The organism is Streptomyces sp. NPDC006309 (assembly GCF_040613095.1).
Taxonomy (GTDB): domain Bacteria; phylum Actinomycetota; class Actinomycetes; order Streptomycetales; family Streptomycetaceae; genus Streptomyces.
Genome location: NZ_JBEXRO010000001.1, coordinates 113,066 through 227,331, shown reverse-complemented (window position 1 = coordinate 227,331; position 114,266 = coordinate 113,066). Strand labels below are relative to the sequence as shown.

Annotated in this window: 97 protein-coding genes, 3 tRNA genes and 3 pseudogenes (2 of these 103 running past the window's edge); 55 read left to right on the top strand and 48 right to left on the bottom strand. The window is 73.1% G+C overall.

The features are described 5' to 3' along the window. The 13 genes and pseudogenes from ABZ117_RS01045 to ABZ117_RS00985 all read left to right on the top strand — a co-directional run. A protein-coding gene (locus tag ABZ117_RS01045; protein ID WP_356816250.1) for a hypothetical protein crosses the window boundary here: on the top strand, nt 1-227 show its end. It extends 274 nt beyond the left edge of the window; 227 of the gene's 501 nt are visible here — the last part of the coding sequence; its start codon lies beyond the left edge, outside the window; its stop codon occupies nt 225-227. 46 nt (nt 228-273) lie between these two features. Next, on the top strand, nt 274-3,492 hold the full coding sequence (locus ABZ117_RS01040; protein ID WP_356816249.1) for a PDZ domain-containing protein: 3,219 nt from the start codon (nt 274-276) through the stop codon (nt 3,490-3,492). 96 nt (nt 3,493-3,588) lie between these two features. Then, entirely contained in the window at nt 3,589-3,942 is a 354-nt protein-coding gene (locus ABZ117_RS01035) for a histidine triad nucleotide-binding protein (RefSeq protein ID WP_356816248.1), read from the top strand. Nucleotides 3,943-3,957: 15 nt separating this feature from the next. Continuing rightward, a complete protein-coding gene (locus ABZ117_RS01030) occupies nt 3,958-4,863 on the top strand; it encodes a ribonuclease Z (RefSeq protein WP_356816247.1) in 906 nt (301 codons plus the stop codon). A 20-nt stretch (nt 4,864-4,883) separates the two neighbouring features. After that, nucleotides 4,884-5,888, top strand: a complete 1,005-nt coding sequence (locus tag ABZ117_RS01025; protein ID WP_356816246.1) for an adenosine deaminase — start codon at nt 4,884-4,886, stop codon at nt 5,886-5,888. A 190-nt stretch (nt 5,889-6,078) separates the two neighbouring features. Continuing rightward, entirely contained in the window at nt 6,079-6,999 is a 921-nt protein-coding gene (locus ABZ117_RS01020; RefSeq protein WP_356816623.1) for a 5-dehydro-4-deoxyglucarate dehydratase, read from the top strand. After that, nucleotides 6,996-8,285, top strand: a complete 1,290-nt coding sequence (locus tag ABZ117_RS01015; RefSeq protein ID WP_356816245.1) for a glucarate dehydratase family protein — start codon at nt 6,996-6,998, stop codon at nt 8,283-8,285. The genes ABZ117_RS01020 and ABZ117_RS01015 overlap by 4 nt, the downstream gene beginning before the upstream one ends. 84 nt (nt 8,286-8,369) lie before the next feature. After that, nucleotides 8,370-9,503 carry a PfkB family carbohydrate kinase gene (locus ABZ117_RS01010; protein WP_356816622.1) on the top strand — a complete coding sequence of 378 codons (1,134 nt, stop codon included), beginning with the start codon at nt 8,370-8,372 and terminating at the stop codon, nt 9,501-9,503. Nucleotides 9,504-9,657: 154 nt separating this feature from the next. After that, complete coding sequence (locus ABZ117_RS01005) at nt 9,658-10,737, top strand: PhoH family protein (protein WP_356816244.1); 1,080 nt, start codon at nt 9,658-9,660, stop codon at nt 10,735-10,737. A 12-nt stretch (nt 10,738-10,749) separates the two neighbouring features. Continuing rightward, nucleotides 10,750-11,247 (top strand): rRNA maturation RNase YbeY, encoded by a 498-nt coding sequence (gene ybeY, locus ABZ117_RS01000; RefSeq protein WP_356816243.1) that lies wholly within the window; start codon nt 10,750-10,752, stop codon nt 11,245-11,247. Between the two features lie 6 nt (nt 11,248-11,253). Next, nucleotides 11,254-12,555 (top strand): hemolysin family protein, encoded by a 1,302-nt coding sequence (locus tag ABZ117_RS00995; protein ID WP_356816242.1) that lies wholly within the window; start codon nt 11,254-11,256, stop codon nt 12,553-12,555. After that, entirely contained in the window at nt 12,552-12,911 is a 360-nt protein-coding gene (locus ABZ117_RS00990; protein ID WP_356816241.1) for an MmcQ/YjbR family DNA-binding protein, read from the top strand. Before ABZ117_RS00995 ends, ABZ117_RS00990 begins: the two co-directional genes overlap by 4 nt. A gap of 70 nt (nt 12,912-12,981) precedes the next feature. After that, nucleotides 12,982-13,155 (top strand): annotated as a pseudogene (locus ABZ117_RS00985) (LD-carboxypeptidase); the annotation flags it as partial. A 124-nt stretch (nt 13,156-13,279) separates the two neighbouring features. Here the strand turns inward: ABZ117_RS00985 and ABZ117_RS00980 are convergent. Next, nucleotides 13,280-14,707 carry an MFS transporter gene (locus tag ABZ117_RS00980; RefSeq protein ID WP_356816240.1) on the bottom strand — a complete coding sequence of 476 codons (1,428 nt, stop codon included), beginning with the start codon at nt 14,705-14,707 and terminating at the stop codon, nt 13,280-13,282. A 148-nt stretch (nt 14,708-14,855) separates the two neighbouring features. Between ABZ117_RS00980 and ABZ117_RS00975 the strand changes: the two genes are divergently transcribed. Then, nucleotides 14,856-15,677 carry a helix-turn-helix transcriptional regulator gene (locus ABZ117_RS00975; RefSeq protein WP_356816621.1) on the top strand — a complete coding sequence of 274 codons (822 nt, stop codon included), beginning with the start codon at nt 14,856-14,858 and terminating at the stop codon, nt 15,675-15,677. 29 nt (nt 15,678-15,706) lie between these two features. Further along, the gene (locus tag ABZ117_RS00970; protein ID WP_356816239.1) at nt 15,707-16,060 is read left to right on the top strand and encodes a cytidine deaminase; all 354 of its coding nucleotides are present in this window, start codon (nt 15,707-15,709) and stop codon (nt 16,058-16,060) included. Nucleotides 16,061-16,085: 25 nt separating this feature from the next. Here the strand turns inward: ABZ117_RS00970 and ABZ117_RS00965 are convergent, their stop codons facing one another. Together ABZ117_RS00965 and ABZ117_RS00960 are read right to left on the bottom strand one after the other, a co-directional pair. Next, nucleotides 16,086-16,424: a P-II family nitrogen regulator gene (locus ABZ117_RS00965; RefSeq protein WP_356816238.1), complete on the bottom strand. Its 339-nt coding sequence runs from the start codon at nt 16,422-16,424 to the stop codon at nt 16,086-16,088. After that, nucleotides 16,421-17,746: an ammonium transporter gene (locus ABZ117_RS00960; RefSeq protein ID WP_356816237.1), complete on the bottom strand. Its 1,326-nt coding sequence runs from the start codon at nt 17,744-17,746 to the stop codon at nt 16,421-16,423. The genes ABZ117_RS00965 and ABZ117_RS00960 overlap by 4 nt, the downstream gene beginning before the upstream one ends. 210 nt (nt 17,747-17,956) lie before the next feature. On the opposite strand from ABZ117_RS00960, the gene era reads away from it, so the two are divergent. Beyond that, nucleotides 17,957-18,910, top strand: coding sequence for a GTPase Era (gene era / locus ABZ117_RS00955; protein WP_356816236.1), 954 nt, complete (start codon nt 17,957-17,959; stop codon nt 18,908-18,910). Between the two features lie 30 nt (nt 18,911-18,940). Here the strand turns inward: era and ABZ117_RS00950 are convergent, their stop codons facing one another. Then, nucleotides 18,941-19,171, bottom strand: coding sequence for a hypothetical protein (locus tag ABZ117_RS00950; RefSeq protein ID WP_356816235.1), 231 nt, complete (start codon nt 19,169-19,171; stop codon nt 18,941-18,943). A 122-nt stretch (nt 19,172-19,293) separates the two neighbouring features. On the opposite strand from ABZ117_RS00950, the gene ABZ117_RS00945 reads away from it, so the two are divergent. Beyond that, nucleotides 19,294-19,488 carry a hypothetical protein gene (locus ABZ117_RS00945; protein WP_356816234.1) on the top strand — a complete coding sequence of 65 codons (195 nt, stop codon included), beginning with the start codon at nt 19,294-19,296 and terminating at the stop codon, nt 19,486-19,488. A gap of 22 nt (nt 19,489-19,510) precedes the next feature. On the opposite strand, the gene ABZ117_RS00940 is transcribed toward ABZ117_RS00945, so the two are convergent. Next, nucleotides 19,511-20,854: a GH1 family beta-glucosidase gene (locus tag ABZ117_RS00940; protein ID WP_356816233.1), complete on the bottom strand. Its 1,344-nt coding sequence runs from the start codon at nt 20,852-20,854 to the stop codon at nt 19,511-19,513. Between the two features lie 83 nt (nt 20,855-20,937). Between ABZ117_RS00940 and ABZ117_RS00935 the strand changes: the two genes are divergently transcribed. Then, nucleotides 20,938-21,252: a hypothetical protein gene (locus ABZ117_RS00935; protein ID WP_356816232.1), complete on the top strand. Its 315-nt coding sequence runs from the start codon at nt 20,938-20,940 to the stop codon at nt 21,250-21,252. Here ABZ117_RS00935 and ABZ117_RS00930 read toward each other — a convergent pair. Both ABZ117_RS00930 and ABZ117_RS00925 read right to left on the bottom strand, forming a co-directional pair. Continuing rightward, nucleotides 21,226-21,492 carry a protealysin inhibitor emfourin gene (locus tag ABZ117_RS00930; protein ID WP_356816231.1) on the bottom strand — a complete coding sequence of 89 codons (267 nt, stop codon included), beginning with the start codon at nt 21,490-21,492 and terminating at the stop codon, nt 21,226-21,228. The two genes, ABZ117_RS00935 and ABZ117_RS00930, sit on opposite strands and share 27 nt — an antisense overlap. A 21-nt stretch (nt 21,493-21,513) precedes the next feature. Then, complete coding sequence (locus tag ABZ117_RS00925; protein ID WP_356816230.1) at nt 21,514-22,584, bottom strand: M4 family metallopeptidase; 1,071 nt, start codon at nt 22,582-22,584, stop codon at nt 21,514-21,516. A gap of 342 nt (nt 22,585-22,926) precedes the next feature. Here ABZ117_RS00925 and leuA point away from each other — a divergent pair, with 342 nt between their 5' ends. The 3 genes from leuA (at nt 22,927) to ABZ117_RS00910 (ending at nt 27,765) form a co-directional block, all read left to right on the top strand. Continuing rightward, nucleotides 22,927-24,648, top strand: a complete 1,722-nt coding sequence (leuA, locus tag ABZ117_RS00920) for a 2-isopropylmalate synthase (RefSeq protein WP_356816229.1) — start codon at nt 22,927-22,929, stop codon at nt 24,646-24,648. Between the two features lie 184 nt (nt 24,649-24,832). Next, the gene (locus tag ABZ117_RS00915; protein ID WP_356816228.1) at nt 24,833-25,528 is read left to right on the top strand and encodes a TerB family tellurite resistance protein; all 696 of its coding nucleotides are present in this window, start codon (nt 24,833-24,835) and stop codon (nt 25,526-25,528) included. A gap of 1,064 nt (nt 25,529-26,592) precedes the next feature. Continuing rightward, nucleotides 26,593-27,765, top strand: coding sequence for a sialidase family protein (locus ABZ117_RS00910; RefSeq protein ID WP_356816620.1), 1,173 nt, complete (start codon nt 26,593-26,595; stop codon nt 27,763-27,765). Here the strand turns inward: ABZ117_RS00910 and ABZ117_RS00905 are convergent. The 6 genes and pseudogenes from ABZ117_RS00905 to ABZ117_RS00880 form a co-directional block, all read right to left on the bottom strand. After that, nucleotides 27,717-28,700, bottom strand: coding sequence for a dihydrodipicolinate synthase family protein (locus ABZ117_RS00905; RefSeq protein ID WP_356816227.1), 984 nt, complete (start codon nt 28,698-28,700; stop codon nt 27,717-27,719). The two genes, ABZ117_RS00910 and ABZ117_RS00905, sit on opposite strands and share 49 nt — an antisense overlap. Next, nucleotides 28,697-29,704 (bottom strand): ABC transporter ATP-binding protein, encoded by a 1,008-nt coding sequence (locus tag ABZ117_RS00900; RefSeq protein ID WP_356816226.1) that lies wholly within the window; start codon nt 29,702-29,704, stop codon nt 28,697-28,699. The genes ABZ117_RS00905 and ABZ117_RS00900 overlap by 4 nt, the downstream gene beginning before the upstream one ends. After that, entirely contained in the window at nt 29,701-31,677 is a 1,977-nt protein-coding gene (locus ABZ117_RS00895) for a dipeptide/oligopeptide/nickel ABC transporter permease/ATP-binding protein (protein ID WP_356816225.1), read from the bottom strand. The genes ABZ117_RS00900 and ABZ117_RS00895 overlap by 4 nt, the downstream gene beginning before the upstream one ends. Further along, a complete protein-coding gene (locus ABZ117_RS00890) occupies nt 31,677-32,633 on the bottom strand; it encodes an ABC transporter permease (protein ID WP_356816224.1) in 957 nt (318 codons plus the stop codon). Before ABZ117_RS00890 ends, ABZ117_RS00895 begins: the two co-directional genes overlap by 1 nt. A 4-nt stretch (nt 32,634-32,637) precedes the next feature. Further along, nucleotides 32,638-34,260 carry an ABC transporter substrate-binding protein gene (locus tag ABZ117_RS00885; protein WP_356816223.1) on the bottom strand — a complete coding sequence of 541 codons (1,623 nt, stop codon included), beginning with the start codon at nt 34,258-34,260 and terminating at the stop codon, nt 32,638-32,640. 178 nt (nt 34,261-34,438) lie between these two features. Further along, nucleotides 34,439-34,615: pseudogene (locus ABZ117_RS00880) on the bottom strand (helix-turn-helix transcriptional regulator); the annotation flags it as partial. A 115-nt stretch (nt 34,616-34,730) separates the two neighbouring features. Here ABZ117_RS00880 and ABZ117_RS00875 point away from each other — a divergent pair. The 3 genes from ABZ117_RS00875 (at nt 34,731) to ABZ117_RS00865 (ending at nt 35,776) form a co-directional block, all read left to right on the top strand. Then, the gene (locus ABZ117_RS00875; RefSeq protein ID WP_356816222.1) at nt 34,731-34,940 is read left to right on the top strand and encodes a hypothetical protein; all 210 of its coding nucleotides are present in this window, start codon (nt 34,731-34,733) and stop codon (nt 34,938-34,940) included. After that, nucleotides 34,937-35,152, top strand: coding sequence for a hypothetical protein (locus ABZ117_RS00870; protein ID WP_356816221.1), 216 nt, complete (start codon nt 34,937-34,939; stop codon nt 35,150-35,152). The genes ABZ117_RS00875 and ABZ117_RS00870 overlap by 4 nt, the downstream gene beginning before the upstream one ends. A 165-nt stretch (nt 35,153-35,317) precedes the next feature. Then, nucleotides 35,318-35,776, top strand: coding sequence for a hypothetical protein (locus ABZ117_RS00865; protein ID WP_356816220.1), 459 nt, complete (start codon nt 35,318-35,320; stop codon nt 35,774-35,776). Nucleotides 35,777-36,011: 235 nt separating this feature from the next. Here ABZ117_RS00865 and ABZ117_RS00860 read toward each other — a convergent pair whose 3' ends face one another. Then, entirely contained in the window at nt 36,012-36,206 is a 195-nt protein-coding gene (locus ABZ117_RS00860) for an antitoxin (RefSeq protein WP_356816619.1), read from the bottom strand. Nucleotides 36,207-36,661: 455 nt separating this feature from the next. Here ABZ117_RS00860 and recO point away from each other — a divergent pair, with 455 nt between their 5' ends. The 3 genes from recO to ABZ117_RS00845 are packed head-to-tail and all read left to right on the top strand — an operon-like array spanning nt 36,662 to nt 39,647. Continuing rightward, nucleotides 36,662-37,408: a DNA repair protein RecO gene (gene recO, locus ABZ117_RS00855; protein WP_356816219.1), complete on the top strand. Its 747-nt coding sequence runs from the start codon at nt 36,662-36,664 to the stop codon at nt 37,406-37,408. A gap of 26 nt (nt 37,409-37,434) precedes the next feature. Next, a complete protein-coding gene (locus ABZ117_RS00850) occupies nt 37,435-38,283 on the top strand; it encodes an isoprenyl transferase (RefSeq protein WP_356816218.1) in 849 nt (282 codons plus the stop codon). 38 nt (nt 38,284-38,321) lie between these two features. Beyond that, nucleotides 38,322-39,647: a histidine-type phosphatase gene (locus tag ABZ117_RS00845; protein ID WP_356816217.1), complete on the top strand. Its 1,326-nt coding sequence runs from the start codon at nt 38,322-38,324 to the stop codon at nt 39,645-39,647. Between the two features lie 19 nt (nt 39,648-39,666). Here ABZ117_RS00845 and ABZ117_RS00840 read toward each other — a convergent pair whose 3' ends face one another. From ABZ117_RS00840 to ABZ117_RS00825, 4 genes are read right to left on the bottom strand one after another with little or no spacing between them, the layout of a single operon-like run. Further along, nucleotides 39,667-40,077: a transcriptional repressor gene (locus tag ABZ117_RS00840; RefSeq protein ID WP_121788903.1), complete on the bottom strand. Its 411-nt coding sequence runs from the start codon at nt 40,075-40,077 to the stop codon at nt 39,667-39,669. A 60-nt stretch (nt 40,078-40,137) separates the two neighbouring features. After that, nucleotides 40,138-41,040 carry a metal ABC transporter permease gene (locus ABZ117_RS00835; RefSeq protein ID WP_356816216.1) on the bottom strand — a complete coding sequence of 301 codons (903 nt, stop codon included), beginning with the start codon at nt 41,038-41,040 and terminating at the stop codon, nt 40,138-40,140. Further along, entirely contained in the window at nt 41,040-41,810 is a 771-nt protein-coding gene (locus ABZ117_RS00830; protein ID WP_356816617.1) for a metal ABC transporter ATP-binding protein, read from the bottom strand. Before ABZ117_RS00830 ends, ABZ117_RS00835 begins: the two co-directional genes overlap by 1 nt. Before the next feature lie 17 nt (nt 41,811-41,827). Then, the gene (locus ABZ117_RS00825; protein ID WP_356816215.1) at nt 41,828-42,787 is read right to left on the bottom strand and encodes a metal ABC transporter substrate-binding protein; all 960 of its coding nucleotides are present in this window, start codon (nt 42,785-42,787) and stop codon (nt 41,828-41,830) included. Nucleotides 42,788-42,947: 160 nt separating this feature from the next. Between ABZ117_RS00825 and ABZ117_RS00820 the strand changes: the two genes are divergently transcribed. Then, complete coding sequence (locus tag ABZ117_RS00820; RefSeq protein WP_356816214.1) at nt 42,948-44,330, top strand: glycine--tRNA ligase; 1,383 nt, start codon at nt 42,948-42,950, stop codon at nt 44,328-44,330. A 163-nt stretch (nt 44,331-44,493) separates the two neighbouring features. Further along, on the top strand, nt 44,494-45,063 hold the full coding sequence (locus ABZ117_RS00815) for a TetR family transcriptional regulator (RefSeq protein WP_356816213.1): 570 nt from the start codon (nt 44,494-44,496) through the stop codon (nt 45,061-45,063). Between the two features lie 50 nt (nt 45,064-45,113). Here ABZ117_RS00815 and ABZ117_RS00810 read toward each other — a convergent pair whose 3' ends face one another. Next, nucleotides 45,114-46,184 (bottom strand): chitinase, encoded by a 1,071-nt coding sequence (locus tag ABZ117_RS00810; protein WP_356816212.1) that lies wholly within the window; start codon nt 46,182-46,184, stop codon nt 45,114-45,116. Nucleotides 46,185-46,412: 228 nt separating this feature from the next. Between ABZ117_RS00810 and ABZ117_RS00805 the strand changes: the two genes are divergently transcribed. After that, nucleotides 46,413-47,423 (top strand): aldo/keto reductase, encoded by a 1,011-nt coding sequence (locus ABZ117_RS00805; RefSeq protein WP_356816211.1) that lies wholly within the window; start codon nt 46,413-46,415, stop codon nt 47,421-47,423. Nucleotides 47,424-47,449: 26 nt separating this feature from the next. Next, nucleotides 47,450-48,049, top strand: coding sequence for a TetR family transcriptional regulator (locus tag ABZ117_RS00800; RefSeq protein WP_356816210.1), 600 nt, complete (start codon nt 47,450-47,452; stop codon nt 48,047-48,049). A 256-nt stretch (nt 48,050-48,305) separates the two neighbouring features. Here the strand turns inward: ABZ117_RS00800 and ABZ117_RS00795 are convergent, their stop codons facing one another. Next, a complete protein-coding gene (locus ABZ117_RS00795; RefSeq protein WP_356816209.1) occupies nt 48,306-48,977 on the bottom strand; it encodes a hypothetical protein in 672 nt (223 codons plus the stop codon). A gap of 236 nt (nt 48,978-49,213) precedes the next feature. Next, nucleotides 49,214-49,669, bottom strand: coding sequence for a hypothetical protein (locus ABZ117_RS00790; protein ID WP_356816208.1), 456 nt, complete (start codon nt 49,667-49,669; stop codon nt 49,214-49,216). Nucleotides 49,670-49,854: 185 nt separating this feature from the next. On the opposite strand from ABZ117_RS00790, the gene ABZ117_RS00785 reads away from it, so the two are divergent. Both ABZ117_RS00785 and ABZ117_RS00780 read left to right on the top strand, forming a co-directional pair. Next, complete coding sequence (locus tag ABZ117_RS00785; RefSeq protein WP_356816207.1) at nt 49,855-50,334, top strand: OsmC family protein; 480 nt, start codon at nt 49,855-49,857, stop codon at nt 50,332-50,334. Between the two features lie 54 nt (nt 50,335-50,388). Next, nucleotides 50,389-50,526, top strand: a complete 138-nt coding sequence (locus ABZ117_RS00780) for a hypothetical protein (protein ID WP_356816206.1) — start codon at nt 50,389-50,391, stop codon at nt 50,524-50,526. Between the two features lie 162 nt (nt 50,527-50,688). On the opposite strand, the gene ABZ117_RS00775 is transcribed toward ABZ117_RS00780, so the two are convergent. Further along, the gene (locus ABZ117_RS00775; protein WP_356816205.1) at nt 50,689-52,140 is read right to left on the bottom strand and encodes an MFS transporter; all 1,452 of its coding nucleotides are present in this window, start codon (nt 52,138-52,140) and stop codon (nt 50,689-50,691) included. A gap of 143 nt (nt 52,141-52,283) precedes the next feature. Here ABZ117_RS00775 and dusB point away from each other — a divergent pair, with 143 nt between their 5' ends. After that, complete coding sequence (gene dusB, locus ABZ117_RS00770) at nt 52,284-53,414, top strand: tRNA dihydrouridine synthase DusB (RefSeq protein WP_356816204.1); 1,131 nt, start codon at nt 52,284-52,286, stop codon at nt 53,412-53,414. Here the strand turns inward: dusB and ABZ117_RS00765 are convergent, their stop codons facing one another. The 3 genes from ABZ117_RS00765 to ABZ117_RS00755 form a co-directional block, all read right to left on the bottom strand. Further along, on the bottom strand, nt 53,415-54,983 hold the full coding sequence (locus ABZ117_RS00765; protein ID WP_356816616.1) for a CDP-alcohol phosphatidyltransferase: 1,569 nt from the start codon (nt 54,981-54,983) through the stop codon (nt 53,415-53,417). Between the two features lie 961 nt (nt 54,984-55,944). Next, nucleotides 55,945-57,882 carry a glycogen debranching N-terminal domain-containing protein gene (locus ABZ117_RS00760; protein WP_356816203.1) on the bottom strand — a complete coding sequence of 646 codons (1,938 nt, stop codon included), beginning with the start codon at nt 57,880-57,882 and terminating at the stop codon, nt 55,945-55,947. After that, the gene (locus tag ABZ117_RS00755) at nt 57,879-59,312 is read right to left on the bottom strand and encodes a hypothetical protein (protein ID WP_356816202.1); all 1,434 of its coding nucleotides are present in this window, start codon (nt 59,310-59,312) and stop codon (nt 57,879-57,881) included. The genes ABZ117_RS00760 and ABZ117_RS00755 overlap by 4 nt, the downstream gene beginning before the upstream one ends. A gap of 120 nt (nt 59,313-59,432) precedes the next feature. Here ABZ117_RS00755 and ABZ117_RS00750 point away from each other — a divergent pair, with 120 nt between their 5' ends. The 5 genes from ABZ117_RS00750 (at nt 59,433) to ABZ117_RS00730 (ending at nt 66,999) form a co-directional block, all read left to right on the top strand. After that, the gene (locus ABZ117_RS00750; protein ID WP_356816201.1) at nt 59,433-60,653 is read left to right on the top strand and encodes an ROK family protein; all 1,221 of its coding nucleotides are present in this window, start codon (nt 59,433-59,435) and stop codon (nt 60,651-60,653) included. A gap of 418 nt (nt 60,654-61,071) precedes the next feature. Next, entirely contained in the window at nt 61,072-63,792 is a 2,721-nt protein-coding gene (gene ppdK / locus ABZ117_RS00745) for a pyruvate, phosphate dikinase (RefSeq protein WP_356816200.1), read from the top strand. Nucleotides 63,793-64,026: 234 nt separating this feature from the next. Beyond that, complete coding sequence (locus ABZ117_RS00740; protein ID WP_356816199.1) at nt 64,027-65,274, top strand: sugar ABC transporter substrate-binding protein; 1,248 nt, start codon at nt 64,027-64,029, stop codon at nt 65,272-65,274. After that, the gene (locus tag ABZ117_RS00735; protein WP_356816198.1) at nt 65,271-66,173 is read left to right on the top strand and encodes a sugar ABC transporter permease; all 903 of its coding nucleotides are present in this window, start codon (nt 65,271-65,273) and stop codon (nt 66,171-66,173) included. The genes ABZ117_RS00740 and ABZ117_RS00735 overlap by 4 nt, the downstream gene beginning before the upstream one ends. Further along, entirely contained in the window at nt 66,166-66,999 is an 834-nt protein-coding gene (locus tag ABZ117_RS00730; RefSeq protein WP_356816197.1) for a carbohydrate ABC transporter permease, read from the top strand. The genes ABZ117_RS00735 and ABZ117_RS00730 overlap by 8 nt, the downstream gene beginning before the upstream one ends. 43 nt (nt 67,000-67,042) lie before the next feature. Here ABZ117_RS00730 and nirD read toward each other — a convergent pair whose 3' ends face one another. The 6 genes from nirD to ABZ117_RS00700 form a co-directional block, all read right to left on the bottom strand. After that, nucleotides 67,043-67,408, bottom strand: a complete 366-nt coding sequence (gene nirD, locus ABZ117_RS00725) for a nitrite reductase small subunit NirD (protein WP_356816196.1) — start codon at nt 67,406-67,408, stop codon at nt 67,043-67,045. After that, nucleotides 67,405-70,014 (bottom strand): nitrite reductase large subunit NirB, encoded by a 2,610-nt coding sequence (gene nirB / locus ABZ117_RS00720; RefSeq protein WP_356816195.1) that lies wholly within the window; start codon nt 70,012-70,014, stop codon nt 67,405-67,407. Before nirB ends, nirD begins: the two co-directional genes overlap by 4 nt. Next, nucleotides 70,015-71,229, bottom strand: a complete 1,215-nt coding sequence (locus ABZ117_RS00715; RefSeq protein ID WP_356816194.1) for an FAD-dependent oxidoreductase — start codon at nt 71,227-71,229, stop codon at nt 70,015-70,017. It abuts the gene before it with no gap. A 121-nt stretch (nt 71,230-71,350) separates the two neighbouring features. Beyond that, a complete protein-coding gene (locus ABZ117_RS00710) occupies nt 71,351-72,010 on the bottom strand; it encodes a class F sortase (RefSeq protein ID WP_356816193.1) in 660 nt (219 codons plus the stop codon). A gap of 156 nt (nt 72,011-72,166) precedes the next feature. Further along, nucleotides 72,167-72,682, bottom strand: a complete 516-nt coding sequence (locus ABZ117_RS00705) for a hypothetical protein (RefSeq protein WP_356816192.1) — start codon at nt 72,680-72,682, stop codon at nt 72,167-72,169. Nucleotides 72,683-72,926: 244 nt separating this feature from the next. After that, nucleotides 72,927-74,576, bottom strand: a complete 1,650-nt coding sequence (locus ABZ117_RS00700) for a M4 family metallopeptidase (protein ID WP_356816191.1) — start codon at nt 74,574-74,576, stop codon at nt 72,927-72,929. Between the two features lie 137 nt (nt 74,577-74,713). On the opposite strand from ABZ117_RS00700, the gene ABZ117_RS00695 reads away from it, so the two are divergent. Next, complete coding sequence (locus tag ABZ117_RS00695) at nt 74,714-75,175, top strand: gamma-glutamylcyclotransferase family protein (RefSeq protein ID WP_356816190.1); 462 nt, start codon at nt 74,714-74,716, stop codon at nt 75,173-75,175. A 1-nt stretch (nt 75,176) separates the two neighbouring features. On the opposite strand, the gene ABZ117_RS00690 is transcribed toward ABZ117_RS00695, so the two are convergent. The 3 genes from ABZ117_RS00690 to ABZ117_RS00680 all read right to left on the bottom strand — a co-directional run bounded on the left by ABZ117_RS00690 (nt 75,177) and on the right by ABZ117_RS00680 (nt 79,033). Continuing rightward, entirely contained in the window at nt 75,177-76,007 is an 831-nt protein-coding gene (locus ABZ117_RS00690; RefSeq protein WP_356816189.1) for an arylamine N-acetyltransferase, read from the bottom strand. Nucleotides 76,008-76,016: 9 nt separating this feature from the next. Next, nucleotides 76,017-78,251 (bottom strand): molybdopterin oxidoreductase family protein, encoded by a 2,235-nt coding sequence (locus ABZ117_RS00685; RefSeq protein WP_356816188.1) that lies wholly within the window; start codon nt 78,249-78,251, stop codon nt 76,017-76,019. 101 nt (nt 78,252-78,352) lie between these two features. Then, the gene (locus ABZ117_RS00680; protein WP_356816187.1) at nt 78,353-79,033 is read right to left on the bottom strand and encodes an ElyC/SanA/YdcF family protein; all 681 of its coding nucleotides are present in this window, start codon (nt 79,031-79,033) and stop codon (nt 78,353-78,355) included. 153 nt (nt 79,034-79,186) lie between these two features. On the opposite strand from ABZ117_RS00680, the gene ABZ117_RS00675 reads away from it, so the two are divergent. The 5 genes from ABZ117_RS00675 to ABZ117_RS00655 all read left to right on the top strand — a co-directional run bounded on the left by ABZ117_RS00675 (nt 79,187) and on the right by ABZ117_RS00655 (nt 86,198). Next, nucleotides 79,187-80,053 (top strand): sirohydrochlorin chelatase, encoded by an 867-nt coding sequence (locus ABZ117_RS00675; RefSeq protein ID WP_356816186.1) that lies wholly within the window; start codon nt 79,187-79,189, stop codon nt 80,051-80,053. 54 nt (nt 80,054-80,107) lie between these two features. Continuing rightward, complete coding sequence (locus tag ABZ117_RS00670) at nt 80,108-81,442, top strand: deoxyguanosinetriphosphate triphosphohydrolase (protein WP_356816185.1); 1,335 nt, start codon at nt 80,108-80,110, stop codon at nt 81,440-81,442. A gap of 103 nt (nt 81,443-81,545) precedes the next feature. Beyond that, nucleotides 81,546-82,811: an FAD-dependent oxidoreductase gene (locus tag ABZ117_RS00665; RefSeq protein ID WP_356816184.1), complete on the top strand. Its 1,266-nt coding sequence runs from the start codon at nt 81,546-81,548 to the stop codon at nt 82,809-82,811. 47 nt (nt 82,812-82,858) lie between these two features. Further along, complete coding sequence (gene dnaG, locus ABZ117_RS00660) at nt 82,859-84,766, top strand: DNA primase (RefSeq protein ID WP_356816183.1); 1,908 nt, start codon at nt 82,859-82,861, stop codon at nt 84,764-84,766. 229 nt (nt 84,767-84,995) lie between these two features. Next, complete coding sequence (locus ABZ117_RS00655; RefSeq protein WP_356816615.1) at nt 84,996-86,198, top strand: RNA polymerase sigma factor; 1,203 nt, start codon at nt 84,996-84,998, stop codon at nt 86,196-86,198. A 48-nt stretch (nt 86,199-86,246) separates the two neighbouring features. Here ABZ117_RS00655 and ABZ117_RS00650 read toward each other — a convergent pair whose 3' ends face one another. The 4 genes from ABZ117_RS00650 to ABZ117_RS00635 form a co-directional block, all read right to left on the bottom strand. Then, entirely contained in the window at nt 86,247-88,175 is a 1,929-nt protein-coding gene (locus tag ABZ117_RS00650) for an ABC transporter ATP-binding protein (protein WP_356816182.1), read from the bottom strand. Continuing rightward, on the bottom strand, nt 88,175-89,908 hold the full coding sequence (locus tag ABZ117_RS00645) for an ABC transporter ATP-binding protein (RefSeq protein WP_356816181.1): 1,734 nt from the start codon (nt 89,906-89,908) through the stop codon (nt 88,175-88,177). Before ABZ117_RS00645 ends, ABZ117_RS00650 begins: the two co-directional genes overlap by 1 nt. Before the next feature lie 117 nt (nt 89,909-90,025). Continuing rightward, nucleotides 90,026-91,477 carry an FGGY family carbohydrate kinase gene (locus tag ABZ117_RS00640; protein ID WP_356816180.1) on the bottom strand — a complete coding sequence of 484 codons (1,452 nt, stop codon included), beginning with the start codon at nt 91,475-91,477 and terminating at the stop codon, nt 90,026-90,028. A 73-nt stretch (nt 91,478-91,550) separates the two neighbouring features. Then, on the bottom strand, nt 91,551-91,856 hold the full coding sequence (locus ABZ117_RS00635) for a YtxH domain-containing protein (protein WP_356816179.1): 306 nt from the start codon (nt 91,854-91,856) through the stop codon (nt 91,551-91,553). 159 nt (nt 91,857-92,015) lie between these two features. On the opposite strand from ABZ117_RS00635, the gene ABZ117_RS00630 reads away from it, so the two are divergent. The 3 genes from ABZ117_RS00630 to ABZ117_RS00620 all read left to right on the top strand — a co-directional run bounded on the left by ABZ117_RS00630 (nt 92,016) and on the right by ABZ117_RS00620 (nt 92,420). Then, nucleotides 92,016-92,088: transfer RNA gene (locus ABZ117_RS00630), tRNA-Asn, on the top strand. A gap of 6 nt (nt 92,089-92,094) precedes the next feature. Next, nucleotides 92,095-92,167, top strand: a tRNA-Asn gene (locus ABZ117_RS00625). A 176-nt stretch (nt 92,168-92,343) separates the two neighbouring features. Beyond that, a tRNA-Ile gene (locus ABZ117_RS00620) sits at nt 92,344-92,420 on the top strand. Nucleotides 92,421-92,804: 384 nt separating this feature from the next. On the opposite strand, the gene ABZ117_RS00615 is transcribed toward ABZ117_RS00620, so the two are convergent. Both ABZ117_RS00615 and ABZ117_RS00610 read right to left on the bottom strand, forming a co-directional pair. After that, entirely contained in the window at nt 92,805-93,263 is a 459-nt protein-coding gene (locus ABZ117_RS00615; RefSeq protein ID WP_356816178.1) for a type II toxin-antitoxin system VapC family toxin, read from the bottom strand. Next, nucleotides 93,253-93,522, bottom strand: coding sequence for a type II toxin-antitoxin system prevent-host-death family antitoxin (locus tag ABZ117_RS00610; protein WP_356816177.1), 270 nt, complete (start codon nt 93,520-93,522; stop codon nt 93,253-93,255). The genes ABZ117_RS00615 and ABZ117_RS00610 overlap by 11 nt, the downstream gene beginning before the upstream one ends. Nucleotides 93,523-94,075: 553 nt before the next feature. Here ABZ117_RS00610 and ABZ117_RS00605 point away from each other — a divergent pair. Both ABZ117_RS00605 and ABZ117_RS00600 read left to right on the top strand, forming a co-directional pair. Continuing rightward, nucleotides 94,076-94,696 (top strand): hypothetical protein, encoded by a 621-nt coding sequence (locus ABZ117_RS00605; RefSeq protein ID WP_356816176.1) that lies wholly within the window; start codon nt 94,076-94,078, stop codon nt 94,694-94,696. Nucleotides 94,697-94,765: 69 nt separating this feature from the next. After that, nucleotides 94,766-95,860 carry an XRE family transcriptional regulator gene (locus ABZ117_RS00600; RefSeq protein WP_356816175.1) on the top strand — a complete coding sequence of 365 codons (1,095 nt, stop codon included), beginning with the start codon at nt 94,766-94,768 and terminating at the stop codon, nt 95,858-95,860. Between the two features lie 612 nt (nt 95,861-96,472). On the opposite strand, the gene ABZ117_RS00595 is transcribed toward ABZ117_RS00600, so the two are convergent. From ABZ117_RS00595 to ABZ117_RS00585, 3 genes are all read right to left on the bottom strand, one after another. After that, on the bottom strand, nt 96,473-96,910 hold the full coding sequence (locus ABZ117_RS00595) for a PIN domain-containing protein (protein ID WP_356816174.1): 438 nt from the start codon (nt 96,908-96,910) through the stop codon (nt 96,473-96,475). Beyond that, on the bottom strand, nt 96,907-97,164 hold the full coding sequence (locus tag ABZ117_RS00590; protein ID WP_356816173.1) for a type II toxin-antitoxin system prevent-host-death family antitoxin: 258 nt from the start codon (nt 97,162-97,164) through the stop codon (nt 96,907-96,909). The genes ABZ117_RS00595 and ABZ117_RS00590 overlap by 4 nt, the downstream gene beginning before the upstream one ends. Before the next feature lie 805 nt (nt 97,165-97,969). Continuing rightward, complete coding sequence (locus ABZ117_RS00585; RefSeq protein WP_356816172.1) at nt 97,970-98,182, bottom strand: cold-shock protein; 213 nt, start codon at nt 98,180-98,182, stop codon at nt 97,970-97,972. A 249-nt stretch (nt 98,183-98,431) separates the two neighbouring features. Here ABZ117_RS00585 and ABZ117_RS00580 point away from each other — a divergent pair, with 249 nt between their 5' ends. The 4 genes and pseudogenes from ABZ117_RS00580 (at nt 98,432) to ABZ117_RS00565 (ending at nt 102,687) form a co-directional block, all read left to right on the top strand. After that, nucleotides 98,432-99,706 carry a M20 family metallopeptidase gene (locus tag ABZ117_RS00580; RefSeq protein WP_356816171.1) on the top strand — a complete coding sequence of 425 codons (1,275 nt, stop codon included), beginning with the start codon at nt 98,432-98,434 and terminating at the stop codon, nt 99,704-99,706. A 75-nt stretch (nt 99,707-99,781) separates the two neighbouring features. Continuing rightward, the gene (locus ABZ117_RS00575) at nt 99,782-101,080 is read left to right on the top strand and encodes a serine/threonine-protein kinase (RefSeq protein ID WP_356816170.1); all 1,299 of its coding nucleotides are present in this window, start codon (nt 99,782-99,784) and stop codon (nt 101,078-101,080) included. A 270-nt stretch (nt 101,081-101,350) separates the two neighbouring features. Then, on the top strand, nt 101,351-101,740 hold the full coding sequence (locus ABZ117_RS00570; RefSeq protein ID WP_356816169.1) for an STAS domain-containing protein: 390 nt from the start codon (nt 101,351-101,353) through the stop codon (nt 101,738-101,740). Continuing rightward, nucleotides 101,737-102,687: pseudogene (locus ABZ117_RS00565) on the top strand (anti-sigma factor RsbA family regulatory protein). Before ABZ117_RS00570 ends, ABZ117_RS00565 begins: the two are co-directional and overlap by 4 nt. A gap of 38 nt (nt 102,688-102,725) precedes the next feature. On the opposite strand, the gene ABZ117_RS00560 reads toward ABZ117_RS00565, so the two are convergent. The 5 genes from ABZ117_RS00560 to ABZ117_RS00540 form a co-directional block, all read right to left on the bottom strand. Beyond that, on the bottom strand, nt 102,726-103,763 hold the full coding sequence (locus tag ABZ117_RS00560; RefSeq protein ID WP_356816168.1) for a rod shape-determining protein: 1,038 nt from the start codon (nt 103,761-103,763) through the stop codon (nt 102,726-102,728). A 169-nt stretch (nt 103,764-103,932) separates the two neighbouring features. Further along, nucleotides 103,933-107,949 (bottom strand): SAV_2336 N-terminal domain-related protein, encoded by a 4,017-nt coding sequence (locus ABZ117_RS00555; RefSeq protein WP_356816167.1) that lies wholly within the window; start codon nt 107,947-107,949, stop codon nt 103,933-103,935. Beyond that, entirely contained in the window at nt 107,939-109,036 is a 1,098-nt protein-coding gene (locus ABZ117_RS00550) for a MoxR family ATPase (protein ID WP_356816166.1), read from the bottom strand. The genes ABZ117_RS00555 and ABZ117_RS00550 overlap by 11 nt, the downstream gene beginning before the upstream one ends. Before the next feature lie 44 nt (nt 109,037-109,080). Next, nucleotides 109,081-110,856 (bottom strand): trypsin-like peptidase domain-containing protein, encoded by a 1,776-nt coding sequence (locus ABZ117_RS00545; protein WP_356816165.1) that lies wholly within the window; start codon nt 110,854-110,856, stop codon nt 109,081-109,083. After that, the gene (locus ABZ117_RS00540) at nt 110,856-111,287 is read right to left on the bottom strand and encodes a CU044_2847 family protein (RefSeq protein WP_356816164.1); all 432 of its coding nucleotides are present in this window, start codon (nt 111,285-111,287) and stop codon (nt 110,856-110,858) included. Before ABZ117_RS00540 ends, ABZ117_RS00545 begins: the two co-directional genes overlap by 1 nt. 224 nt (nt 111,288-111,511) lie before the next feature. Here ABZ117_RS00540 and ABZ117_RS00535 point away from each other — a divergent pair, with 224 nt between their 5' ends. Further along, nucleotides 111,512-114,266 carry the 5' portion of a S8 family serine peptidase gene (locus tag ABZ117_RS00535; protein ID WP_356816163.1) on the top strand. It continues 968 nt past the right edge of the window, so only the first 2,755 of its 3,723 coding nucleotides appear in the window; the start codon lies at nt 111,512-111,514; the stop codon falls past the right edge of the window.

Below are 114,266 nucleotides of genomic sequence, written 5' to 3'. Positions count from 1 at the left end.
TGGTGACCAAGGCCGTCGACGGCGCCTGCGTGCGCGGGGACCTGACCGCCGAGGCCGGCGGCAGACAGGTCTTCCACGTGGACGGGCTCGGCGACTGCGCCGCCGGACCCGGACCCACCTACCGCCCGCCCACGGTGGGACGGCCGGAGCCCACCGTGACCGTCACCGTCACCCGCACCGTGTGGTGCCGGACCGAGGCCGCCTGCGGGTCCGCGCCGGGCAAGTGATCGGAACCGGCAGCGGGGCACACCGGTCGCTGCGTAGAGTGACGGGGTGACTCAGGGTGCCTCCACGGGAACGACGGAAACCGCCGCCTATCTCCGATTCCCCCATCTGCACGGCGACTTGGTGACCTTCGTCGCCGAGGACGACGTCTGGCTCGCGCCGCTCGACGGCGGCCGGGCCTGGCGGATCAGCGCCGACAACCAGCCGGTGACGCTGCCCCGGATATCCCCGGACGGCAGACACCTCGCCTGGACGTCCACCCGGGACGGAGCCCCCGAGGTGCATGTCGCCCCGGTCGACGGCGGCCCCGCCGAGCGGCTGACGTACTGGGGCAACCGCCGTACCGAGGTGCGCGGCTGGACGGCGGACGGGCGGGTGCTCGCGCTCGGCGCGCACGGCCGGCACAGTTCCCGCCACACCTGGGCGCACGCCGTCCCGCTCGACGGCGGACCGGCCGAGACCCTGCCGTACGGGCCGGTCGGGGACCTGGCGCAGGGGCCCGCCACCGTGCTGCTGTCCGCGCCGATGGGCCGCGAGGCCGCCTACTGGAAGCGCTACCGGGGCGGTACGGCGGGAAAGCTGTGGATCGACCGCGACGGCGACGGCCGGTTCGTGCGGCTGCACGAGGACATCGCCGGGAACATCGAGTGCCCGGTGTGGGCCGGCGACCGGATCGCCTTCCTCTCCGACCACGAGGGCACCGGAGCCGTCTACTCCTCCCTCGCCGACGGCTCCGACCTGCGCCGGCACACCCCGCTCGGGGGCTTCTACGCCCGGCACGCGGCCGGTGACGGCGACCGGGTCGTCTACAGCTCGGCCGGTGAACTCTGGCTCCTGGACGATCTGGAGGGCGCCGAACCGCGCCGGCTGGACGTGACGCCGGGCGGGTCCCGGACGGATCTGCGGCCACGCCCGGTCAACGCCGCCCGCTGGTTCGGCGAGGCGTCCCCCGACCACACCGCGCGCGGCAGCGCCGTGTGCGTGCGCGGCGGCGTCCACTGGGTCACCCACCGCTCCGGCCCCGCCCGCGCCCTCGCCGCCACCCCCGGCGTGCGCGCCCGGATGCCGCGCGCCTTCCGCGCCGCGGGCGAGGAGTGGGTGGTGTGGGTGACGGACGCCGAGGGCGACGACGCCCTGGAGTTCGCCCCCGCGACCGGCACCGTGCCCGGCGCCCCGCCCCGCCGGCTCGCCGCCGGGCAGCTCGGCCGGGTCCTGGAGCTGGCCATGGCGCCCGACGGCAGCCGGGCCGCCGTCGCCGCGCACGACGGCCGGCTGCTGCTCGTCGAACGGGAGACCGGCGAGGTCCGCGAGGTGGACCGCAGCGACGACGGCGAGGTCTCCGGCCTCGCCTTCTCCCCGGACTCCGCCTGGCTCGCCTGGGCCCATCCCGGCCCCCGCCCCCTGTCCCAGCTGCGCCTCGCCCACACCACCGACCTGTCGGTCACCGAGGCGACCCCGCTGCGCTTCCAGGACTACGCGCCCGCCTTCACCCTCGACGGCCGGCACCTCGCGTTCCTCTCCAACCGCGCGTTCGACCCGGTCTACGACGAACACGTCTTCGATCTCGCGTTCGTGGTCGGCGCCCGCCCGCACCTGATCACCCTGGCCGCCACGACGCCCTCGCCGTTCGGCCCGCAGCGCCACGGCCGTTCCTTCGAGACGCCGGACAAGGACGAGACCCCCGACGGCGAGGGCACCCCCGCCACCCGCATCGACCTCGAGGGGCTCGCCGACCGGATCGTGCCCTTCCCGGTCGAGGCCGGCCGCTACTCCACGCTGCGCGCCGCCAAGGACGGTGTCCTCTGGCTGCGCCACCCGGTGCAGGGCGTCCTCGGCGCCGCCCGCGCCCACCCGGAGGATCCCGACCCGCACACCGAGCTGGAGCGCTACGACCTCGCCCAGCGCCGCCTGGAGCATCTCGCCTCCCCGGCCGACCACTTCGAGGTCAGCGGTGACGGCCGGCGCGTGCTGCTGTGGAGCGAGGGCCGCCTGCGGGTCGTCCCCGCCGACCGCCGCGCCGGCACCGACGACGACGGCGACACCAGCGTCACCGTCGACCTCGCCCGCGTCCGGCAGAGCGTCGACCCGGCCGCCGAGTGGCGGCAGATGTACGACGAGACCGGCCGCCTCATGCGGGACCACTTCTGGCGTCCCGACCTCGGCGGCGTCGACTGGGACGGCGTCCTCGGCCGCTACCGCCCGCTGCTCGCCCGTCTCGCGACCCACAGCGACCTGGTCGACCTGCTGTGGGAGGTGCACGGCGAACTCGGCACCTCGCACGCCTACGTCATCGCGGCCGGCGGCTCCGGCGGCGGCGCCCGGCACGGACTGCTCGGCGCCGACATCTCCCGCCACGAGGACGGCAGCTGGCGCATCGACCGCATCCTGCCCGCCGAGACCTCCGACCCGGACGCCCGCTCCCCGCTCGCCGCACCCGGTGTCGCCGTCCGCCCCGGGGACGCGATCATCGCCGTGGCCGGTCATCCCGTCGACCCGGTACGGGGCCCCGGCCCCCTGCTGGTGGGCACGGCCGGCCACCCGATCGAGCTGACCGTCTCCCCGGCCGCCGGCGGCGAACCCCGCCACCCGGTCGTGGTCCCCGTCGCCGACGAGGAACCCCTGCGCTACCACGCCTGGGTCGCCGACCGCCGGGCCCACGTCCACGCGGTCTCCGGCGGCCGTCTCGGCTATCTCCACGTGCCCGACATGCAGGCCCCGGGCTGGGCGCAGATCCACCGCGACCTGCGGGCCGAGGTCACCCGCGAGGGCCTCGTGGTCGACGTCCGCGAGAACCGCGGCGGCCACACCTCCCAGCTCGTCGTGGAGAAGCTGGCCCGCCGGGTCATCGGCTGGGACCTCGCGCGCGGCATGCGCCCCACCAGCTATCCCCTGGACGCGCCCCGCGGCCCGGTCGTCGCCGTCGCCAACGAGTTCTCCGGCTCCGACGGCGACATCGTCAACGCGGCCGTCAAGGCCCTCGGTATCGGCCCGGTCGTCGGCACCCGCACCTGGGGCGGTGTCATCGGCATCGACAGCCGCTACCACCTGGTCGACGGCACCCTGGTCACCCAGCCGAAGTACGCGATGTGGCTGGAGGGTTCCGGCTGGGACGTGGAGAACCACGGCGTGGACCCCGACGTGGAGGTGGTCCAGCGCCCCCAGGACTGGGTGGAGGGCCGGGACGCCCAGCTCGACGCGGCCGTCGCACTCGCGCTCGCGGCCCTGGAGTCGGCACCGGCGAAGACCCCGCCGGACCTGCCGGTCTGAGGGGCGCGAGGAACCGCGCGGCCGGCCACGGACGGCGCGGCCGCCCGCACCCGAACCACTACGATGCCCACGGTATTGATCACAGGAGGCACACGCATGGCCGGCGAACCGCAGGACGACTGCCTGTTCTGCAAGATCGTGGCGGGAGACATCCCGGCGACGATCGTCCGTGAGACCGAGACGACCCTGGCGTTCCGCGACATAAACCCCCAGGCGCCCACCCACGTCCTGGTGATCCCCAAGGCCCACTACGAGAACGCCGCCGCCCTGGCCGCCGGCGCCCCGCAGATCGCGGCCGACGTCCTCGCCGAGACCCGGGCCGTGGCCGAGGGGGAGGGACTGGACAGCCACCGCACCGTCTTCAACACCGGTTCCGGCGCCGGCCAGACCGTCTGGCACGCCCACGCCCACGTCCTGGGCGGCCGCGGTCTCCAGTGGCCCCCCGGATAGGGCGGAGCCGGCACCGTGTCCGTCCGTGAACTGGTGGTCCTCGGCACCGCCAGCCAGGTCCCCACCCGGCACCGCAACCACAACGGCTACCTGCTGCGGTGGGACGGCGAGGGCATCCTGTTCGACCCCGGCGAGGGCACTCAGCGGCAGATGCTGCGCGCCGGGGTCGCCGCCCACGACCTGAACCGGATCTGCGTCACCCACTTCCACGGCGACCACTCGCTGGGCCTGGCGGGAGTCATCCAGCGGATCAACCTCGACCGGGTGCCGCACGAGGTCACCGCGCACTACCCGCGCTCCGGCCAGGTGTACTTCGACCGGCTGCGCCACGCGACCGCCTACCGGGAGACGGTCAGCCTCACCGAGGCCCCGGTCGACACCGACGGCGTCCTCGCCGTGACCCCGGCGTACACCGTGGAGGCCCGCAGGCTCTCCCACCCCGTCGAGTCCTACGGCTACCGGCTCGTCGAACCCGACGGCCGCCGCATGCTGCCCGACCGGCTCGCCGCGCTCGGGGTCAGGGGCGCGGACGTCGGCGTGCTCCAGCGCGCGGGCCGGGTCGGGGACGTGTCGCTGGAGGACGTGAGCGAGGTGCGGCGCGGGCAGCGGTTCGCGTTCGTCATGGACACCCGTCTCTGCGAGGGGGTCCACGCGCTCGCGGAGGGCTGCGACCTGCTCGTCATCGAGTCCACGTTCCTCGACGAGGACGAGGGACTGGCGGTCGAGCACGGGCATCTCACCGCCGGTCAGGCCGCCCGGGTGGCGCGCGACGCCGGCGTACGGCACCTGGTCCTGACCCACTTCAGCCAGCGCTACACCGACCCGGAGGAGTTCGAGCGGCAGGCGCGGGCCGCGGGCTTCGGGGGCGAGCTGACCGTGGCCCACGACCTGCTCCGCGTACCGGTTCCGAAACGGCGGTAAAGCACCCGTACGATGCTTTGATGCCCATCCCGAAAGCAGAACTGCACCTCCATATCGAAGGCACCCTGGAGCCCGAGCTGGCTTTCGCGCTGGCCGCGCGCAACGGCGTCGAGCTGCCGTACGCCGACACGGACGCGCTCCGTGAGGCCTACCGGTTCGAGGACCTCCAGTCCTTCCTGAACCTGTACTACGAGCTGATGGCCGTCCTGCGCACCGAGCAGGACTTCGCCGACCTGGCCGAGGCCTACCTCGCCCGCGCCGCCGCGCAGGGCGTGCGGCACGCCGAGATCTTCTTCGACCCGCAGGCCCACCTGGCCCGGGGCGTGGCCATGGGCACGGTCGTGGAGGGGCTGTGGCGGGCGCTCGGCCGCAGCGAGGAGCGGCACGGTGTCTCCACCCGGCTGATCATGTGCTTCCTGCGGGACGAGTCCGCCGAGTCGGCCCTGGCCACCCTGGAGGCCGCGGGGCCCTACCTGGACCGGATCACCGGGGTCGGCCTGGACTCCGCCGAGGTCGGGCATCCGCCGGTGAAGTTCCGCGAGGTGTACGAGGCCGCCGCCGCGCTCGGGCTGCGCCGTGTCGCGCACGCCGGGGAGGAGGGGCCGCCGGAGTACATCACCGAGTCCCTGGACGTGCTCGGTGTGGAGCGCGTCGACCACGGCCTGCGCTGCATGGAGGACCCGGCGCTGGTCGAGCGGCTGGTCCGGGACCGGGTCCCGCTCACCCTGTGCCCGCTGTCCAACGTCCGGCTGCGCGCCGTGGACACCCTGGCGGACCATCCGCTGCCGGCCATGCTCGACGCCGGGCTGCTGTGCACGGTCAACTCCGACGACCCCGCGTACTTCGGCGGGTACGCCGGCGACAACTTCGCGGCGGTGGGCACGGTCCTGGGACTGTCCCGGGAGCGGCTGCGCGAGCTGGCCCGCAACTCCTTCCTCGCCTCCTTCCTGGAGGACGACGAGGACCGCAGGGCCCGCTGTCTCGCCGAGGTCGACGCCTACGAGTTCGGCGACGCGGCGTCGTAGGTCCCGCGCCGCTCCCGGCGGGGGCCTCCCCGCCGGGGGTGATCCGGGTCACGATGATGTCCGGGGATGGCGGACCGGGGGGCGACCGTCTAACCTCCGTTCTTATATGTGACCTCTATTCACAAGAGGGGATGGTCCGGTGGGCGGCGACCCGGCTCCGCAGGACGTGGCGCGGCGGCTGCGGGAGGGGATGGCGCGGGGCGTGCTGTCCTTCCCGCTCACCGCCTTCCACGACGACGGCACCCTCGACCCCGACGGCTTCCGCGCCCATGCCGCCGGCCAGCTCGCCGCCGGGCCCGGCGCGCTCTTCCCGGCCTGCGGCACCGGCGAGTTCTTCTCCCTGGACGAGGACGAGTACCGCACGGTCGTCACCGTCGCCGTCGAGGAGGCGGCCCGCGGCGCGGGCGCCCGGGCGGGGAACGCGGTGCCCGTCGTCGCCGGCACCGGATACGGCTGGGCGCAAGCCGCCCGGTTCGCGCGGATCGCCGAGGAGGCCGGCGCCGACGCCCTGCTCGTGCTGCCGCACTACCTGGTCGACGCCCCGCAGGACGGCCTCGCCGCCCAGCTGGAGCAGCTCGCCGCCCGCACCCGGCTGCCCCTGATCGCCTACCAGCGCGGCCAGGTCGCCTACGGCGTGGACGCGTTGCGGCGCATCGCGCGCGTCCCCGGCGTCATCGGGCTCAAGGACGGCCACAGCGACCTCGACCGCCTCCAGCGCCTCACCCTCGCCGCCCCCGAGGGCTTCCTCTTCTTCAACGGCGCGGCCACCGCCGAGATCCAGGCCCGCGCCTACGCGGCCGTCGGCGTCCCCGCCTACTCCTCCGCCGTCCACGCCTTCGCCCCCGAGATCGCGGGCGCCTTCCGCACCGCCCTGGGCGAGGGGGACCACGCCGCCGTCGACGCGCTGCTGCGCGGCTTCTACGTCCCCTTCGTCGAACTCCGCGACCGCGCACCCGGGTACGCCGTGTCCCTGGTGAAGGCGGCGGCCCGGCTGCGCGGACGGCGCGTCGGCCCCGTACGCGCCCCGCTCACCGACCCCGCGCCCGCCGACCTCGCCGCCCTGAAGGCCCTCCTCACCACCGGACTAGACCTCGTGGGAGCCTCCCTGTGACCCGTGACCTGACCATCACCGAGGTGCGGCTGACGCCGATCCTGGTCGCCGACCCGCCGCTGCTCAACACCCAGGGCGTGCACCAGCCGTACACCCCCCGGCTGATCGTGGAGGTCGTGACCGCCGACGGGATCACCGGGCTCGGCGAGACCTACGGCGACACCAAGTACCTGGAGCTGGCACGGCCGCTGGCCGAACGGCTCACCGGACACTCGGTCATGGACGTGAACGGCCTGTTCGGGATCGACCTCGCCGTCGACGCCTCCCGCGTGGAGGGCCAGGCGGACGCCGGCGGGCTGCGCGGGGTGCAGAGCGCCGACAAGCTGCGGCTGTCCGTGCTCTCCGCCTTCGAGGTCGCCTGCCTCGACGCCCAGGGCAGGGCGCTCGGACTGCCCGTGCACGCGCTGCTCGGCGGCAAGGTCCGGGACGCCGTCGAGTACAGCGCCTACCTCTTCTACAAGTGGGCCGCCCACCCGGCGGGCGTACCGGCCGAGCCCGACGAGTGGGGCCCCGCCCTCGACCCGGCCGGGGTGGTGGCCCAGGCACGCCGGCTACGGGAGCTGCACGGCTTCGGCTCCTTCAAGCTCAAGGGCGGTGTCCTGGCGCCCGAGGAGGAGACCGCCGCCGTACGCGCCCTCGCCGAAGCCTTTCCCGGGCACCCGCTGCGCCTGGACCCCAACGGCGCCTGGTCGGTGGCGACCTCCCTGAAGGTGGCGGAGGAACTGGGCGACGTCCTGGAGTACCTGGAGGACCCGACGCTGGGCACCCCCGGGATGGCCGCCGTGGCCGCGGGCACGGACGTCCCCCTCGCGACCAACATGTGCGTGACGACCTTCGGTGAGATCAGGGAGGCGTTCGAACGGCACGCCGTGCAGGTCGTCCTCTCCGACCACCACTACTGGGGCGGGCTGCGCAACACCCAGCACCTCGCCGCGATCTGCGCCGCCTTCGGGGTCGGGGTGTCCATGCACTCCAACACCCACCTGGGCATCAGCCTCGCCGCGATGACGCAGGTGGCGTCCACGGTCCCCGGCCTGCGCCACGCGTGCGACTCCCACTACCCCTGGCAGCCCGAGGACGTCCTCACCGGGCGGCTCGCCTTCGAGGGCGGCCGGATCGCGGTGAGCGACGCCCCCGGCCTCGGCGTGGAGCTGGACCGCGACGAACTGGCCCGGCTCCACCGGCGGTGGGCCGCGGACGACGGCGGGTACCGGGACCGCGACGACGCGGCGGCGATGCGGGTGGCCGAGCCGGACTGGCGGACCCCGGCGATGCCCCGCTGGTGACCGCGGGCGTACGGCGTCCCGGGGCGTGGCCTGGTGCACACTGGCCAGAACCGCACCACCGTCAGGGAGCGCACCGTGACCCCGTTGCACACGGCCACCGGAGAGGAACCGGAACACCTCACGCAGGCAGCGCGCGGCCAGAGCCAGGTCGACCCGCTCGCCGCGCTGCGCGCTCCGGGGGACCCGCCCTGGGACGTGTATCTCACCGGCACGGTCTTCCTCGACATCGTCTTCACCGGCCTCGACTCGGCGCCCGTGCGCGGCACCGAGTCCTGGGCCCGGGGCATGGGATCCAGCCCCGGCGGGGTCGCCAACATGGCCACCGCCCTGGCCCGGCTCGGCCTGCGCACCTCCCTCGCCGCGGCCTTCGGCGACGACCACTACGGCGAATACTGCTGGGACGCCCTCGCCCAGGGCGAGGGCATCGACCTCTCGGCCTCGCGGACCGTGCCCGGCTGGCACTCCCCGGTGACCGTCTCCATGGCGTACGAGGGGGAGCGGACCATGGTCTCCCACGGGCACGAGCCGCCGCCCGGGGAGCCGGCGCCCCACTGCCCGCCCCCCGCGCGGGCGGCCGTCGCCTCCCTGACGCCCGGTGCCCGGGCCCCGTGGCTCGCGCAGGCCGCGCGGACGGGCACCCGGATCTTCGCCGACGTGGGCTGGGACGAGACGGGCGCCTGGGACCTGGCCGGACTGGCCGACCTGGAGCACTGCGAGGCGTTCCTGCCCAACGCGGAGGAGGCCATGCGGTACACGGGAACGGACTGCCCGCGGGCCGCCGCGCGCGCCCTGACCGAGCGCGTGCCGGTGGCCGTGGTGACGCTGGGGGCGCAGGGGGCGTACGCGGTGGACCGGCGCACGGGCGAGACGGCGGAGGTGCCGGCGATCGCGGTGGAGGCGCTCGATCCGACGGGGGCGGGCGACGTGTTCGTCGCCGGGTTCGTGACGGGGTCGCTGGCGGGCTGGCCGCTGGCCGACCGGCTGGCCTTCGCGGGACTCACCGCGGCGCTGTCGGTGCAGGAGTTCGGCGGATCGCTGTCGGCGCCGGGCTGGTCGGAGATCGGGGCGTGGTGGCGCCGGGTGCAGTCCCTCCCGGGGCAGGAGCCCAGGGCGCTGCGGCGGTACGCGTTCCTCGACAGGCTCGTCCCGACGGAACTGGACCGGCTGTGGCCGCTGCGCCGGGCGGTGCCGACCATCGGGTTCCGGCGCTCCGGCTGACCCGCCGGGGACCGGCGGACCCCGGACCCGGGTGAGGCGTTGCGCGAAAAGACCTTCGGCGTTGTCGGTCCCGCGTCGTACTCTTGGTAGCGCGAGGCCGCCCACAGCGACGCGGCCGTGACGAGGAGGAAGCGCAGGCCTTCAGCGCCGGCCCATGACAGAGACACCCACAGCTCACACCCCCGCGCAGGAGCAGGCGAGAGCGCAGTTCACCGTCCCCGCCCAGCACCCCATGGTGACCGTGCTGGGCTCTGGCGACGCCCTCCTGCGGGTGATCGAGAGGGCCTTCCCGGCGGCCGACATCCACGTCCGGGGCAATGAGATCAGCGCGGCGGGCGACCCGGTCGACGTCGCCCTGATCGCGCGCGTGTTCGACGAGATGATGCTGGTGCTCCGCACCGGGCAGCCGATGACGGAGGACGCAGTGGAACGCTCGATCGCCATGCTCAAGGCGAGCGACAACGGGACGAGCGACGGGCCGGAGACCCCGGCGCAGGTACTGACGCAGAACATCCTGTCCTCGCGCGGTCGCACGATCCGCCCCAAGACCCTCAACCAGAAGCGCTACGTCGACGCCATCGACAAGCACACGATCGTCTTCGGCATCGGCCCCGCCGGCACCGGCAAGACCTACCTGGCCATGGCCAAGGCCGTCCAGGCCCTCCAGTCCAAGCAGGTCAACCGGATCATCCTGACCCGGCCGGCGGTCGAGGCCGGTGAGCGGCTCGGGTTCCTGCCGGGCACCCTCTACGAGAAGATCGACCCCTACCTGCGCCCGCTGTACGACGCGCTGCACGACATGCTCGACCCGGACTCCATCCCGCGCCTCATGGCCGCCGGGACGATCGAGGTCGCGCCGCTCGCGTACATGCGCGGACGCACGCTCAACGACGCCTTCATCATCCTGGACGAGGCCCAGAACACGAGCCCCGAACAGATGAAGATGTTCCTCACCCGCCTCGGCTTCGAGTCGAAGATCGTCATCACGGGTGACGTGACGCAGGTCGACCTGCCCAACGGGCAGAAGTCGGGTCTGCGGCAGGTGCAGGAGATCCTCGAAGGGGTGGACGACGTCCATTTCTCCCGGCTGTCGTCCCAGGATGTCGTCCGGCACAAGCTGGTGGGCCGTATCGTCGACGCGTACGAGCAGTACGACAACCAGCACGGCACGGAGAACGGCACCCACAAGGGCGGCCGTGGCAGGACCGGCGCCAAGGCTCCCCAGGGGAAGTAGACCAGCACGACCATGTCGATCGACGTCAACAACGAGTCCGGTACCGAGGTCGACGAGCAGGCGATCCTCGACGTCGCCCGCTACGCGCTCGCGCGGATGCGCATCCACCCGCTCTCCGAACTCTCGGTGATCGTCGTGGACGCCGACGCCATGGAGCAGCTGCACATCCAGTGGATGGACCTGCCGGGCCCGACCGATGTCATGTCCTTCCCGATGGACGAACTGCGTCCGCCGTCCAAGGACGACGAGGAGCCGCCGCAGGGGCTGCTCGGCGACATCGTGCTGTGCCCGGAGGTCGCCGCCCGGCAGGGGGCGGAAGCGCCGACGAAGCACACCATGGACGAGGAGCTCCAGCTGCTCACCGTCCACGGTGTGCTGCACCTGCTCGGCTACGACCACGAGGAGCCCGACGAGAAGGCCGAGATGTTCGGGCTCCAGGCCGCCATCGTGGACGGGTGGCGGGCCGAGCACGGCCTGACCGGCCCCTCCCCGGCGCCGACCGTCTCGTAGCCGCCCATGTCCGTGCAGATCGTGGTCGGGGCGATCGCGCTGGTCGTCGTCGCCTGGCTCGCCGCCTGTGCCGAGGCGGGCCTCGCGCGGGTCTCCAGCTTCCGCGCCGAGGAGGCCGTCAAGTCCGGCCGCCGGGGCAGCGCCAAGCTCGCCCAGCTCGCCGCCGACCCCACCCGCTACCTCAACCTGGCCCTGCTGGTCCGTGTCGCCTGCGAGATGGCGGCGGCGGCCCTGGTGACCTACGCCTGCCTCCAGGAGTTCACGGCCACCTGGCAGGCGCTGCTCGTCGCCATCGGCGTGATGGTGCTCGTGTCGTACGTCGCCGTGGGCGTCTCCCCGCGCACCATCGGCCGGCAGCATCCGCTGAACACGGCGACCGCGGCGGCCTACGTGCTGCTGCCGCTCGCCCGGGTGATGGGCCCGATCCCGTCGCTGCTGATCCTCATCGGCAACGCGCTCACCCCCGGCCGTGGCTTCCGGCGCGGCCCCTTCGCCTCCGAGGCGGAGCTGCGCGCGCTGGTCGACCTCGCCGAGAAGGAGTCGCTGATCGAGGACGAGGAGCGCCGCATGGTGCACTCGGTCTTCGAGCTGGGCGACACCCTCGTGCGCGAGGTGATGGTGCCGCGCACCGACCTCGTGGTGATCGAGCGGTACAAGACCATCCGGCAGGCCCTCACCCTCGCCCTGCGCTCCGGGTTCTCCCGGATCCCGGTCACCGGGGAGAGCGAGGACGACATCGTCGGCGTCGTGTACCTGAAGGACCTGGTCCGCAAGACGCACATCAGCCGGGACGCGGAGGGCGACCTGGTGTCCACGGCCATGCGCCCGGCCGTCTTCGTGCCCGACACCAAGAACGCCGGCGACCTGCTGCGCGAGATGCAGAAGGAACGCAACCACGTCGCCGTCGTCATCGACGAGTACGGCGGCACCGCCGGGATCGTCACCATCGAGGACATCCTGGAGGAGATCGTCGGTGAGATCACCGACGAGTACGACCGGGAACTCCCGCCGGTCGAGGACCTCGGCGACGACCGCTTCCGGGTCACCGCCCGCCTGGACATCACCGACCTCGGCGAGCTGTACGGCCTGGACGAGTACGACGACGAGGACGTGGAGACCGTCGGCGGGCTGCTCGCCAAGGCCCTCGGCCGGGTGCCCATCGCGGGCGCGTCCGCCGAGGTCGACCTGCCCGACGGACGCCGGCTCCAGCTGACGGCGGAGGCCGCGGCCGGACGCCGGAACAAGATCGTCACCGTCCTGGTGGAGCCGCTCCCCGTGGCCGTCTCCGGGGAGGGCCGGTCCGGATGACCCCCCAGGAGCTGCGCGCCTTCTGCCTGTCCTTCGACGCGGCCGTGGAGGACTTCCCGTTCAGCCCGGAGATCTCGGTCTTCAAGGTGCTGGGCAGGATGTTCGCCCTGACGAACCTGGACGCGCGGCCCCTGACGGTCAACCTCAAGTGCGACCCGGAGGACGCCATCCGGCTGCGCGGCGAGCACGAGGGGCTGATCGTGCCGGGCTGGCACATGAACAAACGCCACTGGAACACCGTGACGGCCGACGCCTCACTCCCCGACCGCCTCGTGAAGGACCTGGTCGAGGACTCGTACGACCTGGTCGTCGCCGGCCTGCCGAGGTCGCAGCGGCTGCGCCTGGACCGGCCGTGACAAACCGGTGCCGGGACGGCGTGACTCCGTGTCAGGGTCCGGCGCATGACCGTCCGGTACCCGCGCCCGCGGACGGGCCGAGCCGACCTGGCCGGCCGGCTGGTCCGGCATCTCCACGCTGATCACCCCGCTGACCCTGCCCACCGGGGTCGCGACCGTCCACGGCAACGACCTGATGGACACCCCGTACCGGACGCCCGCAGGCCTGCTGTCCTGGCTGGACATCGTCACCGCGCCGCAGGGCGGGCCGCTGCGCCGGGCGTGCCGATCGTCGCCGGCGTCGAGTGCGGGCACGTCGCGCCGTACCTCCCCTGGTCAACGGCGCGCGCGGCTGTGTGGTGGGCACGGCCGCGCGGAGCGAGATCGTTTCAGATCCTGGGCTGAGCCCGGCGCAGGCCCAGGCCGACCAGGACGGCGGCGGACAGGACGATCGCCGCGTCGAGGGCCAGGACCGTGTGGACTCCCGCCGGCAGGTCGCCGGAGGTGGTGGCCAGGACGCCCAGCACCGGGATGCCGACCGTGATGCCGACCTGCTGGGTGGAGGTCACCAGGCCGGTGGCCAGGCCCTGTTCCTCGTCCGGGACACCGGAGGTGACGGTCAGGCCGTACGAGACGATCGCGCCCAGGTGGCACATGCTCGCCAGGGACAGGGCGGCGGTGGCCGGCCACACCGACCAGGTGTGGGCGTTCAGCAGCAGCAGGGCCGCGATCAGCGCGCCCTGACCCGCCAGCGAGCCGACCAGCGTGCGGCGGGCACCGAAGCGGCCGATCACCCTCGCGGCGAGGCCGCCGGCGACGGCCGACAGCACGCCCTGGACACCGAAGACGAGGCCGGTCTCGAAGGCCGACAGGCGCAGGACCTCCTGGAAGTACAGGGTCAGCACGAAGACGACCGTCGACATCATCGAGAAGGTGACCAGACCGCCCACGTTGCCCCAGGCCACCGTGCGGCGGCGCAGCATGGGCAGGGAGACGAGGGGGGCCGCCGAACGGGACTCCACGACCGTGAACGCGGTCAGCAGCAGGAGGCCGGCGGCGAGGGCGGTGATGACGTCCGCGCGGCCGAAGCCGTGGTCGGCGGCCGTGGACAGGGCGTAGATCAGCGACAGCAGGCCGGTGGTGACGGTGACCGCGCCGGGCACGTCCAGGCGCGGGCGGTCCGGGGTGCGCGACTCCGGCAGCAGGCGCGGGGCCAGCGGCAGCACGATCAGCGCGAACACCGTGAGCAGGGCCATGGTGGAGCGCCAGCCGAACGCGTCGGTCAGCACACCGCCCGCGACCATGCCGACGGTGAAGCCCAGCGAGAGCAGCGTGCCGGAGATGCCGAGGGCGCGGTCGCGGGCCGGGCCCTCCGGGAAGGTCGTGGTCAGCAGGGACATGCCGGCCGGGACGATGGCCGCCGCGCCGAGTCCCTGGAGGGCCCGCCCGGCCAGGAAGGAGGCCGGGTCCCAGGCCAGGGTCGCCAGCAGCGAGGCCGCGCCGAACAGGGACAGGCCGGCCAGGAACAGCCGGCGGCGGCCGTACAGGTCGCCGATGCGGCCGAAGAGGAGCAGGAAGCCGCCGGAGGGCAGCGCGAACGCGGTGACGGCCCACTGGAGGGCGGAGCGGCTCATGCCGAGGTCCGAACCCAGCTCGGGCAGGGCCACGTTGAGGACGGAGAAGTCCAGCGCGACCATGAACTGGGCCGCGCACAGCACGAAGAGGACGAGCTTGTCGCGCGTCGACAGCCGGGGGGTGCCGGGCGGTGTGTCTGCGGGGGCGGTGGGCCGGGGGGAGGTGGTGGTGTCGATCGCCATGGCACGAGCTTGGGGCGCCCGGAACAATCGTGGGGAGTCGGAACTTATGGTGGTGGTGGCACCACCAGACACGACGGGGGAGGGGCGGCACGTGCCTGCTGCGGAGGCGACGAGGAGTCATCGGCGTGACGAGCTGCGCGAGTTCCTGATGAGCAGGCGGGCCCGGGTCACTCCCGAGGCCGCCGGGCTGCCGGGCGGCGGGGGCCGGCGCCGCACGCCCGGGCTGCGCCGGGAGGAGGTCGCCGTGCTCGCCGGTGTGGGCGCCTCCTGGTACCAGTGGCTGGAGCAGGGGAGGGACATCTCCGTCTCCCCGCAGGTCCTCGACGCCGTCGCCCGGGTGCTGCGGCTGAGCGACGCCGAGCGCCGGCACCTGTACCTGCTGGCCGGGCTGAACCCGCCCGCGCCCCAGGTCGTGCCCGGGAGGGCGGACATGTGCGACGGGCTGCGGCGGCTGATCGACACCTGGATGCCGTACCCGGCCCACATCATGGACCCGTACTACAACTGCGTGATGTACAACGACGCGGCGACGCTGGTCCTCGGCATGCGGCCGGACATCACCCAGAACTGCCTCGTCGACTTCTTCACCGATCCGCTGTACCGCTCGCGCAGCAACAGCTGGGAGCGGAACGCGCGTACGGTCGTGGCGCAGTTCAGGGCCGCGTGCGCGGCGCGGCCGGACGACGAGGGGTTCCAGGCGGTGCTCGCCGAGGTGTCGGCGCGCAGTTCCGAGTTCGCGGCGCTGTGGGCCGAGCGCGACATCGAGGACCAGGGGCAGGTCCGCAAGGAGCTGGACCATCCCCTGGTCGGGCTGCTGGTCGTGGAGTCGACGGTGATGAAGGTGCCGGCCCGCCCCGATCTCATGATCGTGCTGCACACCCCGCTGGACGAGGCGAACACCGCGGCCAAGCTGGAGTGGCTGGCCTCGCCGGAGGGCCGCCGGGGCGCGATGTACCCCGTGGCGGGATGACCGGCCCCCGGGCTTCGTATGCTCTGGGCATGACCGAGAGCAACGCGCTTGACCCCGAGGACCGCAAGATCGTCACCCTGGCCCGTTCGGCGCGGGCCCGCAACGGTGTGCCCGAGGGGGCGGCCGTACGGGACGAGACCGGGCGTACGTACGTCGCCGGGTCGGTGGAGCTGGCCTCGCTGAGCCTGAGCGCCCTGCGCACCGCAGTGGCGATGGCCGTGGCGTCCGGCGCGACGTCGCTGGAGGCGGCGGCCGTGGTGAGCGACGCGGAGTCCGTGCCGGCCGCCGACCTGGCCGCCGTCGCCGATCTCGGCGGTGCGGGCACACCGGTGCTGCTCGCCGGCGCCGACGGAACGGTCCGCCGCACGGTCCCCGCGGGCTGACCCGGCCCGCCCGGGGCGCCGCCGGTCAGAGCGCGTCGGGGCCGCGCTCGCCGGTCCGCACCCGCACGACCGTCTCCACCGGGACGGCCCACACCTTGCCGTCCCCGATCTTCCCGGTGTGCGCGCCCCTGACGATCGCATCGATCACGTCGTCGGCGACCGCGTCCTCCACCACGACCTCGATGCGCACCTTCGGCACGAGGTCGACGCGGTACTCGGCCCCCCGGTACACCTCGGTGTGACCGCGCTGCCGGCCGTACCCGCTCGCCTCGGTCACGGTCAGACCGTGCACCCCCAGCTCCTGGAGGGCGGTCTTGACCTCGTCCAGACGGTACGGCTTGACGATCGCGGTGATGAGCTTCATGCCTGGTTGCTGACCTTCTGGCCGGAGGATGGGACGGAGGGGCTGACCGGGGCACCGTGGCCCAGCACGCCGTGGCCCAGTACACCGTGATCGTATGCCGTCTCGGCGTGCACGGTAAGGTCCAGCCCGGTGAGCTCCTGCTCCTCGCTCGCGCGCAGGCCCAGCACCCGGTCGACCAGTTTCCCGAGCCCGTACGTCACCGCGAACGCGTACACCGCGACGACCACCACGGCGAGCAGCTGCCTGCCGAACGGGGCGAGCCCGCCGCCGTAGAACAGCCCCTGGGTGCCGCCGGTCATCGCCTTCTCGGCGAACAGGCCGATCAGCAGGGTGCCGATGACGCCGCCGACCAGATGAACGCCGACGACGTCGAGGGAGTCGTCGTAGTTCAGCCGGAACTTCCAGCTCACCGCGTACGAGCAGACGACACCGGCGGCCAGGCCCACGGCGAGCGCGCCCAGCAGGGAGACCGTGCCGCACGAGGGGGTGATCGCGACGAGGCCCGCCACCGCGCCGGACGCCGCGCCCAGGGTGGTCGGGTGGCCGTCGCGCCGCTGCTCGACGAAGAGCCAGCCGAGCAGTCCGGTGCAGCCGGCGGCCAGCGTGTTGAGGAACGCGGCGGCGGCGAGACCGTTCGCGCCGAGCGCGGAGCCCGCGTTGAACCCGAACCAGCCGAACCAGAGCAGGCCCGCGCCGAGGATCACCATCGGCAGGTTGTGCGGGCGCATGGCGTCCTTCTTGAAGCCGAGGCGTGGTCCGAGGACCAGGCACAGGGCGAGTCCGGAGGCGCCGGAGGTGATCTCGACGGGCAGGCCGCCGGCGAAGTCCAGGGCGCCGAGCCGCTCCAGGATCCAGCCGCCGGGACCCCACACCCAGTGGGTGACCGGCACGTACACGGCCAGCGTCCACACCGGTACGAAGACCAGCCACGCCGCGAACCGCGTGCGGTCGGCGACCGCGCCGCTGATCAGCGCGGCCGTGACGATCGCGAAGGTCAGCTGGAAGGTGGCGAAGAGCAGCGTCGGCACCGAGCCGTGGACGCTGCCGGGGCCGAGCCCGTTCATGCCGGCGTGCCCCAGGCCGCCGATCAGTCCGCCGAAGGAGTCGCGCCCGAAGGCGAGGGAGTAACCGGCCGCCAGCCACACCACCGTGACCAGGGCGATCGACACGAAGCTCATCATGAGCATGTTGAGGACGCTCTTCGTGCGGACCATGCCGCCGTAGAACAGGGCGAGGCCCGGGGTCATCAGCAGGACGAGGGCGGTGGCGGCGAGCAGCCAGGCGGTGTCGCCGGTGTTCACGTGGGGTGCGGCCAGGGTCACGGGCGTCTCCAACGGTGTGCGGGCTCGTCAGAGGGTCACCGGTGGGCGTTTCCGGTCGCGTACGGGTGTGTTTCCGTGACGTTTCGTTGCGTGCGGGTTTCCGGAAGCTCACGGGTGGAAGACGTGCGCGGACGCCGGTAGGGCGCGGGTTCGTGGATCAGGACGGACGCTGGTACGGCGCGGGTTCGTGGATCAGGGAGAATGGGCGGCATGAGTGTTCGTACCCAGTCATCCGAGCAGCCGGCGGAGACCATCCACCGCGCCGGCTTCGCCTGCTTCGTGGGCCGCCCCAACGCGGGCAAGTCCACCCTCACGAACGCTCTGGTCGGGCAGAAGGTGGCGATCACCTCCAACCGCCCCCAGACGACCCGGCACACCGTGCGGGGCATCGTGCACCGCCCGGACGCGCAGCTGATCCTGGTGGACACCCCCGGGCTGCACAAGCCGCGCACGCTGCTCGGGGAGCGCCTCAACGACATCGTCCGCACCACGTGGGCCGAGGTCGACGTGATCGGCTTCTGCCTGCCCGCCGACCAGAAGATCGGCCCCGGCGACCGGTTCATCGCCAAGGAACTCGCGGGCATCCGGAAGACCCCCAAGATCGCCGTCGTCACCAAGACCGACCTCGTCGACAGCAAGGCCCTCGCCGAGCAGCTGATCGCCATCGACCAGATGAGCAAGGAGCTGGGTTTCGAGTGGGCGGAGATCGTCCCGGTGTCGGCGGTCGGGTCGAAGCAGGTCGACCTGCTCGCCGACCTGCTGGTCCCCCTCCTGCCCGAGAGCCCGGCGCTCTACCCCGAGGGTGACCTCACGGACGAGCCCGAGCAGGTGATGGTGGCCGAGCTGATCCGCGAGGCCGCGCTGGAGGGCGTCCGCGACGAACTGCCGCACTCGATCGCGGTGGTCGTGGAGGAGATGCTGCCCCGCGAGGACCGTCCCGCCGACCGCCCGCTGCTGGACATCCACGCCAACGTCTACATCGAGCGCCCCAGCCAGAAGGGCATCATCATCGGCCCCAAGGGCAAGCGCCTGAAGGAGGTCGGCATCAGGTCCCGCAAGCAGATCGAGGCGCTCCTGGGCACGCCGGTCTTCCTGGACCTGCACGTCAAGGTGGCCAAGGACTGGCAGCGCGACCCCAAGCAGCTCCGCAAGCTGGGCTTCTAGGTCTCGCCCCGGCGGGCCCGGCGGCGGCCGTCAGGGGGCCGTGCCCCCGGTTCCCCCCAGCGGTGTGGCGCCCGGCCGCATGGCCTGCGTGCCCACCACCCGCGGCAGCTGGAGGCGGTCGTGGGACTCCGTGCCCGGGCGGGCCGTGTGCAGGACGACCTGGGTCCGGCCGCCGTGGCTGAGCAGGACCTCGCAGTCCGGTTCCAGCGGGCCCACCACCGGGTGCACGAAGCGTTTGACGGCCGTGCGGCGCCGGGACACCTCGTGCGCGCAGGCTGGACCGCGTCCCGGCCGGCCCCCCAGGCGGCACCACCTCCCGCATGCCGCCGACGCCGCCCAGGGCCTGACGCGCCTGCTGTACGCCTCCCGGTGCCCGCGGCCGGATGGACAACATCGCCGACGACGCCCCGGTGACGGTGCTGGGGATCCACCAGCTGCTCGGTGTGGAGCCGCCGGCGGGCGGTGCCGATCCCGACCCCTGCTACGGGATCGCGTCCACCGACCGCCTCCGCCGCGAACCGGGCTACCGGCCGCTGTTCCCGACCCTGTGGAGCGCCCGCGACGCCGGAGCCCTGTAGGGGCCGGGGGCGCGCGCGGTCGTCACCGCTGGGCCCGCAGGAGGTCCCGGAACCAGTGGTAGGACGCCTTGGGGGTGCGCCGCAGCGTCTCGCGGTCCACGTGGACGAGCCCGAACCGGCGGGCGTAGCCCTCCGCCCACTCGAAGTTGTCCAGCAGGGACCACACGAAGTAGCCGCGCACGTAGACCCCGGCGGCCAGCGCGGTGTGCAGCGCCCGGATGTGGCCGTCCAGGTAGGCGATGCGTTCCTGGTCGTCGACGCCCTCGTAGGAGCAGCCGTTCTCGGTGATGACGACGGGCGGGAGCCGGTCGCCGTAGCGGTCGCGGAAGTCCGTCAGGAGTTGTGTCAGTCCCTCGGGCACCACCGGCCAGCCGAAGTCGGTCACCGGCCGCCCCTCGATCTCCCGCACGGAGAAGGGGAGTCCGGCGGGCAGCGGCACCCCGCCGTACTCGCTCCCGCCGTCCCGGGGGGCGCCCACCCGGGTGGGGGCGTAGTAGTTGACGCCGTACCAGTCGACGGGCTCGGCGATGACGCGCAGGTCGGCCTCCACGTCGCCGGGCATCAGCGCGTCCATCCCCTCCGGGTACCGCCCGAGGATCACCGGTTCGGCGAACAGCCGGTTGAGCAGGAGGTCGTGGAAACCGGCCGCCTCCGTGTCCGCCGGGTCGGCGGAGGCCGGCCAGGTCGGGCCGTGGGAGTTGGCGATGCCGATGTCCGTCGCGCCCGCCGCGCGCAGGGCCCGTACCGCGAGGCCGTGGGCGAGGAGCTGGTGGTGGGCGGCCGGAAGGGCGTCGAAGAGGAGCTGCCTGCCCGGCGCGTGGACGCCCAGCGCGTGGCCCAGCAGGGTGTGTTCGGCGGGCTCGTTGAGGGTGATCCAGGTGCCGACGCGGTCCCCGAGCCGTTCGGCGACGACCGCCACGTACGCGGCGAACCGCTCCGCGGTGTCCCGCCGGAGCCAGTCCAGCGAGGCGGGCAGGTCCCAGTGGAAGAGGGTGGGCACGGGCCGTACGCCCGCCGCGCACAGCTCGTCCACCAGCCGGTCGTAGAAGTCCAGGCCGCCCGGGGAGTTCACCCGGGGCCAGGAGACGGAGAAGCGGTAGGCGTCCACGCCGAGACCGGCGAGGAGGGCCACGTCCTCGGCGTAGCGGTGGTAGTGGTCGCAGGCCACCGCCGCCGTCGAGCCGTCCTTCACCCGGCCCGGCTCGGCCGTGAACACGTCCCAGACGGACGCCTCCCGCTGTCCCGCCGCCCCCTCGATCTGGTGCGCGGAGGTCGACACCCCCCACAGGAAGCCGTCCGGGAACCGCGGGACCGGAGCACCCGGGGCCGGGGCCACCGGGCGGGGAGTGCCTGCGTCAGTCGCCATCCCCGGATCATCCTCACCCCGGGTGATTTCCGTCAACGCCCGCGTACGCCAAGGAGGTTGTGCGGGCGTCTTATGATCACCGGATGCTCGGAGGCAAGCCCGTACGACTCCGCGCCCTGCGCGCCGACGACCTGGACGCCCAGCTGCGCCGGCGCAACGACCCGGAGGCGGCGCACTGGGCGACCGGCGGCCACCCGTACTTCGGCTGCGCCGGGTCGAACCGGACACCCGGAGCGGCAACGAGCGGGCCCTGCGCGCCTTCCGGCGCCTCGGCTTCGTGGAGGAGGGGCGCCGGCGGGCCGCCGTACGGCTGGGGGAGCAGTGGTACGACCACCGTGGAGTCCGGCCTCCTCCGCGAGGACCGGGCGGCGTCAGGCGCCCTCCTTCAGCACCCGTGACACCAACTCCCGCTGCTCATCGGTGAGCCGGGGGTCCGCCGCGTACACCGTGCGACCGTCCACCGTGATCTCGTAGCGGAAGCCGTCCGGGACGCCCGCCGGTGGTGTCTCCTGGCCGGACGCGAGGACGCGTTCGCCCAGGGTCCGCCACTCGTCGGAGTCGGACCGGCCCGAGGTGTCCACCTCGGCCCGGCGCTCGATGCCCGCGAAACCGCCCGTACGCCGCACTTGAATACGCATGGGTCCCTGTCTAGTACGGAACTACAGCGTGCGCACCCCCACCTCCTCCCAGGCCTTCTGCACGGCCTGGAGTTCGTCCCCCGCGCCGTACCGCTCACGCGCCGCCTTCACCGTCAGCGTGGCGAAGTCGCTGAAGTGGGCGTCCTTCTTCAGCCGGCCGCCGGTGAGCACGTCGTACCAGATCCGCCCGGCCTTCTCCCAGGCGTAGCCGCCGAGGGCGGTGGCGGCGAGGTAGAAGGCGTGGTTGGGGATGCCCGAGTTGATGTGCACCCCGCCGTTGTCGCGGCTGGTGCGGACGTAGTCCTCCATGGTGGCCGGCTGCGGGTCCTTGCCGAGGACGTCGTCGTCGTACGCCGTGCCCGGTGCCTTCATCGAACGCAGGGCGGTGCCGCTGACACGCGGCGCGAGGAGCCCGGCGCCGATCAGCCAGTCGGCGTCGGCGGCGGTCTGGCCGAGCGTGTACTGCTTGATCAGCGAGCCGAAGACGTCGGACAGGGACTCGTTGAGCGCGCCGGGCTGCCCGAAGTAGGTGAGGTTGGCGGTGTGCTGGGTGACGCCGTGGGTCAGCTCGTGCCCGATGACGTCGACCGGGATGGTGAAGTCGAGGAAGATCTCGTTGTCACCGTCGCCGAACACCATCTGCTCGCCGTTCCAGAAGGCGTTGTCGTAGCCCTCCCCGAAGTGCACGGTGGCGTCCAGCGGGAGTCCGTGGTCGTCGATGGAGTGCCGGCCGTACGCCTTCAGGTACAGGTCGAAGGTGGCGCCGAGGCCCGCGTAGGCGCGGTTGACGGTGGCGTCCGAGCCGGGGTCGGAGCCCTCCGTGCGGACGCGGTTGCCGGGCAGGTCCTGGGTGTGCCCGGCGTCGTAGACCGTGCGGTGCGGCTGGTCGGCGGCGGTGCCGGCCGGCGCGGCGACGGCGGGTGCGCCGACGACCGTGGTCAGGCGGCGCTTGGTGCGCTGGTAGGCGTCGTGCTCCAGGGACCGGCGGGCCGGGCCGGAGAGCGCGGGGTCCTCGTGGCGGGCGAGCCGGTCGAGGACGTGCGGCGGCACGATCGTGCAGAAGACGGGCGTCAAGCCCCCGTGGGTCGTCATGTACGGACCATTGCACTACGTGATGTCGATGTCACTACCTGCCACCATGATTGGTGAAATACCGGGACAGGGAGCACGACACTCCGTGACGCCGTGGTAGGGCGATGTGGTCCGGCGCACTTTATGTCCCTTTTGTATGGACTGCTGGCGCCGGTCCCGCATACTGGGACGGGCCCGCGCCCCCGGAGCGGCTCGGCTAGGCTGCGGAGCATCATGCGTTCCTGGCTGCTCCTTCTTAGCTGCCGCGGCGAGGGCCTGTAGTCGAGGCCGACTCCCTCCCCGCGGAGCTTGGCGTTGCGTCGTCGGCCGTCCTTCCGGACCTCCTGAGGAGCCTTACGCATCATGGCCAACCGCCAGCAGCCCAGCCGTATGCCGATCCACAAGTACGGCCGTTACGAGCAGGTCGACATCGCCGACCGCACCTGGCCCGGGAAGCGGATCACCGCCGCCCCCCGCTGGCTCTCGACCGACCTGCGCGACGGCAACCAGTCCCTGATCGACCCGATGTCGCCCGAGCGCAAGCGCCGGATGTTCGACCAGCTGGTCGCGATGGGCTACAAGGAGATCGAGGTCGGCTTCCCCGCCTCCGGCCAGACCGACTTCGACTTCGTGCGCTCCATCATCGAGGAGGAGGGCGCGATCCCCGAGGACGTGACCGTCTCCGTCCTCACCCAGGCCCGCGAGGACCTGATCGAGCGGACCGTGGAGTCCCTGAAGGGCGCCCGCCGGGCCACCGTCCACCTGTACAACGCCACCGCGCCGGTCTTCCGCCGCGTCGTCTTCCGCGGCTCCAAGGACGACATCAAGCAGATCGCCGTCGACGGCACCCGCCTGGTGATGGAGTACGCCGAGAAGCTGCTGGGCCCCGAAACCGAGTTCGGCTACCAGTACAGCCCCGAGATCTTCACCGACACCGAGCTGGACTTCGCCCTGGAGGTCTGCGAGGCGGTCATGGACGTCTACCAGCCGGGCCCGGGCCGCGAGATCATCCTCAACCTGCCCGCCACCGTGGAGCGTTCCACCCCCTCCACGCACGCGGACCGCTTCGAGTGGATGCACCGCAACCTCTCCCGCCGCGAGTACGTCTGCCTGTCCGTCCACCCGCACAACGACCGCGGCACGGCCGTCGCCGCGGCCGAGCTGGCCCTGATGGCCGGCGCCGACCGCATCGAGGGCTGCCTGTTCGGGCAGGGCGAGCGCACCGGCAACGTCGACCTGGTCACCCTGGGCATGAACCTGTTCTCCCAGGGCGTCGACCCGCAGATCGACTTCTCCGACATCGACGAGATCCGCCGTACGTGGGAGTACTGCAACCAGATGGAGGTCCACCCGCGCCACCCGTACGTGGGCGACCTGGTCTACACGTCCTTCTCCGGCTCCCACCAGGACGCCATCAAGAAGGGCTTCGACGCGATGGAGGCCGACGCCAAGGCCAAGGGCGTCACGGTGGACGACATCGAGTGGGCCGTGCCGTACCTGCCGATCGACCCCAAGGACGTCGGCCGCTCCTACGAGGCCGTCATCCGCGTCAACTCGCAGTCCGGCAAGGGCGGTGTCTCCTACGTCCTGAAGAACGACCACAAGCTGGAACTGCCGCGCCGCATGCAGATCGAGTTCTCGAAGATCATCCAGGCGAAGACGGACGCCGAGGGCGGCGAGATCACGCCGAAGGACATCTGGGCGGTCTTCCAGGACGAGTACCTGCCGAACCCCGGCAACCCGTGGGGCCGCGTCCAGCTGAAGACCGGCCAGTCCACGACCGACACGGACGGGGTGGACACCCTGACCGTCGAGGCCACCGTCGACGGCGAGGACACCGTCCTGACCGGTTCCGGCAACGGTCCGATCTCGGCCTTCTTCGACGCCCTCCAGTCCGTCGGCGTCGACGTACGCCTGCTGGACTACCAGGAGCACACGATGAGCGAGGGCGCCTCCGCGCAGGCCGCCTCGTACATCGAGTGCGCGATCGGTGACAAGGTCCTGTGGGGCATCGGCATCGACGCGAACACGACGCGTGCGTCGCTGAAGGCGGTCGTCTCCGCCGTCAACCGCGCCGCCCGCTGACGCCTCCGACCAGCCTTTCCGGGGCCCCGGCCGTGCGGTACGACGGCCGGGGCCCCGTCGGTTCTCGGCCACCGCGCACCCCAGGTCACGGAAAGGTCTCTTCCGGGGTACTGACTCAGGCTCCTGACTGTGGCTAACATCACGCCAGTGCGGCGATGTTGCCGTGCGGTTACGGAGGTGCGACGTGCTGCCAGTACGGGGACGAGACGGCCGTGCCGCCAGGGCTGCGCGCATCCTGGGCACCCGCACCGCGTGGACCCGCGCCGGGGACGGCGACTTCTACTGCCCCGGCTGCGGCGGCGACCGCAACTACCAGCGGCTCACCGGCCGTCGCCGCCTCACCCTGCTGGGCGTGCCCGTGCTGCCGCGCGGGGCCACCGGGCCGGTCGTGGAGTGCGCTGCCTGCCGCCGGCACTTCGGCACCGACGTCCTGGACCACCCCACCACCCGCCGCTTCTCCGCGATGCTCCGCGACGCCGTGCACACGGTCGCCCTCGCCGTGCTCACGGCGGGCGGTACCGGCTCCCGTACGGCCCTGGAGGCGGCCGCGACCGCCGTCCGCGCGGCCGGCTTCACCGACTGCACGGAGGACCAGCTGGCCGCCCTGGTCGACGCGCTCGCCGCGGACACCGGCCGGTTCTTCGAGCAGCCGGGCAGCGCGAGCCTGACCATAGAGCTGCACGAGGCCCTCGGCCCGCTCGCCCCGCACCTGGCCCCCGCCGGCCGCGAGGCACTCCTCGTCCAGGCCGCCCGCATCGCCCTCGCCGACGGCCCGTACACCCCGGCCGAACGCGACGCCCTCGCCACGGTGGGCGCGGCCCTCACCATCTGCGCCGACGACGTGACCCGCCTCCTGACAGCAGCCCGCACCCCGTCCTGACAGCGGCCCGCACCCCGTCCTGACAGCGGCCCGCGCCTCGTCCTGACAGCGGCCCACACCCGCCGGAGCCGCAGCCTGCCCCCGGCTCTCCGCCGTCCCGCCGCTCGGTTCCGGTCCGCCCTCCGCCGGACCGCCTTGCCCCGGTCCGGCTTGCGCCGGTCCGGCTTGCGCCGGTCCGTCTTGCCCCGGTCTGCCTTGTCCCGGTATGGCTTGCGCCGGGCCGTGCAACGCCGGTCCGGCTTCCGCCTGGTGCGCAGCGCCGGTGCGGCCTCCGCCGGGCTGCCCGGTGCCCGCCCGGCCGTCGGTCAGGGCCGTTGGTCCTGCCCGGGCGCTGGGCCCGGACCGGCTTGCCCGCCGGAGGGCGCTCGCCATGGCCCGCCCGGTCGCCCGGCATCCGTCCGGCTCCCAGCGGCGCGCCTGACGCGTGCCCGGCCGTCCGGCCGCCGGTTCGGGCGGCCGTCCCCCGGCTTTTCAGCCGGGTGCGTCCGCCCGTCTGACCCCGCTAGGCAGCCCGGGACCTGTTCCCGCTCGCCTGTCTGTCCGGGTCCGCCGCCTCAGTGCGGTCCGGGCCGTTGGCCCTGCCCGGGCGCTGGGCCCGGACCGGCTTGCCCGCCGGAGGGCGCTCGCCATGGCCCGGCCGGACGGCCGGACAGGCGGGCCGCTGGGAGCCGGACGGATGCCGGGCGACCGGGCGCCGCCGGTTCGGGCGGCCGTACCCTGGTTTTTCGCCGGGCCGCCCGCCCAGCCGGGTGCGTCCGCCCGTCTGACCCCGTTAGGCAGCCCGGGACCTGTTTCCGCTCGCCTGTCTGTGCGGGTCCGCCGCCTCACTGCGGTCCGGGCCGTGGGCCTGCCCGGGCGCTGGGCCCGGACCGGCTCGCCCGCCGGAGGGCGCCCGCCAGGACCCGCCTGTCTGCCTCGGTCCCAGCCGGCCCCCGGTCCCCGTCTGGCCGCCTGCCTGCGGCCAGATGCCCGCGCTGGCCGCCCGGCCCGTCCGGCCGTCGTTCGTTCGGCTTCAAGAGGCGGTGGTGGGCCGGGTGGCCGGGGAGGATCAGGGGGTGATCACACTGTGTCGTCGGTTTCTCGTCGGGCTGGGCCTGCTCGGCCTGTACACCGTGCCGGTGCCCGCGCACGCCTCGCCCGTCGGGTGCGGTGCCTCCGTGCCCTACGTCTCCGGGCGGGACGGTTACGCGGCGTACCGGATTCCCGCGACCGTCGTCACCCGGCAGGGCACCGTGCTGGCCTTCGCCGAGGGGCGGCGGGGCGGGCTGGGGGACAGCGGGGACATCGACGTCGTGCTGCGCCGTTCCGCCGACGGCGGCTGCACCTGGGGCCCGCAGACGGTCGTGGCCGCCGGGCGGGGTGACACCCGGGGCAACCCGGCGCCGGTGGTCGACCCGCGCACCGGCGAGGTCGTCCTGGTGAGCTGCGGCAACAGCGGGGCCGTCACCCAGGCGCAGATCATGCGCGGCGAGGTCCCCCCGGAGCGGGCCCGCCGGGTGTTCGTGCAGCGAAGCCGGGACGACGGCCGGAGCTTCACGGCCCCGCGGGACATCACGGCCGGGGTGACGCGCCCGGACTGGCGCTGGTACGCCACCGGCCCCGGCCACGCCCTCGCCCTCACCCGGGGTCCGCACGCCGGCCGCCTGCTGGTCCCCGCCAACCACTCCGCCGCCCCGCCCGCCGGTTCCCCCGACACCGGCCAGGAGCCCCGCTACCACGGCGGCCACGCCCTCTACAGCGACGACTCCGGCCGCACCTGGCACCTGGGCTTCGTGGACGCCGGCTACGACGGCGTGACCGACGCCGACGAGACCAGCGCCGCCGAGCTGGCCGACGGCCGCCTGTACCTCAGCTCGCGGGACCAGGACGGCACCGCCCCCGGCAACCGCCTGGACAGCTACTCGTCCGACGGCGGGCGCACCCTGGACCGCCCCTACGCCATCCAGCCCACCCTGGACGACGTGCCGGTGGTCCAGGGCAGCGTCCTGCGGCTGGCGGGCCCCGGCGCCCCGCTGCTGTTCTCCGCGCCCTCGGTGCCGACGGCCCGCCGCGCCCCGGCTCTGTGGTCCAGTACGGACGCCGGCCGCACCTTCACCCGGCTGCTCACCCTCTCGGACCGCCCGGCCGCCTACTCCGACCTGGTCCAGCTCGGCCCCGGCACGGTCGGCGTCCTGTACGAGACCGGCGCTCAGAGCCCGTACGAGTCGCTGGTGTTCCGCAGGATCCCGCTGCCCTGAGAGCCGGTCCCGAGCAGTCCGGCCGCCGCCAGGAACCTGCCGACCCGCTCGACCTCCGCGCCGGACAGCGGCACCTGCGGCTCGGCCGTCACCGGGCAGTCGATGACGCCCCGCAGATGCAGTGCGGCCTTGAACGCGCCCAGCGCCGACGAACTGCCGCCCATCCGCGCCGGGTCCCCGACCCCGGTCAGCCCGAACAGCGCGCACAGTCGCTCCTGTTCGGCCCGTGCGCCCTCCGTGTCCCCGGCCCGGCACAGCCGGTAGAGGCGGACGTAGCCGTGCGGGTCGACGTTGGCCAGTCCCGGCACGGCCCCGTCGGCGCCCAGCGCCAGCGCCGCGTCGGTGATCAGCTCCGAGCCGGTCAGCACGCCGAACCCGGGGTGGGCGCGGGCGCCGGTGACGACCTCCCGGAAGGCGGCCAGGTCCCCGCTGGAGTCCTTGACCCCGGCCAGCACCCCGTCCCCGGCGAGCCCCAGCAGCAGCTCGGCGGGAAGCTTGGTGTGCACGGCGGCGGGGATGTCGTAGGCGATCACCGGGACGGGGCTGGCGGCGGCGATCCGGCGGTAGTGGTGGACGATCTCCGCGGGGTGGGTGCGGGCGTAGAAGGGTGCGGTGACGACGACGGCCTGCGCGCCGGCCGAGGTGACCGCCGCCACGTGTTCGAGCACCCGCGGGGTGGTCATGTCGACGGCGCCCGCGAGGACGGGCAGCTGTCCGGCCACGTGGGCCGTCACGGCCGCCACCACCTGGCGGCGCTGCGCGTCCGTCAGGAAGGCCGCCTCCGACGTGGAGCCGAGCAGGAACAGCCCGTGCACCCCGCCCTCCACGAGATGGCCCACCAGGCGCAGCAGCGAGGGCACGTCCACCTCGCGCTCGGGTGTCAGGGGCGTGCAGACGGGCGGGACGACACCGGTGAGCGGGGCGGGGAAGGTCATCGGGGCTCCTGGCGAGCGGGGTCGCGGGTCGGCTGGTCCTCCTCCACAGGATGGTGGCAGCGGTAGCGGTGTCCGGGCTGCGACGCGGCCGTGAAGTCCGGCATGGCCTCGGCGCACACCGCGTCCGCCTGCCGGCAGCGGGTGCGGAACGGGCAGCCGCTCGGCGGCCGGGTCGCCGACGGCACCGGCCCGGTCAGCGGGATCGGTTCGACGGGGTGCAGCAGGCCGGGCGTGGCCGAGAACAGGGCCCGGGTGTACGGGTGCCGGGCGCCGCCGTTGATGCGGCCGGCCGGGGTCTCCTCCACGATCCGGCCGAGGTACATGGTGATCACCCGGTCGCTCATCCGCCGTACCGTCTGGATGTCGTGGGAGACGAACACCAGCGCCAGACCGAGGCGTTCACGCAGGTCGAGCAGTAGGTTGAGGATCTGCGCGCGGACCGAGACGTCCAGGGCGCTGGTCGGTTCGTCGGCGACGAGCAGGGCCGGGTCCAGGGCCAGCGCGCGGGCGATCGCGACGCGCTGGCGCTGCCCGCCGGACAGCTGGCCGGGCAGGGCGTCGGCGAGGGCCCCGGGCAGGCCGACCAGACCCATCAGCTCCCTCACCCGCTCCTCCCGTTCGGCCCGTGTGCCGCGTGCGTGGACGTCCAGCGGGTCGCGCAGGACCCGGCGGACGGTCAGCCGCCGGTTCAGGGCGGTCGACGGGTCCTGGAAGACCATGCCGACGCCCGCGCCGACCGTGGCCCGGCGTTCGGCGGGCGGCATCGTCCACAGGTCCCGGCCCCGGAACGACACCGTCCCGCGTACGGGCCGTTCGATGCCCACCAGCACCTTCGCCAGCGTCGACTTCCCGCATCCCGACTCGCCGACCACGCCGACCGTCTCACCGGCGCCGACGCGCAGGCCGGCGCCGGTCAGCGCGTACACCCGGTCGCGCCGGAACAGGCCGCCGCCGCGCGCCCGGTGGACGACGTGCGCGTCCCGTACCTCGACGACAGCGGTCACGGGCGGGCCTCCTCGCTCTGCGCCGACGTCAGGTCCACCGCCGGGTGGTGGCAGGCGGCCGTGTGCGCGGGGGTGCCCGCGAGGACCGGTGCGGCCGTACGGCACACCTCGCCGGCGAGCGGGCACCGGTCGGCGAACCGGCAGCCCGCGGGGAAGCCGGCGGGGGCCGGTACGACCCCCCTGATCTGCGCCAGCCGCTCCTCGGCGGACTCCAGCGACAGGACGCTGGCGAGCAGGCCGCGCGTGTAGTGGTGGGCCGGCGCGGCGACCAGGGCGGAGGTCACCCCGCTCTCCACGATCTGCCCGCCGTACATGACCACCACCCGGTCGGTGACGTCGGCGACGAGCGCGAGGTCGTGCGAGACCAGGAGCAGAGCGAAGCCCAGTTCCCCGCGCAGCCGCAGCAGCAGTTCCATGATCTGGGCCTGCACGGTGACGTCCAGGGCCGTCGTGGGTTCGTCGGCGACGATCAGGCCCGGCTCCCGGGAGAGGGCCATGGCGATGAGGACGCGCTGGCGCTGCCCGCCGGACAGTTCGTGCGGGTAGCTGCGCAGGGTGCGTTCCGGGTCGAGGCCGACCAGTGCCAGCAGCTCGCGGGGGCTGCGGCGGCCCCCGCGCCGGACCAGCTGGGCGAGCTGGGCGCGGACGGTCATGGCGGGGTTCAGCGCGGACAGGGCGTCCTGGTGGACCATGGCCATCTCGTGGCCGAGCAGCCGCCGCCGGGCCCGCGCCGGTTCGGCGAGCAGGTCCCGCTGCCGGAACCGCACCTGGCCCCGCACCCGCGCCCCCTCGGGCTGGAGGCCCATGACGGTCAGCGCGGTCAGCGACTTCCCGCAGCCCGACTCGCCGACCAGGCCCAGCACCTCACCGGCGTACACCTCGAAGCCGACCCCGGCCACGATGTCCACGCCCCCGTGCCGGCCGGGGAAACCGATGGTGAGGTTCTCCACGGCGAGCACCGGCTGCCCGTCCCGGGAGGGCAGCGGCCGGGCCCGGGAGCGCAGCCGGCGGGCGGCCTCGGCCAGGCCGGGCAGCGGGAGCACCTCGCCGCTGCCGGGCTCGGGTGTCTCCAGCCGGTCCGGCGGCGCCGCCACCTCGCGCGGTGCGGGCGCCGCCCAGGCGTCGGAGACCCCCTCGGACAGGATGTTCAGCGACAGCACGGTGAGCAGGATCAGCAGCCCGGGGAAGACGGTGGCCCACCAGCCGCCGGTCAGCACCATGTTCTTGCCGTCTGCGATGACACTGCCCCAGGACGGGTCGGGGGGCCGTACGCCCGCGCCGATGAAGGACAGCGACGCCTCGAACACGATGGCCTCGGCGACCTGGACGGTGCAGAACACCAGCACCGGGGCCGCGCAGTTGACGGCCACGTGCCGCAGCACGATGTGCGGGGTGCGGGCGCCGATGACCCGTTCGGCGGTGACGTAGTCCTCGCCGTACTGGTCCAGGACGTTGGCGCGGACGACGCGGGCCACCGGCGGGGTGAACAGGAAGGCGAGGGCGCAGATCAGTACGCCGATGCCGCCGCCGAACACGGCGACGAGCACGGCCGCGAGGGCGATGCCGGGGAACGCCATGACCACGTCGAGGCAGCGCATCAGCGTCTCGTCGACGGAGCGGCGGGAGGTGGCGGCGAGCGCCCCGAGCAGTGCCCCGGCGACCAGGGCGAGCGCGGTGGCCCCCAGGCCGATGGCGAGGGACCACCGGGCGCCGTGCATGAGCCGGCTCAGGATGTCCCGGCCCAGGCTGTCCTGCCCCATCCAGTGCGCGGCGGACGGGTGCCCGGTGCCGCCGGCCGGGTCCTGCTGGTCCAGCGGGTCGTCCGGGGCGAGCAGCGGGGCGAGTACGGCGACCAGGACGACCAGGGCCAGGAAGCAGACGGCCGCCTTCGACGACAGCGGCAGCCGGCGTAAGCCACGCAGCCGGACGCCGGGCCGGGAGAGCCGCTGGGTGAGACGCGCGCGCGTGATCATCAGCCCGCCCTCAGACGTGGGTTGACCAGCAGGTACAGGAGGTCGATGACGAGGTTGACGACGACGAACCCGGTGGCGGTGGTCAGGACGACGCCCTGCACGACGGCCGGGTCACCGTTCTGCACGGCGTCGATCATCAGCTTGCCCATGCCGGGCAGGGAGAAGATCGTCTCGATGACGACGGCGCCGCCGAGGAGGTAGCCGACGCGCAGCCCCAGCACGGTCAGCGGGTTGACCAGCGCGTTCCTGAGGACGTTCCGGCCGACCACCACCAGGGGCGGCAGTCCGCTGCCGATCGCGGTGCGCACGTAGTCCTTGTCCAGCTCCTCCACGACCGACGTCCGCACGATGCGGGTCAGCTGCGCGGCCACCGGCAGGGACAGCGCGACGGCGGGCAGGGTCATGGTCCGCAGCCAGCCGGTGACGGAGTCGGCCGGGTTGACGTAGCCGCCGGTCGGGAACCAGCCCCGGTCGACGGCCAGGTACTGGATCATCAGCAGCGCCAGCCAGAACCCCGGCGCCGCCACCCCGACCAGCGAGACGACCCGGATGACCTGGTCCGGCACCCGGTCCCGGTACACGGCCGCCGTCACCCCGCCCGCCAGCGCCACCACGACCGCGAGCGCGAGACCGAGGAAGGTCAGCTGGAGGGTGAGCGGCAGCGCGGTGGCGACCTGGTCGGCCACCGGGGCGCGGGTGAGGGCGCTGGTGCCGAGGTCGCCGTGGAGCAGGTCGCCGACGAAGTGGACGTAGCGCACGGGCAGCGGGTCCAGCAGCCCATTGCGTTCCCGGAAGTCGTGCAGCTGCCCGGGGGTCGGATTGGCGCCCTGGAAGAACGCGGACGCGGGGTCGGCGTCCGAGAACCGCATCACCAGGAAGACGAACAGCACGATGCCGAGGAGCAGCGGTACGAGCAGGACGATCCGGCGGAGCAGGATGCGTACGACGACCGTCATGCCGTCAGGCCCAGCGGGCGCGCAGGAGGTCGACGCCCGGGTACGGCTGGGCCCGTATCCCGGTGAGCCTGCGCGGGTCCCAGGCCGTCATCAGCTCGTTGTGCACCACCGGGTACAGCACGGCCTGTTCGGCGACCACGTCGATGTAGTCCTGGACCATGGCCTTCTTCTTCGCGGGGTCGGGTTCCCGGGTCGCCCGGTCCATGTCCTTGAACAGCTGCCGGGCGACGGGGTCGTCGGCCCACCGGGTGTAGCGCATCCACAGGTTCCGGGGCCCGTAGTTGTAGTGCATGATCAGGTCCGCGTCGAGCCCGAACTGGTTGGGGTTGGAGGCGGCGGCGACGACCTGGTAGTCGCGCTTCTGGTCCATCTTGGTGAAGACGGCCGTGGTCTCCTGCGGGGCGAGGGTGGTCTCCACACCGACGGCGTCCCAGGAGGCCTTGACGGTGGGCAGGCAGTCGACGATCCAGCTGACGTTGACGGCGAGGATCTCCACCTTGAGGTTCTTCACCCCGGCGGCCCTCAGCAGCGCCTTCGCCCTCGCCGGGTCGTATCCGTAGACGGTCCTGGCCGGCCGGTAACCGGGGTTGCCCTCGTCGAGGAAGGAGGAGGCGGGTCTTCCGTGCCCCTTGAGCGCCACCCGCACCATCTTCTCGCCGTCGATGGCGTAGTGCAGCGCCTGGCGGACCCGCACGTCGTCGAAGGGCTTGTGCCGGGTGTTGAACATCAGGAAGAGGTTGTTCATCCCGGCACCGCCCGCGACCTTCAGCCCGCCCTGCTCCAGGCGCGGGATGTTGGCGTAGGGGACGTTGTCGGCGATCTGGGCGCCGGCGTCGGTCCCCGAGATCTTCGCGACGCGCGAGGCCGCGTCCACGATGGTGAGCCAGTTCATGCGCTTGAACGCGGGCTTGCGGGGGCCGTTGTAGGCGGCGAACGCCTCGAAGGTGGTGTTGGACTTCGGGTGGTGCGCGGTCTGCCGGTACGGTCCCGAGCCGACGGCCAGCCCCCTGACCGCCTCGTCCCAGGCGCCGGGCCGGGAGAAGACGTGCTTCGGCATGACCTTGGCGAGGGTGAGCCGGGCGAGCCCGTCGGGGAACGGAAATCTGAGCACCAGCTCGACCGTGCGCGCGTCGATCTTCTTCGCGCTGTCCAGCCAGCCGGCGAAGAACCCCTTGGCGAGGGTCTCGGTGTGCGGGTCCAGGATGCGGTCGAAGACGAACACGACGTCGTCGGCGGTGACGGGCCTGCCGTCGTGGAAGGTGGCGCCCGGCCGCAGCGCGAACCGCCAGCGGGTGGCACCCGGATCCTTCGGCACCTCGGTGGCCAGCGCGGGGTAGGGCACCCGGGTGATCGGGTCGGTGTCCAACAGGCCCTCGTAAATATGGTTGTTGGCGGCCATCGCGAACGCGGACGCCGTCTGCGTCGGATCCCAGCTGCCGTCGTTGCCGTACCCGATCACGGCGGTCAGCGTCCGCTCCTTGCCGCTGCCGCCATGCCCGGTGTCGTTCGTGGACTGCGGCCCGCCGGAGCAGGCGGCCAGCGCGGCGCCCGCCCCCAGCGCCCCGGCGCTGCTCAGAAACGCCCGGCGGCGCGGCGCCGGTACACCGGGAAACACGTCGTCGCGCACGGGTCCTCCAGCAGGTCGGTGGGGAGGGGCGGGAGATACGACGTCCTACGTCCTACGTCCGATCGGTAGCGCGACCATAGGAGGGGCTGTGGAGGCGGTCAAGACGGCATGCGCGAACGGCCCAGCCGCCAGGGGCAGGCCGCCGGGTGCGCTCAGGCCGTCAGCGCGCCGACGAACTCCGCTGGGTGATGTCCAGCTGGGGTTTTCGAATGGCCTGCTCGAACTGTCCGATGTAGGCGCCGGAGACGAAGACCCGGGCTCCCAGTTCCACCTGGGTGATTCCCGCGTCCTCCCGGCGCCTCTTCAGCTCGGTGCCGAACAACTCCCAGACCGCCTGACGTGAACCGTTGGCCACGGCCAACCCCCTTCACCTGCCGCGCGCTTGCAGGGCGCGGGCGATTGCCGAGTGTAGATGCGGAGCGTCACTCTGGGTGCACGAAGCGTAAAACCGGGAAAGGCAGGGGAACAGAGTGAAGGCTCTCGAAGAGGCGGAGGAGACGTTGCGGGAATTGCGGGTGGCGCTGGACAAGGCCGGGGTCGTACTCCCGTCGCTGGGACTCGACCCGGTGAGTGTCGCGAGAGAGGTGCCCTGCCCGCTGGTGGAACTGGGCCGCTGCTCGGTGGAGACCGCGCGGAGCCTCACGGCCGCCCTGACGGCGTCCCCGGGGGTGGCGCGGTGAAGCCTCCCGCCGGCAGCCATGTGGTCGACACGCGTACCGGTCGGGTCGGCATCGTCACGGGGCACGAGGGGCCGTACGTACAGGTGCGGCCCTACGGCGGGGGCCGCGAGTGGGACGCCGAGCCGGAGGCGCTGCGCGGGGCGACCCTCGCCGAGCGGCTGAGCGCGGCCACGGCGTACGCCAACGCACGCAGCCGCGGAGAGGCGCTGTAGCTCTTCCGCCACGGTGTCAGGGCCGCCGATCTCACCTCGGCCGGCCCGGTCCTGCGGGCCGTCCCGGCCGGCAGCACGCCATCGGCCCGTTCGCGAAACGCGAGGCCGGCGTGGCCTCGATCGGCCATGCTGGGGACCCCAGCGTGTGCACTATGAGGAGGAGACGTGGCTGAGCTGGTCAGCCGTCGGCAGTACCCGGTGGAAGTCGATCACGGTGGCTTCGCGCTGGAGGATGCCGATGACCGGCACGTGCCGGTTGGGTTCCCTGAAGACTTCGAGCGGGATGTGTTCCTTTCCGCTCACCCTGGGCGTCTTGATTTCATGAGTGCGGGTCACACCCACACCGCTGACCTCACTGTCGAGATCTGGGACGCCGAGCCTCCCGTCCCGTCCGGGGCCTGGGAGGAGAGCGCGACAACCAGCTTCTCCTGCTCGTCGGGGGAGTTGCGGGCGAGGTCGATCACCGGCGGCCCGATGCCGGAGCTGATTCCCTTGTCGGATGGTCCGGGGAAGTGGTCCGTGCGGGTGGTGTGCGCGGGCCGAGAAGCACTTGCCGCGCTGGCCGAGGAGGGCGCCGTGGAGGGGGTGGAGCGGTACGTGGCCCAGTTCTGGCCTGAGGGCTAGCGGTTCGGCTCGGTATTCCGCCGGGAAGCCGCCGGGGTTCGACGGCCGGCACGTGCGCGGAAGCTCGGCGAGAAGGTGCAGGCACATCGTCACGGGGGCGGACGGAGCGCGCACCTGGTCCCGCTGCACCGGCAGTTGCCCCAGAGGCGACCGGGCCGTGGCGTGGGGTAAGTCGTGGACATCGCGGGCCCCCGGCGCGTGGCGCCGGGGACCCGTGTCGCACGTGGTGTCCGGGTTACCGCTCAGTCGTCCCGTCGCCTTCATAGGAACGGCGCACCGCGTCGGCGGCCTTGTCGGTCTGGGCGTCGTACTTGTTGCCCGTACGCTCGTCGGCCATGCGCTCAGCGCCCGCGACGCCCTTGTCGGCCTGGTCCGGGTGGCTCTTCGCCATCTCCTTGGCCTTGTCCGCCATGTCACCCAGCTTGCCCATGGGCACCTCCTGTGAGCTTGCGTACATCCTGCCGAGGCGCGGGTACCCGCGGTCCCGGATCTCTCACTGCCTTCCCCGAACCGCTCACTGGCGACAGGCTCCTAGGCCGTGTCGTCGAACTCCCGCCTGCTCCATGACGCCATGCACGCACTCTCGCCGCACCGGGCCCCGACCCGAGTACGTCCAGTACGAGAATCAGGACCCGGCACGCCGAGAGCACGCACCTGACGCCGCAGAGCCCGCCCTCCGGGCGAACGGCGGGAGTTCGACGACACGACCTAGCGGGCGATGACGTCCGGGGCGGCGTCGGGCAGCAGCCAGGGGCCGGTGGCGCGCGGCAGGGCCGCCCCGGCGGCGCCGGTGGCCGCGGCGGTGGCCACGCCCTGCGGGACCCGGCCCGCGAACAGGCCGGCCGGTCCGCCCGGAACGCTTCCCGGATGGGCGAGAATGGTCGCATGAGTCTGTTCCGCGACGACGGCATCGTGCTGCGCACCCAGAAGCTGGGTGAGGCGGACCGGATCATCACCCTGCTCACCCGCGGGCACGGGCGCGTGCGGGCCGTGGCGCGCGGGGTGCGGCGCACCAAGTCGAAGTTCGGGGCCCGGCTGGAGCCGTTCTCCCACGTGGACGTGCAGTTCTTCGCGCGGGGGAGCGAGCTGATCGGGCGCGGGCTGCCGCTGTGCACCCAGAGCGAGACGATCGCGCCGTACGGCGGGGGGATCGTCACCGACTACGCGCGGTACACGGCGGGCACCGCCATGCTGGAGACGGCCGAGCGGTTCACGGACCACGAGGGGGAGCCGGCCGTGCAGCAGTACCTGCTGCTGGTCGGGGCCCTGCGGACCCTCGCCCGCGGCGAGCACGCCCCCCACCTCGTCCTCGACGCCTTCCTGCTGCGCTCCCTCGCCGTCAACGGGTACGCGCCCAGCTTCGGCGACTGCGCGCGGTGCGGCATGCCCGGTCCGAACCGGTTCTTCTCCGTGGCCTCGGGCGGCTCCGTCTGTGTCGACTGCCGGGTGCCCGGCAGCGTCGTACCGTCGCCGCAGGCCCTGATTCTGCTCGGGGCGCTGCTTACGGGAGACTGGGAGACGGCGGACGCGTGCGAGGCGCGCTACGTCCGCGAGGGCAGCGGACTGGTGTCCGCCTACCTGCACTGGCATCTGGAGCGCGGGCTGCGCTCCCTGCGGTACGTAGAGAAGTAGTCCACGGTCGAGGAGACGAGAAGCACATGGTCGTACGCGGGTTCCTGGGGCGCCAGCGGCGCGAGTACACGGCGCCGCAGCCGCATCCGTCCGGTGCCCGCCCGCCGAAACTGCCGGCCGAGCTGGTCCCGGAGCATGTCGCGATCGTCATGGACGGCAACGGGCGGTGGGCGAAGGAGCGCGGGCTGCCGCGCACCGAGGGGCACAAGGTCGGCGCCGAGCGGGTGCTGGACGTGCTCCAGGGCTCCATCGAGGTCGGTGTGCGCAACATCTCCCTGTACGCCTTCTCCACCGAGAACTGGAAGCGGTCGCCCGACGAGGTCCGCTTCCTGATGAACTTCAACCGCGACTTCATCCGCCGGACCCGCGACCAGCTCGACTCGCTCGGCATCCGGGTGCGCTGGGTGGGCCGGATGCCCAGGCTGTGGAAGTCGGTCGCCAAGGAACTCCAGGTCGCCCAGGAGCAGACCAAGGACAACGACCTGCTCACGCTGTACTTCTGCATGAACTACGGCGGCCGGGCCGAACTGGCCGACGCGGCGAAGGCCCTCGCCGAGGACGTGAAGGCCGGCCGGCTGGACCCGTCCAAGGTCAGCGAGAAGACCATCCAGAAGTACCTGTACTACCCGGACATGCCGGACGTCGACCTGTTCCTGCGTCCGAGCGGCGAGCAGCGCACCTCGAACTACCTGCTCTGGCAGAGCGCGTACGCCGAGATGGTCTTCCAGGACGTGCTGTGGCCCGACTTCGACCGCCGTGACCTGTGGCGGGCCTGCGTCGAGTTCGCCTCCCGCGACCGGCGTTTCGGCGGTGCCGTCCCGAACGAGGAACTCATCGCCATGGAGGCCGCCATGAGGGGCGACTCCACCTCGTAGCCGCCGGGCGTTCACCAGGGCCGCCGAGGATGTGGATCATGAGACGTGTCACCCCTGTCCTCGCCCTCGGCGCCCTGCTGCTCACCGCCCTGCCCGCGCACGCCGCCGACGGCCCCGCGCACCGCGAGAGCTACGGCACCAAGGCGCCCTACGCGCCCCGGCAGAACCCGCGCGACTACCGGAAGCCCCCGGCCGGCTTCGTTCCCGTCCTCACCGAGAACGTCTCCCGGCACGGCTCGCGCGCGGCCACCGACAGCGAGGACGGGGACCTGGTCCTCGCGCTGTGGGACAAGGCCGAGGCGGCGGGGCAACTCACGCGCAGGGGCGAGGAGTTCGGGCCCCGGGTGCGGGCACTGCTCGCCGCGATGGCGAAGACCGGTCACGGCAACCTCAGCGGGCGCGGCCGGCGGGAGCTGGCGGAGACGGCCGCCCGCATGGAGAAGCGGCTGCCGTCGCTGTTCGCGAAGATCGCCCGCGACGGCGAGAAGATCGACGTCGTCAGCTCCGGCCAGGGCCGGGCCGTGGACAGCGGCAACGTCTTCGCCGGCGCCCTCGCCGACGCCGACCCCGAGCTGAAGCCGCTGATCGGCCCGACCCGCACCGACAAGGACCTGCTGTACTTCCACAAGGCGGCGGGCGGCGCGGCCTACCGCGACTACCTCGCGGGCGACCAGCGCCTCAAGGACACCCTCGACGGCATCACCGGCCAGGACCGGACGCGGCAGGCCGCCGCCAGCGTGCTGAGGAAGATCTTCACGGACTCCTTCGTCGCACAGATCACCGACCGGACCGGCGCCGCCCAGGCCGTCTACAACCTGTACGCCATCGCCCCCGCGATGAGCGAGGAGAGCCCGGACGGCGCGGGCTGGGGCCTGGAGCGCTACATCTCCCGCTCGGACGCGGCCTGGTTCGGCTACCTCGGCGACGCCGAGGACTTCTACGAGAAGGGCCCCGGCTTCTCGGACAGCGACATCACCTACAAGATGGCCGGTGTCCTGCTCGACGACCTCTTCGAGCAGGTCGAGGCCAAGCGCGCCGGCACCAGCGACCTCGGGGCCGAGCTGCGCTTCACCCACGCCGAGGAGGTCATCCCGCTGGCCGCGCTGATGGGCCTGCCGGGCAGCACCCGGCCGGCGACGCCGGGGGAGCCGTACACGTACGCCGGCAACCCGTGGCGCGGCGCCTCGGTCTCCCCGCTGGGCGCGAACATCCAGTGGGACGTGTTCCAGAAGGGCGACCGCTACCTGGTGCGCATGCTCTACAACGAGAGGGAGACGGCGTTCAGGGCCGGCTGCCGTCCCGTCGCCGGGAACAGCGGCTTCTACGACCTGGACGAACTGGAGCGCTGCTTCGGCCGGGGCTGAGTGACCGGCCGGAATCCGCTCAGCCGGCCGCGCAGTCGGCGCACGTGCCGAAGATCTCCACGGTGTGCGCCACGTTCACGTACCCGTGTTCCGCGGCGATCGCCTCCGCCCACTTCTCGACCGCCGGGCCCTCCACCTCCACCGCCCTGCCGCAGGCGCGGCAGACCAGGTGGTGGTGGTGCTCGCCGGTGGAGCAGCGGCGGTAGACGGACTCGCCGTCGGAGGTGCGCAGGACGTCGACCTCGCCGGCCTCGGCGAGGTTCTGGAGGGTGCGGTAGACGGTGGTGAGCCCGACCGAGTCGCCCTTGTGCTTGAGCATGTCGTGCAGTTCCTGCGCGCTGCGGAACTCGTCGACCTCGTCCAGGGCCGCCGCCACGGCCGCACGCTGGCGGGTCGCGCGGCCCTTAACGGGCGGTCCAGCGGTGGTCACCGGTTGCCTCCTCACGTCTGGCGTCTGCCGGGCCATTGTGCCAGCTGGCACCGACAGTGGTCAGGCGCCGACCTGGTCCCCGGCGTCCCGCGCGACCGGAATCGAGCACTCCGCCGGGTCGCCCGCGGGCCGGGCCGCGGCTGCCGCGCGGGCGCGTCGCCGGGCCAGCGGGGTGGCCAGGGCGGTCAGCGCGACGAACGCGGCGATGGTCAGGAGGACGATCGTGGCGCCCGGCGGGACGTCCTGGTAGTAGGAGGTGACCGTGCCGCTGACGGTGACGGCCACCCCGATCGCCACCGCGATCACCAGCGTGACGGTGAAGCTGCGGCTGAGCTGCTGCGCCGCCGCCACGGGCACGACCATCAGCGCGGACACCAGCAGCAGGCCCACGACCCGCATGGCCACGGTGACGGTCACCGCCGCGGTGACCGCCGTCAGCAGGTTCAGCGCGCGCACCGGCAGGCCCGTGACCCGCGCGAACTCCTCGTCCTGGCTGACCGCGAACAGCTGGCGGCGCAGGCCCAGCGTGACCAGCAGCACGAAGGCGGCCAGGACGCAGATCGCCCGCACGTCGGACGGCGACACCGTGGACAGCGAGCCGAACAGGTACGAGGTCAGGTTGGCGTTGGAGCCGCCCGGCGCGAGGTTGATCAGCATCACGCCGCCGGCCATGCCGCCGTAGAACAGCATGGCCAGGGCGATGTCGCCGCGGGTCCTGCCGTACCAGCGGATCAGCTCCATCAGCACCGCGCCGAGCACCGAGACCGCCGTCGCCATCCACACCGGGGACGTGGACAGCAGGAAGCCCAGGCCGACGCCGGTCATGGCGACGTGCCCGATGCCGTCGCCCATCAGTGCCTGGCGCCGCTGGACCAGGTAGATGCCGACCGCTGGCGCGGTGATGCCGACCAGCACGGCCGCGAGCAGCGCCCGCTGCATGAAGGCGTAGTCCAGGAATTCCATCAGCTCAGCAGTCCCGTGCGGATCGGTTCGGTGCCCGCCGGTGCGTGCGGGTGTACGTGGTCGTGACCGGGCAGCGCGTGCTGGCCGACCGCGCGGGGCGGCGGGCCGTCGTGCAGCACGCAGCCGTCCCGCAGGACGACAGCCCGGTCGATCAGGGGCTCCAGCGGGCCCAGTTCGTGCAGGACCAGCAGGACCGTCGTGCCGGCCTCGACCTGCTGACGCAGGGTCCGTGCCAGCACCTCCTGGCTGGCCAGGTCGACGCCCGCCATCGGCTCGTCCATGATCAGCAGTTCGGGTTCGCAGACCAGCGCGCGGGCGATCAGCACCCGCTGGTGCTGGCCGCCGGAGAGGGCGTCGACGGAGTCCTTGGCGCGGTCCGCCATGCCGACCAGCTCCAGGGCCCGCCGCACGGCCTGCCGGTCGCCCTTGCGGAAGACGCCGAAGCGGGTGCGGGACAGCCGGCCCGAGGAGACGATCTCGGTCACGGTCGCCGTCACCCCGCCCGCGGCCGTGGTGCGCTGCGGTACGTAGCCGACGCGCGCCCAGTCGCGGAAGGACCGGCGGGGGGTGCCGAACAGTTCGACCGTGCCGCCGCTGAGCGGCACCTGGCCGATGACGGTGCGGATCGCCGTCGACTTGCCGGAGCCGTTCGCGCCGAGCAGCGCGACGACCTCGCCGCGGCCGACGGTGAGATCGATGCCCCGCAGTACGGGACGTGCGCCGAGTTCGGCCCTCACGCCGCGCAGGGCTATGACGGGTTCTCGCACGATCCTGCCTTCCGTGCCGGTCACTTGGCGCCCAGCGCCCGGCGGAGCGCGTCGAGGTTGGCCTGCTGGACGGCGAGGTAGTCCTTGCCGCGGGATTTGCCGGTGATGCCTTCGAGCGGGTCGAGGACGTCGGTCCGCAGGCCCGTGTCGTGGGCGAGCGTCCGGGCGGTCCGGTCACTGACGAGCGTCTCGTAGAAGACGGTGCTGACACCGTCGGCCCGGGCAATGCGCTCCAGGTCCTTCACGCGCGCGGCGCTCGGCTCGGACTCGGGGTCGAGGCCGTTGACGGCCTCCTCGGTGAGGCCGTAGCGCTCGGCGAGGTAGCCGAAGGCGGCGTGCGTGGTGAGGAACACCTTGCTCCGGGTGTGCGCGAGGCCCTGCCGGAACCGGCGGTCCAGGGCGGCCAGCTCGCCGGTCAGGGTCGCGGTGTTCTTCCGGTAGTCGGCCGCGTGCCGGGGGTCGGCCTTCTCGAAGGCCCGGCCGACGCCCTCGGCGACCTGCGCGTACTTCACCGGGTCGAGCCAGATGTGCGGGTCCTTGCCCGCCCTCTCGCCGTCCTGGTGGCTGTCGTGGCCGGCCGCGTGGCCGCCGACCTCGGTGCCGTGCTCCTCCAGCGCGGTCAGGCCCGCCGTGTCGATCTTGGTGCCGACCGGGGACTGGGCCACCGCCTCGTCGACGGAGGGCTGGAGGCCCTTCAGGTAGAGGACGGCGTCCGACTGCTCGAGCTGGGCGATCTGCCGGGGGCTGATCTCCAGGTCGTGCGGCTCCTGGCCGGGGGAGGTGAGCGTGGTGACGCGGACGTGCTTCCCGCCGATCCGCTCGGCGAGGAAGGTCATCGGGTAGAACGACGCGACGACGTCGAACTTGCTGGTGTTCGCCGCGACCGCCGTGTCGCCGGAACAGCCGGACAGCGTGCCGGCCCCGAGGGCGGTGACCGCGGTGAGGGCGGCGGCGGATATGAGGCGTCGTCGTACGTTCATGACAGTCATTTTCAACAAACATGGAAACCGTTGTCAACTACGCTCACCAGACGGTCTTCACGGGGGCCGATTTGGTCGTGGGGGAGCATGCGCCGGTAACCTGAATCATTCGCTGGAAGCATCTCGCTTCAACGCCCGTCGTCGTAATGAAGAGAGCACCGTGGCCGCCGACAAGATCGACACCATCGTCAGCCTGAGCAAGCGCCGTGGCTTCGTTTTCCCGTGCAGTGAGATCTACGGCGGACAGCGTGCCGCCTGGGACTACGGACCGCTGGGTGTCGAGCTGAAGGAGAACATCAAGCGCCAGTGGTGGCGCTACATGGTGACGTCGCGCGAGGACGTGGTCGGCATCGACTCGTCCGTCATCCTGGCCCCCGAGGTCTGGGTCGCCTCCGGCCACGTCGCCACCTTCTCGGACCCGCTGACCGAGTGCACCTCGTGCCACAAGCGGTTCCGCGCCGACCACCTGGAAGAGGCGTACGAGGAGAAGAAGGGCCACGCCCCGGCGAACGGCCTGGCGGACGTCAACTGCCCGAACTGCGGCAACAAGGGCCAGTTCACCGAGCCCAAGCAGTTCTCCGGCCTGCTCTCCACCCACCTCGGCCCGACCCAGGACACCGGCTCCGTCGCCTACCTGCGCCCCGAGACCGCCCAGGGCATCTTCACCAACTTCGCCCAGGTGCAGACCACTTCGCGCCGCAAGCCGCCGTTCGGCATCGCCCAGATGGGCAAGTCGTTCCGCAACGAGATCACTCCTGGCAACTTCATCTTCCGCACCCGCGAGTTCGAGCAGATGGAGATGGAGTTCTTCGTCAAGCCGGGCGAGGACGAGCAGTGGCAGGAGTACTGGATGGAGCAGCGCTGGGGCTGGTACACCGGCCTCGGTCTCCGTGAGGAGAACATGCGCTGGTACGAGCACCCGAAGGAGAAGCTCTCCCACTACTCCAAGCGCACCGCCGACATCGAGTACCGCTTCCAGTTCGGCGGCTCGGAGTGGGGCGAGCTGGAGGGTGTCGCCAACCGCACCGACTACGACCTCGGCGCCCACTCCAAGGCCTCCGGCCAGGACCTCTCCTACTTCGACCAGGAGGCCGGCGAGCGCTGGACGCCGTACGTCATCGAGCCCGCGGCGGGCGTCGGCCGCACCATGCTGGCCTTCCTCCTCGACGCCTACGTCGAGGACGAGGCGCCCAACGCCAAGGGCAAGATGGAGAAGCGGACGGTGCTGCGCCTCGACCACCGGCTCGCCCCGGTGAAGGTCGCCGTCCTCCCGCTGTCGCGCAACCCGGAGCTGTCCCCGAAGGCCAAGGGTCTCGCCCAGGCCCTGCGGCAGAACTGGAACATCGAGTTCGACGACGCGGGCGCCATCGGCCGCCGCTACCGCCGCCAGGACGAGATCGGTACGCCGTACTGCGTGACCGTCGACTTCGACACGCTCGAGGACAATGCGGTGACCGTGCGTGAGCGCGACACCATGAAGCAGGAGCGCGTCTCCCTCGACCAGATCGAGGGCTACCTGGGCAGCCGCCTGCTGGGCTGCTGACACCGGCCGAACCGGCCACCCCGGCCCGCCCCTGACCCCGAACTCGGGCTCGGGGGCGGGCTCTGCGCCGCTCACGCCGTCGGGCGGGCCCGCTGTCCAGGTCCGCGCGGAGGCCGTGCCCGGCCGCCGGGCGACGTCCGGTCAACGGTCGTAGAGTGAAGGCGTGTCCAGCCCTCACCGGTCCGGCGCCGACCGCCGCCGCGCCACCGAGGCACGCATCCTCGGCAGCGCACGGGAGCTGTTCGCCGAGAAGGGGTTCGACCGCACCACCATCCGCGCCGTGGCGACAGCGGCGGGCGTCGACCCGGCCCTGGTCATGCAGTACTTCGGCTCGAAGCGCGAGCTGTTCACCCGCGTCTCGCAGACGCTCCCCGCGCTGCCGGCGGCCACCGGCACCGACGCGCTCGTCGAACAACTGCTGGCCTCGCTCGGCCTCGGACTCGGCGGCCTCCCGGAGGGCGCGCTGGCGGTGATGCGGTCCATGCTCACCGACCCGGCAGCCGCCGACCAGGTCCGCGACACCCTCGGCCGGCAGATCGACACCGTCGCCGCCGCCCTGCCCCCGGCCGCGGACCCCGAGCTGCGCGCCGCACTGGCCGTCAGCACCCTGCTCGGCGTCACCATCGGCCATCAGCTGCTCGGCCTGCCCTCGCTGAAGGACGCCCCGGCCGACCGCACGGCCGCGCTGCTCCGGCCGGCCCTCAGGGCGCTGGCGGAACCGCGGGAGCGGTGACGCGCCGGCCGCCGGCACCGGGAGCCGGTGCCGGCGGCCGGACGGTCAGGTCAACGGCCCTGGAGCGCCTTGACGTTGTCGCCGAACGTCCAGTTCTTCGAGCCGTCCCAGTTGAGGGACCACGTCATCAGGCCCTTGAGCGAGGTGCCGTAGTGCTTCCACGCCTGGGAGACCAGGGAGGGGGACATGTAGCCGCCGCCCGCGCCGGACTGGGCGGGCAGCCCCGGGACCTGCTTGTCGTAGGGCACCCTGATCGTCGTGCCCTGCACCACCAGGCCCTTGTTCAGGCAGTCGGTCTGCGCGGTGAAGCCCTGCACCGTGCCCGCCGAGTAGGAGTCGCCGGAGCAGCCGTACATGCTGCCGTTGTAGTACTGCATGTTCAGCCACCACAGGCGGCCGTTGTCCGCGTACTTCTTGATGACCGGCAGGTACGCGCCCCAGATCGAGCCGTAGGTGATGCTGCCGCCGGTGACGTACGCGGTCTCCGGGGCCATCGTCAGGCCGAAGTCGGACGGCATCTGGGCGAGGATGCCGTCGATGATGCGGATCAGGTTGGCCTGGGAGGCGGAGAGCTGCCCGATGTTCCCGCTGCCCGTGAGGCCCGTCTCGATGTCGATGTCGATGCCGTCGAAGTTGTACTTCTTCAGGATCGGCACGATCGTCGACACGAAGCGGTCGGCGACCGTCGAGGACGACAGGTCGATGCCGGCCGCCGCGCCGCCGATGGAGAGCAGGATCGTCTGCCCGGACGCCTTCGCCTGGCACATCTCGGCGGGCGTGGCCACCTTCACGCCGGAGTCCATGCCGTCCTCCCACAGGGCCGTGCCGTCCGAACGGATCACCGGGAAGGCCGCGTTGATCACGTTGTAGCCGTGGGCGGGGATGCGGGAGTCGGTGATCGGGGTCCAGCCGAAGGGCGGGTGGACGCCGTTGGCGGCGCCGTCCCAGTTCTCCCAGTAGCCCTGGAGCACCTTGCCCGCCGGCCGCGACTTCACCGCGCAGGTGTCGGCGCCGGCGGTGGTGGGAGCGGCGGAGGCGGCCGGCGCGGTGGCGACGGCGAGCGGGGCCAGGACGGCCGTGGTGACGGCGGCGGTGAGCAGGCGCAAGGTGCGGCGGAGCATGCGGTCCTCCCGGTGGGGTGCGGTGAGGGGGGTGCGGTGAGGTGGGGTGCGGTGAGGTGGGGTGGCGCAGACATGACAGGCGGGGGTTACGACAGTGCGGCTGGTCCAGACCTTTCGTCAAGAGGTCTGGACCAAACCTTGCGGGAGAAGGCGGCGAACGCCGAGCGGACTGACAACTATCAGCTGACAGATATTGAAATCTGTCAGCTGTCATGGCAGGGTGGACGCATGACGCTGCGAACCCGAAACCTCGGTACCACCGGCCCCCAGGTCTCCGCCCTCGGCCTCGGCTGCATGGGCATGTCCGCCCTCTACGGCGACGCCGACCGCGCGGAGTCCGTCGCGACCGTCCACGCCGCCCTGGAAGCGGGCGTCACCCTGCTCGACACCGGCGACTTCTACGCCATGGGCCACAACGAGATGCTCGTCGGCGAGGCCCTGCGCACAGCCCCGCCGGCCCGCCGCGAACAGGCCCTGCTCAGCGTGAAGTTCGGCGCCCTGCGCGACCCGGACGGCAACTGGAGCGGCTACGACGGCCGCCCCGCCGCCGTCCGCAACTTCGCCGCCTACTCCCTCCAGCGCCTGGGCGTCGACCACATCGACGTCTACCGCATCGCCCGCCTCGACCCGGACGTGCCGATCGAGGAGACCGTCGGTGCCATCGCCGAACTGATCGAGAAGGGGTACGTCCGGCACGTCGGTCTCAGCGAGGTCGGCGCCGAGACCGTCCGGCGGGCCGCCGCCACCGCCCCGATCGCCGATCTCCAGATCGAGTACTCGCTCCTGTCGCGCGGCATCGAGCAGGACATCCTGCCCACCACCCGCGAACTGGGCATCGGTGTCACCGCGTACGGCGTGCTCTCCCGCGGGCTCATCTCCGGCCACTTCTCCCGCGACCGGCAGCTGGCCGCGAACGACTTCCGCGCCCACTCGCCCCGCTTCCAGGGCGACAACCTCCGGCACAACCTCGACCTGGTCGACGCCCTCCGCGGGATCGCCGGGCGGAAGGACGCCACCGTCGCGCAGATCGCCATCGCCTGGGTCCTCTCCCGCGGCGAGGACATCGTGCCGCTGGTCGGTGCCCGCACCCGCGAGCGGCTGACCGAATCCCTGGGCGCTCTCGACGTCACCCTGGACGCGGCCGACCTCGCCGCCATCGAGAAGGCGGTCCCGCCGGACGCGGCGGCCGGCGAGCGCTACCCGTCCGCGCAGATGGCACACCTCGACAGCGAGCGCTGAATCCCCCGGCGGGTACGGTCTAGAGCATGCCACCGACCAGCGAGATCCTGACCGCCGAGCGCATCCTCGAGGCGACCGAGGAGGTGCTGCGCCGCCACGGCCCGGCCAAGGCCACCGTGGTCGACGTGGCCCGCGCGCTCGGCGTCAGCCACGGCAGCGTCTACCGGCACTTCCGGACCAAGGCGGCGCTGCGCGAAGCGGTCACGAAGCGGTGGCTGGACCGTACGTGCCGGTCGCTCGCCCGCACCGCCGCCGAGGACCGCGACCCGCAGGAGCTGCTGCGTGCCTGGCTCACGGGGCTGTTCGACGCCAAACGCCGCAAGGCGCACGACGATCCGGAACTGTTCGCGACGTACGGAGTGCTGGCTGCGGAGAACGGGACGGTGGTCGGCCAGCACATAGCCGATCTGACCGCCCAGCTGACCGGGATCATCACGGCCGGGACCGCGTCGGGCGTGTTCTCGGTGCCCGACCCGGCCGCCGCGGCCCGCGCCGTCTTCCAGGCCACCACCCGCTTCCACGACCCCTGCCACGCGGGGGAGTGGCGTCGCCCCGGCGCCGAGGAGGAGTTCCAGGCCGTGGTGAACCTGCTTGTACGCGGCCTGTCGGCACCCGGCATGCGCTGACCCGTCACGCGCTGATCCGCCAGAAGTCCCGCATCAGCGGGGTCGGCGTCGTGCACGTCCGGCGGCCGGAACCCGGTTCGCCGGCCTTCTGCCCGGGGCGAGCCTGCGGTAGCGGGTGGCCCTGAAACCGGTCACGACGACCACGCGTCGAGTTGACGGTGATCGCGATGATCGCTGCCGTTGAGCGCCAGGCAGCCCGCCGCTCACAGGGCGGGTGCGAAGAACCCCACGGTCGCCGGATCGCGGCTTCCCTGGCTCATTGCTCTTCCACACGACCGTTCAGATGAAAGAGAAGCCATTCCAGGCAATCCGCCCTGACTCCCAGGGACGCGGCCCAGCCGTGCATGGAGCTGACGTAGGTGGCGTAGCGGGTGGGCCAGTGGCGGGTGCCGGCCGCCTGCCAGCTGGACCACCCGAGGGCGTTCAGCGAGCGAAAGACCCGGTCGTCGAGGATCAGGGCCCGGTCACACGTGGCGTCGCGGTCGTCCACGGCCGCGAACCACTTGGTGAAGAAGGACCGCCCCACCCCCTTGATGACGAACTGCCGATAGGCCCTGCTCAGGTCGCCGCTTCGGACCGTTTCGCGCGTGGTCCGCAGGACGGTGGGCAGGCGCGGGTCGCGCAGGGCCGCTTCGGTGTACCGCGGCCCACGTCCGTTGGTGGTGCCCGAGCCCCAGATCATGACGGCCACGAACAGGTCGCGCAGGCCGCCGGGATCGTCGTCACCGACCCGGTCACGGAGACGGGCCAGGTCGCCGCGGCTGATGAGACGGTCACCGCTCGGCCTGCTCTCGGCTTTGACGCCGATATCGAGCACGTGTTCCGCCCCGAGCGGCTCCAACCGTGAGCGCCACGTCCCTGGACGGAAGCGCACGGGCTTCTGTGCGCAATCTCCGTGGCGGGCGACGAGTTCCCGAAGCTGCTCCATGCGGTTCCCCCTGCCGTGACGGCGGCATTCCGTCGTGGGCCACAGCGTAGGGGGGACACTCCCGCAGGACACGCCTGTCCGCGATGACGGACGGACCGGCCCACTGCCGGCACGACCAGAACCGACAGCGTGAACGCCCGGACGGTGGTCGCCGCGCCGTGGGAGTGGTCCGCCATGGCGAGCATGCGGGGACGGCTACCCGCCCTGCGGCAGCGTTCCGGTCCCGCGGGCCCGGCTCATCGATCCGCTCCCGGACCGGATGCCTCCCCGAAGCCGCCTGGGCGTCGCACCAGGCGCGGGCCGTCGGGAAGGACACGGCGCGGCGCGGTGACGGCGACAGCGCCGAGCGTCGCGGCCAGCGGTATCTCCGCGATGACCGCAAAGGCCATCGCGCTGTACCAGTCACTCCCGGCAAGGGCGGTCATCACGTCGAACCAGGCATCGAGGGCGAACAGTGTGGCGGTCGCGGATGCGACCGGAGCCAGACAGGCCGAGCGGGTGCGCAGCAGGACGGCAGTCGCCAGCAGCCCGAGCACTTCCAGCACGTCGAGTCCGATCCAGGAACTGGACCAGTTGCGTACCTCGGCATGACCGCGTGGGGCAGCTCCCATCTCGAAGATCCAGATGACCAGCACCGCGGCGAGCACCACGAAGGCACGCCCCAGCCGACGCGAGGACTTCTCACTGAACATCCGGGTACGGCCCCTCCCTCGTGGGTATCTCGTGCCGAGTGTCCGTCCCGCCGCCTGCGGATGTCCTCATCCACAAGACGACACCGACCTGAAGAAATTCAGGGGTGTCACCGCCGGCTGCTCGGGGTCGGCGGGGGCCGCCACCGGTGGCTGTCGCGGCCGAGCGCCTTCTAGGCTCTGGCCCCATGACGACAACGCACACCTACGACGTCACGGTCGAGTGGACGGGCAACCTCGGCTCCGGCACGGACAGTTACCGGTCCTTCAGCCGGGATCACGAGGTACTGGCGGACGGCAAGGCCGGGATCGCCGCCTCCTCGGATCCCGCGTTCCGCGGGGACCCCGCGCGATGGAACCCCGAGGAGCTGCTCGTGGCCTCCGTCGCCCAGTGCCACATGCTCTGGTACCTCCACCTGTGTGCTGTCGGCGGGGTCACCGTGACCGACTACGAGGATCACGCCCACGGGGTCATGACCATGGACGAGAACGGCGGTGGGGGCCGGATCACCGAGGTCGTCCTGCGTCCCGAGGTGACGGTCGCCGACGCGTCGATGGCGGAGAAGGCCCGCTCGCTGCACGGCGACGTGCCCGCCCTGTGCTTCATCGCCCGCTCGGTGAACTTCCCCATCACCCACACACCCGTCATTCGTGTCCAGGGAGACTGAGAAGCGCTCCGGCAGCACTCCGTCCGCAGGAGCGAACCACTCAGGCCACCGCCCATGACCCTGAAGGCCACGCTGGCCAGCGACAGCCGGCAGTCCTCCACCGTCGGGGCGTTGCAGGCCGTGGTGAGCATGATCGAGGCCAAGCACGGTCGCCGTCAGAGATCGGATGCCGACCTGCGAGTCGGGGACTGATCCGGATCGCGGAGGAGTTCAGGTACGGCGACGCATGGCCGGGGGCGGCCGTCCGCGGACCTGTGGTCGAAGGACTGGTCGGGTGCTGGCCACTCCCCTGTACCTCGAGTACGCGCCCCGCTGACGCGCGCAATGGGGCCCTGGACGTGGGCGGCCCCCGGTTCAGGCCCGGCCCGTGGCCCCCACCGGCTCGCGTGTTTCCGCCGGCTCCAGGTCGCCGGCCGTGCGTTCGGCCGTGCGGCGGGCCCACCGGCCGCTGGTCAGCAGGCCGAGGACCAGGACGGCCAGGCCGCAGCCGGCGAGGATCCACCAGCCGGGGCGGGCGGCGGCGACGAACGTGTGCCGGTACGGCGACGAGCCGATGCCGGACGCCAGGACCGCGCCGATCACCGCGACGCCGAGCGTCTGGCCCAGCTGCCGGCTGGTGGAGGCGACGGCCGCGGCGACACCGGCCTGCGCCCGGGGCATGCCCGAGACGGCCGTGTTGGTGATGGGCGCGTTCACGAAGCCGAAGCCGATGCCGAAGAGGACGTAGCCGGCCAGGCGGGCGGCGCCGGTGGTCTGCGCGTCGAACGCGGCGAACAGGACGGCGCTCGCGGTCATCGCCGTACCGGCCACCAGGAGGGGCAGTCGGGGGCCGCGGCTGCCGACCAGGCGGCCGGACAGGGGCGCGCACAGGAACGTCGGCACGGCCATCGGGAGCATCCACAGACCGGCGTGCAGCGCGTCCAGGCCCTGGACGTTCTGGAGGTACAGGGTGGACAGGAACAGGAACCCGCCCAGGGCCGCGAACGCGCTGATCGCTATCACGGTGGCTCCGCTGAACGGCGCCGAGCGGAAGAAGCGCAGGTCGATGAGGGGTTCGTCGCGCCGGGGCTCGTACCTGAGCAGGGCCAGCAGGGCCGCCACGGCGAGCACGGCGAACGGCACGACCGTGCCGGCGCCCGCGTCCGGCGCCTCGATGATCGCGTACGTCAGCGAGCCGAACAGGGCGATCACCAGCAGCTGGCCGACCGGGTCGGGACGGCGGGCCCTGGGCGCGCGGGACTCGGGGACGAAGCGGAGGGTGAGCAGGAGGGCGGCGAGGCCGACGGGGAGGTTGACCCAGAAGATCGCGCGCCAGCTCACCGACTGCACCAGCAGGCCGCCGACCAGTGGGCCGGCCGCCATGGAGATGCCGACCACGGCGCCCCACACGCCGATCGCGCGGGCGCGTTCCCGGGCGTCGGTGAAGGTGTTGGTGATGATCGACATGGCGACCGGGTTGAGCATCGAGCCGCCCACCGCCTGGACCATGCGGAACACGATGAGGAGTTCCAGGTTCGGGGCGAGGGAGCAGAGCAGCGAGCCGATGGAGAACACGACCAGGCCGGCCATGAAGACGCGTTTGCGGCCGATGCGGTCGGCGGTGGAGCCGGCGAGCATGAGCAGGGAGGCCAGGACGAGCGTGTACGCGTCGATCGTCCACTGGAGACCGGATGTGGCGGCGTGCAGGTCGCGCTGCATGGAGGGCAGTGCCACGTTCAGCGCGGTGTTGTCCAGGCTCACGATCAGCAGGCTCATGCAGCAGATCGCGAGCACGAGCAGACGTCGGCGATGGCTCAGCTCGGGCATGCGCTCCATCGTACGCCGATGTCGATAGTGCGGCTAACTAATGAGCGATACACCGTCTTCGCCGGCTCATGGACGGGTGACGCGCGCGGTGAGGGACAATGGGAGCTCGCCCTGTGCCGTACGTCCGTCCCCGGAGCCACGCGATGACCCACCCGCTGACCATCGGCCCGCACGCCGTCGTGCCGCCCGTCGTGCTCGCCCCCATGGCGGGGATCACGAACGCGCCCTTCCGCACGCTGTGCCGGGAGTTCAGCGGCGGCAAGGGCCTCTTCGTGAGCGAGATGATCACGACCCGGGCGCTGGTCGAGCGCAATGACAAGACGATGCAGCTGATCAGGTTCGACGCGAGCGAGCGGCCGCGCTCCCTCCAGCTGTACGGCGTCGACCCGGCGACCGTCGGCAAGGCCGTCCGCATGATCGCGGAGGAGGACCTCGCCGACCACATCGACCTGAACTTCGGCTGCCCCGTCCCGAAGGTCACGCGCAAGGGCGGTGGCTCGGCCCTGCCGTACAAGCGGAACCTGCTGCGGGCCATCCTGCGCGAGGCGGTCACCGGCGCGGGCGATCTGCCGGTGACCATGAAGATGCGCAAGGGCATCGACGACGACCACATGACCTACCTCGACGCCGGACGCATCGCCGTCGAGGAAGGGGTCACCGCGATCGCCCTGCACGGCCGCACGGCCGCCCAGCACTACGGCGGCACCGCCGACTGGGACGCCATCGCCCGCCTGAAGGAGCACGTCCCGGAGATCCCCGTGCTCGGCAACGGCGACATCTGGTCGGCGCAGGACGCCCTGCGGATGGTGCGCGAGACGGGCTGCGACGGGGTGGTCGTGGGCCGCGGCTGTCTGGGGCGGCCGTGGCTGTTCGCGGACCTGGTGGCGGTCTTCGAGGGCCGCGACGACTTCCGCCGGCCGGCCCTGCGCGAGGTGGCCGACGTCATGGTGCGGCACGCCACCCTGCTCGGTGAGTGGCTCGGTGACGAGGCACGCGGTGTCATCGACTTCCGCAAGCACGTGGCCTGGTACCTCAAGGGGTTCGCGGTCGGCTCCGAGATGCGCAAGCGGCTCGCGGTGACGTCCTCGCTGGCGGAGCTGCGGGCCGGCCTGGACGAGCTGGACCTCGCCCAGGGCTGGCCGGCCGGCGCGGACGGGCCGCGCGGCCGTACGTCCGGCAACAACCGGGTGGTGCTGCCGGACGGCTGGCTGAAGGACCCGTACGACTGCGCGGGCGTGAGCGAGGACGCGGAACTGGACACGTCCGGCGGCTGATCAGCCCTTCTTCGGGTGCGGTGTGGAGCCGTACGCCCTGAGGAAGCGGTCCCGGAAGGAACTCATCTTCCACACCGGGGCGTCGTGCGCGGGCCGCAGCCCGTCGGTCCAGCCCCAGCCGGCGACCTTGTCCAGCACCTTCGGATCCTTGGCGACGATCGACACCGGCACGTCCCGGCTGGCGTGGTTGCCGCTGACCCGGGCGATGGGCTGGTGGTCGCCGAGGAAGACCAGGACGGTGTCCCTGGTGCCGTACCGCTGCAGCCACTGGGTGAGCGCGGTCACCGAGTACTGGACCGACTTGCCGTACTCCTCGCGGGAGCGGGTGGTGTCGGCGATGACGTCCGCCGGGTCGTTGCCCGCCGCCTCGACGCCCTTGAAGACCGAGCCGTCACCCAGCCGGTCCCAGCCGACCATCTTCGGGATCGGCGCCCACGGCTGGTGGCTGGAGGTCAGGATGAGCAGCGACATCCGTGACCTGCCGCCGGCCGGCCGCTTGCTGTGCACCCGCTCCTGGTACTGCTGGAGGGCGTACTGGTCGGGCATGGTCGACCAGCTGAACTTCGGGCCCCGGTAGCCGAGCTGGAAGGCGTTGTAGACCTTGTCGAGGCCGTACCACTTCTGCTCCGGCCAGCCCTTCTGCACGCCCGGCATGACCCCGACCGTGTCGAACGCGCCCGTCTTCTTGAACGCCTCCGTCAGGCTGAGGTGGTCGCTGGCCATGACCGTGCGGTAGCGCTGCTGGTTGCTGATCCACAGGCCCGACATGGTGGTGGAGTGGCCGAGCCAGCTGCTGCCGCCGTAGGTCGCCGAGGTCAGCCAGCCGCTCTTCGCGTGGAAACCGGCCCTGGCGAGGGCCTTGGTGCGGGTGTCGAGGGTGGCGTCGACGCCCGGGGCCATGACCGGGTCCTCGATGGCGCTGCGGCCGTAGCTCTCGATGAACGTGAAGATCATGTCCTTGCCGCGCAGGCCGGGGACCAGCTGGCTGCCCGGGGTGTTCCCGAAGGCGTCGACGCGGGCCACCTTCCGGAACTCCGCCTCGTCGCGCAGCGTGGCCGACACCTGGCGCACCTGCGCCTTCAGCGCGGTGGCGGTGCGGTCGGCGGCGACCGGCACGCCGGCGACCTCCAGGCCGAGCGAGGAACACGTGATCCAGACGACCCCGGCGACCAGCGTGCCGCGGGTCGCGGCGGCGGTGTGCCGGGCGAGCAGGTTGCTCAGCCGGACCATGGCCAGCGCCGGCAGTACGAGGAGGAGTACGACGGCGACGATCACCCCGGCCACGGCGGCCAGGGTCGTCGTGCGGCCGAGGGAGTCCTCCAGATACGACTCCGCGTCGCCGAACAGCTCCCAGTCGAGGATCACGTTGAAGCCGCGGCCCAGGTACTGGTTGAAGCCCATGTCGAGCGCGTTCAGCACGGTCATCGCCCCGAGCGCGACCCCGGACACCGCCGCCAGCACCACCCGGGGCCGGCGCGGCAGCGCGAGCAGCACGGCGGCGCCGACGACCGCCTCGGCGGGAATCCGCAGGAACTTCGCCGGCCCCAGCCCCACCACCTTGTCGGGCATCACGAGCGCGGCGACGACGAGGGCGGCGGCCAGCACCGTGACGGTGACGGACAGCGCCCCGGCGGCGGCCGGATGCTCCTCCCGCCACCGCCGCCGCCACGCCGCCCAGAGGGTCCAGGGGCGGCGGAAGGGGCGCGGGACGGGTGCGGCCACCTCGGCGGCAACCGCCTCCTCGGCTGACTGGAGCGAGCTCATGCCCACCGTTACGGCCCCCCGGGGGCCGCCGTTCACGCGCGCCGGGCAAACACCTGGTCAACAGCGCGCGGCACCGCCGGCAGTACGGGGAGTGGACGTGACGGCGCCGGAGACGCTGCGGAAGACCACCACGACGACCGACGAAAACGCCCCCGAGACCGACGGGCAGCCCCCACGACCCGCGCACCCACCGGGATTCGTGACCCAGATCCGCCGGACCCCGCTGGCGCACCTTCGGGAGCCTCCACGTCCAGCTCGTCCGCCGGACCCTTTCGTGGTCCGCCGTCCGGCGGGCCTCACTGGCTCGCGCGTTGCCGGGAGCTTCCACGTCCAGCCCGTCCGCCGGGACTCCCGTGGTCCGCCGTCCGCCGCACTCCCGTGGTCCGCCGTCCGGCGGGTCCCGCTGGCTCGCGCGTTGCCGGGAGGTTCCGCGTCCAGCTCGTCCGCCGGGTCCTGTTGTGGTCCGCCGTCCGGCGGGCCTCGCTCGTGCTCGCGCGCCTTCGGGAGCCTCACGTCCAGCTCGTCCGCAGGACCCTTTCGTGGTCCGCCGTCCGGCGGGCCCCGCTGGCTCGCGCGTCGGCCGGGGGCTCTCCGCGTCCAGCCCGTCCGCCGGGACTCCCGTAGGCCTCTTGTCCGCCGGGCCCCGCTCGCTATCGCGTCGCCGGGGCCCTTCACGCTCAGGCCGTCCGCCGGAGCCCTTGCGGTCCGCCGTCCGGCGGGCCGCCGCGGTGCCGTCCGTTCTCGCTCGCCCACCCGCCGGGAGGCGCTACGCGCCGCCCACCGCCGTCAGCAGGGCCAGCGGTGCCGCCGCCGAGCGGGCCTCCCGTACGCAGGCGTGCGGATACGGCACCGGCTCGGTGTGCGTGTCCCGCCCGTACCCCGCCCACACCTCCGGCAGCCGGTGCCCGGTCGCCGCCGCCGCGTCGACCAGCGCGTGCGCGACCGTACGGGCCTCGTCGTGCAGCCCGTACCGCGCCAGCCCCAGCGTGATCAGCGCGTTGTCGTGCGGCCAGACCGAGCCGCGGTGGTAGGACAGCGGGTGGTACGCCGGCTGGCCGGCGGCGACCGTGCGCACGCCCCAGCCGGAGAAGAAGTCCGGCTCCAGCAGCCGCCGGCCGACCAGCTCCCCGTACTCCTTGTCCAGCAGCCCCGACCACAGCAGATGCCCGGCGTCGGACGCCAGCGCGTCGATGCGGCGGCCCTGTCCGTCCAGCGCGAGCGCCGGGAAGGAGTGCTCACGCATCCAGAAGTCGCGCTGGAACCGGTCCCGCAGGTCGGCCGCCGCCTGCTCCAGCAGCGCGGCGTACGTCTCGTCGGCCCACACCCCGCGCGCCACCGCGGCCGTGCGGCGCAGCGCGTCGTACGCGTAGCCCTGGGCGCCCGCCGCCATCACCGCGCCGCTGGGCCGGGTGCCGTCGGCGCAGCAGATCGCACCGGGGGAGTCCTTCCAGTTCTGGTTGGCGAGGCCGCCCTCGTCGGCGCGGTAGACGAGGTAGCCGCGCGAGGTGAGGCCGCCGTGGTCGAGCATCCAGCCGACGGCGGCGCGCGCGTGCGGCTCCAGACGCCGGGCCAGGGCCGTGTCGCCGGTCCGCTCGACGTACGCGCCGAGCAGGATCAGGAACAGCGGGGTGGCGTCGACCGAGCCGTAGTAGCGGCCGTAGGGGACCTGCCCGAAGTGGGCGAGTTCGCCGTGCCGGACCTCATGCACGATCTTGCCGGGCTGGGCGACCCGGGAGATGCCGCCGCCGGTCGCCTGGGTGGCGGCGAGGGCGAGGAGGGTGGCGGCGGCCGGCCGGGGGCGGTAGGGCAGGGCGAAGAGGGAGGTGAGGAGCGCGTCGCGGGCGATCAGGGTGAGGAACCAGGGGGCGCCGGCCGCCGGGACCCGCAGCTCCTCGCCGTCGGGCCCGCGCGCGGGGATCTGGAGCGCCGCCAGGTCGGCCAGGCCCCGGGCGCAGGACGCCGCCAGCTCCGGCCAGCCGGTCGGGAAGGCGACCCCCTCCATGAACTCGCCCTCCAGCTCCAGCATCTGCGCGTGCACGGCGGCCGGGTCCCGGGGCACGCGCAGGGCCCGCTTCTCGCCGTGCGGCCGGGCGATCACCCGCAGCACCAGCTCCGTCGTGCCGTGCGGTGCGAGGCCGAGGGTCCACACCAGGCGGCGGGCGCCGGTGCCCGTCTCCTCCACGGAGTCGGGGGGCGGGTCGGCGGTGATCGTCGTACTGGAGCGCCACTCGGCGCGCCGGTAGGTGAACTCGATGCCGTCGTCGAGGATCTCGCGGGAGCGTACGGCGCCGGCCTTGACGTAGGTGCGGTGGTCGGAGCGGAGTTCGAACTGGTCGGTGAAGTCGGCGTCGACGGTGAGCGCGAGCCGTACGGTGGTGGCCACCGGGCGGTTGCTGGTCACTGTGACCGAGTCCACCAACGAGCTGTCCCCGACGGCCTGTTCACGGAAGAGGGTGTGGGCCGGCGGTTCCTGCCGGCCGCCGCGGGGGACCAGCACGCAGCGGGCCGCGTCCCCGTCCGCGACCGGCGCGAGCACCTCGGGCACCGCGCCGTCGACGGTGAGCTGCCAGCGGCTGAGATGCCGGGCGTCCCGGACGAACAGGCCGTCCGGCACGCACCCGCCCCGCACTCCGCCGATGTCACCCCGGTCACCCACGGCGGCGAACGTCGCACCGTGCACGAGCAGATGATGCCGTTCCGTCATCTCCGGTCCCCTCCCTTGTCACTCCTGTCGAACGCGCCACTGCCCGTCGGGGACACGCCCGGTTCCGGGCGGTCCGTGGCCAGCAGGTCGAGCGCGAGCGCGGCGGTCCAGCCGAAGCCGGTCGCACCGCAGGCCTCACCGGTGAACGGATCGACGTACTCGGCGAACCCGGAGGCGTCGGCCAGCCGCACCACGGCCGCGCGCAGGGTGTCGGCCGCCGCCGTCTCGCCGTGCGTCCGCAGCCCGCGCTCCACCAGCCAGCCGGTGTTGAACCAGGCCGGGCCGCGCCAGTACCGGTGCGGGTCGAACGCCTCGCCGAGCAGGTCGTAGCTGGGCACGAGCCGGGTGCGGTCGCCGAACGAGAAGTGCGGCCCGCGCAGGGTGCGGACGAGCGCGGCGGCGATGTCGCGGGGCAGGCCCGGCAGCAGCAGCGGGACCAGGCCGGAGACCCCGCGCTCGGCGACGAGGCCCCCGCCCCGCAGGTCCCGGCAGCGGAACATCCCGGCCCGCGGGTCCCACAGCCGCTCCACCAGCGCCGCCGTCAGCCGTTCGGCGCGGGCGTACCGGCCGGTGCCGGCCGCGCCCAGTTCCCCGGCGATCCGGGCGAGGGCGTACTCGGAGGCGATGAGCAGCGCGTTGAACGCCGGGTCCTCGACGGCGAACTCCCCGTCCTCCCGGGTGTATCCGCGGTCCCGGTAGTCGGCGGCCAGCCGCACGTACCGCCCGTAGTCCAGGTCCGTGGGCCGGTCCCCGGGCGCGCCGTGGTCGAGATCGGCGCGGCGGAAGGAGCGGGCCGGGGCCGGGGTGATCCGGGCGAGCGGGGCGTCCCAGCAGGGGCTGTTGTCCATGCCCTGCTCCCAGGGGTGCACGACGGACACCAGGCCGCCGCCGCCCAGGTCCCGGCGGTGCAGCAGATACCGGTGCCAGGCGGCCAGCCGCGGGTGGAGCCGGGTCAGAAAGCCGCGGGCCCGGGAGAGCACGGGGTCGGCGCGGTGCACCAGCCAGGCCGCCAGCGCGTGCACGGGTGGCTGCACGATCCCGGACGTCTGTACGGTGCGCGGGGCGCCCGCGGCGCGCCCGGCGGTGGCGGAGCGCCAGAAGTCGGGGCTCGGGAAGTAGGCGTCGAGCGGCACGGAGGGGTTGAACACGATGTGCGGGACGCGCCCGTCGGCCCACTGGGCCGTCAGCAGCGTCTCCAGTTCGGTCTGGGCGCGCAGCGGCGAGATGTGCCGCAGTCCGATGGCGATGAACGCCGAGTCCCAGGACCACTGGTGCGGATACAGGTTGCGGGACGGGACCGTCGAGCTGCCCGTCCAGTTGGCGTCCAGCACCCGGGCCGCTCTGACGTGCGCGGACGCCGTCGAGTCCGGCGGATCGTATGCGATCTCGCCGGGTGCGGGACGGGCTGTGAGCTGGGCAGTGCGATCCACTCGGGGCTCCCCGAAGACATCCGGCCGACCGGGTTTGGCTACGGCTACCGCAGGGTTACGTCTATTTAACACGCAAAACCCAATATGTAAGGGAAGCTTGATGAACACAAGGGGGTGCGCATGACCGGGCGGCCGGGACGGACGGGCAGGGGCGCGGGACAGGCCAGCTCCGGCGACCTGCTCGAACTGGTGCGCAGCGGACGCGCGGTGACACGGGGTGCGCTCCAGCAGGTGACCGGACTGTCCCGGGCCACCGTCGGCCACCGCCTGGACCGGCTGTTCCGGGCCGGCTGGCTGCGGGAGGGCGCCGGCGGCCCGGTCGGCTCCCCGCTCGGCGGACGCCCCGCCGTCACCCTGGAGTTCGACGACTCCCATGCCGTCGTCCTCGCCGCCGACCTCGACACCCGGCACGCCCGCGCGGCCGTCCTCACCCTGGCCGGCGACCTCCTCGCCGAACACTCCGGCGCGCTCGCCGTCGACGACGGTCCGGACGCCGTCCTCGGTCAACTGGGCCGCTGGTTCGCCCGGTTGCTTGCCGAGGCGGGGCACCGGGCCGGGGAGGTCTGCGGCATCGGACTCGGCGTGCCCGGCCCGGTGGACAGCGAGACCGGCCGGGTCGTGCAGCCCCCGATCATGCCGGGCTGGGACGGCTACGACATACGGGGCCGGCTCTCCCGCGCCTTCACCGAGCACACCGGCGCCCACGCGGTCCCGGTCCTGGTCGACAACGACGCCAACCTGATGGCCTACGGCGAACAGCGCGCCGGACACCCCGACTGCACGGCCTTCATGCTGGTCAAGGTCTCCACCGGCATCGGCGCCGGGGTGATCGTGCACGGCTCGGTCTACCGGGGCGTGGACGGCGGGGCCGGCGACATCGGGCACATACGGGTGGGCACCGAGGCGCTGTGCCGGTGCGGTTCGTACGGCTGTCTCGCCGCCGTCGCGAGCGGTGGCGCGGTGGCCCGGCGGCTGGCCGCCTCCGGGGTGCCGGCCGCCTCCGGCTCCGACGTGCGGGACCTGCTGGCCGCCGGCCACCCGGAGGCCGCCGCGCTGGCCCGGGAGGCCGGGCGCCGGGTCGGGGACGTGCTGGCGACCGTCGTGACACTGCTCAACCCGGGCGTCCTGATGATCGCGGGCGACCTGGCCGGGACGCCGTTCGTCACCGGCGTGCGCGAGCTGCTCTACCAGCGGGCGCTGCCCCGCTCCACGGCCCGCCTGGAGGTCGTCACCTCCCGGCTCGGGGAGCGGGCCGGGCTGCTCGGGGCCGGTGCGCTGGTCGTGGAGCACCTGTACGCGCCGGAGCGGGTCGAGGAGCGGCTCACGGCGATGGGCATGTGACGCGGGTGTTTCCGGAGGTGGAGCCCGTCCGCGGCCGGGTCCGCATGGTGGAACGGGCCGCTCTGTGGCAGCGTGATTCTCGCCACCCTTGATAAGGGTCGCGCTCAAACGAGCGGATCAAGCACGACTGCACTTCTCCAAGGGGTGGCACTGGGTGCCACCCCTTGATCGTTCATCGATCGAACTCAGTCGTGCTGGACAATGCTCACATGAGCGTAGAACTCGCCTTGAAGGAGCTCTTGTCTTCAAGAAGTGAAAACACTGAGCGCGCTTGGCTTGCCAAGCCTTGACTTTCGATCCGCTGGCGGACAGGTGGTTACAGGCGCATGACGCGCAAGTGGACGTACCCAGGGGCCTTCGATCTGGGTATGTTCCTGGCCGTCAGGGCAGCCACCGTGGCCTCAAGGAGTCGAGACCCGTGTCGGAAAACAAAGATCCCCACGCAGCGAAGTTCGTTTACGACTTCACCGAGGGCAACAAGGACCTCAAGGACCTCCTCGGTGGCAAGGGTGCCAACCTCGCCGAGATGACCAACCTGGGTCTCCCGGTCCCTCCCGGCTTCACCATCACCACGGAGGCCTGCAAGGTCTACCTGGACAGCGGTGAGGAGCCCGCGGCACTGCGTGACGAGGTCAGTGCGCACCTGGACGCCCTCGAGCAGAAGATGGGCAAGAAGCTCGGCCAGCCCGACAACCCGCTGCTGGTCTCGGTCCGCTCCGGCGCCAAGTTCTCCATGCCCGGCATGATGGACACCGTCCTGAACATCGGCCTCTCCGACAAGTCGGTCAAGGGCCTGGCCGAGCAGGCCGGCGACGACCGCTTCGCGTGGGACTCCTACCGCCGCCTGATCCAGATGTTCGGCAAGACCGTCCTCGGCGTCGACGGCGACCTCTTCGAGGAGGCCCTGGAGAAGGCCAAGCACGCCAAGAAGGTCACGGTCGACACCGACCTGGAGGCCGCCGACCTGAAGAAGCTGGTCGCGACCTTCAAGAAGATCGTCAAGACGGAGGCCGGCCGCGACTTCCCGCAGGAGCCGCGCGAGCAGATGGACCTCGCCATCAAGGCGGTCTTCGACTCCTGGAACGGCGACCGCGCCAAGCTGTACCGCCGCCAGGAGCGCATCCCGCACGACCTCGGCACCGCCGTGAACGTCTGCTCCATGGTCTTCGGCAACCTGGGCCCGGACTCCGGCACCGGCGTCGCCTTCACCCGCGACCCCGCCTCCGGCCACCAGGGCGTCTACGGCGACTACCTCCAGAACGCGCAGGGCGAGGACGTCGTCGCGGGCATCCGCAACACCGTTCCGCTGGCCGAGCTGGAGCAGATCGACAAGAAGTCGTACGACCAGCTCATGCAGATCATGGCGACCCTGGAGAACCACTACAAGGATCTCTGCGACATCGAGTTCACCATCGAGCGCGGCCAGCTGTGGATGCTCCAGACCCGCGTCGGCAAGCGCACCGCCGGCGCCGCGTTCCGCATCGCCACCCAGCTCGTGGACCAGGGCCTGATCGACGAGACCGAGGCGCTCCAGCGGGTCACCGGCGCCCAGCTGGCCCAGCTGATGTTCCCGCGCTTCGACGAGCACGCCAAGACCGCGCAGGTCGGCCGGGGCATCGCCGCCTCGCCGGGCGCCGCGGTCGGCAAGGCCGTCTTCGACTCCTACACCGCCGTGAAGTGGTCCCGCTCCGGCGAGAAGGTCATCCTGGTCCGCCGCGAGACCAACCCCGACGACCTCGACGGCATGATCGCCGCCGAGGGCATCCTGACCTCGCGCGGCGGCAAGACCTCCCACGCGGCCGTCGTCGCCCGCGGCATGGGCAAGACCTGTGTCTGCGGCGCCGAGGAGCTGGAGGTCGACACCAAGCGCCGCCGGATGACGGTCCCCGGCGGCCATGTGGTGGAGGAGGGCGACCTGATCTCCATCGACGGCTCGTCCGGCAAGGTCTACCTGGGCGAGGTCCCCGTCGTGCCCTCCCCGGTCGTGGAGTACTTCGAGGGCCGGATGCACCCCGGCGCCGACGACGCGGACGAGCTGGTCGAGGCGGTCCACCGCATGATGGCCTTCGCCGACCGCAAGCGCCGCCTGCGCGTGCGCGCCAACGCCGACAACGCCGAGGACGCGCTGCGCGCCCGCCGCTTCGGCGCCCAGGGCATCGGCCTGTGCCGCACGGAGCACATGTTCCTCGGCGACCGCCGCGAGCTGGTCGAGCGGCTGATCCTGGCGGACACCGAGCAGGAGCGCGAGGAGTCCCTGAAGGCCCTGCTGCCGCTCCAGAAGAAGGACTTCGTGGAGCTCTTCGAGGCGATGGACGGCCTGCCCGTCACCATCCGCCTCCTCGACCCCCCGCTGCACGAGTTCCTGCCCGACATCACCGAGCTGTCGGTCCGCGTGGCCCTGGCCGAGTCCCGCCAGGAGCCGCACGAGAACGACCTGCGCCTGCTCCAGGCCGTCCACCGCCTGCACGAGCAGAACCCGATGCTGGGCCTGCGCGGCGTACGCCTCGGCCTGGTCATCCCCGGCCTGTTCACCATGCAGGTCCGCGCGATCGCCGAGGCCGCGGCGGAGCGCAAGGCCGCCAAGGGCGACCCGCGCGCGGAGATCATGATCCCGCTCGTGGGCACGGTCCAGGAGCTGGAGATCGTCCGCGAGGAGGCGGACCAGGTCATCGCCGAGGTCCAGGCGGCGACCGGTACGGCGCTCAAGCTGGCGATCGGCACGATGATCGAGCTGCCGCGGGCCGCGCTGACCGCCGGCCAGATCGCGGAGGCGGCCGAGTTCTTCAGCTTCGGCACCAACGACCTGACCCAGACGGTGTGGGGCTTCAGCCGCGACGACGTGGAGGCATCCTTCTTCACGGCCTACCTGGAGAAGGGCATCTTCGGCGTCTCCCCGTTCGAGACGATCGACAGGGACGGCGTCGGCTCCCTCGTGAAGCTGGCGGCGGAAGCGGGCCGGCGTACCCGCCCCGACCTGAAGCTCGGCGTCTGCGGCGAGCACGGCGGTGACCCGGAGTCGGTGCACTTCTTCCACGAGGTCGGCCTGGACTACGTCTCCTGCTCCCCGTTCCGCATCCCGGTCGCCCGCCTGGAGGCCGGCCGCGCGGCCACGCAGTCGACGGGCAGCGACCACCGCTAGGGCGGTCCGGACCCCGGAGCCGTCACCGGTCCCCGACCCTCATCCGATCGGCGGCGGCTCCGGCACACGAAAAGAGAGGCGGCGGCATCCCTGTGCGGGGGGTGCCGCCGCTTCGCGTGCGGCCGGCGGCGAGACGCTCCGGCCGTGACACACGCGTGCAACACCCCTTTCGTAATCGTCGTGGATGGTTGATCGTTGGGCCGTGCATCGATGACGGACGTCTGGGGGCACAGGATGACGATCAGCCGCAGGACCCTGCTGGCCGCGGGTGCGGGCGCCGGACTGCTCACCGCGTGCGGAGGCAACACGGGGCGCGGGGGCGGCGGTTCGGGGCCGTCGCTGTCGCAGTGGTACCACCAGTACGGCGAGCAGGGCACCGAACAGGCCGTGCGGCGCTACGCCGGGGCGTACAAGAAGGCACGCGTCGACGTGCAGTGGCGGCCGGGGAACTACGACCAGCAGACCGCCGCCGCCCTGCTCACCGGCTCCGGGCCCGACGTGTTCGAGGTCAACGGGCCGACGCTCGACCAAATCCGGGGCGGGCAGGTCGTCGACCTCACCGGGCTGCTGGAGGGCGTCAAGGACGACTTCGCGCCGGCCGCGCTCGCGCCGAAGACGTACGACGGCAGGATCTGGGCCGTGCCGCAGGTCATCGACACGCAGCTGCTCTACTACCGCAAGAGCCTGCTCAAGGACGCCGGCGTGGAGCCGCCCACCACCCTGGACGCCCTGGTCGACGCGGCCCGCGCCCTCACCGACCGCAGGACCAAGGGGCTGTTCCTCGGCAACGACGGGGGAGCGGGCGTGCTCGGCGGAACACCCCTGTACGCGGCGGGACTCAGCCTCGTCACCGAGGACGGGAAGCCCGGCTTCGACGACCCCGCCGCCGCCCGCACCCTCGGCAAGCTGCACCGGCTGTACGCCGACAAGTCGCTGCTCCTGGGCGCGCCCAGCGACTGGTCGGACCCGTCCGCCTTCGTCCAGGGGCTGACCGCGATGCAGTGGTCCGGGCTGTGGGCGCTGCCGCAGGTGCGGAAGGAACTCGGCGACGACTTCGGGGTGCTGCCGTTCCCCGCGGACGGGCCCGGCGGCCGGCCCGCGGTACCCGTCGGCGCGTACGGGTCCGCCGTCAGCGCGCGCAGCGGGCACCGGGAGGCCGCCGAGGACTACGTGAAGTGGCTGTGGGTGGAACGCACCGACTTCCAGCAGGACTTCGCGTTGTCCTACGGCTTCCACATCCCGGCCCGGACCTCCCTCGCGAAGAAGGCGGACCGGCTGAGGTCGGGGGCCGCCGCCGACGCCGTCCGGTTCACCACCGACCACGGCTACGCCCAGCCGCTGCTGTGGACCCCGGCCGGCCAGAGCGCCTACCAGGACGCGCTCAGCAGGATCATCAGGAACGGGGCCGATCCCGCGCGGGAACTGCGGCCGGTCGTCGGGAAGGTGTCGGCCGAACTCGACCGTGTGAAGAAGAAGCCGTGAGGCGGCGGCGGGCGCTGTGGTTCTGGGTGTTCGTCGGGCCGTTCGCCCTCGGGCTCGCCCTGTTCACGTACGTACCGCTGCTGTGGAGCGTGGCGCTCAGCTTCTTCGACGCGCACAACACCGTCACGCCCACGCACTTCGCCGGGCTGGACAACTACACGGCGATGCTCGGGGATCACGCCTTCCTCGACAGCCTGCGCACCTTCCTCGTCTTCACCGCCTTCATCGTGCCCGTCACCTACGGGTGCTCCCTCTCCCTGGCCCTGATGGTCAACCGGGTCCGGCGTGCCCGGGCCTTCTTCCGGTCCGTGTTCTTCCTGCCGGCCGCGTGCAGCTACGTGGTGGCCGCGCTCGTGTGGAAGATGTCCGTCTTCAGCGGGGTGCGGTTCGGACTGGCGAACACCGTGCTGGGCTGGTTCGGCGCCGACCCCGTCGCCTGGCTGGCCTCGCCCGACCCGCCCTGGTACTGGCTGGTCATCGTGACCGTACGGCTCTGGCTCCAGGCCGGGTTCTACATGATCCTGTTCCTCGCCGGGCTCCAGCGGATCGACCCGGTGCTGTACGAGGCGGCGGCCGTGGACGGGGCCCGGCCCGGCTGGACCGTGCTGCGGCACATCACCCTGCCGCAGCTGCGGGCCACCTCGGTCGCGGTCGTGCTGCTGCTCGTCGTCAACGCCTTCCAGGCCTTCGACGAGTTCTACAACCTGCTGTCGGACGCGCGGGGCTATCCGCCGTACGCCCGGCCGCCCCTGGTCTACCTGTACTACACCGCGCTCGGGCAGGGGCAGAACCTGGGGCTCGGCAGCGCGGGCGCGGTGATCCTGGCGCTGGTCGTCGCCGTCGTCACGGTGGGGCAGGCGCGCTGGCTGCGGCTGGGAAGGACGGACGGCGATGGATGACGCCCTGGTGCGGGCCGGCCGGGCGCTGCGGCTGGTGCTGCTGATCGCGCTCGCCCTGCTCTTCCTGATCCCCTTCTACCTGCTCCTGCGCAACGGCCTGGCCGACGAGCGGGACATCACCTCCCCGCAGTGGACGTTCTTCCCGCGTCAGGTGCGGTGGGGGAACGTCCGCGAGCTGTTCGCCGATCCGTCCGTACCGTTCGCCCGGTCCCTGCTCAACTCCGCGCTGATCGCGGTCGCCACCACCCTGGGCACCCTGCTCCTGGCCTCCCTCGCCGGGTACGGCCTGGCCCGCATCCCCTACCGGCACGCCAACAAGGTGTTCTACGCCGTCCTGGGCACCCTGCTGGTCCCGGCGGCCGTCACCTTCGTCCCCAGCTTCGTGCTGGTGTCGTCGCTGGGCTGGATCTCCACGCTCCGGGGGCTGATCGTCCCGACGCTGTTCCCGGCGTTCGCCTGCTTCGTCTTCCGGCAGTACTTCCTCGGGTTCCCGCACGAGCTGGAGGACGCGGCGCAGGTGGACGGGCTCGGGTACTGGCGGACGTACTGGCTGGTCGTCGTGCCCGACGCCCGGCCGGTGTTCGCGGCCGTCGGGACCATCGTCTTCCTGGGCGCCTGGAACTCCTTCCTGTGGCCGCTGGTGATCGGGCAGGACCGGAACGCCTGGACGGTGCAGGTCGCCCTGTCCACGTTCACCACCGCCCAGGTCGTACGGCTGCACGAGCTGTTCGTGGCCGCCGCCGTGTCGGTGCTGCCGCTGCTGCTGGTGTTCCTGTGCTTCCAGCGGTGGATCGTGGCGGGGGTGGAGCGGTCCGGGATCGACTGACGGCCGGGGCGGGCCCGGCCGTCGTCAGGCACTGCCGGAGCGATCAGTCGAGCGACCGCGGGGCCGCCCGGACCTCGTAGGTGGCCACCCGTACCGTCGCGTCGTCCAGGCACTGGCCGCCGGCCAGGTCGAAGCGCTGCTTGAGCAGGGGGGACGCCACGAACGGGCGGCCCTCGTGGCTGCCGGTCAGGCCGCGCGAGAGGACGGCCGCGCCGGTGAAGGGGTCGCGGTTGTCGACGGCGTACAGCCGGTCCGCGCGGTCGCGGAAGACGGCCACCTGGCGGCCGTCCGGCAGCAGGGCCGCCACCCCGCGGCCCGGGACCAGCGTGCTCAGGTCGCAGACCGTGAACCAGCCGTCCGCCAGCTGGAGCTGTACGGTCAGGTCGGTCGTCTCGAGTGCCAGGGTCATCGCTGGGCGCTTCCTTCCAGGACGTCGTCGGCGGGCCGCAGGCCGATGTTCAGCAGCGGCAGGTCGGGCTTGATCTGGTCGCGCTCGGGGACGAAGGAGACGACCGGGTCGGGGGTGTCCGGGGCGTTCACGAAGGACACGAACCGGGCCAGCCGCTCGGGGTCGTTGACGGTCTCCGCCCACTCGTCGCGGTAGTGCGCGACGTGCGCCCGCATCAGCTTCTCCAGCTCGTCGCAGATGCCGAGCGAGTCGTGCACCACCACGTCCCGTACGTGCTCCAGGCCGCCCGGGATCCGCTCCAGCCAGGTGCTGGTGCGCTCCAGACGGTCGGCCGTACGGATGTAGAACATCAGGAACCGGTCGATCAGGCGTACCAGTTCGGCGTCGGAGAGGTCCTGGGCCAGCAGGTCGGCGTGGCGCGGGGTGGCGCCGCCGTTGCCGCCGACGTACAGGTTCCAGCCGTTGGAGGTGGCGATCACCCCGAAGTCCTTCGACTGGGCCTCCGCGCACTCGCGGGCGCACCCGGACACGGCCGACTTCAGCTTGTGCGGGGACCGCAGCCCCCGGTAGCGCAGCTCCAGGTCGATCGCCATCCGCACCGAGTCCTGCACGCCGTAGCGGCACCAGGTGGAGCCCACGCAGGACTTCACCGTGCGCAGGGACTTGCCGTACGCGTGCCCGGACTCGAACCCGGCGTCCACCAGCCGCGCCCAGATCAGCGGCAGCTGCTCGACCCGGGCGCCGAACATGTCGATCCGCTGACCGCCGGTGATCTTCGTGTAGAGGCCGAAGTCCCGGGCGATCTCGCCGATCACGATCAGCTTCTCGGGCGCGATCTCCCCGCCGGGGATGCGCGGCACCACCGAGTACGAGCCGTTCTTCTGGAGGTTGGCGAGGAAGTGGTCGTTGGTGTCCTGGAGAGCCGCCTGCTCGCCGTCCAGGACGTAGCCGCTGGCGCCGATCGCCGGGGCGAGCGAGGCGATGACCGAACCCACGGCCGGCTTGCACACCTCGCAGCCGTCCCCGCCCCGGGCGCCCTCGCGGCCGTAACGGTCCAGCAGCTCCCGGTACGACGTGATCCGCAGGGCGCGGACGATCTCGTACAGCTCCTCGCGGGTCTGGGGGAAGCAGCCGCACAGCCCCTTGTCGACCTCGACGCCGGACGCCTCCAGCTCGGCGGTGACCAGCTGGCCGAGGACCTTCACGCAGGAGCCGCAGCCGGTGCCGGCCCGGGTGCACTTCTTCACCTCGGGCACGGTGGTGCACGCGTGGTCGGTGACCGCGCCGCGGATCGTGCCCTTGGTGACGTTGTGGCAGGAGCAGATGACCGCGTCGTCCGGCAGCGCGGACGGGCCGAGCCCGTCCGCCGGGCCCGCGCCGGCGGGCAGCACGAGCGACTCGGGGGAGACGGGCGGCACCGAGCCGGTGAGCGCCCGCAGGGTGCCGTACGCCTCCGCGTCGCCGACCAGGACGCCGCCGAGCAGTGTGCCGTCCCGGCCGATGACCAGCTTCTTGTACAGCCCGGTGCGGGAGTCGGAGTAGACGACGTCCAGGCAGTCCGCGGTGGTGCCGTGCGCGTCGCCGAACGACGCCACGTCCACGCCGAGCAGCTTCAGCTTGGTGGACAGGTCGGCGCCGGTGAAGGACGCCTCGTCGGCCGCGATCGTCGCCGCGGCGGTCGCCGCCTGCTCGTACCCGGGCGCCACCAGGCCGTACACCCGGCCGTCCACCGCCAGCGCGCACTCGCCGATGGCGAAGACGTGCGGGTCGGCGACCGTACGGCACTGCTCGTCGACCGTGATGCCGCCGCGCTCGCCGACCGTCAGACCGCAGTCGCGGGCCAGCTGGTCGCGGGGGCGGACGCCGGCGCTGAACACGACCAGGTCGGTGGCGAGTTCGGAGCCGTCGGACAGCCGCATGCCGGTGACGGCACCGGAGGCGTCCGTCACGATCTCCTGGGTGCCCACGCCGGTGTGGACCGTCAGGCCCATGTCCTCGATGGTCCGCAGGAGCGCCGCGCCACCGCCCTCGTCCACCTGCACCGGCATCAGGCGCGGCGCGAACTCCACGATGTGGGCGTCCAGTCCGAGGCCCTTGAGGGCGCCCGCCGCCTCCAGTCCGAGCAGGCCGCCGCCGACCACGGCGCCCGTCGATGCCTTCCGCGCCGCGTACTCCTCGATGGCGAGGAGATCCTCGATGGTGCGGTAGACGAAGCAGCCGGTGGCGTCCTTGTTCGGCACCGGCGGCACGAACGGGTAGGAACCGGTGGCCAGGACGAGGACGTCGTAGCCGACGACCAGACCGGAGCGGGCGGTGACCCGCCGCGCCTCGCGGTCGATCGTCTCCGCCGGGTCGCCGAGGTGCAGCTCGATGCCGTGGTCCTCGATGAACCGCTGGTCGGTCAGGGACAGGTCCTCCGGCGTCCGGCCGGAGAAGTACGAGGTCAGCTGGACGCGGTCGTACGCCGGACGTGGCTCCTCGCACAGCACGACCACGCGGTGCGTGGCGGTCAGGCCGCGCTCGGCGAGCGCTTCGAGGAAGCGCTGGCCGACCATGCCGTGGCCGACGAGCACGATCGTGGGGGTGGCCTCCGGGGTGGCGGACATTCAGGAGCCTCCATCGTGGGTGAGCAGGTGGAGCAGGGGGCCGTCACCGGGGAGCGGCTCTGCTCCCTCCCAGGCGCGGGCGAGCGTGCCCACGGTGCCTAGTTCGCCGACGAGGACCCCGCCGACCAGGCGTTCGTCGCGGACGACGACCTTGCGGTAGGTGCCCCGGGTGGCGTCGGCGAGCCGCACCACGTCGTCGCCGGGGCGTACCTCGGTGTCACCGAACGCGGCGAGGTCGAACGGGGAGCCGGGGCCGGTGAGGGTCAGCCGGGTCAGGGATCGGGTGCCGCGGTAGCGGGCGCCCGGGTCGCCGGCGAGCAGCTGGGCGAGCACGTCGGCCTGTTCCAGCGCGGGGGCGGCCAGGCCGTAGACCGTGCCGTCGTGCTGGGCGCAGTCGCCGACGGCGTGGATGTGCGGGTCGGAGGTGCGCAGCGCGTCGTCCACGAGGACGCCCTTGTGGACGGCGAGCCCGGCCTGTTCGGCCAGGCCGGTGCGCGGGCGCACCCCGCAGGCGACCACCACGAGGTCGGCGTCCAGGGCGTAGCCGTCGGCCAGTTCCACCGAGCGGACCGCGCCCGCGACGCAGCGCACGTCCCGCACCCGGCACTCGGTGTGCACCTCGACGCCCAGGTCCGTCAGGTGCCGCAGCACCAGCCGGGAGGCGTCCGGGTCGAGCTGGCGCTCCATGAGCCGTTCGGACTGCTGGGCGAGGACCACCTGCGCGCCGCGCACGGCGAGCGCGCGGGCCGCGGAGACCCCCAGCAGTCCACCGCCGATGACGACGGCGCGCACCCCCGGCCGGACGGCCTTCGCCAGGCCCAGGCAGTCGTCCAGGGTGCGGAACGCGTGCACGCCCTCGGGCAGGCGGTGGTCGGCCGTGAACAGGCCGCGCAGCGGCGGCAGCACGGGGTTGGAGCCGGTGGCCAGGACCAGCGTGTCGTAGGCGATCGGCATGCCGTCGGCGCGGGTGACGGTCCGGGCCGTCCGGTCGATGCCGGTGATCCGGGCGCGCAGCAGGCCGGCGGGCGGCGGGAGGGCGATCACCTCCGGGGCGTACCGGCCGGCCAGCACCTCGGCCAGCAGGACGCGGTTGTATGGGGGGTGCTCCTCCTCGCCGACGAGCAGCGCGGGCGTACCCAGCTCGCCGAGCCGCCGGGCGAGCCGTACGCCCGCGAGGCCGGCGCCGATCACCACCACACGCGTATTCGAGGTCATGTCCCGAGCGTGCGGCCCCGACGTTACCCGGTGGCATCACCGCTGTTTCCCACGGGGAACGCTGCCCTCAGTGGCGGCACACCGGGGGTGTGAGGCCCGCGTGCCGGGGTCACCCGGCCGGTCAACGGCCCGGCGGCGCCTGCCCGGTGCCGTGGCGGCTGCCCGTCAGGTGCGCGAACACCACCACGTTGCCCTGGTAGCCGGTCGTCCTGGAGTAGCCGCCGCCGCAGGTGATGACGCGCAGTTCGGGGCGGGGCGCGGCGCCGTACACCTTCTCGTCGGGGAAGCCCCGGGCCGGGTACACCTCCACCGCGTCCACGGTGAAGACGGCCACGCTGCCGTCCCGGCGGTCCACCTCGACGGTGGCGCCCCGCTTCAGCGCGCCCAGGTCGTAGAAGACGGCGGGGCCGTCGGTGTTGTCGACGTGGCCGGCGACGACCGCGGTGCCCGTCTCGCCGGGCACGGTGCCGGCCTCGTACCAGCCGGCCAGGTTCTTCCGCCCGGCGGGCGGCGCCTCCAGATTGCCGGAGCGGGTGAGGGCCAGGCCCGTCAGCGGGGCGTCCACGCGGATCGCGGGGATGCGGATGCGGACCGGCGGGGACGGTGCGAGGGCGGGCGCCGCGAGCCGCTCGCCCCGCGGGTCCGGGCGGCCCTCGGCGGCCGTCGGCTGCGGGGGCGTGTGGCGGCCGGTGCCACCGTCCAGCAGCCATACGCCCGAGCCGAGGGCGACGACGGTGACGGCGGCTATGGCGGTGTCGCCGAGCCTGGCTCTCCTGCGCATGCGAACCCCTCTCCCGGGGGCGCGCGCCCCCGAACGGGACCCTGAGAAGGGGACCGGCCTCGGGGCCGGTCCCCTCCCCCTCCGGGCCGCGAGGGGCGTCGGACCCGGAGGGGGCGGGACGTGCGGTACAGGCGGACGGACAGCGGAGGGTGTCCGTCAGATCCCGTCGCCTCTCGCCCGGCGATGCAGGAGCCAGGTACCGCCCACGGCGGCGACGGCCAGCGCCGCCACACCCGCCGTGGTCTGCACGGGGTCGGGGCCGAGTCCGCCGCCGACCCCCGTCTTCACACTTCCCCGCGGCTGCACCTGTTCGTGCGCCGCGCCCAGCGCCACCACCAGGTCACCCGCCGCCTGCCGGCCGCCCTCGGCGCACCTGGCGACGATCTCGTACGTCCCGGGCTGTGCGCTCGGCGGCACCCGGAACCGGCCGATCGCCTCGCCGTCGTGCGCGGTGGGCGCCAGAGTGAAGACGCCGGCGCCGACCGCGCCCGCGTCACCGGTCGCCGAACCCCGGTCCCCGCAGACGGCGGTGTTCACCGTGACCTGATCACCGGGCGCCACGGTGGACGGGTACACGTCCAGGCGGCCGGTGCCGCCGGCCAGGCCGTGGGCGGGGGCCGCGGCGGTCACGGCGAGCGCCGTACCGGCCAGCAGACGGGCAGTGCGTCGCATGGTGCTCCCCAGAGCTTGTCCGACTCGTCCAGGGGTGCGCCCCTGCCCTACCGAGATAAGTCGCACTCGCGGGGATCCGCTTCCCGGGCGCCGCGGTGAATGCGGTGAACGGGTGGCGCGGACGGCCCCCCGCACGGCCCAGCCGGGGAGTGTTCCGGCAGGTCACAGCCGTGCGGGGGGCCGGGTACGAAGAGCACACGATTGGCCTCCACCCGCGACGGGGTGCGGCCGGTGCCGGCGCGGCTCAGTTCACGTTCACCGCGCTCCAGGCGGCGGCGACCGCGTTGTACTCGGTGCTGCCGGCGCCGTACAGGTCCCTGGCCGCGTCGAGGGTGGCGGTGCGCGCGCCCGCGTAGTTCGTCGAGGACGTCATGTAGACCGTCAGCGCCCGGTACCAGATCCTGCCGACCTTGTCGCGGCCGATGCCGGTGAGCGTGGCGCCGTTCGCGGTCGGCGAGTCGTAGCTGACGCCGTTGATCGTCTTGGCCCCGCTGCCCTCGGCGAGGAGGTAGGCGAAGTGGTTGGCGACGCCGGAGGAGTAGTGGACGTCCAGGTTGCCGACCGACGCGCTCCAGTAGTCGGCCGAACTGCCGTCCCGGGAGGGCCGGTCCATGAAGCGGAGGGCGGCCTTGCCGAAGCCGGGGCGGACGATCTTCTCGCCGATCAGGTAGTCACCCGGGTCGGAGGAGTTGCCCGCGTACCACTCGACCATGGTGCCGAGGATGTCGGAGGTGGCCTCGTTCAGCCCGCCGGATTCCCCGGAGTAGGCCAGCGCCGCGGACTTGGACGTCACGCCGTGCGTCATCTCGTGCCCGGCCACGTCCAGCGCCACCAGCGGGCCGAAGGTGGTGCCGTCACCGTCGCCGTACGTCATGCAGAAGCAACTGTCGTCCCAGAAGGCGTTGTTGTAGTTGCTGCCGTAGTGGACGCGGTTGTACGAGCCCTTGCCGTCGTTCGCGATGCCGTTGCGGCCCTGGACGTTCTTGTAGTAGTCCCACGTCGCGTCGGTGCCGTACTGCGCGTCGACCGCCGCCGAGGAGCGGTCCGCGGTGGTACCGGTGCCCCAGTGGTTGTCGGCGTCCGTGAACAGGGTGGCGGGGGCCCGGCTGACGCAGATGCCGAAGATGCACAGGTCGGTCTTGTTGGCGGCGTCACCGGTGTAGGTGTTCCCGCGCGTCGGGTCCTTCAGCTGGTACGACGACCCGGACGGGGTGGTCTCCAGCGGCACCGTCCCGCTGTACAGGGACGCGCCGTCGCCGGCGGCCGTCTCGATGCTGTCCCAGGCGTCGATCCGGGTGCCGGTGCGGGCGTCGGTCAGCACGGTGCGGGCGACGGGGTTGCCGAGCGTGTCGAGGCCGGCGGCGTCGGTCCGCCAGGCCAGCCGGGGGCGGCCGTGCAGGGCGTCGACCACGAGCCGCGGCTTCGCCTTCACCTGCTGGAGCCGGTCGCCGGGGTGGGCCGCGCGCAGGGCGCTCACCGCGAGGGCGGCGGCCTTCGGGCCGGAGACCTCCGGGGTGACCGAGGGCAGGGAGACCGGCTGCCGGGTGGCCCGGTCGGCGCCGCGGTAACGGCCGTCCCTGGCCAGGTGGACGACGAAGTCGCCGCCGAGGACGGGGAGCCGGTGGTAGGTGCGGTCGTAACGGACGTGCTGGGTGCCGTCCTTGTCCACGACGACGTCCCGGACGCTCGTGTCCTGGCCGGCGGTGAGGCCCAGGCCGGCCGCGTGGGCCAGGAGGGCCGAGGCCGCGTTGTGGACCGCGGCCGCCCGGGTCGGTCTGCCGTCGGCGTGGGCGGCGGGGGAGAGGGTCACGGTCAGCAGGGCCGCGCTGGTGACGGCGGCGCCGGCGGTGGCGATGCGACGGGTTCCTCGGACGTGGTGCCGTATCCGGCTCATCTGTCTCCTCGGGAAGGCGCCCGGCAGGCGTGGGGGTGGCGCGGATGTCACTGAGATTTAAGAGGGCATGACATGTCATGTCCATAGCGTCTTCATGGAGATGTGTGGCGAACCGGCGAGGGTGCAGAATCGGTTCCGTGATCGCCGAGGACCCCCCGCCCCGCAGCTCGGGCCCCGGTGCGCCCCGCGGCCCCCGCCCGTTCTTCGTCTACGGCACCCTGCGCGCCGGTGGGGCCAACCACGACCGGTTCCTGCGCGGACGCACCCTCCCCGGGGAACCGGCCCGGCTCACCGGCGCCGTGCTGTACGACGGCCCCGGCTACCCCTACGCCGTCGAGCGGCCCGGCGGACTGGTGCGCGGAGAACTGGTGACCGCGCTCCCGGAGGCGTACGAGAGCCTGCTCACCGACCTCGACCGGCTGGAGGGGTACGTGCCGGGCGACCCCCGCAACCTCTACGAACGCGTCGCCCGGGACGTCGAACGCGCCGACGGCACCACCGTCCGCGCCTGGGTGTACCTGGCCGCCGCGCGCGTCGCCGACCGGCTGCGCGTCCGGGGCCGGCCGATCCCGGGCGGCGAGTGGCCGGCCGGCCGCTGACTCAGCCCAGCAGGGCGAGCCCCTCGGGAACCTCGATGCCGAACTCCTCCGTCACCACCCGCCGCGCCTCCTCCTCCCGCGTCAACGTGCGCCCGGTGACCGTGCCGTCGGCGAGGGTCTGCGTGAACCGGTCTCCGTCCAGGGCGAGATGACGCTCGGCGGTGGTCCGCTGGAGATAGGGGCGGCGGGTGAACGGGGAACGCGGGTGCGTGGCGACGAACCAGTTGAACACGTCCAGATCGACGGCGGTGAACGGCTCCCGCGTGAACGCGTACTGCCCGGTCCACACCCCGCCCCGGCGGTCGTACGCCTGCAACTCCCACAGATCCAGCGGCCCCTCGTGCTCCAGCCGCGCCAGCCGGTGCCGGCGCCCGGCGCCCTCGTACTCGGCGCCGGGGGCCAGCGGCACCGGCAGCAGCAGCGCCCCCGGGGCGCCGAAACCGACGTCCGCCAGATACGGCCCGGCCTCGCCCGCCACCTCCACCTGGAGCATCGTGTGCGTCCGCGGCCGGCTGTCCGGGCTCTCCGCGCCCAGCACCACCCGGCCGGCCAGCGGGGTCACCCGGAAGCCGAGCGCCTCCAGCGCCAGCCGGAGCAGGGTGTTGTGCTCGTAGCAGTAGCCGCCGCGCCGGCCGTGCACCATCTTCGCCATCAGGTCCGCGGGCGCCAGCGAGGGCACCGATCCGCGCAGCGGGTCCAGGTTCTCGAACGGCAGCGACAGCGCGTGCGCCAGGTGGACACCCCGCAGGGTGTCCAGGCAGGCCCGCCGCTCGCCCTGCCAGCCGATGCGGTCGAGATAGGCGTCGAGGTCGTACTGCTCGGTGTCGGCCATACCCCGAACCTACGCGAGCGCGTCCCCCGGCCGCGCCCGTGGCCCCAGCACCTCCAGCCGCACCGCGCACGACTTGAACTCCGGCATCCCCGACGTGGGGTCCAGGGCCGGGTTGGTGAGGGTGTTGGCGCGGCCCTCGCCCGGCCAGTGGAAGGGCATGAACACGGTGTCCGGGCGGATGGTGGCGGTGACCCGCGCCGGCGCCACGGCCCGGCCGCGCCGGGAGACCACCGCGACCGGGTCGCCGTCGGCCGCCCCCAGCCGGGCCGCGAGCCGCGGATGCAGCTCCACGAAGGGTCCCGGCGCCGCCGCGTTCAACTCCGCCACCCGCCGGGTCTGCGCCCCCGACTGGTACTGCGCCACCACCCGGCCGGTGGTCAGCACCAGCGGATACTCCTCGTCCGGCTCCTCGGCGGCCGCCCGGTGCACGACGGGAACGAACCGGGCCCGGCCGTCGGGGGTGGCGAACCGCTCCAGGAAGAGCCGCGGCGACCCGGGATGCGCCCCCGGCCCGGGGACGGGCTCGGCTCCGGTACTCGCGGTACTCGCGGTACTCGCGGTACCCGCCGTATCCGCGGTACCCGCCGTATCCGCGGTACCCGCCGTATCCGCGGTACCCGCCGTATCCGCGGTGGGCGGGTCGGCCGGGCAGGGCCAGAAGACGCCGTTCTCCTCGGCGAGGCGGCGGTAGGTGATGCCCGAGTAGTCCGCGGGGCCGCCCGCGCTGGCCCGGCGCAGTTCCCCGAAGACCTCCTCGGGGTCGGTCGGGAAGCCCTTCTCGACGCCGAGCCGGGCGGCCAGCTCGTGCAGGACGTACAGGTCGGTGCGGACGCCGGGCGGGGGAGCGACGGCCCGGCGGCGCAGCAGCACCCTGCCCTCCAGACTGGTCGTCGTGCCGGTCTCCTCCGCCCACTGGGCGACGGGCAGCACGACGTCCGCCAGCTCCGCCGTCTCCGACAGGACGACGTCGGCCACCGCCAGGAAGTCCAGCGAACGCAGCCGCTCCTCGATGTGGGCCGCGCGGGGCGCGGACACCACCGGGTTGGAGCCCATCAGCAGCAGCGTCCGCACGTCCGTGCCGAGGGCGTCGAGGAGTTCGTAGGCGCTGCGCCCGGGGCCGGGAAGCGAGTCCGGATCCACGCCCCACACCCCGGCCACGTGCCGCCGGGCCTCCGGGTCGTCGAGCTTGCGGTAGCCGGGCAACTGGTCGGCCTTCTGGCCGTGTTCGCGTCCGCCCTGCCCGTTGCCCTGCCCGGTCAGGCACCCGTACCCGGACAGCGGGCGCCCCGCCCGCCCGGTGGCCAGGCACAGGTTGATCCACGCGCCCACCGTGTCCGTGCCCTTGGAATGCTGCTCCGGCCCGCGCGCGGTGAGCACCATCGCCGCCCGCGGCGCGCAGAACATCCGTACCGCCTCGCGGAGCTGCGGCACGGGCACGCCGGTGATCCGCTCCACGTACTCCGGCCAGTGCGCCATCGCGGCGGCCCGGGCCTCCGCCCAGCCGGTGGTCCGCTCCCGGATGTACTCCTCGTCCGTCCGCACCTCCGCGACCACCAGGTGCAGCAGGCCGAGCGCGAGGGCGAGGTCGGTGCCGGGGCGCGGCGCGAGATGCAGGTCGGCCTGGTCGGCGGTCCTCGTGCGGCGCGGGTCCACGACGATCAGCGTGCCGCCGTTCTCCCGGAGCTCCGTGAAGAAGCGCAGCGCCGGCGGCATGGTCTCGGCGAGATTGGATCCGACGAGGATCACGCAGCCGGTCCGCGGGATGTCCTCCAGCGGGAAGGGCAGCCCCCGGTCGAGACCGAACGCCTTCGTGCCCGCCGCGGCGGCCGACGACATGCAGAACCGGCCGTTGTAGTCGATCTGCGAGGTGCCCAGCACCACCCGGGCGAACTTGCCGAGCGCGTACGCCTTCTCGTTGGTCAGCCCGCCCCCGCCGAACACCCCGAGCGCGTCGGCGCCGTACCGCTCCCGGGCCGCCCCGAGCCGCTCGGCGATCCGGTCCAGCGCCTCGGGCCAGCCGGCCTCCACCAGCCGGCCGCCCTCCCGCACCAGCGGCGCGGTCAGCCGTACCGCCGGCGACAGCACCTGCGCCGCCGTGCGCCCCTTGCCGCACAGCGCGCCCCGGTTGACGGGGAAGTCCGGCCGCTCGGTGACCTCGACGCCCCCCTGGGGCAGGGGCGTGAGCGTCATCCCGCACTGGAGGGCGCAGTACGGGCAGTGGGTGGGCGCCGAGGTGTTCTCCATGCCGCCCAGCGTGGGTCCGGCGTGTTACGCCCCCGGCCGGATCCCGTTACGCGCCCGGCACGGCGACCTCCTCGCGCCGGTCCGGGAGCCGTGAGGACACGTCACCGCCCGGCGGCCAGCGCCCGCGCCACCCCCGGCTCCCGCGGGCCGAGGAAGCGCGGGTCCGGCCGGAACACCGCGTCCAGTGCCGCCTTGCCCGCCGCGAACACCTCGCGCGTGCCGCCGTAGTACCAGGTCGCGTCGTGTCTCGCGTCGACCCCGACGCCGTACGGGACCACGCCCGCCGCCTCGCACAGCGCGACCGCCCGCCGGATGTGGAAGCCCTGGCTGATCAGCACCGCCCGGTCCACCCCGAAGATCTTCCTGGCCCGGACGCAGGAGTCCCAGGTGTCGAAGCCGGCGTAGTCGCTGACGATGCGCGCGTCCGGCACCCCGTGCCGGGTCAGATAGGTGCGCATGGCGTCCGGCTCGTCGTAGTCCTCCCGGCTGTTGTCCCCGGTGACGAGGACGACCTCGATCCGCCCCGCGCGGTACAGCCGGGCCGCCGCGTCCAGCCGGTGCGCGAGGTACGGCGACGGTTCCCCGTGCTTCCACAGGCCCGCCCCGAACACCATCGCCACCTCGGTGTGCGGCACGTCGGCCGTGGTGCGCAGCCGGTCCGCCGTGGACACGTACAGCCAGGTCACCGGCAGCAGCGCCAGCACGCACCCGGCCATCACGGCCTGCACCAGCCGCCGCTGCCCGGTGCGCGTGCGCGGCAGCCGCGGTCGACGGATCCTCATTGGCCCCCCAGAGATCGCTTCCGACCGGGAGGACGCCACCGGCGCCTGTTCCGGTTTCGCCTCACAAGCCGCGTCCGCCCGCGGTGAAACGGCGGAAAACACCCGTGACGGGCCGGCAACGGCGACGCAACCTCCGGCCGACAGGATCGTTCCATGACGGCGTCGAACCCACGCAGCGACGAGCCCCGCGCCCCCCTCGGTCACACGGCGCACCCGAGGACCGGCGGCAGCGGCCGGCTCCGGCTCGTCCCCCCGCTCCGGTACCGCCGCCCGGCCCCGCCCGCGCTGGTCCTGGTCGCCCACGGCAGCCGCGACCCCCGGGCGCTCACCACCGTACGGGCCCTGGCCGAGCGGGTCCGCGCCCTGCGCCCCGGCCTCGCGGTCCACCTGGGCCACATCGAACGGAACGCCCCCCTGCTGCCCGACACCCTCGCCGCCCTGGGCGACACCCCCGCCGGCCCCGTCGGCCCCGTCGTCCTCGTACCGCTGCTCCTGGGCCGCGGCTACCACGTCCGGCAGGACATCCCCGCGATGGCCGCCGCCGCACCGGTACGCGCCCGGGTGGCCGCCCCGCTCGGCCCGCACCCGCTCCTCGCCCGGACCCTGCACGACCGGCTCCTGGAGGCCGGCTGGCCCGCGGCCATGGACGGCGCCGCCCGCCGCACCAGCGCGGTGATCCTCGCCGCGGCCGGTTCCCGCGACCCCGACTCGGCCGCCGACACCCGCGGCACCGCCCGCCTCCTCGCCGCCCGCCTCGGCGTCCCCGTGCTCCCCGCCTACGCCTCCGCGGCGGCACCCACCGTCCCGGACGCCCTGCGCGCCCTGGCCGCCCGCGGCCGGCACCGGGTGGCGGTCGCGTCGTACTTCACGGCCCCGGGCCGCTTCGCCACCCAGTGCGCGGACCGGGCCCCGTGGCTCGCCTCGGCCCCCCTGGGCGCGCACGAGGCGATGGCCCGCCTGGTCCTGCACCGCTACGACCAGGCACACGCGAGCCGGGAGCCGGAACTGGCCTCCGCCTGAACGCACGGCAGGCGGCAGCCCGCTTTTGTCGGTGCCGGCCCGTACTGTCGACCCATGGAAGGCACCGCAGGCACCGCAGGCATCGCACGCACCACAGGCTCAGACCCAGGTACAGGCACCGGCACCGCACCCGCGTCGGCGTACGACCCGGCGTCCGCCGACCGCTGGGCCCACGAGCCGGACAAACGCCCCGGCCGCACCGCCTTCCAGCGCGACCGCGCCCGCGTCCTGCACTCCGCCGCCCTGCGCCGCCTGGCGGGCAAGACCCAGGTGGTCACCCCGGGGACGCGCAGCCTGGTCTGGGACGCCAGCCCCCGCACCCGCCTCACCCACTCCCTGGAGTGCGCCCAGGTCGGCCGGGAGCTGGGCGCGGCCCTCGGCTGCGACCCCGACCTGGTCGAGGCGGCCTGCCTCTCCCACGACCTGGGCCACCCGCCCTTCGGCCACAACGGCGAGTACGCGCTGAACGAGTTCGCCGACGACTGCGGCGGCTTCGAGGGCAACGCGCAGTCCCTGCGGCTGCTCACCCGCATCGAGCCCAAGCGCTTCACCCCGGAGGGCTCCGTCGGCCTCAACCTCACCCGCGCCACCCTCGACGCCGCCACCAAGTACCCCTGGCCGCGCGGCGCCCACCCCACCGACCCGGGATCGGGGAAGTTCGGCGTGTACGAGGACGACCGCCCGGTGTTCGACTGGGTCAGAGCGCACGCCCCCGGCACCCGCACCTGCTTCGAGGCGCAGGTGATGGACTGGTCGGACGACGTGGCCTACTCGGTGCACGACGTGGAGGACGGCCTGCACGCCGGCCACATCGACCCCGGCTGTCTGCGCGCCGAACCGGAACGGCAGGCGGTGTTCGCGGTCGCCGTCGGCCGGTACGTCCCCGCGGACACCGACCCGGCGGAACTCGCCGCGGCCCTGGACCGCCTCCTGGAGCAGGAGTGGTGGCCGCACGGCTACGACGGCACGGCGGTGGCACAGGCCCGCCTGAAGGACGCCACCAGCCAGCTCATCGGCCGGTTCTGCCTGGCCGCCGAGGGCGCCACCCGGGCCGCGTACGGCACCGGCCGGCTCACCCGCTACGGCGCCGAACTCGTCGTCCCCCGCCCCGCCCGCATGGAGTGCGCGGTGCTCAAGGCGGTCGCCGACCGGTACGTCATACAGCGGGCCGAGCAGGAACGGCTGCGCGCCGACCAGCGGGTGATCGTCGCGGAGCTGGCCGAGGCGCTCACCGCCCGCGCCCCACACGACCTGGACCCGCAGTTCCGGGCGCTGTTCGACGCGGCGCCCGACGACCACGCGCGCAAGCGGGTGATCGTCGACCAGATCGCGTCCCTCACCGACGCCTCCGCCCTCTCGCTGCACGCGAGACTGACGGGACGACTGTGAAGAAAAGTGACCCTCCGTGGCCTGAACGGGTCACACCCTCTTCCCGCATCACGCTGCGTGCGGGACGCTCGCAGGTGGCGGCACCCTTATGAGGAGGCATCACGTGGTCGACGCGGATCAGACATTCGTCATCGTCGGAGGCGGTCTCGCCGGCGCGAAGGCGGCCGAGACGCTCCGGGCGGAGGGCTTCACCGGCCGGGTGATACTGATCTGCGACGAACGCGACCACCCCTACGAGCGCCCGCCGCTGTCCAAGGGCTACCTCCTCGGCAAGGAGGAACGCGACAGCGTCTTCGTGCACGAGCCCGCCTGGTACGCGCGCAACGACATCGAGCTGCACCTCGGACAGACCGTCGACCGCGTCGACCGTACGGCGAAGACGGTCCGCTTCGGCGACGACGGCACCCTCGTCCGCTACGACAAGCTGCTCCTGGTCACCGGCGCCGAACCCCGCCGCCTCGACATCCCGGGCACCGACCTGACGGGCGTCCACCACCTGCGCCGGCTGTCCCACGCCGAACGGCTCAAGCGCGTCCTGGCCGCGCTCGGCCGGGACAACGGGCACCTGGTGATCGCCGGCGCCGGCTGGATCGGCCTGGAGGTCGCGGCGGCGGCCCGCGAGTACGGCGCGGAGGTCACGGTGATCGAACCCGCCCAGACCCCGCTGCACGGCGTCCTCGGCCCCGAGCTGGGCAACGTCTTCGCGGAGCTGCACCGCGAGCACGGCGTCCGCCTCCGCTTCGGCGTCCGGCTGACGGAGATCGTCGGACAGGACGGCATGGTCCTCGCCGCCCGCACGGACGACGGCGAGGAACACCCCGCGCACGACGTCCTCGCCGCGATCGGCGCCGCCCCCCGCACCGGTCTGGCGGAGGCCGCGGGCCTGGAGACCGCCGACCCGGCGCGGGGCGGCGGCATCGTCGTCGACGAGCGGCTGCGCACCAGCGACCCCGACATCTACGCCGCCGGTGACGTGGCGTCCTTCCCGCTCGCCCCGTTCGGCACCCGGCTGCGGGTCGAGCACTGGGCCAACGCCCTGAACGGCGGGCCGGCCGCCGCCCGCTCCATGCTCGGCAGGGACGTCACCTACGACCGCGTGCCGTACTTCTTCAGCGACCAGTACGACCTGGGCATGGAGTACAGCGGGTGGGCGCCGCCGGGCTCGTACGACGAGGTGGTCATCCGCGGCGACGCCGGGAAACGGGAGTTCATCGCGTTCTGGGTGCGGCAGGGCCGCGTACTGGCCGGGATGAACGTGAACGTGTGGGATGTCACAGAGCACATCCAGCGGCTCGTCCGTTCCCGGGCCCCGGTGAACATCGAGGCACTCTCGGACCCGCACGTACCGCTCGACAGCCTCGCCCCCTGACCGCCGGGCGCACCGGCACCGCCGCGCCACCCCCGTAGAATTCACGCGTGGCAGGACGGATCAACGACGAGGACGTGAAGGCGGTTCGGGACGCGGTCCCGATCGACGCCGTGGTCTCCGAGTACCTCCAGCTGCGCAGTGCGGGCGGCGGCAACCTCAAGGGCCTGTGCCCGTTCCACGACGAGAAGTCGCCGTCCTTCCAGGTCAGCCCCAGCAAGGGACTCTTCCACTGCTTCGGCTGCCAGGAGGGCGGCGACACCCTCACCTTCGTGATGAAGGTGGACCACCTCTCCTTCTCTGAGGCGGTCGAGCGCCTCGCCGCCCAGGCCGGCATCACCCTGCGGTACGAGGAGGGCGGCTACAACCCGACCCACCAGCGCGGCGAGCGCATCCGCCTGGTCGAGGCACACAAGATCGCCGCGCAGTGGTACGCGGAGCAGCTCGCCACCAGCCCCGAGGCCGAGACCGGCCGGGTCTTCCTCGCCGAACGCGGCTTCGACCAGGCCGCCGCCGTCCACTTCGGTGTCGGCTACAGCCCCCAGGGCTGGGACCACCTCACCCGCTACCTGCGCGGCAAGGGCTTCAGCGACAAGGAACTGCTCCTGTCCGGCCTGTCCCAGGAGGGCCGCCGGGGCCCCATCGACCGGTTCCGGGGCCGGCTGATGTGGCCGATCCGGGACATCGGCGGCGAGGTCGTCGGCTTCGGCGCCCGCAAGCTGTACGAGGCGGACAACGGCCCGAAGTACCTCAACACCCCTGACACGGCGATCTACAAGAAGAGCCAGGTGCTGTACGGCATCGACCTGGCCAAGAAGGAGATCGCGAAGGCCAGCCGGGCGGTCGTGGTCGAGGGCTACACCGACGTCATGGCCTGCCACCTCGCCGGGGTGACGACCGCCATCGCGACGTGCGGCACGGCCTTCGGCAGCGACCACATCAAGATCCTGCGCCGGCTGCTGATGGACAACGGCAGCGCCCGCGTCATCTTCACCTTCGACGGCGACGCGGCCGGCCAGAAGGCCGCCCTGCGCGCCTTCGAGGACGACCAGAAGTTCGCCGCCGAGACGTACATCGCCATCGCGCCCGACGGCATGGACCCCTGCGACCTGCGCCTCGCCAAGGGCGACGAGGCCGTCGCCGACCTGGTCCAGCCCCGCACCCCGCTCTTCGAGTTCGCGCTCCGCCAGATCCTCGGCCGCTACGACCTCGACACCCCCGCCGGCCGCGCCGCCGCCCTGGACGAGGCCGCCCCGATCGTCGCCCGGATCAAGAACAGCGGCGCCCAGCACGAGGTCGCCGTCGAACTGGCCGGCATGCTCGGCATCCTCGACACCCAGTTCGTGGTCCGCCGGGTCGGCCAGCTGGCCCGCTGGGCCCGCGACCGCGGCGGCAAGGGCGACCCGCGGCAGGGTCAGTCCCGCCAGGCCGATCCCCGGTGGACCGAGGCCCCCCGCCCCGCCGGCGGCCCGGCGCTGACCCTGCGCAACCCCGTCCACGCCGCCGAACGCGAGCTGCTCAAACTCGCGTTGCAGCGCCCCGAGCTGGTCTCCCCGGCCTTCGACGCCTACGGCATGGACGAGTTCACCGCCCCGCCGTACGCGGCCGTGCGCCGGGCCATCGCGGAGGCGGGCGGCGCCGAGTACGGCGTGTCCGACCCGCAGGAGTACGTCGTCCGGGTGCGGGAGGCCGCCCCCGACGACACCGTCCGCGCCATGGTCACCGAACTGGCCGTCGAGCCGATCCTGCGCCGCACCGTGGACGAGACGTACGCGGGCACGGTTCTGGTGCAGATCCGCCGCCGGGCCGTGGAGCGCCGCATCCGCGACATCCAGTCCCAGCTGACCCGCCTCGCCGCCGGCGGCGACCCGGCCCGGCTGGCCGCCGTCCAGAACGAGGTGTGGGTCCTCCAGCAGTACGACCAGGCCCTGCGCGAACGCGGCGCGGCAGCGCTCTAGTCACACCGGTCCCCGGACTCCCGCGATCCCGCCAGGTCAGCGGCGGAGTCGGGGCCACCGGTGCGGGCACGGTCAGCGGGCGGTCACGGACCGGATGCAAAAAGTCACCGCACGCCCCTCGTGGCGGCGTTGTGTCGTACTCCACACTGGGGGCCGGTGCCCGAGTCCTCGGAGCGCAGGCCGTCGACTCTCCGCTCCGAAGCACCGCTGCCGCTCACCTTCAGCAGCGATCATCCTGGAGGTCGCCCCCGTGCAGACCCGGACCCTCGCCCAGACCGACACCAGCACCAGCACCAGTACCACCGCGGACGAACCGGACGCGGAGACGGACGTCCTGCGGGCCGTGCCCCCGCAGAGCCGCGCCGTCCGGCACCCGCAGGCCCCGGCCGCCGGGGCGCTCGGGGAGGACCCCGGGGAACCGGTGGAACCGGCCGAGCCGGCTCGGCCCGAGGAGGCCGACGAGACCGAGGAGGCCGCCGAACCCGCCGAGGTCCCGGCCGCCGCCCGGGCCGAGTCCGGCGGGCCCTCGGCCGACCTGTTCCGCCAGTACCTGCGTGAGATCGGCCGCATCCCCCTGCTCACCGCCGCCGAGGAGGTCGAGCTGGCCCGCCGGGTCGAGGCCGGCCTGTTCGCCGAGGAGAAGCTGAGCAGCACGCCCGACCTGGACAGCCGGCTGGCGCACGACCTGGACCGGCTGGTGGTCATGGGCCGGATGGCCAAACGCCGGCTCATCGAGGCCAACCTGCGTCTGGTGGTGTCCGTCGCCAAGCGGTACGTCGGCCGCGGCCTGACCATGCTGGACCTCGTCCAGGAGGGCAACCTCGGGCTGATCCGGGCCGTGGAGAAGTTCGACTACGCGCGCGGCTACAAGTTCTCGACGTACGCCACCTGGTGGATCCGCCAGGCCATGTCCCGGGCCCTCGCCGACCAGGCCCGCACCATCCGCGTCCCGGTCCATGTCGTGGAGCTGATCAACCGGGTCGTCCGCGTCCAGCGGCGGATGCTCCAGGAACGCGGCTGCGAGCCGACGGCGGAGGAGGTCGCCGCCCATCTGGACCTGCCGCCCGAGCGGATCGGCGAGGTGCTGCGGCTCGCCCAGGAGCCGGTGTCGCTGCACGCCCCGGTCGGCGAGGAGGACGACGTCGCCCTCGGGGACCTCATCGAGGACGGCGACGCGGCCAGCCCCGTGGAATCGGCCGCGTTCCTGCTGCTGCGCCAGCACCTGGACGTCGTGCTGTCCACGCTGGGGGAGCGGGAGCGGAAGGTCGTCCAGCTCCGCTACGGCCTGGCCGACGGCCGCCCCCGCACCCTGGAGGAGATCGGCCGCATCTTCGGGGTGACCCGGGAGCGGATACGGCAGATCGAGTCCAAGACCCTGAACAAACTCCGCGACCACGCCTTCGCGGACCAGCTCAGGGGCTACCTCGACTGAAGGGGGGCCGCCGGGCGGCGGCCCCCCTCGCGCTGCGGGTCAATACACCTAGTCCACCTCGGCGACGGCCTGGGCGAACTGGGCCTGGTACAGGCGGGCGTAGGCGCCGCCGGCGGCCAGCAGCTCCGCGTGCGCGCCCTGTTCCACGATGGACCCGTTCTCCATGACGAGGATGACGTCGGCGTCCCGGATCGTCGACAGCCGGTGCGCGATCACGAACGACGTGCGTCCGGCCGCGAGTTTGGCCATCGCCTTCTGGATCAGCACCTCCGTGCGCGTGTCGACGGAACTCGTCGCCTCGTCCAGCACCAGGATCACCGGGTCGGACAGGAACGCCCGCGCGATCGTGATCAGCTGCTTCTCGCCGGCGCTGACACCCGTGCCCTCGTCGTCGATGACGGTGTCGTACCCGTCGGGCAGCGTGCGGACGAACCGGTCGGCGTGCGCCGCCCGCGCCGCCTCCTCGATCTCCCCGCGCGTGACCTCCCGCGAGGCGCCGTACGCGATGTTCTCCGCGATGGTGCCGCCGAACAGCCAGGTGTCCTGGAGCACCATGCCGATCCCGGACCGGAGTTCGTCGCGGGACATCTTCCGGATGTCGACCCCGTCGAGCGTGATCCGCCCGCCGGAGACGTCGTAGAACCGCATCAGCAGGTTGACCAGCGTGGTCTTGCCCGCGCCGGTCGGGCCGACGATCGCCACCGTGTGCCCGGGCTCCACCGTGAGGGTCAGGTCCTCGATCAGCGGCTTCTCCGGGTCGTACCGGAACGACACGTGCTCCAGCCGCACCCGGCCGCGCAGCTCCCGGGGCCGCTCGCCCGGCAGCGGGTCCGCCTCCTGCTCCTCCGCGTCCAGGAGTTCGAAGACCCGCTCGGCCGAGGCCACACCGGACTGCACCAGGTTCGCCATCGACGCGACCTGCGTCAGCGGCATCGAGAACTGCCGCGAGTACTGGATGAAGGCCTGTACGTCACCGATGGACAGCGCGCCGGACGCGACCCGTAGCCCGCCGACGACCGCCACCAGCACGTAGTTGAGGTTCGACACGAACATCATCAGCGGCTGCATGACACCGCTGTTGAACTGCGCCCTGAACGCGGCCTCGTACAGCGCCTCGTTCTGCTCGGCGAACTGCTGCGCCGACTCCTCCTGCCGCCCGAAGACCTTCACCAGGGCGTGCCCGGTGTACATCTCCTCGACGTGCGCGTTCAGCTTGCCGGTGGACCGCCACTGCTGCACGAAGTGCGGCTGCGACCGCTTGCCGACCCGGGTCGCGACCACGAACGACAGGGGTACGGTGACGAGCGCGACCAGCGCCAGGATCCAGGAGACCCAGAACATCATCGCGAGCACGCCGATGATGGTCAGCACCGAGTTGATCAGCTGGCCCATCGACTGCTGGAGCGTCTGCCCGATGTTGTCGATGTCGTTGGTCGCCCGGGACAGCACCTCACCGCGCTGACGCTTGTCGAAGTACGACAGCGGCAGCCGCGACAGCTTCTTCTGCACGTCCTCCCGCAGCCGGTACATCGTGCGGTTCACGGCCCGGTTCACCAGCCGGGTCGCGACCGCCATCAGCAGGCCGGCGACCAGGAACGTGCCGAGCGCGATCAGCAGGACGCGGCCGACGGCGTCGAAGTCGATGCCCTGGCCGGGCGTGAAGTCGGTGCCCTGGAGCATGTCCGCGATCCGGCCCTGGCCGTGCTCGCGCATCCGCGCCAGGACCTGCTCCTTCGTGGCACCAGCCGGCATCTGACGGCCGATGATGCCGGAGAACACCAGGTCGGTGGCGCGGCCGAGGATCTTGGGGCCGATCACGCTCAGGCCCACGCTGACGACCACGCAGAGCAGCAGGACGTAGATCGTGACGCGTTCCGGTCTGAAGTGGGTGACGAGCCGTTTGCCCGACCCCTTGAAGTCCATCGAGCGCTGGTCGGGGCCGCCCCCGGCCATCATGCGTCCCATGGGCCCGGCCATCAGGCGGCCTCCGCTTCCGTCAGCTGGGAGAGCACGATCTCCCGGTAGGTCTCGTTGGACGCCATCAGTTCGGCGTGCCGGCCGGAGCCGACCACGCGGCCCTCGTCGAGCACGATGATCCGGTCGGCGTCCCGGATGGTCGCCACCCGCTGGGCGACGATGACGACGGTCGCCTCGGCGGTCTCCCGGGCGAGCGCGGCACGCAGGGCCGCGTCCGTCGCGTAGTCGAGCGCGGAGAAGGAGTCGTCGAACAGGTAGATCCCGGGACGCTGCACCAGGGTGCGGGCGATGGCCAGGCGCTGGCGCTGGCCGCCGGAGACGTTGGTGCCGCCCTGCGCGATCGGCGCGTCGAGGCCGCCGTCCAGCTTGCGCACGAAGTTCCCGGCCTGCGCCACCTCCAGCGCGTGCCACAGCTCCTCGTCGGTGGCGTCCGGGTTGCCGTAGCGCAGGTTGGTGGCGACGGTGCCCGCGAACAGGTACGGCTTCTGCGGGACGAGCCCCACGGTCCGCGCGAGCAGCGCCGGATCGACGGTCCGGACGTCGACGCCGTTCACCAGCACCTCGCCCTCGGTGGCGTCGAACAGCCGGGGGACGAGTCCGAGCAGCGTCGACTTGCCGCTGCCGGTGGAGCCGATCACGGCGGTCGTCTCACCGGGCCGGGCCACCAGGCCGACGGCCTTGAGCACCGGCTCCTCGGCACCCGGGTAGCGGAAGCCCGCGTCCCGGAGCTCCAGGTGTCCGTGCCCGCGCAGCTCCCGGACCGGGGCGGCCGGCGGTACGACGCTGGACTCGGTCCCGAGGACCTCCTCGATGCGCTCGGCGCACACCTCGGCGCGCGGCACCATCATGAACATGAAGGTCGCCATCATCACGGACATGACGATCTGCATCAGATAGGCGAGGAACGCGGTCAGGTCACCGATCGCCATCCCGCCGCTGTCGATCCGGTGGGCGCCGAACCAGACCACCGCGAGGGACGACAGGTTCACCACCGTCATGACGATCGGGAACATCAGGGCGAGCATCCGGCCGGTGGCCAGCTGCATCCCGGTCAGCTCGGCGTTCGCCTCGCCGAACCGGCCCTGCTCGTACTCGTCGCGGACGAAGGCGCGGATCACCCGGTTGCCGGTGATCTGCTCGCGCAGCACCCGGTTCACCGTGTCCAGGCGGACCTGCATGGACCGGAACAGCGGGCGCAGCCGGCGCACGATGAGCGTCACGGAGACGCCGAGCACGGGGACGACCGCGGCCAGTACCCCGGACAGCGGGACGTCCAGGCCGAGCGCCAGCACGATCCCGCCCACGCACATGATGGGCGCCGACACCATCAGGGTGAACGTCATCAGGGCCAGCATCTGGACCTGCTGCACGTCGTTCGTCGTACGGGTGATGAGCGAGGGTGCCCCGAAGTGACCGACCTCACGCGCGGAGAAGGACTGGACCCGGTCGAAGACGGCACCGCGCACGTCCCGGCCGAGGGCGGAGGCGGTCCGGGCGCCGTAGTACACGGCACCGATGTTGCACACGACCTGGGCCAGGGAGATGCCGACCATCAGGGCGCCGAAGGACAGGATGTATCCGGTGTCCCCCTTCACGACACCGTTGTCGATGATGTCGGCGTTCAGAGTGGGCAGGTAGAGGGTGGCGCAGGTCTGGAGGAACTGGAGCAGCACCAGGAAGGCGATGGGTTTCTTGTAGGGCCTGAGATAGGTCCGCAGAAGTCGTATGAGCACGCTACGTCTCTCGGAGTCGGCGACAGGGGCTGGACGGTTGCCCCTGGCCCCTATCGTCGGGCACCCGACCCCTGTTACCCCAACCGATTAACCCGACCGGTCCGGTGCGCGCGGGTCTCAGAGACTGAACGCCCCCGGATGGGTCTGCTCCCGCACCGCCGTGAACTGCTGCCGCACCGCCTGCCCCACGGCCAGTTCCTCGCCGGGTTCCAGCACCTGAGCCGCCGCGCCCTGCCAGGCCGGCGGGTTCCGCGGGTCGAGGGTGCCCTGCGACACCCCGAGCGCCCAGGCCGCCTGCCGGGCCGCGCCGATCGCCGCGTAGTCCGCGGGCTGCGGTACGACGACCTGCGCGCCGAACAGCGAGGGCGCCGAGGCCTGCACGGCGGGCAGCTCGGCGGCCGGGCCGAGCAGGAAGATCCGCCGCACCGCCACCCCCCGCCCGCGCAGCACGTCCAGCGCGTCGGCGAGCCCGCACAGCATGCCCTCGAACGCCGCCCGCGCCAGGTGCTCCGGCTTCATCGACTCCCGCCGCAGCCCCGAGAGGGTCCCCGCGGTGTGCGGCAGGTTCGGCGTCCGCTCGCCCTCCAGATAGGGCAGCAGCACCAGGCCGTGCGCCCCCGGCGTGGACTTCACCGCCAGATCGGACAGGCTCTCCAGGTCCGCCAGCCCCAGCAGTTCGGCGGTGCCGCGCAGCGTGCGTACGGCGTTCAGGGTGGTGACGACCGGCAGGTGCATGCCGGTGGCGTCGGCGAGGGAAGTGATCATCCCGGACTGGTCGGTGAGCGCCTCCGGATGCACGGCCATCACGGACCCGGACGCCCCTAGCGACACGACGGCGTCCCCGAGCCCGATCCCGAGCCCGAACGCGGCGGCCATGGTCTCCCCGGTCCCGGCGGAGATCAGCAGCCCCTCCGGGGTCGTACCGGCCGCGTCCGAGGGGCCGATCACGTCCGGCAGCACCGCCTGGTGACCGAGGGCCAGCTCGACCAGCTCGGGCCGGTAGGCGCCGGTGGCCGCCGACCAGTACCCGGTGCCGGAGGCCCCGCCGCGGTCGGTGGTGCGGCGCGTCGGCCGTCCGAGCAGCTGCCAGACGAGCCAGTCGTGGGCCTGGAGCAGGACAGCCGCGCGCCGCGCGTTCTCGGGTTCGTTCTTCGCGAGCCAGCGCAGCTTGGTGACCGGCTGGGCGGCCTGCGGCACGCTCCCGACGGCCTGCGCCCAGGCCTCCCGGCCGCCGAGCGCGTCCACGAGGTCCGCCGCCGCGACCTGCGCGCGCTTGTCGCCGCCGACCAGCGCCGGGCGGACGGTGTTGCCCTGGGCGTCCAGCGGGATCAGCGCGTTCTGCTGCGAGGAGACGCCGATGGCCTGCACGCCCTCCAGCAGACCGCCGCCCGCGGCCTCGCCCAGGGAGAGCAGCCAGGCCTGCGGGTCGACGTCACTGGGCCGCCCCCCGTCCGGTGCCTCGACCGGATGAGGGGCGTACCCCTGCCTCAGCACGGCGCCCGTGTCCGTGTCGCAGACCACGATGCGCGTGAAATCGGGCGAGCTGTCCAAGCCGGCGACTATCCCCATGCCTACGAATTTTGCCGCATCGGCGGGGCTGGTCCGGCCGAGGGGCGGCGGCCGCGGCGCCGCGCGAGGAACCTCAGGTGGTGCTGGTGCCCCAGTCGTCCTCACCCGTGCCGTTCACACCGCGCTCGCGCAGGGACCGCACCCGCTGGGCGACGGACTCCGGGACGCGGTCGCCGACCTTGTCGCTGACCGTGTGGAACGCCTTGCCGGCGTAGACGCGGCCCTGCTGGGCGGCCGTCTCGGCGGTGTTGCGCACGGCAGGGTTCTGCGTGACCTGCCGGGCGGATTTCTTCAACTGCTCGTAGCGCTCGCGTCCGGCCCTGGTGCCGAGTACGTAACCGAGGGACAGTCCGGCGAGGAACGTGAGCCGGTAGCGCATGGCTGCCACCCTTCCCGTGCGTAGTGTGCTGGTGCGGCGCCGGCCCCTGGGGGAACCGATTGGCGGAGCACCCCCCTGCTTGCGCTAATGTATGTGTCGCAGCGAGCGTCCGCCCCCTGGCGAATACCCAAGGAGGCGCGATCGATGCAATCGAGGCGATCCTCCGTAGCTCAATTGGCAGAGCAGCCGGCTGTTAACCGGCAGGTTACTGGTTCGAGTCCAGTCGGGGGAGCTTCGGTCCTCCGTAGCTCAATTGGCAGAGCAGCCGGCTGTTAACCGGCAGGTTACTGGTTCGAGTCCAGTCGGGGGAGCGCTGAACGAGGACCCCCGCAGGGGTCCTTTTTCATGTCCGCGGGAACCGCCGGACGCGGCGTCGCCGTCCTCGGGATCATGAGCAGCGCGGAAGCCGACCATCCGAAGCAGGAGATCGTATGAGCGGCTATGCTGCGGCAGACGGCGCGCACACATGTACGCGACACGCCGCTATGGGGCGGTAGCTCAGCCGGTTAGAGCAGCGGACTCATAATCCGTCGGCCGTGGGTTCGAGTCCCACCCGCCCCACCAGTGCATGTCTCTGACCTGCAGAAACGTCCCTCCTGAGACGCGAGAACCCCAACTCGGGCTCAACGGATTGAATCCGCTGCTCGTTCAGGGTTCCTGCGTCGGCGATGGTTCGACACTGCGCTGACCTGCGTGAATGTGGCGGACCGTGGTGTGGTCGAGTCGCGCCAAAGGCCTCCGCGAGGGAGCCGGAGGCGAACTTGAGGACGCTGTGAGGACGCAGGTGTTGCGGGGGTGGCTGCGCCGCCGCCTCCACCAGGCTGTGGCCGGTCGTAGCGAGGAGCCCTTTGGTGGACCTCGGGCATGCCCGCGGCACTCACCCCAACCTGCGAGAGCGATGGTCGCTGGTCGTGATGGTCGGAGCGAACGCACGGCTCCCGTCTGCCTCTACCGGTCGTGGAGCACCTTCGGCCGGGTCACGGGGACGACGGTGAGGAGGCCGTCCAAACCCTTGAAGTCGTCAGGGTTGGTGGTGAACAGAGGGAGATCTTCGGCGATGGCGATCGAGGCGATCATCAGGTCGGCGATGCGGCGGCGGGGTTGGCGGCCGGTGCTGACGACGGCGGCGCAGACGCGGCCGTAGATGCGGGCGGCGTCGGCGTCGAAGGGGATGGGGTCGAACTCGTTCTCCGCGCGCTGGAGGATGTCGGTGCGTCGAGCGCGTTCGGCGTGTTCGTCGTAGTCGTCCTGTTCGGTGTTGCTGCGCACCTGGTGGGGTCCGGCGGAGAGCTCGGCGAGGGTGATCGCGGTGATGGCCATCTCGGCGGGCAGCTCCTCTGGGATGATCCACTTGCGCAGGATCATGATGTTGGTGTCGAGAAGACCCTGCTGGCGCTCACCGGGCATAGGGATCGTCCATGCCCTGCTCGGCGGTGGCGTCCTGGTCGGCGCGGAAGGCGTCCAGGGAGATGTCGGGGGCGCTGCGGGACATGGCGGCGAACTCGCCGCGGGGGACGAAGCGTCGTCGGCGGCGCAGGGGGATGAGCTCGCCGATGCGGTGGCCGTCGCGGGTGACGGTGAAGGACTGGCCGCTCTGGACCGCGTCCATGATCTCTTTGGACTTGGTGCGCAGGTCGCGCTGGGTGATCTCGGGTTGGGCGGTCATCCGTCTAGGGTAGCCATCGCGTGCTATCAGGTGCCACTCTGTAGCACACCGGGTGCTCCAACGAGGTCGGCAGATCTCGGGCAGCGCGCTTCGTGAGAGCGGAATACCGGTGTCGCACGCGCAACCGCGAGGTCCCCGCAAGCCGGAGTAGCGCGTCCACCACCGGTCGGTAGGCGGTTTGGTGCATGGGTCAGCTGACGACAGAGCTTGAAGGTAGGCAGACCCTCTCGTACGTATGGCTCACTCGGGCTGCCACATAGGCCCTGTCGGTTGCGACAAGAGGGCTACCCAGGGAGGTCGGGCAACGGTCCGCACCGTTGGTTCACTCGTGTGCAACGTGACGTACCGCCGACGGCGACGGGATGTGAGCGGGGCCGGCCGCGCGGTGCCTATCCGTTATCGACATCGAAGTCCAAGGGTGTAACGCGGAGTTGAAGTCGGACGCTTATAAGAACAGCACCGCATCCGCGGTGGCGTTCTTATAAGATCGCGCCCGTCGAACCCCGGAGGTTGAATGGCCGTCCTTCCCGTCGCTGCGCCAGAACCCGATGACTTGCGCGCGCAGCTCGCCGCCCTCGGCACCAAGCTGGAGTACCTGCATCCCGCCCTGCGGGCCGGCGAGATCGCCCGCCGCTCCGCGACGCGGAACCACCCGGCCAACACGGCCGGCACTCGGGCGTACCAGGAACACGTCCGCATCATCCGTGAGATGCACATCCAACACGAGGGCTGGAAGCGGCTTCTGCACGACCACCTGGAGGTCGTCTGCAACCCTGACGGGACCGTCGCCATCGGTGTCATGGTCGGTGACGCGGCGACGGGTGAGCGGACCAGCCCTCCCCGGAACCTCCACCGGCGGGGCGCGGCCACGCAGCGGGTCGCCGAGGTCAACGCCGCCCAGCTGGAAATTTTCGCGGTGCACCGTCGGGACGAGGTCGTCCTGAGTGCCGAGGAAGTCGCCCAGCTCCAAGTCTGGTTCCTCGTCTCGTACCGCGTCGAGGCCGGTGACAAGGTCCACATCCACAACGAGCTGTCGCTGCCGGGCGAGTTCACGAACGGCTACGTCACGAAGTGGAAGCAGCGCATCCCTCTCCCCGTCCTCGAAATGGACGGAATCGAACCATCGTACGAAGATGGGGGCGGCGAGATCGACATCCAGGTGCCGTTCCGCTGACCCTCCGTCCCGGTGCGGCACTGTTATCAGTGCCGCACCCTGCACCACCGAGCAACGAGGCAGTCCACCATGGTGACCCCATCACGCATCACGCTGGCCCGGAAGCGTCGGGGACTGACCCTCGCAGATCTCTCGAACCGCGCCGGCGTGTCTCTGCAGAGCCTGTCGAACTACGAGACCGGCCGCACAGCACCCCGCCCGACCACCGTCCGGCGGATTGCGGACGCGCTCGACTTCCCGGAGAAGTTCTTCAATGGGCCGGACATCGACGAACTCCCGGCCGACGGCATCTCCTGGCGCGCCCGGACCAAGACACCGCCCCGCATCCTGGACTCCGCCCGAGCTGCGGGTGCCCTCGCCGCGCAGTTGTACGAGTGGATCGACGAGCGTTTCCAACTGCCCGACCCCGACCTGCCCTCACTCGGCAAGCCCGACCCGGAGACGGCCGCCGAGATGGTCCGTACCCGATGGGAACTCGGAAGCGCGCCGGCGCCGAACATGGTGCACCTGCTCGAAGCCCACGGCGTCCGGGTCTTCTCCCTCCCACCGGACTCCCTGGAGGTGGACGCCTTCGCGGTATGGCGGGGTAGCGTCCCGTTCGTCTTCCTGAACACGATGAAGACCGTCGAGCGCGGCAGGTTCGACGCCGCCCACGAACTGGGCCACCTGGTCATGCACGGCAGCGGTGAGCGCCCCTGCACCGGACCGGAGGCCGAACGTCAGGCGAACGACTTCGCCAGCGCGTTCCTCATGCCCGCCGCGGGTGTGCTGGGCCACATGCCGGCGGGAGCCCGAGTCGACCAGATCCTCCAGGGCAAGCGGATCTGGAAGGTCTCCGCCATGGCGCTGACGTACCGCATGCACGACCTCGGCCTCCTCACCGACTGGCAGTACCGCTCGACCTGCGCGGAACTGAGCGCGCGCGGATACCGCACGGACGAACCGCAGGGTCTGAAGAAGAGAGAGACGTCGCAGATCCTGACCAAGGTCTTCCAAGGCCTCTGGTCCAAAGGCATCCGTCCCGGTGACGTCGCCGGTCAGCTCGGCGTCACAGCGGGCGAGATGGGCAAGATGCTCTTCGGGCTGACCATTGTGACGCCGGAGGACGGGCGAGAAGGGCTCGGCGACCATCAGAGCAAGGGGACTCTGAGCCTCGTACGCTGAGCGGTCAGCGAAGTCGCTGGCCTTGGACGTCGTGCAGGACCTCTCGCTGTGGATGGTCGAAGCCCCTGACATGTGGAACGGGTATCCGCTGCACCCGAGTTCGGGAATTCCTTCCTCAAGTGGAGCGATGCTCGTCCCGCGCCCCGGTGGTGGAGCCATGTGGACTCGTTGGGGACGCGTTGTGGACGCAAGGACAGGAACGGACCGGCAAGGGCCGAGAAACGCTGGCATGGCTCACCCCATCCGACCTGCAAACGCCACGGATCGGCGTTGATCGGCAAGCGCCGCCAAGATCCCGAATGGACTCATAATTCGTCGGCCGTGGGTTCGAGTCCCACCCGCCCCACCAGTGCAGGCCTATGACCTGCGGAAGCGTCTCTTCTTGGCAGGGAGATCATGAACTCCGGCCCAACGGAGAGGGCGAGGACGCGTTGTGGACAGTCCTAACCGATCGCGCCAGCGGGTGGCACGGAGCAGGCGCCACTGGTGCCTGTACCTGAGCCTGAGTGGACACAACGCCCCGCGTGGCCTCCGCTGCCCCGGCTTGGGATCACGCTGTAGCGCGCCCTGCTCGTGCTGACCAACGGCGAGGTCGCACGCTGACCGACGGTCTTACAGGTCGTCGGGTAGGAGCCGGAAGGCGGGATGGCCGGTCAGGGGGCGGACCATGCGGAAGTGATGGTCGGTGGTGAGCAGGGCGTCGGTGCGGTAGGCGGCCAGGGCGACGTTCATGGCGTCGGTCAGTCCGATGCCTTTGCCGCCGTCGGCATACCCCTCTGCGACCGCGAGCGCCGCACTCAGGTGCGTGCTGACAGGCGGTACCTCGAATCGGTGCGTGGCTACGTTGCGTTCGATGAACCGGGCCGCCGCCAGAGCTTTGCGGGCTCCGGCGCGTGTCGCGATCAGGTAGTCCAGCTCGGCCAGAACCAGGGGGGAGATGACCAGGTGGCTGGTCGCTGCCAGTGTCTTCCTGTGCTCCTGGTGTCCGGTGAGGTTCGGGTCGAGCAGGCGGTACAGGCCGATGGTGTCGGCGATGGCGATCATCGTCACACGCCCATCCCCTTGAGCGTGTCGTCGATCTCGTCGTCGGTGAGATCGGGCAGGCCGAGGTCGGGAAGGTCGATGATGTCCCCCATGGGGTCGGTCGGGTACGGGGGGATGTCGGTGTCACCTATCGGTACGACCCGAGCCACCGGGGTGCCGTTCTTGGTGACCGTGACGGTCTCGCCACGGGCCGCGGCGGCGATCTGCGAGGACTTCTGGGGCCGCCGAGGGCGCGATGAGCGCGGCGATGCCGCGGTCACTCACGAAAGTGTCGGCAGGCAGCTGCTCGCCTACTACCTGGATACAAGGCCGAACCCGAACGAAGTCCGGCTCATCGGTGGGCTGGTCGGTGTTCCGCAGACCGCTCACCGCGTCCAGATAACCCAGCCCCCGCTGGAAGGACCGAGCCCCGGCCAGCACCCGCACATCGTCGTCGCCGAACCCCACAGCTTTCCGTGCCACACCGGTATTCAACCGCGAGGCGGCACGCCGGTCTGCGGACCGAACTGAAGCGCAGGCGCAAGCTGATGAGCATCCTCGACCGGTACGGGCTGTGAAGGGAGACCCATCAGTCCTTGAGACCGATCATCCGCACTGGGTGTCCGGTCGCACGGGCGATCGTCCCGAAGTCACGGTCGCAGTGGAGCAGCGTCAGCCCCGCCTCTTCCGCCGCCGCGATCAGCAGGTCGACGGGGCCCGCAGTGTGGTGCGGCAGCCAGGTCTGCGCCTACGTCCTGCTGCGGTATTCGGCCACGAGGGACATCCACCCCGCTCGGCGCCGCGTTCGCCGAGTAGGGCGGACCGACAAGATCATGAACCGAACCCCGCTGGTCGACCCGATGGACGACACCGCGGCACCAAGGAGGTAGCTGCGCACTGTGGGCGGCGGAACCGGCTGGACGGCTCTCCACCGTCCAGCCGCGCGTTGCTTGTCCGGTGTCACTGGCCTCGGCGTGTCTCGCCGAGGGCTGACCACCGTGCGGCATCGTCCGCTGTCGCCGCACGGCCCGGCAGTCGACTCGGCTTCGGGTCGGCAGCGGGTTCGGTGCTTCCCCGTTCTGCCGCTCAGCCCTCCGCCATGACCTCGTCCGCCTGCATGCCCTTCTGGCCCTGCACCGCGACGAAGGTCACCTTCTGGCCTTCCTTGAGACTCTTGAAACCGTTCCCCTGGATCGCCCGGAAGTGTACGAAGAGGTCGGGGCCGCTTTCGGGGGTGATGAAGCCGAACCCCTTCTCGTCGTTGAACCACTTCACGGTGCCGGACTGCCGCTCCGCCATATCCACTCCCTCGCATCACGTCTCGGGCCGGACGCGCAGGACGCCCGACGAGCTGATCATCCCCGATGGCGGGACGGAGGTCGCGAAGCTGGACGCGTCCGGCCGGTGAACGTCGGGCCGCGCCGCAACCCCTGCGCCCGGGACGGTGCGGTGGGGCCGGGGCATCTCTACGGTGAAGGGGTACCGCCTCCTCGTGAGGCGCCCTCGCGGGCCGCGCCGGCAGGGCCGGACCCGGAAGGAGAAGGTCACATGCCACCTCCGCCACGGACCCCGCCCCGCAGCCCCGGTGCCCCCGCCCGCTCCGGCCCGGACCTGCCCGGCCTGCCCCGCGCGGCGCGCCGGCCGGCCGCCGACGCGGTCGCCCTGCGCCGTGCCCTGCACCGCACCCCGGAGACCGGCCTGCACCTGCCCGCCACCCAGCGCCTGGTCCTCGACGCGCTCGACGGCCTCGGACTGGAGATCCGCACCGGCCGCGCCCTGTCCTCCGTGACCGCGACCCTCACCGGGGCCGCCGACGGTCCGACGATCCTGCTGCGCTCCGACATGGACGCGCTGCCGGTCATCGAGGACACCGGGCTGCCGTTCGCCTCGCGGACCCCCGGGCTGATGCACGCGTGCGGGCACGACGCCCACATGGCGATGCTGGTGGGCGCCGCACGGCTGCTGGCCGGGCGGCGTGACGCGCTCGCCGGGCACGTGGTGTTCATGTTCCAGCCCGGCGAGGAGGGCGACCACGGAGCCCGCCACATGATCGGGGAAGGGGTGCTGGAAGCGTCCGGCAGCCGGGCCGACGCGGCCTTCGCGCTGCACGTACAGCCCACCCTGCCCGCCGGATCGGTGCGGCTGCGCCCCGGAGAGCAGATGGCGGCCTCCGACCGGTTCCGGGTCCTCGTCCGCGGGCGTGGCGGCCACGCCTCGGCACCGCACACCACGTGCGACCCGGTGCCCGTGGCCTGCGAGATCGTGCTCGCCCTCCAGACGGCGGTCAGCCGCGGCCTCGCCGCCGACGACAGCGCCGTACTCAGCGTGACGGGGCTGAACGCGGGCACCGCCCCCGGTGTCATCCCGGACACCGCGGAGCTGAGCGGCACCGTGCGCACCCTGTCCGGACCGACCCGGCGGCGGCTGCACGAGGCGATCGCCCGGATCGCCCACGGGGTGGCCGCCGCGCACGGAGCGACCGCGGAGGCCACCGTCACACCCGGCTATCCGGTCACCGTCAACGACGCCGCCTTCACCGAGTTCGTCCTGCGCACCGCCGCAGAGACGCTCGGCGCGGGGGCGGTGGGCGTGCTGCCGGCCGCGCAGCTGACGGCGGAGGACTTCTCCTACGTCCTCCAGGAGGTCCCCGGCGCCCTGGCCTTCCTCGGCGCCTGCCCGCCGGACCTGGCCCCGGACGAGTCCCCGTCCCTGCACTCGTCCCGCATGCGCATCGACGAGGACGTCCTCGCCACGGGCATCGCCTGCGAGGCCGCCGTGGCCCTCGCCTTCCTCACCGGCCCCGGGGCGCGGCCGGCCCGGTGACCGCGCCCGCCGCCGGTACGGCGAAGCCGAGTGCGCCGTACCGAACGGTCCTGTCCGGCGACCATACTTGTCCGCATGGAACGCATCGGGGGATACCTCGTCGAGCGCCGGCTCGGCGAGGGCGGCATGGGCACGGTCTATCTCGCGCGGACGCGCGGCGGACGGGCCGTCGCGCTGAAGGTCGCCAAGGCCGAACTCGCAGCCGACCCGGTCTTCCGCGAGCGGTTCCGCAGCGAGATCGAGGCCGCCCGGGCCGTGGGCGGCTTCCACACGGCACCGGTGGTGGACGCCGACGTCACCGGCGACCCGATCTGGCTGGCCACCGCCTACATACCCGGGCCCACCCTCGCGGCCCGGCTCGCCGCCGAGGGCGCCATGGACGAGCCGCGGCTGCGCGCCCTGGGGGCCGCCCTCGCCGAGGCCCTGGAGTCCATCCACTCCTGCGGCCTGGTGCACCGCGACCTGAAGCCGGGCAACATCATCATGGCCGACGACGGGCCGCGCGTCCTGGACTTCGGCATCGCCCGGGCCGTGGAGTCCACCCGCCTCACCGCCACCGGCACCGCCTTCGGCACCCCCGGCTTCCTCGCGCCCGAGCAGGCCCTGGGGCACGACGTGACCGGCGCCGCCGACGTGTTCGCCCTCGGGGCCGTGCTGGTGGCGGCGGCGGGCGGCACCGCCTGGGGCGAGGGCACCCCGATGGGGCTGATGTACCGCTCGGTGCACGAACCGCCGGACCTGTCCGCCGTACCGGCCGCGCTGGCGGACGTGGTGGCCGCCTGCCTGGCCAAGGAGCCCGCGGACCGGCCCACGCCCGGCGCGCTGCTGGACCGGCTGACCGGCTCCGCCCCGCAGCCGGTCCCGCCGTACCCGCCGGCGATTCCCACCACACCCCCGCAGGTGCCCGCCACGCCCCCGCACCTGTCCGCCGCGCCTCCGCCGGGGTTCCTCCCGGCGCCGCAGGGGTTCGGTGCGCCCCCACCGCCCGCGGCACCGCCGTACCAGCGGCCCGCCACGCCCCCGCACCTGTCCGCCAGCGCGCCGCCGGCCCCCTACGGCTTCGGGCCGCCGGTCCCGTACGGCAGCCCGGAGGCCGTGCTCGCCGACACGCAGGCCGGCGTGGTCGTCAACGCCGCCGGGGTGCTCCTGGAACTCGCCGGCGTCACCGCGGACTTCCCGTGGGACGAGATCGCGCACGTCGAACGCAGCTGGCGCGGCAACCGGCTCACCGTCACCGTGCGGCTGTGGGACGGCGGTGTGTACTCCTGTGAGCTGAACGCCCGCCGCAAGGCCCGGCTGAGCACCTGGCTGACCCGGCTCGACCCGGTCCTCGCCCGGTATCTGACCGCTGGCCGGCCCGGGCAACGGCTCTGAGGCGGGGCACGACTTGACCCGTTCAGGCTTGAACGGGGCATGTCGTGGGCACGGACCTCCTACCGGCGTCCAGCCGGGGGGTGGTCGGCAGGAGGAGGGCGTCATGGACCGTCGGATCCGGGTACGTGTCAGCCGGCGGCCCGCCGCGCCGCGCGGGCAGGAGATCGACCGCAGGACGCCCTCGGGACGCATCCTGCCGTACTGACCCGGCAGGCCCCGGCGGCCCGTGCGTCCGGCCTCCCGCCCCACCGGGGCGGCAGACTGGGCAGCGTGTGCCTGCGCAGCTGTGGGGGTCGACGTGAGCGGAGCCGAGCCGGGGAGGCCCCCGCGGGCCGTTGCCGTGCCGGCGCCCGCGGTGCCGCGGCTCGATGTGTACCCGTTGAGCGGGCGGACCGGGCGGCGGGCGAGGTCAGCCTGCCCACGCACGGCATCTGGGAACGCGCGCTGGAGCGGGCCGTTCGCGAGGGCGACGACGTGTACCCCTTGGAGCTTTCCGCGCTGACCTTCGTCGACGTCGCGGGCGCCGGCGCCCTGGCGGACGCGGCCCGGCGCCGGGGCGAGCGGCGGCGGCTGGTGCTGGACCGGCCCCCGGCCGCCCTGCCGCGGATACTGGACCTGCCGTGGCCCGGGCTCTGGGGGATCGAGGTGTCGGCGTCATGACCGAAGCCGTCGAGGCCGCCGACCCGTTCGTCCACCCCGCCCTGTTCTACGGCGACACGCGGGAGTACCTGGCCGGCACCGTCCCCTTCGTCCGGGCGGTGCCGGTGGCCGGGGAGCCCGTCGCGGTGGCGGTTCCCGGCGAGAACCTGGCCTCATCCGGGACGAGCTGGGCGCCGACGGCGACACCGTACGGTTCCTGGACATGCGGGGGAAGCCGGACGCAACCCGGCCGGATCATCCCCGGCGTACCGCGGGCCTTCGCCGACGTCCAGCCCCCCGGCCGGCGGGTCCACATCATCGGCGAGCCGGTCTGAGCGGGCCGCAGCCCGGCCGAGTACCCGGCCTGCGCCCAGCAGGAGGCGCTGATCAACGCCGCGTTCCAGGGCCGCGAAATCACCGTCCTGTGCCCCTACGACACCTCCGGCCTGGACGAGCGGGCGCTCGCCGACGCGCACGCCACCCACCCGGTCGTCGTCCCGGCCGGCCCCGCGGGCGGGCGGACCGGCGCGGCCTACGACCCCGACGGGGTGGCCGCCCGCTACAACGAGCCGCTGCCGCCGGTGCCCGACGGCCCGGACCTGCTCTCCGTCGGCTTCGACCAGGGCCTGCTCTCCGCCGTCCGGCATTCGGCCACCGGCCACGGCGAACGACTCGGCCTGTCCGGCCAGGCGCTGGAGAACCTGACGCTGATCACCGCCGAGCTGACCACCAACAGCGTGGTCCACGGCGGCGGCACGGGCGTGCTCACGGTGTGGCCCGACAACGGGTACGTGCTGTGCCAGGTCCGGGACGGGGGCCACCTCGCCGATCCGCTGGCCGGCCGCCGGCCCGCCGCCCGCGACCAGCGCGGCGGGCGCGGCCTTCTGCTGGTCAACCTGGTGGCGGACCTGGTGCGGGTCCGCACCGGGCCCGAGGGGACGACCGTCCGGGCCCACCTGGGCCGTTGAGCCCGCCGCCGTCCGCGGCCGGCTCGGCACCCACGGCCTCAGGCGGCCAGGGGGTTCAGCACCAGCGGCTCGATCCGGCCCTCCAGCATGTCGCCCAGGCCCTGCGCCGCGCAGATGTCGGGCCGTTCGGCGATGTGCACCGGCATCCCCGTGGCCTGCCGCAGCATCTGGTCGAAGCCGGGCAGCCGCGCGGAGCCGCCGACCATCGTGATCCCACGGTCGGCGAGATCGGCCACCAGGTCGGGCGGGCAGTCGCGCAGCACCTTGCCGATTCCGTCCAGGACGGCTATCAGCGGGGCCTGGATCGCGCCCCGCACGGCGGCGGTGTCCACCCGCACACTGCGCGGCAGGCCCGTCACCACGTCCCGGCCGTGGATCTCGGCGGACGCCGGCCCCTGCGAGGTGAGCCCGTTGCCGGACAGGGCGAGCTGGAGGGGCCGTACCGACTGGCTGGGCAGTATCAGCTCGTGCTCGTGCCGCAGGTGCTGCACGATGGCGTGGTCCACGGCCTCGCCGCCCACCGGAACCCGCTCGGCGGCCACGATGGACCCCATGGACAGCACCGCGACCTGGGTCGCCGCCGCCCCGCACACCATGATCATGGTGGCCTCGGGCCGCTCCACCGGCAGCCCGCACCCCACGGCGGCCGCGATGAGCGTGTCCACCAGCTCCACCCGCCTGGCCCCCAGCCCGACCAGCGTCTCGATCGTCGCCCGCTGGGCCAGCGGATCGGCGTCGTGCGGGGTGCAGGCCGCCGCGCGCAGCCGGGGCTTTCGGCGCAGCGCCCGGCGCATCTTGTCGCCGAGCAGGTGCCGCAGCATCCGCTGGGCCATCTCGATGTCGACCACCGTGCCGCCGGAGATGGGCCGGACGACCCTGATGTAGCTCGGGGTCCGTCCCGTCATCTGTTCCGCGAACTCGCCCACCGCGATGAGCGCGCCGGTCCGCGTGTTCACGGCCGCGGCCGACGGCTGGTCGACGACCAGGCCGGTGCCCTTCACGTACACGCGGGTACGCGCCGCACCCAGGTCGACGGCGAAGTGACAGCGGCGCAACTGCTCCAGGCTGACGGTCACGGCAGCTCCTCCCGGGTGCGCGGGCCTCGGCGTCCCGCCTGGTCGGCGGGCTCACTGGAATCCTGCGCGGCGCCGGGGGCGGGCGCCTTTCCTGGGCGGCCGGGCGGGGTGCCGCTGAACGGGGGTACTTCCCGGCCGCCCCGGAGTGTCGGCCGGACAACACGCCCGTTCACAGGGAACGGGCGGCCTCCAGCAGCGGTTCCAGGGACGACACGGTGACCTCGCTGCCCTCCTCGCGCAGCCGCCGGCGCCCCGCCGAGGTGGGGGCGTAGCCGATGAAGCGGAGGCCGAGCTGCTGGGCGGCGGTGAGTTCGGCGACCGAGGAGCTGATCAGGACGCCGCCGCGGGCCGGTGTGCCACGGGCGCGCAGGGCACGCAGCAGGCAGTCGGGGTGCGGGGTCAGCAGGCCGAGGTCGGCGCGGCGGCCGTGGACACCGGCGAGGGGCAGCCGGCAGGGCTCCAGATAGCGCTGGACGGCCGGGGTGCTGACGTCCGTGACCACGCTGACGCGCCGGCCGGAGCGGTGCAGGGCGCGCACGAGCGCGAGGGAGCGGTGCGTCGTGGGCGCGTCGGGGACGGCGCGCAGTTCCAGGTCGTCCAGGCGGGCCCGCAGCAGAGGGCCGAGCCGGTCGTGGGCGAAGGCGCGCAGCAGGTCCAGCGGGTGCGTGAACGCCTCCCGGCCGGCGGGGCCGGTGAGGGGCAGCGGCCGGCCGGTCAGCGCGTCCTGCGGGTCGCGGTGGTCGGCCACGACGGACAGCAGGTCGAGGACGGCCTCCCGGGCCCGCTGCGCCGGGAACAGCCGGGCGAGGGGTCCGTCGAAGCCGACCAGGACCGTCTGGGCGTCGGCCAGGAGCGCCGACAGCCGGCGGCGCGACGGGACCGGCGGCTCCGCCTCCGGTGCGGGCGCCCACTCGGGGACCAGCTGCACGGTGTACGACACCGCGAGCCCCGGCACCGGCCAGGCGTCGATCCCCGCGTTCACCGCGCGCTGGGCCGCGCCCGCGCGGCGCAGCGGATGGTGGCGCGTGAGCGGGGCCGCCGCCGCGGTCAGATGCGCCAGCAGGAGCTCCGGGACACCGGTTCTCTCCCCGCGGACGAAGGCGACCGGGTCCTCGACCCGCCAGGACAGCTTGACCGCGGCCTTGAAGGCGCCCTTCCCGGAACTCGGCAGGGACACCAGGTGCCGGGCCTCGTGCGGGGTGAGGTCGACCGAGTAGTACGTCTCCGGGCGGGGCGCCCGGGTGCCGTACGGCTGGATCGGGTCGAGCAGCGTCAGCGGGCCGTCGGGCCGCGTGTGCACGATCGCCGTGCGGCCCGGGGTGGGGACGCCCAGCTCGTGCAGGTCGGGCGTGATGAACGGGCCCCGCACCAGGTCGCGTTCACCGGGCTCGGGGGACCTCGGCCCAAGCAGGCAGTACCAGGCGGCCGGCGGGCTGTCCGGGGCGCTGTCGCGAAAGAGCGGCCGGAACGGCGGGGAGCGCCGGGCGGCGGAGCTGGCGGCGAAGTCGTCGTACAACGCGGGCGGCACGACGACCACGACGTCCGCGGCGGCCTCCGGCGGCCGGACCGGCGGCTCCCCGAACGTCACGCCGAGCCGGGGCGGTCCGGTCAGCCGGGACAGCGCCTGGGGGAGTTCGCGCAGGACGGCGACGAGGGCGGGCAGCAGATAGGCGCCCGGCTCGGTCCGCACCAGGTAGCCGTCCGGACGGACGTCCACCGCGTACTGGCGGGGGCCGAGGGAACCGCGGGCCAGGACCTCGTGCACGGCGGCTTCGAGCGTGATGCGGACCTCGGGCCGGCCGGTGAGGTCATCGGCCGCGAACCGGATCCCGGAGGGTGCGGTGGCAACCCCCGCCCCGGTCCCGGCGCGCAGGCCGTCCTCCCGGTGCGGGGACAGGCGGCGCAGGCGGTCCGCGCCGCGCAGCTGTGTCTGCGGACGGCCGGAGAGAAGCTCGGCCACCGCCGTGTCCAGCTCCGCTCCGATCGGCTCCGGAAGGGACGGGGGTGCCGGCTGGAGCGCGGGCTGCCGCCCGGGGTCCGGGCCGTGCCGCATGGCGCGCACGAGGTGCCCCAGCGCGCGCAGGTCGTCGGCGCGGCTCCCGCCGCCGAAGGACCTGACGTCCAGGCAGGTCAGGACGGGCCCGCGCGGGGTGAGGACGACATCCGCCGCCGTCAGCCGCCCGTGCGGGCGCCCCTGCGTGTGCAGCGCGTTCACGGCCGCCGCGAGCGGGGGCAGGAGGGCGGTGAGTTCCGCGGCGGGCAGGCCGTACGGGGCGCTCCCGAGCCGCCGGCTCAGCGTGGGGCCGGTGACGAACTCACGGACCAGGTAGGCGACGCCGTCCGTGATGCCGTGGTCCGTGACCGCCGCGATGCCCGGGTGGCGGATGCCGCCGAGCCGCCCGGCGACGTCCGGGAAGCCGGCGCGGAGCTCCTGCGGAAGGCGCCCGTACTGCCGCACCAGGACCGTTGCGTCGTCCCGCCGGGTGTCCTGGGCGAGCCAGTCCGTGTCCCCGGCGTCCCCGGCGTCCTCGGGGCCCGTCCGCCGCAGCAGCCGGTAGCGCCCCGCGAACAACGGCGTGGGCGCCCCCGAGAGCCGGCGCACGCTGTCCGCGCTGACCGTGGCGAACGGGTCGCCCTCCGCCGCCGTGCCCGCGCCCCGCGCCGCGGGCACCGACGCCCGGAACTCGCCCGGCGCCCGGCCCGCCCGGCGGTCGATGAACTCGCCCACGCGTTCAAGGAGTCCGGCGGTGCTGTTGCGGGCGGTGCGCGGCAGGCCGAGCAGGAGCAGCTCCCGCACCCCGTCCCGGAAGGCGTAGGAGCCCGGCGGGCCGCCCGGGACGGTGGTGAGCATGCCGCTGAGGACGACCTCGGCCAGGTGCTGCGGGCGGGGATCGGGTTCGACGGCGGCCTGGACCAGGCGCATCACCGGCAGGTCGGGGCGCCCCACCGCGAGATGGCCGGCCAGCCGGAACGCCTCGGGGGAGGCGGTCGCCCGGAACCGCAGCACCAGTTCCTCGGCGGACAGCGCGCCCACGTCCGTACGGTCCTCGGCGTCCGCCGGGAGCGGCCGGCCCAGCGCGGCGACCGCACCGGGCACCTCCCCGCCGCCCGGTGCCGTGAGCAGCGCCGCCCAGTGGGCCAGCCAGCCCGGTTCCGGCTCCAGCACGGGCAGGGGCACGGCGCCCCGGGCCGTACCGGACCCGGGCCCGTCCTGCTCGTACGGGGTGAAAGTGAGCGCCGCCGTGGGGGCCACGGGGTGCGGGGCCGACAGGCGGCCGGGCGTGGCGGGCAGCGCCGTGTCCCGCCACAGGTGCTCCGGGAGCGGCTGGACGACGGCGAGGGGCGTGCGGCGTGCCCAGCGGTGCAGGGTGGCGTACCAGCGGGTGCCGGCGGGGCCCTCCCGCCACTGCGGGCCCATGCAGTCGCTGATCAGCAGGGTGACGGTGCGGCCGTCGCCGGGGGAGTGCGCGTCGGTGCCGCGCACGGTGCCGTCTGCGGCGGCCCGGTACAGGGCGACCGTGCGGAAGGTGCCCGACTGGGCCAGCGCCGTGTGCAGTTCGCGGATCAGGGGCCGCCACACCGGCATCGTGGGCCCGGCGTCGTACACCAGGTTCAGGCGCAGCCAGCGCTCCTGGGCGGGACGCAGCACGGGCAGCCACCACTCGGGGGCGGCGCCCAGGCGGGCGATGCGGTCGGCGGTCGCCCGCTCGTCCAGCTCGCGGCCCACGGGCGCGTCGATGCGGCGCCCCAGCGGGCGCAGCGCGCGCTGGAGGGCGAGGGGATGGCGGAGCATCGGGGGCGCGGGGACCAGGAGCGTGGTGCGGGGCCGGCTCGCCGGGCCGGGGGCGGGACGGCGGGAGGGCAGGTGCAGGGGGACGCGGGAGGGCGGCCCGGGGGCCGCGGCCGGTGCGGGCGCCGGTTCCCGGTCCGCCGCGGGGGAGGGCCGGGGCGCCGGCCGGTCCGTGCGCGACGGTGTCCGGTCCAGGACCGCCGGTTCGCCGGCGGGGTCCTTGGCCGGCGGCTGCCCGGTGGCCTCGGCGCCGGTGGCGGCGGAGCGCATGTGCCCGGCCAGCCACAGCAGTTCGGCCAGTTCGAGCGGGGTCGGGCGCACCCCGTGGGCCGCCTCGGCCAGGATGCCGGCCAGGCGGACCAAGGGGTCCGGGGAACCGGCGCGGTCAGAAGACATCGGACTGCGCCGCCTGCCCGAGGTACGGCATCAGCTGTTCGGCCAGCCGGTCGAGGGACTCGGTGTCCAGGTCGGCGGAGCGGGCCAGGTAGATCGCGTTGAGGAGCTGGTCGGTGGCCAGGTCGCCGACGCCCGACCGGGACAGGAAACGGTCGATCAGGGTCCGCGCGTACGCGTCCGGTTCCCCCAGGTGGGCGCGGACGATCTCGGCGAGGTGCCGGTCGTCCGGCTGCCGCAGGTGCAGCGTGACACAGCGGCGCAGGAAGGCGGGCGGGAACTCGCGCTCGCCGTTGCTGGTGAGGACGACGAACGGGAAGGCCCGGCAGCGGACCCGGCCGTGTGCCACCGGCACCCGCTCGTCGGCGCCGTCGGCCAGCACCTCGGCGACACCGCCCGGTGCGAGGCGGGCGGCGCGCACCAGCTCGGGGATCTCGTACTGGCCCTCCTCCAGCACGTTCAGCAGGTCGTTGGGCAGGTCGAGGTCGCTCTTGTCGATCTCGTCGATGAGCAGGGCGCGGGGGCGGTCGTAGGGCAGCAGGGCGGTGCCGAGCGGGCCCAGGCGCAGATGGTCCTCGATGCCCGACCCGCCGGCCGCCTCCCTCGCGCCCTCCGCCCGTCCGTCCGTACCGAGCCGGTCCGTCCGGCCGGTGCGGTCCGTCCGGTCCGTCCGGCCGGTGCGGGTGACCGCCTGCCGGGCCGCGTACAGCCGCGACAGCGGGTCGTACTGGTACAGGCCGTCGTGCAGCGTGCTGCGGCTGGTGATGTTCCAGCGCAGGACCGGACCGAGCCGCAGCTCACGGGCGACCGCGTACACGAGCGAGGACTTGCCGGTGCCCGGCGGGCCGGTGACCAGCAGCGGGCGGCGCAGGTACAGGGCCGCGTTGACCAGCTGGACCGTCTGCTCCGTGGCCTGGTACGTCTCGGCGCGGTGCATGCGGTCGGGGGAGACGGCGGAGGCGTCGGCGGTGGCGTCGGGCGCCCGGAGCACCGGTCCGCCGTCGAAGGCCCGCCACGGCGGCGGCGGTGGCAGCTTCGCGATGCCGTCGTGCGGCTCGTTCGTACCGGTGTAGACGGGCCACAGGGGCATGGGCTCTTCTTTTCCGTGGGGGGCGCGGTCGGTGGTGCGGTCGGTCAGGCGACGGGGGAGTGCAGGCTCGCGGTGGTCTCGGGGAAGCAGCGCGGGTCGTCCCAGAGCAGCTGGAGGTCTCTCGCCCAGTGCAGGTCCGGATCGTCGGCGGCGTCCGCGGCCAGCCGCAGTGACAGGATGTGGCGGGGGAGTTCGGCGGGCGGGACCTCGGCGACCGACACGGCCAGCTGGTCGAGGAACGCGCTGCCCGGGCAGGGCGGTTCCGCGTGCCCCGGGCAGTGCGGGTCCGTGTGCGTGGCGCGGGGACAGCCGCTCCGGGACCACAGCAGGACGGGGACGGGCACATTGAGTCCCACCTCGAAGTGCCCGCGTGCCGCCGCGGGCGGGGAGGCGTAGCCCGCCAGTCCGGCGTCGCCGTCCCACAGCCGTTTGCGCAGGCTCGGCGGGCGCTCCGCGGTGCCGCACTCCACCCGGTGCACCTCGACCCCCCGGCCGGCGGAGTCCAGCTTCTGCCACTTCTTGCGCAGCTGGTGGCGCAGCCGGCCACTGTGGTGGCGTGCGCGGTCGGTCACCACGAGGGGATAGGCGCACCCGAGGGGCGTGCTGTCCTCCGCGCCGCACTCCCAGTGCGCCACCGCCTCGTTGAGCCACTCGCGCGGCAGGACGAACGTCACCAGCTCGTCGGCGTCCGGGGCGAGCTGGGCGACGGCCTCGTCGATGCGGCGCTGGACGTAGGCCCGCACACCGGTCCGCGGCAGCCGGCCCGCGCCCACCGGGCGGCGCTGTCCGTCGCGGTACGCGGACACCTCCACGGTGACCTGGTCGGGGCCGGCGCCGCTGTGCTCGATCTCGACGACGACCGGGGCCCAGGCCGACGACACCGCAGCCGCGGCAGTGACCGTCGCCGAAGGAGCCGAAGGAGCCGAAGGAGCCGGAGGGGTCGGGGGAGCCGGGGCCTGGTCCAGCAGTTCCCCGAGGCGGGTGGCGAACCGGTTCACCGCCTCCGGATCCGGTACCTCCCACTGCACATACGCGGCGGCCGCCCACAGGGACGGGAAGCCGCCCGTGGGCAGGGGCGGCCCGAAACCGCCCACCGCGTCCACGTACAGCCGGTTCGGATCGCAGCCGCGGCCGGCGCCCGGGTCGTCCGCGCGGCCGGTGCCCGTGGCCCGCCGCAGCAGGGCGTACAGCCGCCGGCGGGCGTCGTCCCGGTGGCCGGGGGTGGGCACCAGCTCGCCCAGTTCGGGCCAGTACCGGGCCATCACGTCCAGCGGCAGCATCCGGCCCTTGCGCACGGCCGGCGCGTCCAGGGCCGCGGTGACCATGCCGGCGACCCTCCCGTCCGGCAGGGTCGCCGCCGCCCCGCTGAATCCGGCCACGAGCGGCTGCCCGTGCCCGTGCCATGCCACCAGTTCCAGCCACTCCCCGGCGATCAGCTGCCCGGAGACGGCCTGGTACTCGGCGAGGGTGCCCTCGTCGTAGCCCTCGGGGAAGCCGTACGCGATCAGCTTGGGGTACGGCTCCGTGTACGCGGCGTCGGGCGGTGCGAAGCCGGCCGGCGCGAGCGGGACGTCCCGCTCCAGTTCGAGTACGGCCACGTCACCGGGGTCGGCGACGTCACCCGCCCAGCCGCCGTGGGCGACCACCGAGGCGGACAGCTCGCCCAGCTCCCGGGCGTGCGGGAAGGAGACGGTCACCGCCGCCGTGCCGCTGCCCGCGACCACGTGGGCACACGTGAGGACCCGGCGGCCGGTGATCAGGAAGCCTGCCCCCACCTCGTGGCCGCAGGCGATCCGGGCGTGCCAGGCAGCACTGCTCATCACCGGTCGGCGGCCTCCGGGACCGGCGCGGCCTGGCCCGGCACGCTCCGCTCCGGCGCAGGCTCCGCGGGCTCCGCGGGCCGAGCCCGCTCCTCGGGCGCCGTCCGTTCCGGCTGCTGTCCGGGGGACCAGCTGAGCTTGACCACCAGGTGGCCCTCCGTGGTCCCCTTCGCGATGACGGCACCGGCCTCCGCGGACAGCCGCACACCGAACTCGATCTCCACCGCGTCGGGGCGCAGACTGCCGTCCCGGAAGACCCGCAGCGCGGCCGAGGCCGCCGCCCGTACGCCCTCCAGGGCGCCCTCGAAGGTCCGCGCCGCCTGCGCCGGCCCGTCGCCGCGCGAGACGAGGCGGGCACCCGACCGGGTGACCACGTCCTCCACCATCACCCGCGCGCCGTCCTCGGTCGTGAACTCCATCAGCCCGTCCATGGCGCCGCTCGCTCCCCCGTCGTACCTGACCGCTGAGAACTCCCATGTTACGGACGGTGCTTCGGGTGTCACACCGTTGACGGCGCGCGGCGGGGCGCCGGCCGAGGTTGGCGAGAACCCGCCTTCGCGCCGGCCCGCCCGCTCCGGCCGGCCTTCCTCTGACGCCCCCCGCCCGGCACTCTGCACAGCAGCCGACTCGCACGCGGACGCGGAAGAGGGCGTTGATGGGCGGAGAACCAGTCAGAGGCGGGGCGTGGCTGCTGGCGGCCGGGCTCGTGCTGACGCTGTCACCGGCGGCACCGGCGACGGCGACAGCGACGGCGGCACCGACGGTGACCGTGACGGCGCCCGCCGCCGTGAGGGGTGCGCCGCCGGTCCCGCGCACGACGGCCGCCGCCCGGACCGTCACCCTCGTCACCGGCGACCGGGTGACCGTCACCGGCCTCGGGCACGGCAGGCGGACGGTCACCGTGCGGCGCCCGCCCGGGGCCACCGGTGCCGTACGGACGCGGACGAGCGACGGGGACCTGACCGTCGTACCGGACGAGGCGCTGCCGTATCTGCGGGCCGGGACGCTGGACCGGCGGCTGTTCGACGTGAGCGCGCTCATCCGGCAGGGGCTCACGGACGCCGGGCCCGGCGGCCTGCCGCTGATCCTGGCGTACCGCAGGACCGCGCGCGCCGTGGTCCCGGCCGGCGCCGAGCGGATCCGCACGCTGGCCAGTGTGCGCGGGGCGGCCGTCGAGGCCGGGCGGGGGCGCACCTTCTGGCGGTCGTTCACCGCTTCGTCCGGCATCGACCGGGTGTGGCTCGACGGGCGGGTGACGGCCGGCCTGGTCGAGACCAACGCCCAGATCGGCACCCGCGCGGCCTGGGACGCGGGCCTCACGGGGAAGGGGGTCACCGTCGCCGTCCTGGACACCGGCGCCGACCTGAGCCACCCCGACCTCGCCGGCCGGGTGGGTCGGACGAGGAGTTTCGTCGACGGGCAGGACGTTCTCGACCGCAACGGGCACGGCACCCACGTCACCTCCACCGTCGGCGGCAGCGGCGCCGCCTCCGGCGGCCGGGAGCGGGGCGTGGCACCGGGTGCGACGCTCGCCGTCGGCAAGGTGCTCGGCGACCAGGGTTCGGGCAGCGAGTCCCAGATCATCGCCGGCATGGAGTGGGCCGCGCGGGACGTGCGGGCCCGGATCGTCTCCATGAGCCTGGGCACGGCGGAGGCGAGCGACGGCACCGATCCCATGGCCCGGGCGCTCGACACCCTGTCCCGGGAGACCGGCGCGCTGTTCGTCGTCGCCGCGGGCAACACCGGTGCCCCGTCCTCCATCGGCTCGCCCGGCGCCGCCGACGCCGCCCTCACCGTCGGCGCGGTCGACGCCGCTGACCGGGCGGCCCCCTTCACCTCCGCCGGCCCGCGCTCCGGCGACAACGCCCTGAAGCCCGACCTCGCCGCCCCCGGCGTCGGCGTCCTGGCCGCCCGCTCCCACCTCGCGCCCGGCGACGGCTACTACACGGCCATGAGCGGTACGTCCATGGCGGCCCCGCAGGTCGCGGGCGCCGCCGCCCTGCTCGCCGAGGAGCATCCCGGTTTCGGCGGCGCCCGACTGAAGGACGCGCTGATGTCCGGCGCGCGGCAACTGGACGCCTCCGCCTACGTGCTGGGCGCCGGACGGGTGAGCGTGCCGGACGCGGTGCGGGCGACGGTCACCGCGACCGGCAGCGCCGACCTCGGCTTCCACAGCCGGCCGGCCGGCGCCGACGAGCCGGTCACCCGGACCCTCACCTACACCGACACGTCCGACAGCCCGGCCGAGTTGAGACTGTCGGTACGGGGTGTCCCGGACGGGGTCGTGACCCTCGCCGACGACACCCTCACCGTGCCCGCGCACGGCACCGCCTCCACCACCGTCACCGGCGACGCCTCCCGGGCACCGGCCGGTGCGACCAGCGGGCAGGTGGTGGCCGTGGACGGGTCCGGCGCCACGGTCGCGCACACCGTGGTCGGGCTGGTCAAGGAGGAGCGGTACACGCTCACCGTGCACGTCGCGGACCGCGCGGGAGCGCCCGCCCCCGCCGACCTCACCGTCCAGCGGCTCGCCGCGGGCGAGGACGCCCGGCAGGCCCGGGTGGACGACTCCGGCACGCTCGCACTGCGCCTGCCGCCCGGCGTCTACGCCCTCGCCTCCTTCCTCGACGTGCGCGGCGGCCACGGCCCGGACTCCCTCGGCCTCGGCTTCCTCACGGCCCCCGAGACCGTCCTCGACCGGGACCGCGACGTCACCCTGGACGGGCGCCTGCTGCGGGAGGTGACGGCACGGGTGGACCGGCGCACCGAGACCCGCCAGCTCGTCATGGAGTACGACCGCCGGGCCGGCGGCGCCGACCTGTCCGGCGCCGTACAGGTGCCCCTCACCTACGACAGCGTCCTCGCCGCGCCCACGCCCCGGGTCACCCGGGGCACCTTCGAGTACCGGACGGTGTGGCGGCTGGCCGCGCCCCGGCTGGCGGTCAGGGGCGTCAGCGAGGCGACCGTCCAGCCGGGCGGCACCCTCGCCGCGGGCCGCACGAGACTGCCCCTGGTGGACGTGGGCGACGGACCCGTCACCGGGGTGTCCGGCAAGGCGGTCCTCGCCCGTCTCGCCGACGGCACCGATCCGGCCGCGCTCGCCCGCGCCGCCGAGGACGCCGGCGCCCGGGCCCTGTTCGTCACGGACGACGCCCCCGGCCGGCTGACGGCCTGGTGGGGCACCGACGACAACACCGACCGGCCGCTGACGATCGCCACGCTGAACCGGGCGGACGCGGCACGTCTGCGGGCGGCGGGCCGCGTCGACATGACCGGCACGCCCGACCCGCCGTACGTCTACGACCTCGCGCAGGGCCACCGGGGCGCGATCCCGGACCGGGACCTCACCTACGCGCCCGGCCACCGTGAACTGGCCGCCGTACGCGTCCGGTTCCACGCCGCCGGGCCGC

Coding starts and splice junctions, on each gene's coding strand:
- ABZ117_RS00940 (WP_356816233.1), bottom strand. CDS start 20,854: ATGGCGACTGACGCAGGCACTCCCCGCCCGGTGGCCCCGGCCCCGGGT.
- ABZ117_RS00765 (WP_356816616.1), bottom strand. CDS start 54,983: ATGCCCGACAAGGTGGTGGGGCTGGGGCCGGCGAAGTTCCTGCGGATT.
- ABZ117_RS00600 (WP_356816175.1), top strand. CDS start 94,766: ATGGTGACCCCATCACGCATCACGCTGGCCCGGAAGCGTCGGGGACTG.
- recO (WP_356816219.1), top strand. CDS start 36,662: ATGAGTCTGTTCCGCGACGACGGCATCGTGCTGCGCACCCAGAAGCTG.
- ABZ117_RS00905 (WP_356816227.1), bottom strand. CDS start 28,700: ATGACCTTCCCCGCCCCGCTCACCGGTGTCGTCCCGCCCGTCTGCACG.
- ABZ117_RS00975 (WP_356816621.1), top strand. CDS start 14,856: ATGAGCAGGCGGGCCCGGGTCACTCCCGAGGCCGCCGGGCTGCCGGGC.
- ABZ117_RS00850 (WP_356816218.1), top strand. CDS start 37,435: ATGGTCGTACGCGGGTTCCTGGGGCGCCAGCGGCGCGAGTACACGGCG.
- ABZ117_RS00785 (WP_356816207.1), top strand. CDS start 49,855: ATGACGACAACGCACACCTACGACGTCACGGTCGAGTGGACGGGCAAC.
- ABZ117_RS00670 (WP_356816185.1), top strand. CDS start 80,108: ATGGAAGGCACCGCAGGCACCGCAGGCATCGCACGCACCACAGGCTCA.
- ABZ117_RS00750 (WP_356816201.1), top strand. CDS start 59,433: ATGACCGGGCGGCCGGGACGGACGGGCAGGGGCGCGGGACAGGCCAGC.
- ABZ117_RS00995 (WP_356816242.1), top strand. CDS start 11,254: ATGTCCGTGCAGATCGTGGTCGGGGCGATCGCGCTGGTCGTCGTCGCC.
- ABZ117_RS00810 (WP_356816212.1), bottom strand. CDS start 46,184: ATGCTCCGCCGCACCTTGCGCCTGCTCACCGCCGCCGTCACCACGGCC.
- ABZ117_RS00540 (WP_356816164.1), bottom strand. CDS start 111,287: ATGGACGGGCTGATGGAGTTCACGACCGAGGACGGCGCGCGGGTGATG.
- ABZ117_RS00715 (WP_356816194.1), bottom strand. CDS start 71,229: ATGACCTCGAATACGCGTGTGGTGGTGATCGGCGCCGGCCTCGCGGGC.
- ABZ117_RS00555 (WP_356816167.1), bottom strand. CDS start 107,949: ATGTCTTCTGACCGCGCCGGTTCCCCGGACCCCTTGGTCCGCCTGGCC.
- ABZ117_RS00545 (WP_356816165.1), bottom strand. CDS start 110,856: ATGAGCAGTGCTGCCTGGCACGCCCGGATCGCCTGCGGCCACGAGGTG.
- ABZ117_RS00965 (WP_356816238.1), bottom strand. CDS start 16,424: ATGAAGCTCATCACCGCGATCGTCAAGCCGTACCGTCTGGACGAGGTC.
- ABZ117_RS00945 (WP_356816234.1), top strand. CDS start 19,294: ATGGACAACATCGCCGACGACGCCCCGGTGACGGTGCTGGGGATCCAC.
- ABZ117_RS00970 (WP_356816239.1), top strand. CDS start 15,707: ATGACCGAGAGCAACGCGCTTGACCCCGAGGACCGCAAGATCGTCACC.
- nirB (WP_356816195.1), bottom strand. CDS start 70,014: ATGTCCGCCACCCCGGAGGCCACCCCCACGATCGTGCTCGTCGGCCAC.
- ABZ117_RS00890 (WP_356816224.1), bottom strand. CDS start 32,633: ATGACGGTCGTCGTACGCATCCTGCTCCGCCGGATCGTCCTGCTCGTA.
- ABZ117_RS00740 (WP_356816199.1), top strand. CDS start 64,027: ATGACGATCAGCCGCAGGACCCTGCTGGCCGCGGGTGCGGGCGCCGGA.
- ABZ117_RS00860 (WP_356816619.1), bottom strand. CDS start 36,206: ATGGGCAAGCTGGGTGACATGGCGGACAAGGCCAAGGAGATGGCGAAG.
- ABZ117_RS00825 (WP_356816215.1), bottom strand. CDS start 42,787: ATGAACGTACGACGACGCCTCATATCCGCCGCCGCCCTCACCGCGGTC.
- ABZ117_RS00980 (WP_356816240.1), bottom strand. CDS start 14,707: ATGGCGATCGACACCACCACCTCCCCCCGGCCCACCGCCCCCGCAGAC.
- ABZ117_RS01020 (WP_356816623.1), top strand. CDS start 6,079: ATGGCGCGGGGCGTGCTGTCCTTCCCGCTCACCGCCTTCCACGACGAC.
- ABZ117_RS00690 (WP_356816189.1), bottom strand. CDS start 76,007: ATGGCCGACACCGAGCAGTACGACCTCGACGCCTATCTCGACCGCATC.
- ABZ117_RS00845 (WP_356816217.1), top strand. CDS start 38,322: ATGAGACGTGTCACCCCTGTCCTCGCCCTCGGCGCCCTGCTGCTCACC.
- ABZ117_RS00895 (WP_356816225.1), bottom strand. CDS start 31,677: ATGATCACGCGCGCGCGTCTCACCCAGCGGCTCTCCCGGCCCGGCGTC.
- ABZ117_RS00935 (WP_356816232.1), top strand. CDS start 20,938: ATGCTCGGAGGCAAGCCCGTACGACTCCGCGCCCTGCGCGCCGACGAC.
- leuA (WP_356816229.1), top strand. CDS start 22,927: ATGGCCAACCGCCAGCAGCCCAGCCGTATGCCGATCCACAAGTACGGC.
- era (WP_356816236.1), top strand. CDS start 17,957: ATGAGTGTTCGTACCCAGTCATCCGAGCAGCCGGCGGAGACCATCCAC.
- ABZ117_RS00580 (WP_356816171.1), top strand. CDS start 98,432: ATGCCACCTCCGCCACGGACCCCGCCCCGCAGCCCCGGTGCCCCCGCC.
- ABZ117_RS00615 (WP_356816178.1), bottom strand. CDS start 93,263: ATGCCCGGTGAGCGCCAGCAGGGTCTTCTCGACACCAACATCATGATC.
- ABZ117_RS00760 (WP_356816203.1), bottom strand. CDS start 57,882: ATGACGGAACGGCATCATCTGCTCGTGCACGGTGCGACGTTCGCCGCC.
- nirD (WP_356816196.1), bottom strand. CDS start 67,408: ATGACCCTGGCACTCGAGACGACCGACCTGACCGTACAGCTCCAGCTG.
- ABZ117_RS00775 (WP_356816205.1), bottom strand. CDS start 52,140: ATGCCCGAGCTGAGCCATCGCCGACGTCTGCTCGTGCTCGCGATCTGC.
- ABZ117_RS00610 (WP_356816177.1), bottom strand. CDS start 93,522: ATGACCGCCCAACCCGAGATCACCCAGCGCGACCTGCGCACCAAGTCC.
- ABZ117_RS00575 (WP_356816170.1), top strand. CDS start 99,782: ATGGAACGCATCGGGGGATACCTCGTCGAGCGCCGGCTCGGCGAGGGC.
- ABZ117_RS00795 (WP_356816209.1), bottom strand. CDS start 48,977: ATGGAGCAGCTTCGGGAACTCGTCGCCCGCCACGGAGATTGCGCACAG.
- ABZ117_RS01025 (WP_356816246.1), top strand. CDS start 4,884: ATGCCCATCCCGAAAGCAGAACTGCACCTCCATATCGAAGGCACCCTG.
- ABZ117_RS00990 (WP_356816241.1), top strand. CDS start 12,552: ATGACCCCCCAGGAGCTGCGCGCCTTCTGCCTGTCCTTCGACGCGGCC.
- ABZ117_RS00925 (WP_356816230.1), bottom strand. CDS start 22,584: ATGACGACCCACGGGGGCTTGACGCCCGTCTTCTGCACGATCGTGCCG.
- ybeY (WP_356816243.1), top strand. CDS start 10,750: ATGTCGATCGACGTCAACAACGAGTCCGGTACCGAGGTCGACGAGCAG.
- ABZ117_RS00585 (WP_356816172.1), bottom strand. CDS start 98,182: ATGGCGGAGCGGCAGTCCGGCACCGTGAAGTGGTTCAACGACGAGAAG.
- ABZ117_RS01035 (WP_356816248.1), top strand. CDS start 3,589: ATGGCCGGCGAACCGCAGGACGACTGCCTGTTCTGCAAGATCGTGGCG.
- ABZ117_RS00805 (WP_356816211.1), top strand. CDS start 46,413: ATGACGCTGCGAACCCGAAACCTCGGTACCACCGGCCCCCAGGTCTCC.
- ABZ117_RS00730 (WP_356816197.1), top strand. CDS start 66,166: ATGGATGACGCCCTGGTGCGGGCCGGCCGGGCGCTGCGGCTGGTGCTG.
- ABZ117_RS00930 (WP_356816231.1), bottom strand. CDS start 21,492: ATGCGTATTCAAGTGCGGCGTACGGGCGGTTTCGCGGGCATCGAGCGC.
- ABZ117_RS00705 (WP_356816192.1), bottom strand. CDS start 72,682: ATGCGACGCACTGCCCGTCTGCTGGCCGGTACGGCGCTCGCCGTGACC.
- ABZ117_RS00635 (WP_356816179.1), bottom strand. CDS start 91,856: ATGCGCTACCGGCTCACGTTCCTCGCCGGACTGTCCCTCGGTTACGTA.
- ABZ117_RS00640 (WP_356816180.1), bottom strand. CDS start 91,477: ATGGGGATAGTCGCCGGCTTGGACAGCTCGCCCGATTTCACGCGCATC.
- ABZ117_RS00700 (WP_356816191.1), bottom strand. CDS start 74,576: ATGAGCCGGATACGGCACCACGTCCGAGGAACCCGTCGCATCGCCACC.
- ABZ117_RS00780 (WP_356816206.1), top strand. CDS start 50,389: ATGACCCTGAAGGCCACGCTGGCCAGCGACAGCCGGCAGTCCTCCACC.
- ABZ117_RS00790 (WP_356816208.1), bottom strand. CDS start 49,669: ATGTTCAGTGAGAAGTCCTCGCGTCGGCTGGGGCGTGCCTTCGTGGTG.
- dusB (WP_356816204.1), top strand. CDS start 52,284: ATGACCCACCCGCTGACCATCGGCCCGCACGCCGTCGTGCCGCCCGTC.
- ABZ117_RS01005 (WP_356816244.1), top strand. CDS start 9,658: ATGACAGAGACACCCACAGCTCACACCCCCGCGCAGGAGCAGGCGAGA.
- ABZ117_RS00800 (WP_356816210.1), top strand. CDS start 47,450: ATGCCACCGACCAGCGAGATCCTGACCGCCGAGCGCATCCTCGAGGCG.
- ABZ117_RS00680 (WP_356816187.1), bottom strand. CDS start 79,033: ATGAGGATCCGTCGACCGCGGCTGCCGCGCACGCGCACCGGGCAGCGG.
- ABZ117_RS00835 (WP_356816216.1), bottom strand. CDS start 41,040: ATGGAATTCCTGGACTACGCCTTCATGCAGCGGGCGCTGCTCGCGGCC.
- ABZ117_RS00675 (WP_356816186.1), top strand. CDS start 79,187: ATGACGGCGTCGAACCCACGCAGCGACGAGCCCCGCGCCCCCCTCGGT.
- ABZ117_RS00710 (WP_356816193.1), bottom strand. CDS start 72,010: ATGCGCAGGAGAGCCAGGCTCGGCGACACCGCCATAGCCGCCGTCACC.
- ABZ117_RS00550 (WP_356816166.1), bottom strand. CDS start 109,036: ATGCCCCTGTGGCCCGTCTACACCGGTACGAACGAGCCGCACGACGGC.
- ABZ117_RS00650 (WP_356816182.1), bottom strand. CDS start 88,175: ATGGCCGGGCCCATGGGACGCATGATGGCCGGGGGCGGCCCCGACCAG.
- ABZ117_RS00685 (WP_356816188.1), bottom strand. CDS start 78,251: ATGGAGAACACCTCGGCGCCCACCCACTGCCCGTACTGCGCCCTCCAG.